Annotated in this window: 75 protein-coding genes, 1 tRNA gene and 1 rRNA gene (1 of these 77 only partly in view); 25 read left to right on the top strand and 52 right to left on the bottom strand. The window is 70.8% G+C overall.

Going from position 1 to position 92,881, the window contains the following annotated elements:
* From BUE43_RS26955 to BUE43_RS26970, 4 genes are all read left to right on the top strand, one after another.
* Positions 1–35, top strand: partial view of a helix-turn-helix domain-containing protein gene (locus BUE43_RS26955; RefSeq protein WP_073488636.1) — the 3' end only. The gene continues 556 nt to the left of window position 1, outside the view; 35 of the gene's 591 nt are visible here — the last part of the coding sequence; its start codon lies off the left edge, out of view; the stop codon is at positions 33–35.
* Entirely contained in the window at positions 23–751 is a 729-nt protein-coding gene (locus tag BUE43_RS26960; protein WP_159447792.1) for an MOSC domain-containing protein, read from the top strand. Before BUE43_RS26955 ends, BUE43_RS26960 begins: the two co-directional genes overlap by 13 nt.
* Positions 727–1,446, top strand: coding sequence for a type 1 glutamine amidotransferase (locus tag BUE43_RS26965; RefSeq protein ID WP_073488638.1), 720 nt, complete (start codon positions 727–729; stop codon positions 1,444–1,446). The genes BUE43_RS26960 and BUE43_RS26965 overlap by 25 nt, the downstream gene beginning before the upstream one ends.
* 118 nt (positions 1,447–1,564) lie before the next feature.
* Positions 1,565–2,545, top strand: a complete 981-nt coding sequence (locus tag BUE43_RS26970; protein ID WP_073488640.1) for a TIGR03557 family F420-dependent LLM class oxidoreductase — start codon at positions 1,565–1,567, stop codon at positions 2,543–2,545.
* An 88-nt stretch (positions 2,546–2,633) separates the two neighbouring features.
* Here the strand turns inward: BUE43_RS26970 and BUE43_RS26975 are convergent, their stop codons facing one another.
* From BUE43_RS26975 to BUE43_RS26985, 3 genes are all read right to left on the bottom strand, one after another.
* Positions 2,634–3,146 (bottom strand): SRPBCC domain-containing protein, encoded by a 513-nt coding sequence (locus tag BUE43_RS26975; RefSeq protein WP_073488642.1) that lies wholly within the window; start codon positions 3,144–3,146, stop codon positions 2,634–2,636.
* A 114-nt stretch (positions 3,147–3,260) separates the two neighbouring features.
* On the bottom strand, positions 3,261–4,247 hold the full coding sequence (locus BUE43_RS26980) for a cation diffusion facilitator family transporter (protein ID WP_234995947.1): 987 nt from the start codon (positions 4,245–4,247) through the stop codon (positions 3,261–3,263).
* Positions 4,248–4,972: 725 nt separating this feature from the next.
* Entirely contained in the window at positions 4,973–5,536 is a 564-nt protein-coding gene (locus BUE43_RS26985) for a PadR family transcriptional regulator (RefSeq protein WP_073488646.1), read from the bottom strand.
* Between the two features lie 133 nt (positions 5,537–5,669).
* On the opposite strand from BUE43_RS26985, the gene BUE43_RS26990 reads away from it, so the two are divergent.
* Positions 5,670–7,043: a carotenoid oxygenase family protein gene (locus BUE43_RS26990; RefSeq protein WP_073488648.1), complete on the top strand. Its 1,374-nt coding sequence runs from the start codon at positions 5,670–5,672 to the stop codon at positions 7,041–7,043.
* A 29-nt stretch (positions 7,044–7,072) separates the two neighbouring features.
* The gene (locus BUE43_RS26995; protein ID WP_234995948.1) at positions 7,073–7,765 is read left to right on the top strand and encodes a VC0807 family protein; all 693 of its coding nucleotides are present in this window, start codon (positions 7,073–7,075) and stop codon (positions 7,763–7,765) included.
* A 94-nt stretch (positions 7,766–7,859) separates the two neighbouring features.
* Here the strand turns inward: BUE43_RS26995 and BUE43_RS27000 are convergent, their stop codons facing one another.
* A complete protein-coding gene (locus tag BUE43_RS27000) occupies positions 7,860–8,048 on the bottom strand; it encodes a hypothetical protein (RefSeq protein ID WP_143174411.1) in 189 nt (62 codons plus the stop codon).
* A gap of 222 nt (positions 8,049–8,270) precedes the next feature.
* On the opposite strand from BUE43_RS27000, the gene BUE43_RS27005 reads away from it, so the two are divergent.
* A complete protein-coding gene (locus tag BUE43_RS27005; protein WP_073488653.1) occupies positions 8,271–8,975 on the top strand; it encodes a (2Fe-2S)-binding protein in 705 nt (234 codons plus the stop codon).
* A gap of 38 nt (positions 8,976–9,013) precedes the next feature.
* On the opposite strand, the gene cas6e is transcribed toward BUE43_RS27005, so the two are convergent.
* Genes cas6e through BUE43_RS27035 form a run of 6 tightly spaced genes read right to left on the bottom strand, consistent with a single transcriptional unit; the run spans position 9,014 to position 16,257 of the window.
* The gene (cas6e, locus tag BUE43_RS27010) at positions 9,014–9,691 is read right to left on the bottom strand and encodes a type I-E CRISPR-associated protein Cas6/Cse3/CasE (RefSeq protein ID WP_073488655.1); all 678 of its coding nucleotides are present in this window, start codon (positions 9,689–9,691) and stop codon (positions 9,014–9,016) included.
* Positions 9,682–10,431, bottom strand: a complete 750-nt coding sequence (gene cas5e, locus BUE43_RS27015; RefSeq protein WP_143174412.1) for a type I-E CRISPR-associated protein Cas5/CasD — start codon at positions 10,429–10,431, stop codon at positions 9,682–9,684. The genes cas6e and cas5e overlap by 10 nt, the downstream gene beginning before the upstream one ends.
* Positions 10,432–10,436: 5 nt before the next feature.
* Entirely contained in the window at positions 10,437–11,597 is a 1,161-nt protein-coding gene (gene cas7e / locus BUE43_RS27020) for a type I-E CRISPR-associated protein Cas7/Cse4/CasC (RefSeq protein WP_073488750.1), read from the bottom strand.
* Positions 11,598–11,612: 15 nt separating this feature from the next.
* Complete coding sequence (casB, locus tag BUE43_RS27025) at positions 11,613–12,254, bottom strand: type I-E CRISPR-associated protein Cse2/CasB (protein WP_234995949.1); 642 nt, start codon at positions 12,252–12,254, stop codon at positions 11,613–11,615.
* The gene (casA, locus tag BUE43_RS27030) at positions 12,251–13,831 is read right to left on the bottom strand and encodes a type I-E CRISPR-associated protein Cse1/CasA (RefSeq protein WP_073488755.1); all 1,581 of its coding nucleotides are present in this window, start codon (positions 13,829–13,831) and stop codon (positions 12,251–12,253) included. Before casA ends, casB begins: the two co-directional genes overlap by 4 nt.
* 11 nt (positions 13,832–13,842) lie before the next feature.
* Positions 13,843–16,257 carry a CRISPR-associated helicase/endonuclease Cas3 gene (locus tag BUE43_RS27035; protein ID WP_073488656.1) on the bottom strand — a complete coding sequence of 805 codons (2,415 nt, stop codon included), beginning with the start codon at positions 16,255–16,257 and terminating at the stop codon, positions 13,843–13,845.
* Between the two features lie 243 nt (positions 16,258–16,500).
* Here BUE43_RS27035 and BUE43_RS27040 point away from each other — a divergent pair, with 243 nt between their 5' ends.
* A complete protein-coding gene (locus tag BUE43_RS27040) occupies positions 16,501–16,917 on the top strand; it encodes an OsmC family protein (RefSeq protein ID WP_073488757.1) in 417 nt (138 codons plus the stop codon).
* Positions 16,918–17,090: 173 nt separating this feature from the next.
* On the opposite strand, the gene BUE43_RS27045 is transcribed toward BUE43_RS27040, so the two are convergent.
* On the bottom strand, positions 17,091–18,110 hold the full coding sequence (locus BUE43_RS27045; protein WP_083960206.1) for a sigma-70 family RNA polymerase sigma factor: 1,020 nt from the start codon (positions 18,108–18,110) through the stop codon (positions 17,091–17,093).
* 157 nt (positions 18,111–18,267) lie between these two features.
* Positions 18,268–18,846 (bottom strand): snapalysin family zinc-dependent metalloprotease, encoded by a 579-nt coding sequence (locus BUE43_RS27050; RefSeq protein WP_073488657.1) that lies wholly within the window; start codon positions 18,844–18,846, stop codon positions 18,268–18,270.
* Positions 18,847–19,171: 325 nt separating this feature from the next.
* Between BUE43_RS27050 and BUE43_RS27055 the strand changes: the two genes are divergently transcribed.
* The 3 genes from BUE43_RS27055 (at position 19,172) to BUE43_RS27065 (ending at position 23,863) form a co-directional block, all read left to right on the top strand.
* Complete coding sequence (locus BUE43_RS27055; RefSeq protein WP_073488658.1) at positions 19,172–19,654, top strand: phosphatase domain-containing protein; 483 nt, start codon at positions 19,172–19,174, stop codon at positions 19,652–19,654.
* A gap of 1,151 nt (positions 19,655–20,805) precedes the next feature.
* A complete protein-coding gene (locus tag BUE43_RS34400) occupies positions 20,806–22,578 on the top strand; it encodes a HEAT repeat domain-containing protein (protein ID WP_073488659.1) in 1,773 nt (590 codons plus the stop codon).
* Positions 22,579–22,681: 103 nt separating this feature from the next.
* On the top strand, positions 22,682–23,863 hold the full coding sequence (locus tag BUE43_RS27065) for a zinc-dependent alcohol dehydrogenase (RefSeq protein WP_073488660.1): 1,182 nt from the start codon (positions 22,682–22,684) through the stop codon (positions 23,861–23,863).
* 11 nt (positions 23,864–23,874) lie between these two features.
* Here BUE43_RS27065 and BUE43_RS27070 read toward each other — a convergent pair whose 3' ends face one another.
* Positions 23,875–24,495, bottom strand: a complete 621-nt coding sequence (locus tag BUE43_RS27070; protein ID WP_234995950.1) for a class I SAM-dependent methyltransferase — start codon at positions 24,493–24,495, stop codon at positions 23,875–23,877.
* A gap of 132 nt (positions 24,496–24,627) precedes the next feature.
* On the opposite strand from BUE43_RS27070, the gene BUE43_RS27075 reads away from it, so the two are divergent.
* The 3 genes from BUE43_RS27075 to BUE43_RS27085 are packed head-to-tail and all read left to right on the top strand — an operon-like array spanning position 24,628 to position 26,994.
* Positions 24,628–25,821, top strand: coding sequence for a sensor histidine kinase (locus BUE43_RS27075; RefSeq protein WP_159447793.1), 1,194 nt, complete (start codon positions 24,628–24,630; stop codon positions 25,819–25,821).
* Complete coding sequence (locus tag BUE43_RS27080) at positions 25,818–26,492, top strand: response regulator (RefSeq protein ID WP_073488662.1); 675 nt, start codon at positions 25,818–25,820, stop codon at positions 26,490–26,492. Before BUE43_RS27075 ends, BUE43_RS27080 begins: the two co-directional genes overlap by 4 nt.
* 37 nt (positions 26,493–26,529) lie before the next feature.
* A complete protein-coding gene (locus BUE43_RS27085) occupies positions 26,530–26,994 on the top strand; it encodes a nuclear transport factor 2 family protein (RefSeq protein WP_073488663.1) in 465 nt (154 codons plus the stop codon).
* A 121-nt stretch (positions 26,995–27,115) separates the two neighbouring features.
* Here BUE43_RS27085 and dnaE read toward each other — a convergent pair whose 3' ends face one another.
* The 10 genes from dnaE to BUE43_RS35395 form a co-directional block, all read right to left on the bottom strand.
* Positions 27,116–30,682 carry a DNA polymerase III subunit alpha gene (dnaE, locus tag BUE43_RS27090; RefSeq protein WP_073488763.1) on the bottom strand — a complete coding sequence of 1,189 codons (3,567 nt, stop codon included), beginning with the start codon at positions 30,680–30,682 and terminating at the stop codon, positions 27,116–27,118.
* Positions 30,683–31,198: 516 nt separating this feature from the next.
* Positions 31,199–31,272, bottom strand: a tRNA-Pro gene (locus BUE43_RS27095).
* Between the two features lie 165 nt (positions 31,273–31,437).
* Positions 31,438–32,628 (bottom strand): sensor histidine kinase, encoded by a 1,191-nt coding sequence (locus BUE43_RS27100; protein ID WP_073488664.1) that lies wholly within the window; start codon positions 32,626–32,628, stop codon positions 31,438–31,440.
* Positions 32,625–33,308 (bottom strand): response regulator, encoded by a 684-nt coding sequence (locus tag BUE43_RS27105; RefSeq protein ID WP_234995951.1) that lies wholly within the window; start codon positions 33,306–33,308, stop codon positions 32,625–32,627. The genes BUE43_RS27100 and BUE43_RS27105 overlap by 4 nt, the downstream gene beginning before the upstream one ends.
* Positions 33,309–33,457: 149 nt before the next feature.
* Positions 33,458–34,870, bottom strand: coding sequence for a ribosome biogenesis GTPase Der (gene der, locus BUE43_RS27110; protein ID WP_073488665.1), 1,413 nt, complete (start codon positions 34,868–34,870; stop codon positions 33,458–33,460).
* Positions 34,867–35,661 (bottom strand): lysophospholipid acyltransferase family protein, encoded by a 795-nt coding sequence (locus BUE43_RS27115; protein WP_073488666.1) that lies wholly within the window; start codon positions 35,659–35,661, stop codon positions 34,867–34,869. Before BUE43_RS27115 ends, der begins: the two co-directional genes overlap by 4 nt.
* Positions 35,658–36,383 (bottom strand): (d)CMP kinase, encoded by a 726-nt coding sequence (cmk, locus tag BUE43_RS27120; protein ID WP_073488767.1) that lies wholly within the window; start codon positions 36,381–36,383, stop codon positions 35,658–35,660. The genes BUE43_RS27115 and cmk overlap by 4 nt, the downstream gene beginning before the upstream one ends.
* Before the next feature lie 426 nt (positions 36,384–36,809).
* Positions 36,810–42,005 carry an AAA domain-containing protein gene (locus BUE43_RS27125; RefSeq protein WP_234995952.1) on the bottom strand — a complete coding sequence of 1,732 codons (5,196 nt, stop codon included), beginning with the start codon at positions 42,003–42,005 and terminating at the stop codon, positions 36,810–36,812.
* A 261-nt stretch (positions 42,006–42,266) separates the two neighbouring features.
* On the bottom strand, positions 42,267–44,144 hold the full coding sequence (locus tag BUE43_RS35390; protein WP_234995953.1) for a DEAD/DEAH box helicase: 1,878 nt from the start codon (positions 44,142–44,144) through the stop codon (positions 42,267–42,269).
* Positions 44,122–45,537 (bottom strand): DEAD/DEAH box helicase family protein, encoded by a 1,416-nt coding sequence (locus BUE43_RS35395; protein WP_234995954.1) that lies wholly within the window; start codon positions 45,535–45,537, stop codon positions 44,122–44,124. Before BUE43_RS35395 ends, BUE43_RS35390 begins: the two co-directional genes overlap by 23 nt.
* A gap of 224 nt (positions 45,538–45,761) precedes the next feature.
* On the opposite strand from BUE43_RS35395, the gene BUE43_RS27135 reads away from it, so the two are divergent.
* Together BUE43_RS27135 and BUE43_RS27140 are read left to right on the top strand one after the other, a co-directional pair.
* Positions 45,762–46,271 carry a DUF4365 domain-containing protein gene (locus BUE43_RS27135; protein WP_073488668.1) on the top strand — a complete coding sequence of 170 codons (510 nt, stop codon included), beginning with the start codon at positions 45,762–45,764 and terminating at the stop codon, positions 46,269–46,271.
* Positions 46,271–47,401 (top strand): hypothetical protein, encoded by a 1,131-nt coding sequence (locus BUE43_RS27140; protein WP_073488670.1) that lies wholly within the window; start codon positions 46,271–46,273, stop codon positions 47,399–47,401. Before BUE43_RS27135 ends, BUE43_RS27140 begins: the two co-directional genes overlap by 1 nt.
* Here the strand turns inward: BUE43_RS27140 and drmB are convergent.
* From drmB to BUE43_RS27155, 3 genes are all read right to left on the bottom strand, one after another.
* Positions 47,390–49,252: a DUF1998 domain-containing protein gene (drmB, locus tag BUE43_RS27145; protein ID WP_073488671.1), complete on the bottom strand. Its 1,863-nt coding sequence runs from the start codon at positions 49,250–49,252 to the stop codon at positions 47,390–47,392. The two genes, BUE43_RS27140 and drmB, sit on opposite strands and share 12 nt — an antisense overlap.
* Positions 49,249–52,797 carry a DISARM system helicase DrmA gene (gene drmA / locus BUE43_RS27150; protein WP_073488673.1) on the bottom strand — a complete coding sequence of 1,183 codons (3,549 nt, stop codon included), beginning with the start codon at positions 52,795–52,797 and terminating at the stop codon, positions 49,249–49,251. Before drmA ends, drmB begins: the two co-directional genes overlap by 4 nt.
* Positions 52,798–52,870: 73 nt before the next feature.
* Complete coding sequence (locus BUE43_RS27155) at positions 52,871–53,185, bottom strand: hypothetical protein (protein WP_073488675.1); 315 nt, start codon at positions 53,183–53,185, stop codon at positions 52,871–52,873.
* A gap of 78 nt (positions 53,186–53,263) precedes the next feature.
* Here BUE43_RS27155 and BUE43_RS27160 point away from each other — a divergent pair, with 78 nt between their 5' ends.
* Together BUE43_RS27160 and BUE43_RS27165 are read left to right on the top strand one after the other, a co-directional pair.
* Positions 53,264–54,175 carry a helix-turn-helix domain-containing protein gene (locus BUE43_RS27160; RefSeq protein WP_234995955.1) on the top strand — a complete coding sequence of 304 codons (912 nt, stop codon included), beginning with the start codon at positions 53,264–53,266 and terminating at the stop codon, positions 54,173–54,175.
* Between the two features lie 13 nt (positions 54,176–54,188).
* Positions 54,189–54,446, top strand: a complete 258-nt coding sequence (locus BUE43_RS27165) for a DUF397 domain-containing protein (RefSeq protein WP_073488677.1) — start codon at positions 54,189–54,191, stop codon at positions 54,444–54,446.
* Positions 54,447–54,466: 20 nt separating this feature from the next.
* Here BUE43_RS27165 and BUE43_RS27170 read toward each other — a convergent pair whose 3' ends face one another.
* Positions 54,467–58,504: an Eco57I restriction-modification methylase domain-containing protein gene (locus BUE43_RS27170; RefSeq protein ID WP_073488679.1), complete on the bottom strand. Its 4,038-nt coding sequence runs from the start codon at positions 58,502–58,504 to the stop codon at positions 54,467–54,469.
* On the bottom strand, positions 58,504–61,692 hold the full coding sequence (gene drmD, locus BUE43_RS27175; protein ID WP_200797677.1) for a DISARM system SNF2-like helicase DrmD: 3,189 nt from the start codon (positions 61,690–61,692) through the stop codon (positions 58,504–58,506). Before drmD ends, BUE43_RS27170 begins: the two co-directional genes overlap by 1 nt.
* A 150-nt stretch (positions 61,693–61,842) precedes the next feature.
* On the opposite strand from drmD, the gene BUE43_RS27180 reads away from it, so the two are divergent.
* Positions 61,843–63,957 carry a UvrD-helicase domain-containing protein gene (locus BUE43_RS27180; protein WP_073488683.1) on the top strand — a complete coding sequence of 705 codons (2,115 nt, stop codon included), beginning with the start codon at positions 61,843–61,845 and terminating at the stop codon, positions 63,955–63,957.
* A gap of 76 nt (positions 63,958–64,033) precedes the next feature.
* On the top strand, positions 64,034–66,025 hold the full coding sequence (locus BUE43_RS27185) for a GmrSD restriction endonuclease domain-containing protein (RefSeq protein WP_073488685.1): 1,992 nt from the start codon (positions 64,034–64,036) through the stop codon (positions 66,023–66,025).
* A gap of 31 nt (positions 66,026–66,056) precedes the next feature.
* Here BUE43_RS27185 and BUE43_RS34405 read toward each other — a convergent pair whose 3' ends face one another.
* The 5 genes from BUE43_RS34405 to BUE43_RS27205 form a co-directional block, all read right to left on the bottom strand.
* Positions 66,057–66,209, bottom strand: coding sequence for a hypothetical protein (locus BUE43_RS34405; RefSeq protein WP_159447794.1), 153 nt, complete (start codon positions 66,207–66,209; stop codon positions 66,057–66,059).
* A gap of 209 nt (positions 66,210–66,418) precedes the next feature.
* On the bottom strand, positions 66,419–66,733 hold the full coding sequence (locus BUE43_RS33005; RefSeq protein ID WP_143174414.1) for a hypothetical protein: 315 nt from the start codon (positions 66,731–66,733) through the stop codon (positions 66,419–66,421).
* Positions 66,657–67,235: a hypothetical protein gene (locus tag BUE43_RS33770; protein WP_143174415.1), complete on the bottom strand. Its 579-nt coding sequence runs from the start codon at positions 67,233–67,235 to the stop codon at positions 66,657–66,659. The genes BUE43_RS33005 and BUE43_RS33770 overlap by 77 nt, the downstream gene beginning before the upstream one ends.
* A 606-nt stretch (positions 67,236–67,841) precedes the next feature.
* Positions 67,842–68,123: a hypothetical protein gene (locus tag BUE43_RS27200; protein WP_083960211.1), complete on the bottom strand. Its 282-nt coding sequence runs from the start codon at positions 68,121–68,123 to the stop codon at positions 67,842–67,844.
* 350 nt (positions 68,124–68,473) lie between these two features.
* A complete protein-coding gene (locus tag BUE43_RS27205) occupies positions 68,474–69,664 on the bottom strand; it encodes a DUF1015 family protein (RefSeq protein WP_073488689.1) in 1,191 nt (396 codons plus the stop codon).
* A gap of 296 nt (positions 69,665–69,960) precedes the next feature.
* Here BUE43_RS27205 and BUE43_RS27210 point away from each other — a divergent pair, with 296 nt between their 5' ends.
* Positions 69,961–70,443 (top strand): cation:proton antiporter regulatory subunit, encoded by a 483-nt coding sequence (locus BUE43_RS27210; RefSeq protein ID WP_073488691.1) that lies wholly within the window; start codon positions 69,961–69,963, stop codon positions 70,441–70,443.
* Between the two features lie 17 nt (positions 70,444–70,460).
* The gene (locus BUE43_RS27215) at positions 70,461–71,636 is read left to right on the top strand and encodes a cation:proton antiporter (RefSeq protein WP_073488693.1); all 1,176 of its coding nucleotides are present in this window, start codon (positions 70,461–70,463) and stop codon (positions 71,634–71,636) included.
* A gap of 323 nt (positions 71,637–71,959) precedes the next feature.
* Here BUE43_RS27215 and BUE43_RS27220 read toward each other — a convergent pair whose 3' ends face one another.
* From BUE43_RS27220 to BUE43_RS27245, 6 genes are all read right to left on the bottom strand, one after another.
* Complete coding sequence (locus tag BUE43_RS27220) at positions 71,960–72,736, bottom strand: pseudouridine synthase (RefSeq protein ID WP_073488695.1); 777 nt, start codon at positions 72,734–72,736, stop codon at positions 71,960–71,962.
* Positions 72,729–73,538, bottom strand: a complete 810-nt coding sequence (scpB, locus tag BUE43_RS27225; RefSeq protein ID WP_234995956.1) for an SMC-Scp complex subunit ScpB — start codon at positions 73,536–73,538, stop codon at positions 72,729–72,731. Before scpB ends, BUE43_RS27220 begins: the two co-directional genes overlap by 8 nt.
* Complete coding sequence (locus BUE43_RS27230) at positions 73,535–74,434, bottom strand: segregation and condensation protein A (protein ID WP_083960213.1); 900 nt, start codon at positions 74,432–74,434, stop codon at positions 73,535–73,537. Before BUE43_RS27230 ends, scpB begins: the two co-directional genes overlap by 4 nt.
* Entirely contained in the window at positions 74,431–74,802 is a 372-nt protein-coding gene (locus tag BUE43_RS27235) for a hypothetical protein (RefSeq protein ID WP_073488697.1), read from the bottom strand. Before BUE43_RS27235 ends, BUE43_RS27230 begins: the two co-directional genes overlap by 4 nt.
* A complete protein-coding gene (locus tag BUE43_RS27240; RefSeq protein ID WP_073488781.1) occupies positions 74,799–75,692 on the bottom strand; it encodes a ParA family protein in 894 nt (297 codons plus the stop codon). The genes BUE43_RS27235 and BUE43_RS27240 overlap by 4 nt, the downstream gene beginning before the upstream one ends.
* 287 nt (positions 75,693–75,979) lie before the next feature.
* Positions 75,980–76,300: an ArsR/SmtB family transcription factor gene (locus BUE43_RS27245; RefSeq protein ID WP_073488699.1), complete on the bottom strand. Its 321-nt coding sequence runs from the start codon at positions 76,298–76,300 to the stop codon at positions 75,980–75,982.
* A gap of 130 nt (positions 76,301–76,430) precedes the next feature.
* Here BUE43_RS27245 and BUE43_RS27250 point away from each other — a divergent pair, with 130 nt between their 5' ends.
* Positions 76,431–77,432: a DMT family transporter gene (locus BUE43_RS27250; protein WP_159447795.1), complete on the top strand. Its 1,002-nt coding sequence runs from the start codon at positions 76,431–76,433 to the stop codon at positions 77,430–77,432.
* A 7-nt stretch (positions 77,433–77,439) separates the two neighbouring features.
* On the opposite strand, the gene xerD is transcribed toward BUE43_RS27250, so the two are convergent.
* The gene (gene xerD / locus BUE43_RS27255) at positions 77,440–78,366 is read right to left on the bottom strand and encodes a site-specific tyrosine recombinase XerD (protein WP_234995957.1); all 927 of its coding nucleotides are present in this window, start codon (positions 78,364–78,366) and stop codon (positions 77,440–77,442) included.
* A 2-nt stretch (positions 78,367–78,368) separates the two neighbouring features.
* A complete protein-coding gene (gene ald / locus BUE43_RS27260) occupies positions 78,369–79,484 on the bottom strand; it encodes an alanine dehydrogenase (protein WP_073488703.1) in 1,116 nt (371 codons plus the stop codon).
* A 170-nt stretch (positions 79,485–79,654) separates the two neighbouring features.
* Between ald and BUE43_RS27265 the strand changes: the two genes are divergently transcribed.
* Positions 79,655–80,155, top strand: a complete 501-nt coding sequence (locus BUE43_RS27265; protein WP_073488705.1) for a DUF1707 domain-containing protein — start codon at positions 79,655–79,657, stop codon at positions 80,153–80,155.
* 63 nt (positions 80,156–80,218) lie between these two features.
* Here BUE43_RS27265 and BUE43_RS27270 read toward each other — a convergent pair whose 3' ends face one another.
* From BUE43_RS27270 to BUE43_RS34815, 10 genes are all read right to left on the bottom strand, one after another.
* Positions 80,219–80,860 carry an NUDIX domain-containing protein gene (locus tag BUE43_RS27270; protein ID WP_073488707.1) on the bottom strand — a complete coding sequence of 214 codons (642 nt, stop codon included), beginning with the start codon at positions 80,858–80,860 and terminating at the stop codon, positions 80,219–80,221.
* A gap of 4 nt (positions 80,861–80,864) precedes the next feature.
* Positions 80,865–82,667: a CTP synthase gene (locus BUE43_RS27275; protein ID WP_083960216.1), complete on the bottom strand. Its 1,803-nt coding sequence runs from the start codon at positions 82,665–82,667 to the stop codon at positions 80,865–80,867.
* A 280-nt stretch (positions 82,668–82,947) separates the two neighbouring features.
* On the bottom strand, positions 82,948–83,886 hold the full coding sequence (locus BUE43_RS27280; RefSeq protein WP_073488709.1) for a copper transporter: 939 nt from the start codon (positions 83,884–83,886) through the stop codon (positions 82,948–82,950).
* Positions 83,883–85,070 carry a putative cytokinetic ring protein SteA gene (gene steA, locus BUE43_RS27285; RefSeq protein ID WP_073488712.1) on the bottom strand — a complete coding sequence of 396 codons (1,188 nt, stop codon included), beginning with the start codon at positions 85,068–85,070 and terminating at the stop codon, positions 83,883–83,885. The genes BUE43_RS27280 and steA overlap by 4 nt, the downstream gene beginning before the upstream one ends.
* Positions 85,071–85,150: 80 nt before the next feature.
* Entirely contained in the window at positions 85,151–86,980 is a 1,830-nt protein-coding gene (recN, locus tag BUE43_RS27290) for a DNA repair protein RecN (protein ID WP_083960217.1), read from the bottom strand.
* Positions 86,981–87,177: 197 nt separating this feature from the next.
* Positions 87,178–88,074 (bottom strand): NAD kinase, encoded by an 897-nt coding sequence (locus BUE43_RS27295; protein WP_073488716.1) that lies wholly within the window; start codon positions 88,072–88,074, stop codon positions 87,178–87,180.
* A complete protein-coding gene (locus tag BUE43_RS27300; protein ID WP_073488718.1) occupies positions 88,074–88,892 on the bottom strand; it encodes a TlyA family RNA methyltransferase in 819 nt (272 codons plus the stop codon). The genes BUE43_RS27295 and BUE43_RS27300 overlap by 1 nt, the downstream gene beginning before the upstream one ends.
* A gap of 2 nt (positions 88,893–88,894) precedes the next feature.
* Entirely contained in the window at positions 88,895–89,086 is a 192-nt protein-coding gene (locus BUE43_RS27305; protein WP_073488720.1) for a hypothetical protein, read from the bottom strand.
* 152 nt (positions 89,087–89,238) lie between these two features.
* Entirely contained in the window at positions 89,239–90,255 is a 1,017-nt protein-coding gene (locus BUE43_RS27310; protein WP_073488722.1) for an HAD-IIA family hydrolase, read from the bottom strand.
* Positions 90,252–91,214 carry a tetratricopeptide repeat protein gene (locus tag BUE43_RS34815; protein ID WP_200797678.1) on the bottom strand — a complete coding sequence of 321 codons (963 nt, stop codon included), beginning with the start codon at positions 91,212–91,214 and terminating at the stop codon, positions 90,252–90,254. The genes BUE43_RS27310 and BUE43_RS34815 overlap by 4 nt, the downstream gene beginning before the upstream one ends.
* Here BUE43_RS34815 and BUE43_RS34820 point away from each other — a divergent pair.
* Positions 91,179–92,723, top strand: a complete 1,545-nt coding sequence (locus tag BUE43_RS34820; protein ID WP_073488726.1) for a hypothetical protein — start codon at positions 91,179–91,181, stop codon at positions 92,721–92,723. The two genes, BUE43_RS34815 and BUE43_RS34820, sit on opposite strands and share 36 nt — an antisense overlap.
* A gap of 63 nt (positions 92,724–92,786) precedes the next feature.
* On the opposite strand, the gene rrf is transcribed toward BUE43_RS34820, so the two are convergent.
* Positions 92,787–92,881, bottom strand: a 5S ribosomal RNA gene (gene rrf / locus BUE43_RS27325); the annotation flags it as partial.

A 92,881-nucleotide genomic window follows, 5' to 3' on the forward strand; every position in this document is an offset into this window, starting at 1 on the left:
ACCCGCACCCGCGGAGGACCTCGTGCGTGGACTGACCGCGGCGGTGGTCCACCTGGCCCTCGGCCCCGTCGCGCCCCTGCGGCACGGCCGGGTCGACGTGCCCAGCGCAATCGTGAAGCGGCCCGTGGAGTCGGCCGCGGTGGGCGTTCTGGGGCTGCGGGGCGACGAGCAGGGCGACCGCCGCGTCCACGGCGGCCCGGAGAAGGCGGTCTTCGCCTACCCGACCGAGCACGACGACTGGTGGGCCGACCAGCTCGGCGCGCCCCTGCCCGTCGCCGCGTTCGGGCAGAACTTCGGCACGGTGGGCCTGGTGGAGGACACCGTGTTCCTCGGCGACGTCTACGAGGTGGGCGAGGTTGTGCTCCAGGTGAGCCAGCCCCGCCGCCCCTGTTTCAAACCCGGCTCGCGCCTCGGCCACCGGGAGATCGCCGTCCTGACGCAGAACAGTGGGCGCACCGGGTTCTACTTCCGGGTCCTGCGGCCCGGACTGGTGACCGCGGGCAGCCCCGTCGTGCTGCGGGAGCGGGACCCGGATCCCGTCAGCGTCCACGACGTCAGCCGCGTGATGCACGGCGACACCACCCACCTCCACCAGGTCCTCGCTAGCCCGCGGCTGCCCGAGCGCTGGCGCGCCGCGCTCCGCGCCCGACTCGCCGGCATCCCGGACGACGAGACCACCCGCCTGCACGGACCCCTGCACGAACCACGAGAGGAAACTCAGAACCCATGCCCGCGTCCCGCCACGTCCTGATCCTGCGGCACGTCCCGTGGGAGGGCCCCGGGCTGATCGCCACCGCGCTCGACGGCCTGCCCGTCCGCGTCGCCACGGTCGTCGACGACGCCGACCCCCGGCTGCCCGCCGTGGACGAGCTCTGCGGCCTGGTGGTCATGGGCGGACCGATGAACGCCGACGACACCGCCCGGCACCCGGGCCTGGCCGCGGAACGCCGTCTCCTCGCCGACGCGGTCGCCGCCGACGTGCCCACTCTCGGCGTGTGCCTCGGGGGCCAGCTGCTCGCCCGCGCGCTCGACGCCCCCGTGCACGCGGGCGCCGGGGTCGAGCTGGGCTGGGCCCCGGTGACGGTCGCGGACGCCGACGACCCGCTGCTCGGCGCGCTCGCCCCCGCGCGCCCCGTCCTGCACTGGCACAGCGACGTCTTCGAGGCACCGGCCGGTGCCACCCCGCTCGCGGCCACCGCGACCACGCCCTGCCAGGCGTTCCGGCTCGGCTCCGCGTGGGCGCTCCAGTTCCACCTGGAGGCGACCCGCTCCCTGGTGGACGAGTGGCTCGCCGAGCCCGTCATGGGCGCGGAGGCCGCAGCGGCGCTCGGGCCGGACTGGCGGCGGACCCTCGTCGAGCAGACCACCGAGCACTGCGACGAGCTGAGGGAGCCGGCGCTGCGCGGGCTGGACGCGTTCGCCGAGCTGGTGCGGCAGCGGCGCTGACGGCAGTACCGGCACTGACAGCAACACTGGTGTTGACGGCGGTCGTGGTGTTGACGGCGGTCGTGGTGCTGCCGCGCTCGCGCTGCGGGTTCCGGCCGGCCCTGCGATGGTCGGAGGCATGGTTGCCTTCGGATACACGCTGATGACCGAGCAGGCCGGGCCGAAGGACCTCGTGAGCCACGCCGTGCGGGCCGAGGCGTGCGACTTCGAGTTCCAGGTGATCAGCGACCACTACTTCCCCTGGATCGACGAGATGGGGCACGCGCCCTACGCCTGGAGCGTCCTCGGCGCGGTCGCGCACGCCACCGAGCGGGTGGAGTTGATGACCTACGTGACCTGCCCGCTCCTGCGGTACCACCCCGCGGTCGTGGCGCAGAAGGCCGCCACGATCCAGATCCTGTCCGACAACCGCTTCCTGCTCGGTCTCGGTTCGGGCGAGAACCTCAACGAGCACGTCGTCGGCCGGGGCTGGCCGCCGGTGAACATCCGGCACGAGATGTTCGTCGAGGCGCTCCAGATCATCAACGACCTCTTCGACGGCGGGTACACGAACTTCCACGGCGACCACTACCGGGTGGACTCGGCCAAGCTCTGGGACCTGCCCGAGCAGCGGGTCCCGATCGGGGTCGCGGTCTCCGGCCGCCAGTCCTGCGAGGTGTTCGCCACCCTGGGCGACCACATGATCTCCACACTGCCCAAGCCCGAGCTCGGGCAGTGGTGGGACGCCGCCCGCGAGGGCGAGGAGAAGAGCCGGCGCATCGGCCAGCTGCCGATCAGCTTCGACCGGGACCGCGACGCGGCGATCGACCGCGCGCACGCGATGTTTCGCTGGTTCAGCCTCGGCTGGAAGGTCATGGCCGAGCTCCCGGGCACGGCCGGGTTCGCCGCCGCGACGCAGACCTCGCGCAAGGACGACGTCGCCCAGGGCATCCCGTGCGGAGCCGACCCGCAAGCGGTGATCGAGGGCGTCCGCCCCTACGTCGAGGCCGGCTTCACCGACGTGGCCCTCGTCCAGGTCGGCGGCCCCGAACACCAGCCGCCCTTCTTCGACTTCGCCGAACGCGAGCTGCTCCCCGCCCTCCGCGAGGCGTTCGGCTGACCGCCAGCCCTTTGTCCACAGTGGACGGGCCGGCCCGTCGCCCCGGTCGGCCCGTCCGCCGTGCTGACACCGGCCGCTCTCGGGCCGGCTAGCGGCCCCGCCGCTCGTACTCCGAGTACAACTCGCGCCAGTGGTCCAGGGTCCACGTCGACCAGTCCTTGGGGCGGCCGTCCAGCGCGTCCCGCAGGTACTCGAAGTGGTTGTGCCAGCCGGCGAGACAGCTCAGGCGCTCGCCCTCCGGGCCGGTCATCTCGTTGACGAAGCGCAGGAGCGTCCCCCCGTCCGCGGGGGACAACTCGAAGCGGATCCGCCCGTGGATCTCGACCGTGTACTCCGCCAGCCGCTCGGGCTCCCAGGCCGTGACCTCACCGCTCGCGACGGTGGCGTTCCCCTGCTCATCGGTGTTCAACCACCGCAGGGTGATCGCCCCGCCCACCCGCTGCTCGAACGGGTCGGCCTCGGCCAACCACCCCGGCAGCCCGTGCGGAGTGGCCACGGCGGCCCACACCTTCCCGACGGGGTGCGGAAACCTGAGCTCGTACCGCAGGAGATGCGTCTCTCCCCTGGTCTCGGACGTCCCGTACGGACACGTCGTCTCCATGCCCCGAGTATCAGCCCACGCACCCCCTCCCGCCCCCGGGCGTTCGACGCCACAGGCACGTTCAAGGCGAAAGCGAGAAGGGGCCGGTGACACGCACCGGCCCCTTCTGGGAGATCAGTAACCGGTGGAGTGCGGCGCGCAGACCGCGTCGTCTCCGTCGGCTTTCGCGAGACTTTCCGGATCGCAGCGGAACACCGGGCCGTGCGCCTGCGCGCAGTGCGTCCGCGTCGGTTCGACCGCCGGCTGCCCGGCGTCGGGAGCGTCGTGGTCGACCTGCAACGTGACGTGCTCCAGGTGGAAGTCGTTCGCCAGCAACCGTTTCAGGTCGCTGCGCACCGCGTGGCAGTCCTGTCCGGCGGCGACGAGGACGTGCGCGGACAACGCCGGCTGGCCCGAGGTGATCTGCCAGATGTGCAGGTCGTGCACCTCCGCCACGTGCGGCCGCGCGGTCATCGCCTGGCCGACGGCGGACGGGTCGAGCTCGGCGGGCGCGGCCTCCAGCAGGATGCGGCCGGAGTCGCGGAGCAGGCCGATCCCCGCCTTGACCATCAGCACCACCACGATCAACGAGGCGATGCCGTCGGCTCTGGTGAACCCGGTCAGCACCATCACGAGGCCGGACACGGCGGTCGCGATGAAGGCGAACAGGTCGTTGAGGATGTGCTGGAACGCGCCCTCGACGTTGAGGGAGGAACGGTTGGCCTTGCTGATCATCCACGCCGCGGCGACGTTGACCACGATGCCGACGAGCGCCGTGACGAACACCAGGCCGCCGGCCACCTCGGGGGGATCGACCAGCCGCTCGATGGCCTCGTATCCCAGCCATCCGCCGAGCAGCAGCAGGGTCGCGCCGTTGACCTGGGCGGACAGGATCTCGGCGCGTTTCCACCCGAAGGTCATCCGACCGGACGCCGGCCTGGCGGCCAGCCGGATGGCCCACAGCGCGAGCGCGATCGACGCGGCGTCGGTGAACATGTGCGCGGCGTCGGAGATCAACGCCAGGGACTGGGCCATGACGCCAACCACGACCTCGCCGGCCATGAACGCGACGATCAGCAGGAGCGCGCCGCGCAGCCACCTGCGGTCCGCGTCGGCGGACACGCCGTGCCCGTGCCCGTGGCTGTGACTGTGTCCATGCCCGTGGTTGTGCTTGTGGGTCTGACTGTGCCCGTGTCCGTGGTTCTGGCCGTGACCGTGGGATCGCTCCCGCCGTCCGCCCACGTCGTCCTCCACCTGACTCGACGATCGACACCGCGACGGGCCCTCAGCCGCCCCGCGCACCCCCGCAGCTTATATGCACGTATCGCAATGTGTTCAACCCCCGATCGCCGGCCAGCCCGCCGGACGAGCCGCGAACCCGCCGAACGGCGGGTCGCGTCCCGCCGAACACCAGGCGAAGGCGCGACTGATCAGACCAGAGCGTATCCGTCCACTGAGGACAGATGAGCGCGGGCACACCGAGGCCCGCGCGAACGCGCAGGTCAACGAGAGGCGGCAGCCAGCGACGGGGCGCCGACCCGCCCAACCCATAACCCGTTCGGCGGATCTTCCGCCCCTGCCACCCCGAAGGGCGACCCTCCCGGCCCGAAACTGTCAGACCCCCATGAGACGGTAAAAATGGGGGTTCCCCCAAGAACACAGGGGTCACAGAACTTCTGGGGTGTGCCCGACAGGAGGGTCAGACCACCCCGACTCCTCCACTCAACAAAGGCCGTACTGGCGTGGTTCACGTTCGCCGTGAACCACACCCCGACCGGGGGCGCGCACTTGGCTCACCACCACACCAGACGCGCGGAGAACGGCCGTGCGCGCGAGCACCCCCGCCGTCAGCCCGTCTCCCGCTTCGCGGCCTCAGCTGCGGCCTCGGCCTCGTCGACCTGGGCCAACGCCCACTCGGCCCACTCCCGCTGGGTCTGGAAACTGCGCTTGCCGTACTCGGCGGCGAACAGGCCGAACCAGCGCCCCTTCCTCTCCCGGCGCAGGGCCTCGATGCGGTCGAGCGACTCGCCGATCCTGGCCAGCTCCCGGTCCGCCTCCTCGATCCACTCCCGGAGCAGGCCGCGGATCTCGTCGTTGTCCAGTGTGGACAGAAAGAACATCCGCAGCACGGTTTCGTTGCGCACCACGGCTTCCTTGGCCGGGGCCAACAGCCAGTCCCGCAGCTCAGTCCGGCCCGCGTCGGTGATCGCGTAGGTGCGCCGCCCCCGCGCGCCCTCCTCGACCACCGAGATCAGACCTTCCCCGGCGAGCCGGTTCAGCTCGGGGTAGATCTGGCTGTGCCGGGCGTGCCAGGCGTACTTCTGCAACGAGACCTCGAACTTGCGGGTCAGGTCGTACCCGCTGGCCGGTTGGTCGGCGAGCAACCCGAGCAAAGCGTGGCGCAGTGACATGCGACAAACCTCCCGTTCCGCACCTTACCCCTCAGGAGCGACACGTACGAACTGACACGTCCAGTGTTGACACGTCAGTTTCAACATGTCACTCTCGCACTGCCAACCGGCCGATCACCTTCCTGGGGACCACATGACCGAGAGCGCCAACGGAGCCGTCCGCCTGGACGGTCACCTGGAGCCCGTTCCGGACGAGATCGACGCCGTCAACCTGCCGGTGACGGGCGTGCTGCCACCCGAGCTGACCGGCAGGTACCTGCGCAACGGACCCAACCCGCTGCCCGGCGAGACCTCGTCGCACGGGTTCCTGGGGCACGGGATGATCCACGGCGTCCGGCTCCGGGACGGCCGCGCGGAGTGGTACCGGAACCGCTGGGTCCGGACCGGCCGCCTCGCCGGCGACCCGTTCGTCCGCCCGGACGGCACCCGGGACCTCGCCGCCGTGGCGGCCAACACCCACGTGATCGAGCACTCCGGCCGCCTGCTCGCGCTCGTGGAGAGCGGCTTCCCCCACGCGCTGACCCCCGACCTCGACACGCTGGGGCCGTGCGACTTCGGCGGCCGGCTGACCACCGCGATGACCGCACACCCGAAGGAGGACCCGGACACCGGGGAGCTGTTCTTCTTCGGCTACGGCATCCGCCCGCCGTACCTGACCTACCACCGCCTCTCCGCCGACGGCGAGCTGGTCCACAGCGCCGAGGTGGACGTGCCGGGGCCGACGATGGTCCACGACTTCGCGATCACCCGGAACCACCTGGTGTGGCTGGACCTGCCGGTCGTCTTCGACGGCGAGCTCCTCGGGCGCGGCATGCCGTTCCGGTGGGACGACGGCTACGGCGCGCGGCTCGGCGTGATGCCCCGCAACGGCGGCGCCGTGCGGTGGTTCGAGATCGAGCCGTGCTACGTGTTCCACGTCGGCAACGCGTGGGAGGACGAGGCCGGCCGGATCGTGGTCGACGGCGTGCGCTACTCGCCCGCCGCGTGGGACCGGATCTGGTCGGCCATCGGTGGGGTGACGTCCGGCGCCGGCGCCCCCGTCGCGGCGGCCGCGGCCCAGGGCGGGACCTGCCTGTACCGCTGGGTGCTGGACCCGGCGACCGGCCGGGCGCGCGAGGAGCAGCTCGACGACCGCTGGGTCGAGTTCCCGACCCTCAACGACGACCTCGTCGGCCGGGGCAACCGGTACCTCTACGCGGTCGTGGACGACTCCGCGGCGGGTCGGACCGGCGCGGTCGTCAAGTACGACTTGCGGGGCGGAGCCACGCAGACGCACGAGCTCGGTGGTGACCGGGTCTCCGGCGAAGCGGTGTTCGTCCCCGCCGCCGACGGGCGGGCGGAGGACGAGGGTTGGCTCCTCTCCATCGTCTCCGACCGCGCCGGCACCGGCTCCGACCTGCTGGTGCTCGACGCGACTGATCTGTCGGCGCCACCCGTCGCGAGCGTGCACCTGCCCCGCCGCGTGCCCTCCGGTTTCCACGGCTCGTGGATCCCCGACGCCCACTGACCCCACCCGAAACCAGGGAGACAACGCTCGTGATCGACCACCTCGACCGCACGCGGCGACAGGGATCCGCCACGGCGGAAGGCGCGCACGCCGCCCCGACCACCGGCGCTCTGGGGATGTTCCGGACCATGCTCTACGACGTCGGCCTGGCCGTCGTCGCCTACTACGGCTTCCGCATGCTCGGGTTCGACGAGCACATGTCGTTGCTCGCCGGAACCGTGGCCGCCGGCCTGCGCGTGCTCTACGTGGCGCTGCGGCGTCGGAGCCTCGACGTGTTCGCCGGCTTCCTGCTCACCGTCTTCGGCGTCGGACTGGTGTTGTCGTTCGTGACCGGCGACGACAAGTTCCTCCTGGTCAAGGACTCCTTCGGCACCATCGTGGCCGGGCTGCTGTTCCTGGGCAGCTGCTTCGTCGGCCGACCGCTGATCTTCCACGCGGCGAAGCGGCTGCGGGCGCAGACCCCGGAGCAGGCGGCGGAGTGGGACGGCCGGTGGGCCAACGAGCCGGCCTTCCGCCGCACCTTCCTCGTCCTGTCCGCCGGCTGGGGGCTCGGGCTGCTGGTCGAGGCCCTCGTCCGCATCCCGCTCGTCTACACCCTGTCCACCGACGTCATGGCCGGACTGTCCCACGTGCTGTTCATCGCGGTGATGGCCCTGCTGTTCGTGTGGAACGTCTGGTACATCCGGCGCGTCCAGGCCAGGGTCGCGGCGAAGGGCCACTGACCAGGGGGAACCGGGGAAGGTCGGCTCCTGCCCAGGGGGAGGCACGGCTGGGGACCGTGCGGGGGCAGGAGCCGACCCCCGTTTGCGACAAGGTTCAGACCGGCTGGGCGACGCGCTCCCCGCGCGCACCAGCCGACGCCTCGGCGGCACGCATCCACACCGGCGCCCCGCACTGCCGTCGCCACGTCCCGAGGTGCACCCACTCCCGACCCCACCCGTGGCTGACCAGGACCGTCGGGCGGAGGCAGTGCGGACACGGCTGCGGCGTCGAGTCCACGGACATCACGATCACTCCCCGCGCCGGATGGCCCCCAACCTCGGTGTTGGACCCCGGCAACAGGGCCTGCGACCATCTGGCTCGGCATACAGGAGCCCCCGCGCCGACCTGGAAATACGCCCCAGCCGGTCCGCGCACCGCTCGCGCCTCTTCTCTCACCGAGCGTGAACGGCGTGACCTTGACTGCCAACCGCTGTGAGCTCCGCACGGAAGCTGTGGAATGTCCCCATGCGCGACAGCGGGACGTGGTTGAGCCGGTGTTCGGAGGTCCTACCCCGCCCCGTGGCGGCCCCCGGCCCCGACCACATCCTGGTCGACTGGCGCGAGTACTGCGACCCGGCCGTGCGGTGGCTGCGAGCCTGCGTCGAGGAGTGGCAGGAGCGCGGGCAGTTCCGTCACCACCGGGCCGGCACTGTGCTCGTGGCGTTCCGCGCGGGCTGGCTGGCGACCTCGGCGACCGTGCCCGAGTACCACCTCGGCGCGCCTCTCCCCTCCCTCGCCGGCGCACGCGCCGTCCTCGACTCCGAGGGGCGCCTGATGCACCTGTCACTCTCCGGCAGCGACCAGGTTCTCTCCGACGCTGACGCCTCCGCCGACGCCTGGTGGTCCGAACTGCACCAGTTCTTCGCTCCCCTGGCCGAGGGACTCGCCGCCGTCGGCGGCCCGCCAGCCGACAGCGACCAGTACTGGGGCAACCCCGTCGGTCTGGTAGGCGAGGTGCTCCGCCGCGTCGCCACCCTGGGCGCCCCCGGCGATGTGCGAGCGAGCGCCCACCGCCTCCGCGCCGCATCCGGACGCGAGCACCTGCTCGTCCTCCGGAACCACCCCGACGGCTCCTGGTCCCGTCGCCGCACCTGCTGCCAGTGGTGGCGACGCGACGGCGGCTACTGCACGGACTGCGTCCTCCACGACTCCCCCGTTCGCGCCCGCTGACGTGCTGTCGTCAGCGGGCACGAACAGAAGATGAACGCTTACTGCGTCCTTGCGAGGCTGAGAAGCCCACAGCCATAAGCCTTCGCCCGACCGACTCCGTCGCGAAGGGCGGCGGAGAAGGCGTCCGGATCGGTGACGATCAGACGACCGTCGAAGCGCACGGGCTCGATCGTGATCTGATTTCCGCTCGTCTGCCGGATACGCCCGCGCAGAGGACGGCATGGCGAGGGCGCGAGGTCCGGTTGCCCGTTGGTGGCGAGCGGGATGACGAAACCGTGCCGCTCGCCCTGCCTGGCCAACCACTCGATCTGCTTCTCCGGCTTGCGGTGCGGAACGCGCATCGCACGCACCTCACCGTCAGGCAAGGGGTCACTCTTGATGGCGCGGGTCGCGTTGGCCACCAACCGGAACGCGAACCTTCGCCCGGCGGTGACAGCGTCGAGCACCGGCTGGATACTCCGGATCTCGGCTGGTTGAGCCAGATACCCGGCGGGGAGTCGTCCCCAGTCGGGTTGAGTGTGGCTCTGCACGTACAGGAGGAACCCGGACTGCGTTCCGTCCAGGCGCCACAGGACACCATGGCTCAACCGCGCGGGATTTTCGCTTGTCACCTCGGGAAAACCGGACATCACGGTGCGGTGCATGTCGTGCACGTCGGCGAAGTCCCGGCGGAACTCGCGCGAGGTGACGTTCACCGTGAGTTTCGTCAGGAACATGCCGGCTCTCCCGTGGGGATCAGCTCCTCGGTCAGGGACACCTCGGCGCGACGCACCGCTCGGAAGCGGTACCTCCGCTGCTGCCGCGCGAAGGAAATGGGCACATCCCGCCGCACCTCAGCGTCGGGATGCTGCGGCTCGCACTCGACGAGCGTTCGCAGTGCCACCGCCTCGTCCTTCCTGGCCTTCTCCCGTTCCCTCGCCCAACACTCAGCCCGGGTCTCCAGCCAGGGGTGCGTCCGCAACACCTCGTCCAGCTCCTGGTCGACCACTCCCAGCGCGCTCACAGCGTTGTCCCCCGCTCGCACGAGAGGCCGCGCGGGCACGAACGCCTTGCGGCCGAAGAACAACGGCCACTTCGGCTGGAGTACCGCCGTCTGCAACCTCACCAGCAGATCCCGGTCTTCTCCTTCCAGCACAACGAGAAACAGCGCGTCGGAGAGGTAGTACCGCTGGCTGACCACCGTGCGGTGATTGCTCCCCTCGGTGTTCGGGACGTTCTGTGTCGTGTGGTAGTCCCGTTCGAGAAGCCCCTCCCGGTCGACCCGGACCCCGAGGCGAAGCGCCGCCAGCTTGGCGATGTTCTCCTCATCGTCGCGGGCTACACCGAGTGCCGAGGCCAGCAGCCCGACCACCCCGGACTTCGTGGGTTCGGTAGCCGTGTCGCGGATGGTGAACCGCGAGGCGAGGCCCCAGGACTGCATGGGCGCGTCGAAGCAGAGCGCCAGTGAACTCACCACCGCCGTCACGCCTTCGTCGACGCCAACACCCTGGCGATGAAGTCGTCCAGGTTCGACGCGACGTCGACGTTGTCCAGAGAGGACAGATCCCCGGCCAGCGAGGCAGCGGTCACCGACCGGATCTGCGAGTCGCCGTAGAAGCCACGAATCCGCTCGAAGTGCTCAGCGAGCCGCGCGGTCGACGTCGCCATCAGGTCGGAACCCGTGACAGGGCGCAGGAACGCGTTGGCCAGGTTCCACGCACCGCGCTCACGCACCACGCCCAGCAACGTCTCGGGCAGGGTCAGGGCAGCCATGGAGTTCTGCTTGCCACCCGGCACCGCGTGCACGAAGGCGGACAGCCAGGCACGGGCTCCACGCGTGACCAAGTCGAGATCACCGTCAAGGTTCGCCGCGAGCTGCGCCAGGTTCAGGTTGGCGTAGCGGTAGTAGCACGCCGCGTTGAAGTCGACCGTGCCGATCATGTCAGCGCCGGACTCGTCGTCAGGCTTCAGGTCGTCGACAGCGGTGTAGTAGTCGAACTCGTTGGCGACCGCGTGCGTGGAGATCGCGTGCGCCACCTGGGACGCCGCATCGACGTTGAAGTCCTTGTTGTCAGCGATCATCCGCCCGAACATCGCCACGTCCACGGCGCGCCGGGCGTCGAGAATCCGCTTTGCCTTTTCCTCGGTGACCTTATCCGGCTTGGCCTTCTTCGCCTTGTCCTTCGTGGACTTCTCGCCGTCCTCGGTTTCCCCCTTCTTCCCCCGCTTCTTGTTCGCCGTCGCAAGGAGCGCGTCCCAGTTCTCGGCACAGAAGTCCGCCAGCAGCTCGACCGCCTGCCGCCCCACGAACAACAGGTACTCAGTGAGCTTCGTGTTCTTGTCGATGCCGAATCCCAGCGCTGCCAGGCCGGCCTCCGCAACGGCCACGGCGTCGTCGGAGTGCTTACCACGCTCCGCGAGCACCTTCGCGGCCTCCGTGAGCAGACGCTTGGTCCGCACCCCGGTCTCCGCGGTGTCGAGTCCATGCTGGTCAAACAACAACCGCGCGGCCCGCTTGAGCGACTGGCTGGAGATCCGCGCACGTGTGCAACCGCCGAACGTCGCAGTCTTGGGCTGACCGACGTCGTCCCGGTTCAGGTTGCTGACGGGAAACGACTGAAGAAGGTGAAGCTCGATGATCACGTTGTACTCCACTGCTTATGCATCGATCTCGTCGGCGCTCGTCGGTTCGGCTACGTCGTCAGGAGTGGGTGGATACTCGCCGTTTTCCCTTCGTGGCCGATAGAACTCCCGCGCCCAACGAAGACGCACACGTCGTGCGCTGCTCTCCGTGGAGTACTGCCCCCGCAAGGCCACCAGGTCGTCCACGAGTATCTGGTAGTCCAGTTCGATATTCCCACTTCGCAGCAGTCGCACCGCCTGGCGGAAATAGTGAGGGAAGGCGTCGCGACTCACTGAGATGAGTTGGGTGAAGCGACGCTTCACCGGTTCGCGAATGGGCATGCCGGGCGGTGTCGCGAGCGCACCCATCGCGGCACCCAACGAGTGTTCCACCTTGGGCCGGCCATGTGGGTTGAGCGCGAACGCTCCAGCGACCAGGACCCAGACGTCCTCCTCCTGAGGCGGCGGATCGTGGCTGAACACGACATCGTACGCCTCAGTCTCTTGTCCCGCGAAGCTCCGCCGAAGCTGCGCAAGAACACGTCGTGACTCCGCGACTCGTCGAGGGTCAGAGGACGACAATCCGGCATGCAGCCGATACAGGTATTTGACGAACGCTCTCCGCAGCTTCTTCAGATCTTCCGCGGACGAGAGGTCAACCTGGTCGTGAGCCGTCACTGTGCTCCCTCCGCTGCGGTGAAGCCCGCGATGCTGGCGTGAAAACGCTTCAGCAGCCAGGACAGCCGGCCGGTGAAGTTTCCGAGGTGTTCTGCCGCCGCCAGCAGGGAACGTTCCCGACGAGGGGTTCCGTCAGCCCACTGGATCGCCGCGACCCTCGCGACCCGGCCGACGGCGCGCGCCCACACCTCGGCGGCCGGAGTCTCGCTCCTTCTCTCCTCCATGGCTTCCCCCAACGACGAGAGGAAGACCGCGAACGGCGCTGTCAGCTTCGGCCAGTACGCCAGTTCGAGATCGGACGACGGGTCGGCGCTGAGCTCGGCATGGTAGTCGCGTTCCATCTTCCGAAGCGCGCTTCCCACCTCGTCCGCGAGGAACACGGCGTGACCGATGATTCGACCTGCCCGGTCATGCTCCGCCCGGAGCAGCGAGACCGGAGCGGGAACCGTCTCCTCCAGCCAGCGCTCGACCACCGCACCCTTCTTGTTCAACTGCTGGCCGAACACCCGAATCGTGTACACAGTGGACTCGGGGATAATCCCCTGCTCAACCATGCCGGCGACATGCTCCAGCGGCTCAGGGCGCCGACGCACGTTGGTTCTGGCCAACAGCAGCTCCTGGCTGTGCCGCCAGACGCCACGAAGCGCCTCCAGTTGCACGGCCTGCCATGGCCCGTAGCTCGTAAACGGCTTCTGCCCACGTTTTGACACTCTTGTCGCCGTACGCCCGAAGGCGGCCATCAGCTCCACGTCCGAGAGATCCGCGCGCAGCCTGGTTCCCGGCGTGATCACGACTCCATCGACCATGTTGTCCGCGGTCCGCGACAACAGGACCCGCCTGGAGGGCCAGGTCAGGAGGTCCGTCCATCCGCGTGGAGTGCGTACCTGGGGCTGGGGAACCGGGGGTTTGCGCTCCCAGGCCGGCGCGTCCTCGGCGGTCGTCATCGACGGCTCTTCGGACTTCGGGTTGTAGACCGGCATGTTGAGCAACAGCGTCTGCTTCAAGGAGTCGCCTTCCACGAGCACACACCCGAAGAAGTTGCAGGGCGCTCGCTCCGACGACTTCTCCTTCAGGAACGGCGTCTTCAGCCCGCCCGGGTCGTAGGCGTGCAGCGTCACCAACCAACGCGCCGCCTCGCCCGGCTCCAGCAGGGAACGGTCGCTCGCCAAGGTCTGGTCGAAGAGCGTGGCGTTGTTCCCCGAGGACCGGTAGGCGACGAGCTTGGCCGGTGTGGAGTAGCCACAGACGACGAGGTCCGGACACTGAAGGAACGGGCGCTCCGGATGGAACAGATCGAAGTGGTCGGCGTACTCCTCCAGGTATTCCTCAAGAGGCTCAACGGGGAACGCGTCGTCCTTCCACAACTGCTTCCACGCCTCTCGGCTCGGAGGCCCGTACACGCGGTGGGCCATGGCCAGCACGATGCGATGGAGAGCGGCAGTCACCGCCGGTGCTTCGGCAAGAATCCGCCGCAGTTCGTGTGCGCGGCGGAGGACATCGATCAGGCTAACCGCATCGTCGTTCCCATCGAGGTCCACGACCGGAATCCACGGCTTTCTGGCCAGGTTGAACTCCAACGCCCCTCCCTTCACCGCTTACCCGACCTCGATCGAGTGTGCCGTGCACCCTTCGATCGCTCCGTGAGCCGACGGAGGCTCTGATCATCCGAGGGTTGAGGAAGGTACACGATACGGGCTTTGTACTCCATACCTTCGAGCGCGAGGTTCCGCCGGTCCTCGTTGTCCTGCCAGGCTTCCTCCCACCCCTCGGGGCAGACAATGAGGTCCTTGGGGTCGTAGACGGCATCGACCAGTTCAGCGACCTCGTCAGGTGAACGGATCTCCGACCGCTCACGGAGAAGTGCCCAGGTACGCGTCAACGTCGACCGCAGATACACGCTCAGCGTGTACGGGGGGAACGTCGGTCCGGCTGCCTTCTCCCCGACTCCGGTGATCGCGAGGACTGGAGTTTCCTCGCGTTTCCGGTGCCTGTGCAGCCGTCCCATCCGCTGGACCATGCTGTCGACCGGTGCGAGGTCGCTGACCATCACGTCGAAGTCCAGATCCAGACTCTGCTCCAGGACTTGCGTACCCACGACGACGGCGCGCTTCGGCCGGGTTCCGTTCTTGCCGAACGCCTCGCGCAGTCGCTTCTCGACCTTCTGCCGGTCTGCGGTCTCCATCTCGCCGGTGATCCAGATCAGCTCCGGACGCTCGTCCTCCGGTAGCTGCTCTACCGCCTTTTCCAACTTCTCGTAGGTCTCGTGAACGCGGCTCTTCAGATTGTGGATGATGGCAGCGCAACCACCGGCGTCGATCTGCTCCAACACCCACGACACCACGTCGTCGTCACCAAGCCTGATCAGCCGGACAACGCGGTTCGCATTCAACTCGGAGACACCAACCTCGACCAGCTCCTCCACCAGAGTCACCTCGTCGCCTTCCCGATCCGCCCAAGTCACGCGTGGGTACCCGGGCGCGGTGAGCGGAGTCGAGACCTGTTCAGGACGGAGGCGCAACGCACCAGCACGCCAGCACTGGACCAGCTTCGACCTCCGGTGCTCCGGAAGTGTGGCAGACAGCAGGATCACCGGGACCTCGAACCGGCCGAGCCACCACAACAGCCGGTCCAACAAGGTGGACATGTACCGGTCGTACGCGTGCACCTCATCGAGGATGACGACCTTGTTGGACAGAGCGGCCATTCGCACAAAAACGTGCGGCGCGCGAATCGCCGCCATCAGCGCCTGGTCCCAGGTTCCCACACCGACCGAGGCGAGCAGGGCTCGCTTCAGCGTGAACCACTCGCGCGCGGCGGCGTCTCCATCCCCTTCCCCGTCGGAATCGACGTTGCAGGGTTGGAGATCCTTCTTCCTCCGCTCCTCCTCGGCCTTCGGCTCCTGCCCCACCAGGTACTCGTCGGCGGCTCCGTGCAGCAGTCGAACCCGGAGTGGGTCAGGCTGACCGGCAAGGAACTCGGCGCTCTCGGTGAAGATCTGGTTGGCGGTGGCCCTGGTGGGCAGTCCGAAGTAGAACCCGGCCAACCCCAGTTGCCGGACGAACGTCGCGGCAGCCTGGAGCGCCACCTTGGTCTTGCCCTCACCGGTCGGCGCCTCGACGATCAGCAGACCCGGCCGGCTTTTCCCACTCGTCACCTTCTCGACGGCTACCTGCACCGGACGGGGTTCGACATCGGGAAACAACGTCTGGAAACGCGTGTCCGCCGGCGGCTTCCATGGTGACCACTCACGGCGGTCGACAGCGTCCTGAGCAACCTTCTTGGTCTCGGCAGCGTAGGACTCCAGATCAACGCCGGCACCGGCGTACTTGTCCTCGCAGCGTGCCGACGCGATCCAGTCGCTGACCGAGGTGAGACCAGCCAGCCCAATCGAGCCCACCAGTCCCAACCGCACCTCGTTCCACGGCAGGGACGCCGGGTTCGGAAGGCCCCGCAAGCGGCACAGCTCGTCAACGAGGGCGTCACACCAGTCAGCCCACTTCTGGCCGCCGTGGTGCCCCACCGCTGCCCTGGCCTCGCGCACCTCGTCGTCGTAGGGGATCGTCCCGTGATGGCCGCCGAGTACCCATGCGATGGCATGGGCCGCCTCCCAGCTTGCACCCCACCTCTTCAGGAGGCGGTCCATGTGGACGGCCGTGAGCAGCCCATGGGGAGTGTCCGTGCGCCCCACGTCCTTGAAGCGACTCAGTCGCCGGATGTCCTCAGCCGCGTGGTCACCGAGCAGGTCCAGGGCGAGGTCGGCCCGCAGCCCCTGGAACGCCGGAGAGCACTTGCCCAGGTCATGAAGTCCACACAACACTGCGACCCAGGCGACCGGATCCCCCAACCCTTTAAAGGCCGCCTCCAGCTCCTCCCGGCAGCGCGGGCCGAGCATGAGCGGGTACAGCAGCTCAGCGACGGCCGCGGTGTCGAGGGCGTGACACAGCAGAGGGTGCGGGGTGTTCGACTTCCCCGCCTTGCCCCAGAAAGCCCGCAGGTCGGGCATTGCAGAAGTTCTCTGAGTATTCACCAGGCACACCTGGCCACAGCACCAACCTCTTCCTCGGTGCCCTGCCTCGGGGCACCCGGAGCGACACCAAACCACTACCCCCCGACAGAAGTGGATCAGTCGGCTGAAGCGGGGCGAACATCCACCCGATCAGAGCAGCGGCCGGGCAGGGGAAGAAGGAGGTGCTGTGGGATGTTGCGCGTACATGCAGGTGGTCAGGCGGACGAAGGGCAGGACGGGATGAACCCCTCGCCAGTGGTCGTGCGGCGTGATGCGCAGGGCTCGTTCACCGCGGTCAACGCGCGTGGGGCGGAGGTGAGCATCGGCCGCGCCAGTGAGGGGCAGGCGTTCTCACCTGTCGAGTTGTTGATGGCCGCCATCGGCGCCTGCGCGGGGCTGAGCGCCGAGCGAGTGATCGCGCGCCGGCTCGGTGAGGACGCCCCGGTCACGCTGCACGTCACGGCTGACAAGGACGACGAGGCCAACCGGTTGAGCCGGGTTCGGGTGTCCCTCGACCTCGATCTGTCCGATCTGGACGAAACCGAGCGGGAAACGCTGGCGGAGACGGTCGCGAGGGCGGTCGAGCGCGCCTGCACGGTGAGCCGAACGGTGGAGCCTCCCGGCGTTGCCGTCGACCTGACTCCGGCAGGCGAGTGACAGCTTCTCTTGAAAACAACTACCTGAGCGAGCCGGAGAGAGTAACTACTCCTGAATATGTTGTCCCGGTCGCAACCGTGGCCACCACCGCAGAAAACCCTCCCCTGGGTGATCTCGTAAAAGCACCCCGGGGAGGGCTTGGGAAAACTCCGTGGTTTCCCAGGTCGGGAAGCTCAGCCGGCCCATTCTGCGAGTTCGACGTTGCGTTCGTGTTGGCGGAGCTGTGCGAGCGCCTGCTTTTCGAGCTGGCGGACCCGCTCTCGGGTCAGGCCCACGTGCTCGCCCACCTCCTGCAGCGTCCACGGGCGCCCGTTGTGCAGGCCGTAGCGGAGACTGAGGATCATCGCCTCGCGCGGCGGCAGGGTGTCGATCAACGCGCGCAGGGCGCGGGCCAGCGCCTGGAACTCCACGACGTCGGCCGCCTGGAGCACCTCGGTGTCCTCGATCAGGTCGGACACCCGGGTGTCCCCGTCGTCGCCGACCGGCGTGTCCAGGCTGATCGCGTGCCGGGCGACGCGGCGCAGCTCCTCGACCCGCTCCGGCGTCAGCCCGCTGGCCTCGGCGACCTCCTCCACCGTGGGGTCCCGGTCCATGCGCAGCCGCAGCTCCCGCTCCCGGCGGCCGACCCTGGCCAGGTCCTCCACCACGTGGACGGGCAGTCGGATGCTACGGGTCTGCTCGGCCAGGCCCCGCTCGATGGACTGGCGGATCCACCACACCGCGTAGGTCGAGAACTTGTACCCCTTGGCGTAGTCGAACTTCTCGACCGCGCGGATCAGGCCGAGGTTGCCCTCCTGGATCAGGTCGAGGAAGGGCAGGCCCCTGCCGAAGTACTTCTTCGCCGTCGCCACCACCAGGCGCAGGTTCGCCCGCACCATGTGGTCCTTGGCGGAGCGGCCGTCCTCGGCCACCCCGGCGTAGCCGGCGCGCTCGTCCGGGGTCAGTTCGCGCTCGCCCTCGTCGGCCTGGCGAAGCAGTTCCGCGGCGTAGACCCCGGCCTCGATCCGTCTGGCGAGATCGACCTCGTCCGGCGCGGTCAACAGCGGGGTCGCCGAGATCTGGGACAGGTACTGCCGGACGAGATCGGTGTCGTTCTCGGGACCGGCGGGCTCCGACCGTCCCGCCGGGGTCGCCGTGCGCAGCACCGCGCTCACCTCCCGCGCCGCCACCGGCGCGCGTCGTGTCCGAGTCAACCGTGTCTGGGGTACCCCTTTCCGGACAACGCACGCATGGAAGATCCGAATTCCGTGATCCTCGCCCGGATCGCGCACCCAGGTCGGCTGACGGACACGCACGAGGAAGGAGCCCCGGAGACCGGGGCTCCTTCTCACCGCGTGACGGGCGGGGATGTCAGGCGTGGACGAGGGAGCGGTCGTAGACCGTCACGTCCTCGACCGGCGCGGTGCGGGCGGTCAGGGCGCCGAAGCCGCCGCCGAAGAGCTGGTTGACGCGCGCGGCCTCCTGGTTGTTCGGGTAGGGGTTCCGGCAGGACGTGCCGGCGCTGCCGCCCGACATCAGGTACGAGCAGACACCGTTGTAGTTGTCCGGCAGCCCGAGGCCGTGCCCGATCTCGTGGGCCACGATCCGCAGCGCGTTGTGGCCGGCGGCGATGTCGTTGGTGTCGATGTAGATCCTGGCGCAGCCCAGCCCGCACGGATAGGCGCGCGAACCGCCGCCGGTGGTGGCGTAGATCCGGATCGTGGCGTTGCCGCCCCGCGCCAATCGGAGGTTGGGCGCCGCGGAACTCCAAATCCGGGCGGCCTGGTCCGCCTCGGCGGAATACGCGGAGGCGCTGTAGTAAACGGTGCGGGCGTACGCCTGCGCCGGAGCGGCCGACGCGGCCACCTCGGTGGAAAACTGCAGGCCGAACAGGGTGAGCGCGAGGGCGAACGGCCCGACGAGCGCGCGCAGGAATTTCCGGACAGACACGCGACTTCTCCTTGCGCTGCAGGGGGAAACGATGCGGGAGAGAAACGACGCGGACTCCGTTTTTCGTCGTTACTGGGAGCATAAGCGAACGCGCATGTTTCCTGAAGGCCGCACACCATAAGACATTGTCATAATGACATGGGTCGATGTCCGGAATTCGAACGTTCTCCGGGGGCGCCCGCCGGTCGCCGACTCGGATGCGACCGGGGCCGGGCGGGGCGAGACTGGATCAACCGGACGAGACGACAGGTGGTGCGATGAGTCCTCGCCGAACGGGGCCCCGTTCGGGGCGGCCCTGCCTCGCCCGACCCGGGAAGTCTCGCTGATGTCGACGCCCCGTTCCCTCGCGGTGCTGGACATTGACGGCGTCGTCGCGGACGCGCGTCACCGCCTGCACCTGCTCGCCGGGGAACCCCGACACGTCGACTGGGTGCGCTTCTTCCACGCCGCCGCCCGCGACCCGCTCCTCGCGGAGGGCCACGCCCTCGCCCACCGGCTCGCCGTCGACCACGAGATCGTGTGGTTGACGGGACGACCGGACTACGTCCGCGACCTCACCACCCGCTGGCTGGCCAAACACGACCTGCCCAGCGGCCCCCTGCTGATGCAGCCCGAGGCGGACCACCGTCCCGCCCGGCTGGTGAAACTCGACCACCTGCGAGAACTCGCCCAACGCCGCCGCATCGGCGTCGTGGTCGACGACGACCCCCGCGTCGTCGCACTGCTCCGCGCCGAAGGGCTGCCGGTCCACCCGGCGACGTGGTCGCCGTGGTCACCGGCCTTCCCACCGCAGGAGCCCGACTCCTGAGCCGTGTTTCCCACGCACATGGCCAGCGTGACCAGACCGGGTCCCAGCAGGACAAGCGATCTTGCCCTACCGGGTCGCCACCGCCCGGCACCGCTTCAACTGGTGGAACTCCCTCCACCACCTTGCGCCGCCGGAAGACCGTCAGGTCGAAGACGGATGAGCGTTCACCCACCCGACCCGGTGGACCTTCTGGTCATCCCGCTCCGGGCTCGTCGCCCGGATCCGTGTTTTCCAAGCACATGACCTGCGTGACCAGGGTCGACACCGGCTCCGGCAGAACGGGCGATCTTGCCCTACCGGGTCGCCACCGCCCGAGACTGCTTCAACCGGTGACAACAGCGCCCCACTACCTTGCGCCGCTGGTCGAGACTGGGTCGAGACGAATGGCCGCCCACCCGTCCGACTCCGATGGCGTCCTAGGTGAGCCAGCGGATCTCGCGATGGGCACCACGAACCAGCTGATCACGCTCTCGGTCGGTTCCGGGTCCGGTTGACCACGACGATCCACTAGCCCTGCGACGGCCGAGGTAGGTCGTTGTCGTGGTGTTCGCCTGGGGCATGTCGACAACTGCGCGATGTTCGTGCGGGTCCTGGCCGGCATCCGCATTCCCGGCTGGTTGGGGACGCCGGCACACCCGATCGGGCGGGGTGATCGCGGACAGGGGTTACTCCCGTTGCGCGGTTGGAAGTTGCTGCGGCGGCCGGATATCCAGGCCACGACCCCCGAACGGGTCGACCAGAAGGGTCACCGGGTGCGACAGACGCGAGGAGTGCCCTCGCGGAAGCTGGCAAGATCACCGGAGCTGGGCCACGAGATCACCGATCCGTCGCCGGCACGTCGTGGCGACGACAGCGCGTGCCCGTCGCAGCGCGGGGACGGCGTTGTCGGTCGGCCGGTCCGCCCCGGTCGGCTGCGGTGTTGCGCGAACGGCTCACCAGCCGGGTTCAGCGCGCGACGGACGTCTGGGCCAGAACACCCCTACCGGCTGACGGGAGCGGTCCGATCGAGGGATCACCAGGGTGTGGTCCGGGGATTGGGCCCGGGACGACGGACAATCGCGGTGCGGCCTGGCCGACCTCGCACGGTCCACAGCGGGGGTGGCGGCGTGGGACGTCACAGCCGTCGCCCCTTCGGCGCGAAGGAGCTGTCGATGGGGATTCTGGGACGACTGCTGTCACCGAACATCGGCAAGCTGCGGCGTGCCGGCGACCTGCCCTCCCTGGTCGCCGCCCTCGGTCCCCCGCACGAGCGGAACGTGCGACGCGAGGCCGCCTTCGCCCTGGGCGAGCTCAACGATCCCCGGGCGCTGGAACCGCTGGTCGCCGCGCTGGAGGACCCCGCGCTCGACGTCAGGGTCGCCGCGGTGAAGGCGCTCGGCGAGATCCCCGACCCCCGCGCGGTCGAGGCGCTGCCCGCGCTGCTCGACAGCGTCGTGGCCGAACGCCAGCGGTGGGTCGCGGAGATGAGCTCGGAGCGGCACCAGAAGGAGATGCGGGACGGCCGCCGGGTCAGCTACGACCCGGAGCGGGACGCCGCCGACGTCGACCTCCAGATCGCGAACCTGTGCCAGGGCGTGGTCGAGCTGGCCGCCAGGGCGGGCGGCCCGCTCGCTCCGCACGTGGTGATGCGCGTGTTCGTCGACCGCGACGACCTGGACCCCCGGTGCGTCGAGATCCTGCACGAGCTCAAGGCGGTCCGCCAGCTCGTCGAGGCCGCGCAGTACTGGGGCGACGTCGGCGCGGTCGCGCGGTTGGGCGAGTTCGTCGAGGACGAGCGGGCGTGGCGGGTGCTCGTCGAGTCGTTCCGCCGGGGCGCTCCGGCGCCGCGTCGGCTCAGCGCCGTCACCGCGCTGCGCCAGGCCCGTCATCCGCGGAAGGCGGCGCTGCTGGTCACCGCGCTCCACCGCGAGCTGGCGCGGCGGGTGGCCGGCGACTGGCTCGGCTACGACAGCCGAGGTCAGGAGCTGTCGGTCGACGTGGTGCTCGGACTCGTCGAGGCGTTGGGCGAACTCGGCGACCCCGCCGCGACCGAGCCGCTGGCGCGGCTGCTCCACCTCCGCGATCCCCGGATCGCGGCCGAGGGCCGGCGGCGGGTCGTCCTGCGCGCCGTCGAGGCGCTCGGTCACATCGACGACCCCGCCGTCGTGGACGTCCTCGTCGGCGCGACGCGGCACGAGGACCCGGAGGTCGCGGTCCTGGGAGTGCGGGTGCTGGGCAATCGTGGCGCCCCCGCCCCCGCCCCCGCCACCGCCACCGTCGACCTGTTGACGTCGATCCTGGCCTCGGCGACACCTCCGGTCGCCGCCGAGGCGGCCCTCTTCCTGCGGCGGCGCGCGCAGGCCGGCGAGCCCGAGGCCCTGGACGCGCTCGTCGCGGCGCTGTCCCTGCCCGCCGACCACGTCGTGGACGCCGCGGCCGCCGCGCTGGACGGCATCCCCGCCGAGCGGGTCACCCCCGTGATCATGAACGCGCTGCTGGGCGCGTGCCCGCGGTCCCGGTCGGCCATCACCACCGCCCTGCCCCTGGTGGGCCCCACCCGGCTCCGCCCGCTCGTCGCGCTGGTCGAGGGGCTGGCCGAGTCGGACAGCGCCGAGGTCGACCCGCACGACTGGATCCAGAACCGGGTGCGGCCCCGCCTGAAGGAAGCCCTGTGCCAACACGCGTCGGAGCTCCCGGCCGAGGACCTGCGCTACTTCGCCCAGCTACCGCCGGTCACCACCTCGCGGCGCGGCACCGAGCTGCTGGAGGCCGGCGACGACGAGCTGGGCATCCCGCCCACCTGGGCGCGCGCGACCGACACCGCCGACTGGGAGCCGGTGCCGCAACTCGCCGCGACCGAGCTGGCCGGACGCGGAGCCGGCGGCGGCACCGTCGACGGCAGCCTGCACCAGGACGTTCGCAGCGGCTCCATCCGCGTCGACTGACCTGGCACGGGGTCGCTCCCGTTTCGACCCCCGCGCCACGGGTAGCCCCGAACCGACCGCACCCCGGTCGGGGGCCGGCGCGTGGACCGGAAGGAGCTCCGGGATGAAGGCAGTGGTGTGGCACGGCAAGCGCGACGTGCGGGTCGACACCGTCCCCGATCCGGCCATCCGCGACCCCCACGACGCCGTCGTCCGCGTCACCACGACCGGCATCTGCGGTTCGGACCTCCACCTCTACGAGGTGCTCGGCCCCTTCATGGGCGAAGGCGACGTCCTCGGACACGAGGCGATGGGGATCGTGGAGGAGGTCGGGCCGGCGATCTCCGGGCTGCGCACCGGGGACCGCGTCGTGATCCCGTTCCAGGTCGCCTGCGGTCACTGCTTCATGTGCACGCGCGGCCTGCCCACCCAGTGCGAGACGACCCAGGTGCGCGAACAGGGCACGGGGGCGGCGTTGTTCGGCTACAGCAAGCTCTACGGGGAGGTCCCCGGCGGGCAGGCCGAGTACGTGCGGGTGCCCCAGGCGCAGTTCACCACCATCAAGGTGCCCGACGGCCCGCCCGACGACCGGTTCGTCTACCTCTCCGACGTCCTGCCGACCGCGTGGCAGGCCGTGGAGTACGCCGCGGTTCCTCAGGGCGGGACGCTGGTGGTGCTGGGCCTGGGCCCCATCGGCGACATGTCCGCCCGGGTGGCGCTGCACCGCGGGGCCGCGCGCGTCATCGGCGTCGACCTGGTCCCCGAACGCCTCGACCGCGCCCGCCGCCGCGGCGTCGAGGCCCTCGACCTGCGCGAACACGACGACATCGCCGACACGATCCGCGGCATGACCGACGGGCGCGGCCCCGACTCGGTGATCGACGCCGTCGGCATGGAGGCCCACGGCTCGCCCGTCGGCCGGCTCGCCCAGCAGATGGCCGGCCTGCTCCCCGACGCCCTCGCCCGGCCGCTCATCCGCAAGGCGGGCGTCGACCGCCTGGCCGCGCTCCACCTCGCGATCGACGTCGTCCGGAGGGGCGGCACCGTCTCCCTGATCGGCGTCTACGGCGGCATGTCCGACCCGCTGCCGATGCTCACCCTCTTCGACAAGCAGATCCAGCTCCGGATGGGCCAGGCGAACGTCAAGACCTACGTCGACGACATCCTGCCCCTGCTGACCGACGACGACCCCCTCGGCGTGGACGACTTCGCCACCCACCACCTCCCCCTCGACGACGCCCGCCACGCCTACGAGATCTTCCAACGCAAACAGGACGGCGCCGTCAAGATCCTCCTCAACCCCTGACCCGTCGGGCGTCAGTTGGGCGGCTGGGCGCGGCGGGGGCGGCGGGGGCGGCGGCAGGCGTAGGTGAAGGCCGGGGGCAGGTTGTTCCAGACCACGCGGGTGATCAGGACCTCGTCGAAGGCGGCGCGGAGGGCCCGGCGGAACGACCGCGCCGGAGCGAGCGGAAGCGCGTGGAGGTAGGCGAAGGTCGTGAAGACCCCATCGGGCGCGAGCGCTGAGGTGACCTTCGCCAGGATGGTGCTCTGCTGCTCCGGGGTGAACACGGCCCAGGGAAGGCCGCTGACGACGGCATTGACGGCGGGGATCCCGCGCGCGGAGAGGACCTCGTCCAGCGCGGCGGCGTCGGCCCGCACGACGTCGACCGTCGGGAAGCGGACCTGGAGGTAGCTGACCATCGCAGGGTCCACGTCGAGGGCCACGGAGGTGCCGCCGCGGGGTATGCGGTCGACGATCGCCTGGGTCACGGCCCCGGTACCCGCGCCGAGCTCCACGACCACCGGAGCGCCGACGGAGGGGACGACGGTGGCCAACTGCCGGCCCAGTGCCGGCGAGCTGGGCGCGACGCTGCCCATGGTCCGCGGGCTGCGGGCCACGGCGGTGAGGTAGGCGAGGGTTTCACGGCGGACGTTCACCAGCTCGACGGTGCCGGGCGGAGCACGGGCGCCGCTTCCTGCACGAGGGCGCACTCGTCGGCCAGAAGGAGGAGGGCGTCGTCCACCTGGCGGATGACGTCCTCGCGGCCACGCCCGACCTACGGTCGTGAGGTGAGCGCGGCGCCCAGAACTCTTGCCTTCGTCGAGCACCCGCTCGTCCGCCTGCTGTCCTTCGTCCTGGCTCTCGGCTACCTGGGGCTGCCCGGTGTCGTTCCTCCGGTGCCCGTCACCGGGGCGGACTGGCTCGTCGCGCTCGTGTCGGCGACGTTGGTCGTGCTCGGCCGGTGGGCGCCGCTGGGCGTTGTTCTCGCGCAGTCCGCGCTGCTCCTCGCGTCCGTGTGGTGGTCCCTGGCCGCGGCCAACCCGGTTCAGATGCTCCTTGTGGTGTCCCTCGCCGACGTCGCCTTCCGCCGCCGAGGGTGGCCGCTGGCCCTCGCCGTGGGGGTGACCGTCGCCGCGATCTCCGTGAAGCTCCTCGGCTCCGTGGGAACCACCGGCGACGCCCTGACCCTGCTGTTCCAGCTCGGGGTGAACGTGGGCATTCCCCTGCTCGTCGGCGGCTACATGCGTCTGCTCCGGCAGGCGGCGGTGGAGGCCGACCGACATGTGGCCGAGGTCGAGCTCAGGCAGGAGACCGAGACCCGGGCGGCGCGGGCGGCCGAACGGACCGCCATCGCGCGGGAACTGCACGATCTCATCGCACACCACGTCGCCTCGATCGCGCTGCGCGCGTCCACCGCCCGCCACGTGGCCGCGCAGGAGCCGGAGGTCGCGCGAGCGCTTGAGGACATCCGAGCGACCGCCGCGAACACCTTGTCGGAACTGCGTGGTCTGCTGGCCGTCCTCCGCGACCCGCGGGTGGTCGACGCCGACGCGACCGTCGCCCTGATGGACGCCAACGATTTCGGCGTCGCGCTCGACGCCCTCATCGACCGCACACGGCAGGCAGGGCTGTCCGTCGAGTCCGAGGTCGATCCCCAGATCCACACTCTCGACCTCGTCCGCCGGGGAGCGCTGGTCCGCGTTGTCCAGGAAGCGCTGACCAACGCCACCAAGCACGCCGGGCCCGGTGCCCGGGTCACGCTGGAGATCACGCTCGACGGGAATCTCGTCAGAATCGACATCGCGAACACTGGCGGAAACTCCGACGCTCGTCCGCACGAACTTCCGAGTGGCCATGGGCTTCTGGGCATGCGTGAACGGATCCAGCTCCTCGGCGGAACGCTCGTGGCCGGAGCCGAACCCGCGGGATGGCGCGTCCACGCGACCTTTCCCGCGACAGCGGAGATGTCCAGGCAGTCATGACCACCAGACTTCTCGTCGTCGACGACCAACCGCTCGTCCGCGCCGGACTTCGGATGCTCTTCACGCCGCAGCCCGACGTCGAGGTGGTCGGTGAGGCGGCCAACGGACGCGAGGCCGTCCAGCTCGCGGAGCGGCACCAACCCGATGTCGTCCTGATGGACCTCCGGATGCCGATCCTGGACGGCATCGGCGCCACCAGGGAGATCCTCGCGCGTCGTCCGTCCACAAGGGTCATCGTGTTGACCACGTTCGACGACGACGAGCACCTGTATCCGGCGTTGTCGGCGGGCGCCTGCGGGTTCTTCGCCAAGGACGCGGTGCCGGAGGAACTGCTGGCGGCGGTGAGCCAGGCGGCGCGGGGCCGCCTGCCGTTCGGCCAGGGCGCCCTGGACCGGCTCGTTCGCCAGGCAGTCGACAGCAGAGCCTCCAGCGCGCGTCACCCACAACCCGCGGACAACCTGACACCTCGGGAACGGCAGGTGCTCGCCCTCCTCGCCGACGGGCTGTCCAACGCCGAGATCGCTCTGCGACTGCACCTCGGGGTCACCACGGTGAAGACGCACATCGCGGGTCTCATGACGAAGACCGGCTGCGCCAACCGGGTCCAGCTGGCCGTTCTGGCGGTCCACCTTGGACTGGCCGCCGGCGGCGAGAACCCGGAACACCACTGACAGTGGGTGTCAGGGGAGCGTGGTTAGCGTTCCGGGCATGAACCACGAGGTCGACGCCGACGAGCGCGTCATCGGGAACGGGGGACCGCGCTCCGCGACCAGCCAGGCGGTGGCGGAGTTCCTGCGTCGCACCGGCCGGGGAACCCCGGACGAGATCGCCGAGCTGTACGCGGAGGAGGTGGACTGGCGGGTGAGCTGGCCCAGGCAGCGCCACGCCGCCGTCCCCTGGATCCGGCCCAGGGCCACGCGCGCGGACGTGGCCGACCACTACCGCACCTTCGGCGAGACCTGCGATCCCGCCGAAGCCGAGGTGTCGGTCAGCAGGATCATCGTCGAGGGGGATGAGGCCGTTCTGATCGGGACGAGCTCCCAGTTGGTCAGGACCACCGGCAAGCGCTTCTCGATGACCTTCGCGCTGCACCTGACCATCGGCGCGGGACTGATCACGCGGCACCACATGTACGAGGACAGCCTCGCGGTCATCGAGGCGTTCTCCGGCTGAGTCGCGTCGGTGACCACAGCTCGCCTGTGGTCACCGACGCACGTCCGCGAACTGCCCCTGACAGGACCGCACTCTCGTCCCGTTGTCCTCTGAGGACAGACGCAGTGCCGAGATCGCCGAATCACGCTGACACCCGGATACCCCGCACTGCCTTCAGTTCGGTCAGGAGAGGCGGCCCCACCGAAACCGGGTAGTCGTGGACAGCCATGACAGTGCGTCTGTCCTCATGGCACACCACGATGTGGACCGGCGAACTCCCGGGATACGCCCGCAGCACGGAGCGAAGCTCAAGGACCGCATCGCGGTCGAGCTCGCTGGCGGTCGCCTCCAACACCAGGACCGACTCCCGGACCCGGCGCAGCTCGTCCTCACTGATGTCCAGGGGAACCAGTGACGAGCCGAACACCGCCATCTTCCCCTCCCGCCAGTTGACCCGCCCCCTGACGACAACGGCGGCGTCCTCGACGAGGTCGGCGGCCAGCAGCCCGTAGCTCTTCGGGAAGAACAGCACCTCCAGCGAGGCGTCCAGGTCCTCCACGACCGCGATCGCCCAGGGCTCGCCCTGCTTGTTGAGCCTCCGCTCCAGCGAGGAGATCATCCCGGCGACCACGATCTCGCCCTCCTTGGGCGGGTCCGCCAGGATCGCGGCGATCGGCCGGGGCGCGTTCCGCCGGAGAACCGGGTCAGCGCCGTCCAGGGGGTGCGCCGAGACGTAGAGGCCCAGCATCTCCCGCTCGAAGCCGAGCAACTCCTTCCGCGGCCACTCGTCCGCGTCGAGCCTGAGGTGGCTGAGCGGGGAGGACTCCGGAGGAGCGGCGTTCCTGTCGTCGGTGGTGAAGAGGTCGAACTGTCCCATCGCCTCCTGTCGCTTCAACCGCACCACTGCCTCGACGGCGTCCTCGTGCACCGCGAACAGGGCGCGCCGGCGGTGGCCGAAGGAGTCGAAGGCACCCGCCTTGACCAGGGACTCGATCACACGTTTGTTGCAGCAGACCAACTCCGACTTCTGCACGAAGTCGAGGAAGGAGGTGTACCTGCCCTTCTGCTCCCGGGTCGCGATGACCGACTCCACGACGTTGGCCCCGACGTTGCGGATCGCGCCGAGGCCGAAGCGGATGGAGTCACCCACGGCCGAGAACCGCAGGGAGGACTCGTTGACGTCCGGCGGGAGGACCTTGATGCCCAGCTGCCGGCACTCCGCGAGGTAGACGGCCGACTTGTCCTTGTTGTCCGCCACCGAAGTCAGCAGCGCGGCCATGTACTCCGCCGGGTAGTTCGCCTTCAGGTACGCCGTCCAGTACCCGACGAGCGCGTAACCCGCGGCGTGCGACTTGTTGAAGGCGTACCCGGCGAAGGGCAGGATCGTGTCCCACAGCGCCTGGACCGCCTCGTCGGAGAACCCGTTGGCCCGCATGCCGGCGCGGAAGCCCTCGAACTCCTTCTCCAGGACGTCTTTCTTCTTCTTGCCCATGGCGCGTCGCAGGACGTCGGCGCGCCCCATCGAGAAGCCCGCGACCCGCTGGGCGATCTGCATGATCTGTTCCTGGTAGACCACGAGACCGTAGGTCTCCGCGAGGATGTCGGCCAGCGGCTCCGCGAGCTCCGGGTGGATCGGCTCGATCTCCTGGCGGCCGTTCTTCCGGTCGGCGTAGTTGTTGTGCGTGTTCATCGCCATCGGGCCTGGCCGGTACAACGCGTTCACCGCGATGATGTCACCGAACTCCGTCGGTCCCATGCGGCGCAACAGGTCCCGCATGGCCGCGCCGTCGAGCTGGAACACCCCCAGGCTCTCGCCCCGGCCGAGCAGCGCGTAGGTCTTCGGATCGTCCACCCTCAGCGTGTCGAGGTCGATCTCCTCCCCGCGGTTGGCCCTGATGTTGTCGATGGCGTCGCCGATCACCGTGAGGTTGCGCAGCCCCAGGAAGTCCATCTTCAGCAGGCCGATCGCCTCGCAGGACGGGTAGTCCCACCCCGTGATCACCGCGCCGTCGTCGCGGCGCCACAGGGGAATCACGTCCACCAGCGGCTCCGCGGACATGATGACCGCGCACGCGTGCACACCCGCGTTCCGGACCAACCCCTCCAACCCGCGGGCGGTCTCGAAGATGGTGGCGACGTCCCGGTCCGTCTCGATCAGCGAGCGGACCTCGGCCGCCTCGCCGTACCGCTCGTGTTCCGGGTCGACGATGCCGGAGAGCGGGATGTCCTTGGCCGCCACCGGTGGCGGGAGCGCCTTGGAGATGCGGTCCGCGATGCCGTAACCGGGCTGTCCGAAGTGGACACGGGCGGCGTCCTTGATCGCCGCCTTGGTCTTGATCCTGCCGAAGGTGATGACCTGCGCGACGCGGTCGGCCCCGTACTTCTCCGTGGCGTAGCGCACCATCTCGCCGCGCCGTCGGTCGTCGAAGTCCATGTCGATGTCCGGCATCGACACCCGCTCCGGGTTCAGGAAGCGTTCGAACAGCAGGCCCAGCTCCATCGGGTCCAGGTTGGTGATGCCCAGCGCGTACGCCACCAACGAGCCGGCGGCGGACCCCCGGCCCGGTCCGACCCTGATGCCCACGGCGCGCGCGTGGTTCATGAGGTCGGCGGTGATGAGGAAGTAGGCGGGAAACCCCTTCTGCGCGATCACGTCGATCTCGTACTCGGCCCGCCGCACGTACTCGTCGGGGACGCCCTCGGGCAGCCGCCACCTCAGACCGGCCATGACCTGCTCTCGGAGCCAGGACGCCGCGTCGTGCCCCTCGGGCGGCTCGTAGATCGGCATGCGGTCCCGGTGCGCCCAGACGTCCTGATAGGACTCGACCCGCTCCGCGACCAGCAGCGTGGTGTCCGCGGCTCCGGGAACCTCCTTGTCCCAGTACTCGCGCATCTCCTCGGCGGACTTCAGGTAGTAGCCGTCCCCGTCGAACTTGAACCGAGTCGGGTCGTTGAGCGTCTTGCCGGACTGCACGCACAGCAACGCGGCGTGCGTCTCCGCCTGGTCCCTGGCAACGTAGTGCGAGTCGTTCGTAGCCAGGGGCTCCAGCCCCAGCTTGGCCCCGATCTCCAGCAGCCCGGTCCGCACCGACCGCTCGATGGGCAACCCGTGGTCCATCAGCTCCAGGAAGAAGTTGTCCCTGCCGAAGATGTCCCGGTAGTCGGCCGCCGCCCGCAGCGCCTCCGCCTCCTGCCCCAACCGCAGCCTGGTCTGCACCTCACCCGACGGGCACCCCGTGGTCGCGATGATTCCCGTGGCGTGCGCGGCGATCAGGTCCCGATCCATGCGCGGCTTGCGGTAGTAGCCCTCCATGCTGGCTAGCGACGACAACCGGAACAGGTTCCGCAGCCCCGTCGCGTTCTCGGCAAGCATGGTCATGTGCGTGTAGGCGCCCCCACCGGAGACGTCGCCGCCAACGCCCTCGTCATCCGACCCCCGCTGGCTGGGCTGCCCCCAGAAGACGGGCTTCTTGTGGAACCGGCTCGTCGGCGCGACGTAGGCCTCGATGCCGATGACGGGCTTGATCCCCGCCTTCGTCGCCTGCTGGTAGAACTCGTCCGCCCCGTACATGTTGCCGTGGTCGGTCATCCCGACCGCCGGCATCCCGAGGCGCACCGCCTCGCCGACCAGGGGACCGACCTTCGCCGCGCCGTCGAGCATCGAGTACTCGGTGTGCACGTGCAGGTGAACGAAGGAAGAACTCACCAGCCACTCCCCGCGGTTGTCGCCTTCACCGACCCCGCATTGGACCTGCCTGCCCCACAGGCCGTCCAACAACAGACACGCCAATCAGCGACAACCATGGGTTGTGACAGAAGCTGACCTAGCCACAACTGCCATAGCGAACAGGCAATGGGCGCAGCGTGGAAATTCTTCTGTCACCAAAATTGCGAGAAGTGAATGATTGAGCCCGCCTACACGTCTTGCCAGTCTCGGAGACGACTGAATTCCGAGAGGACGAGGCGAGCACCAGACCAAGCGCTCAGCGGACCCTCCGCATCGTCGCTACTGGGAGCACGACCCCTGGCGGATCCCGCTGGCCATGCACGACACCTGGCGCGTTCCGACGAATACTCAAGAAGGTCGAACCGGAGGGCACACCCACAATGGATGATCTCTTCAGAGCGCGAGTCGCCCCACTTTTGTCACTCAGTGAGTCACTCACATGACAGAGGGGCTGGCACCTGTCCTGGTGCCAGCCCCTCTGTCCTGCGATGTCGACCGTCGGGACGACAGGATTTGAACCTGCGACCCCTTGACCCCCAGTCAAGTGCGCTACCAAGCTGCGCCACGTCCCGGCCACACCCCGCTTCGCGCGGTGCTCGATCACTCTAGCGCATCCGTCCCGGCCGCCCAAAATCGGGCGGTCGGCGTGCTGGGGGCGGACACGCGAGCGGGGACGCTCCCCGGCGTCCCCGCTTCTCCCCCCACGCCGTGGCCTCCCCCTGGCCCGGCGTGATCCACTATGCGGGGGTCAGCCCGAACGGGCTACCGCCGATCGTCGAGTCGTTGTCGTCGACTTTCGTCGGCACGGGGTCGACGCCCCGGAGCGGGATCTCGGCGACGACGGCGAAGCCGCCGGTGGCGGTGGGCGCGGCGGTGAGCTCGCCGCCGGCCATCCGCACCCGTTCGGCCAGGCCGGGCAGGCCGGCTCCGTGCGCGCCCTCCTCTGGCAGCGGTGCCCCCGTGGGCACGCCGTTCTCCACGGTGAGCCGCAGTCGTCCGCTCCTGCGGTCCAGCCGGATCACGACCGGAGCGCCCGGGGCGTGCTTGGCGGCGTTGGTCATGGCCTCCTGCACGACCCGGTAGACGGCGCGGCCGGCGCTGGGGGTGAGCTCGGCGCCCAGGGCGGAGCGGTCCTCCAGGCGCACGGTCAGGCCGGCGGAGCGCGCCTTGGCGACGATCTCGGGGAGCTGGGGCAGGCCGGGCACGGGTACGGGGGCGTCGTTGAGCAGGCCGAGCGCGGCCCGCATCTCGCCCAGCGACTCCTTGGCGAGCGCGCGCAGCCGGAGGGCGGACTCCCTGGCCTCGCCGTCCTGGGTGGTGGCGGCGAGCGCGGCCGACTCGACGGCGATGAGCGTGGCGTGGTGCCCGACCGCGTCGTGGATCTCCCTGGCGATGGCCGCGCGCTCCTCGGCCCGCGCGTGCTCCTCCCGCGCGGCCAGCTCCGCGGCGCGGGCACGCTGCTGCTCCCGCAGGCTCCGCGCGAGCTCCTCCCTGGTCGTCACGAGCTTGCCGAGCAGGGCGGGGGCGCCGGCGTAGAGGACGCCGAAGACGGCGCTGAGCGCGAGGTCGGTCCACAGCAGCCAGGGCTGCGACCAGAGCACGCCGAGCAGGCCGACGGCGGCGACCAGCACGACCCAGGTCGTCACGAGGGTGATCGAGCGGGTGCGACGCCCGACGCGGAACAGGGCGAGCACGGCCGGGACGAGCCCGAGCCCGCCGAACACCGCTGGCAGGCAGACGACCATCATGAGGGCCGGCGAGAGCAGCCGCAGCGGCAACAGCAGGCAGGCGACCAGGGACGCGTTCTGGGCCCACGGGAACGGCGACGGCCGGAACATCAGCGCCAGCGACACCGAGACGCCGACGAGCAGCACCTCGACACCGGTCTTCCTGGCGAGGTCGCTGACGCGGGGCGAGGCCGCGCTCATCCGTCCACGCCCACGGCGCGCTGGGCGATCAACGCCGCCTGGACGCGGTTCTGCGCGCCCAGCTTGCTGAGCACCGTCGAGACGTAGCTCTTGACGGTGGCCTCGGTGAGCCCGAGCTGGTCGCCGATGGCGGCGTTGGAGCTGCCGTCGGCCAGCAGCTCCAGCACCTGCCGCTCCCGCGTGGTGAGCGAGCGGACGCGTTCGACGTCCCGCCGCTGCCCGCTGGCGACCCGCAGGCGCGGCAGGAGCCGCGCGGTGATGCGGGGGTCGAGCACCGCCCCGCCCGCGGCCAGGTCGAGCACCGAGCGGATGAGGACGTCGGGTTCGGCGTCCTTGAGGAGGAAGCCCTGGACGCCGAACTCCAGGGCGGTGGCCACGTACTCGTCGAGGTCGAACGTGGTCAGCACGGCCGCCGCGGGGGCGTCCGGCCGCGCGCAGAGCACCCGCAGCGCGGTCAGCCCGTCCATGCCGGGCATCTGGACGTCGACGAGCACGACGTCGGGGGCGTGTCGCCCGACCGCGGTGAGCAGCTCGGCGCCGTCCCCCGCCTCGGCCACGACCTCGATCCGACCGCTCGCCTCCAGCAGCACCCGGAGCCCGCGCCGGAGCAACGCCTCGTCGTCGGCCAGCACCAGCCGGACTCTCCCGCCGACGGCGGATCCCTCGGGGCCGGTCAGCACCGCCGCCCCACCTCCCTGTATCCATCCACTGGATCAGTCAGGCTAGGGGTAATCCAACCGGGGTTTCCACGCCTCGTGAAATGACGCACCGCAGTGGACTACACCCTTTGGGTGTACAGGAGGTGGAGCGGCGGCCGCTGCCCCGGTGTTCACTTGCGGGGCTTGCGCTCCCGGACCCGGACCGAGATCCGCACCGGGGTGCCGGTGAAGCCGAAGGTCTCGCGGAGCCTGCGCTCCAGGAACCGCCGGTAGCCGGCCTCCAGGAACCCGGTGGTGAACAGCACGAACGTCGGCGGCCGGGTCTGCGCCTGGGTGGCGAAGAGGACCTTGGGCTGCTTCCCGCCGCGCACCGGCGGCGGGGTGGCGGCGACGAGGTCGTTCAGCCACGCGTTGAGCTGACCGGTCGGCACCCGCTGGTCCCACGACGTCAGCGCCGTGCGCAGCGCCGGGGCCAGCTTCGCCACCGCGCGACCGGTGCGCGCCGAGACGTTCACCCGCTCGGCCCAGCGCACCCGCACCAGCTCACGGTCGATCTCCTTGGCGAGCTGGTACCGGCGGTCCTCGTCGACGAGGTCCCACTTGTTGTAGGCGAGCACCAGCGCCCGGCCGGCGTCGACCACCATCGTGATCACCCGCAGGTCCTGCTCGCTGAGCGGCTCGCTGGCGTCAACCAGCACGATCGCGACCTCGGCCGCCTCGATCGCGGCCTTGGTGCGCAGCGACGCGTAGTACTCGGTGCCGCTGGCCGTGTGCACGCGCTTGCGCAGCCCGGCCGTGTCGACGAACCGCCAGGTCTCCTCGTCCAGCTCGACCAGCGAGTCGACCGGGTCGACCGTGGTGCCGGCGACCGAGTCGACCACCGAGCGCTCCTCGCCCGTCAGCCGGTTGAGCAGGCTGGACTTGCCCACGTTCGGCTTGCCGACGAGCGCGATGCGCCGGGGACCGCCGGTCGCGCCGAGCACCTCGCGGGGTGTCTCGGGCAGCGCGCCCAGGATGGTGTCGAGCAGGTCGCCCGAGCCGCGCCCGTGCAGGGCGCTGACCGGGATCGGCTCACCGAGGCCGAGCGACCACAGCGACGCCACGTCGGCCGTCAGCCGCTCGTCGTCGACCTTGTTGGCCGCGAGCAGCACCGGCCGCTTGGAGCGGCGCAGCACCTTGGCCACGGCCTCGTCGGTCGTGGTCGCGCCCACGGTGGCGTCCACGACCAGCAGGATCGCGTCCGCGGTGGACATGGCCAGCTCCGCCTGCGCGGCCACCGACGCCTGCAGGCCCCGCGCGTCCGGCTCCCACCCACCGGTGTCGAGCACGGTGAACCGCCGGCCGTTCCACAGGGCGTCGTAGGCCACGCGGTCCCGGGTGACGCCCGGGGTGTCCTGCACGACCGCCTCCCGGCGGCCCAGAATCCGGTTCACCAACGTCGACTTGCCCACGTTGGGCCGGCCGACGACGGCCAGCGTCGGCTGCGGCGGCTCACCTCCGCCGGGCAGCTCCCCGGCCTCGGCGGCCTCGTCCAACGCCGTCCACTCGGCCTCGTCGGCCCACGTGCCGTCCAGGCCGGTCACGCTCGTTCTCCCCTCTGGCTGTCGCGGGACACCCGCGCCCGGGCCCCGCCCGGTCGGTCGGTCGTCGGTCCGTCAGTCACGCTCGGAACTCCTTCGCCCCGCTGTCGGTCGAGTTCGGCCACCAGGGCCGCCAGCTCGCCGCGCAGCCGCTCGGTGGCCGCCCGCAGCGCGGTGCGCCCCTTGTCCGCCGGGAGCGCGAACGGCTCGCCGACCAGCACGTCCACCCGGGGCCGGAAGCGCCGACGGCCGTCGGCCGGGCGCAACGTGCCCCGGCAGGCCACCGGCAGCACCAGCGCCCCGGCCGAGCGGGCCAGCCACGCGGCGCCGTTCTCGGCGTCGCTCACCGCGCCGTCGCCCCGCGTGCCCTCGGGGAACACCCCGACGAGGCCACCGGCGCGCAACACGCGCACCGCGGCGAGCAGCGAGGTCCGGTCCGGTTCTCCCCGGCGGACCGGGAGCTGCCCGATGCGGCGCAGCGCCCAGCCCAACGGCCCGCGGAAGATCTCACGCTTGATCAGGAACACCGCGCGCCGGCCGACCACGCCGTACAGGAACGGCCCGTCGACGAACGCGCTGTGGTTGGCCACCAGCACGACGGGCACGCCGCGCGGGACCCGGTGCCGTCCCCGCACCCGCAGCCGGAAGAACGGCCGGTACCACCAGGTGCCGATCCACCGGGCGAGGTCGTGCAGCCACGGCCAGGCGTCCGGCGGCAGGTCGGGGCCGGCGGCTGCGACGCCCCGGGGGCCGGCCGGGGACGCGGCCGGGACCGCCTGGCCCGCCCGGGTCATCGCCGGCTCCGTTCCGTCACGGGCAGCAGGCCGCGGCGCTCGACCAGGGCGGCCAGCTCGCGCAGCACGCCGTCCACGTCCAGCTCGGTGGTGTCGACCTCCACGGCGTCCTCGGCCCGGCGCAGCGGCGACACCGCGCGGCTGGAGTCGAGCCCGTCCCGACGGCGCACGTCGGCCAGCGTGGCGTCCACGGACGCGGCGCGGCCGGCCGCGCTGTCCTGGGCCGCCCTGCGTTGGGCCCTGGCCTCGGCGGAGGCGGTGAGGAACACCTTCAGCTCGGCGTCGGGGGCGACGGTGGTGCCGATGTCGCGGCCCTCGACCACGATGCCGCCGGTCCTGGCCACCGCCTCGGCGATCGTCCGCCGCTGGCGATCGACGAGCAGCTCCCGCACCCGGGGGACGGCGGAGACCGCCGAGACCGCCAGGGTGACCGCCTGCCCGCGGATCTCCTCGGCGACGTCCTCCGCGCCGAGGTGGATGGTCGGGCCCTCGGGGTCGGTGCCCGAGCCCAGCTCGGCCCGCCGCGCGACCTCGACGACCGCGTCGGTGTCCGCGAGGTCGACGCCGGACCGCAGCACGGCCAGCGTCACCGCGCGGTACATCGCGCCCGTGTCGAGGTACTCGGCGCCGAATCCGGCCGCGAGCCGCCGTGCGACAGTGGACTTCCCGGTGCCCGACGGCCCGTCCACCGCCACCACGCCCCGCAGCTCGCCGCGCGCCACCACGCCTCCTCGTCCTGGTTTGCCGCCCCCGGTGGGGCGTCGACCGCCCTCCACCGTTCAAACCACCATTCTGCCTGTTTGTTCCGGCAGGCCGGGCACCACGGGTCGACCGCCGGCGCGCGTCACCCTGCCTCGTACAGTGTCAGGCGCGGGGTGTCAGAACGGAGGGTGAGCAGCCCAACGCCTGGTGTGAGGAGCACCGCTGCTCCGCCGCGCCGGACGCGGGCATCCCCGGATGCTGGTCAAGGCTTTCGTTCGCGCGTCCCGACCCCGGCCCGGACCCCATTCTCCGGAGATTCCGGAACTCGCAGGTCGGCACCGGGGCCGCACGGACCACGAAAACCCGCGACCACACTTACCAACATCACCAATCGTCCGGCCGGAGAATTCCGGATCGGACGATCGGCGATGTGGGACGACCAGTTCTCACTGCTGGAGCTCGCCCGGCCCGGAGTCCCGGGCGACCGGGAGGGCCGCCTCCAACCGCGCGCGGATGCTCGCGGTGAGCCGCTTGAGGCCGAAGGTCGCCAGCGCCGCCCGGCACAGGCCCTCCTCGTCCTGCCAGCCGCGCTCCTGGGCCGCCCGCGCGAGCGCCACCGCGAGCTCGTGCGGCGGGATCTGGTCGAACGGGCGCGGACCCGGCTGCCGAACCCGCGCGAGGGGCTGGTCGGGAAGCCGGTAGGTGCGGGACCGGACGACCGAGTCGCCGAGGGGGTCGTCCTCGACGAGCACTCCCTGCGCCACGGCGGCGGTGAGGGCCTCGTCGAGGGCGTTGGCGATCAGCCTGCCCGTCCGGCGAGCACCAGACGCCTTCAGGTAGGCGCTGTGCGCACGGTGACCGACGACCGGACCCTCGACGGCCACGATGGCCCGGAGCCCGGTGACGAGCTCCTGCTGCGACGCCTCCGTCACCGCCGGAAGCACGCCCGCGAACTCCTCGTACGGAGCGGCGGCGCCAGCGTCGACGGGAGGGGTCGCCTTCACGGCCACCGCGACCGGCTCGGTCTCCTCGACGGCGACGGGTTCCTGAACAGCGACCGGTTCCTGCACCGTGACGGGCTTTTCGAGGGTGACAGCTTCCTCGACAGGGGACTCCAACACCGGCGGTGAAGTGTCCTCGACCTGATCGAGGACAACGCCTTCGCGGACACCTTCGCGGACCTGACCGGCGTCCGGGTTCGGCTCCGCGACCTCAGGCTCCGCGACCTCCGGCGCCGGAACATCGTCGACGACCACGTCGCCGGCCGTCCACCCCGACGGGTGCACGTCCAGCTCCCGCAACCTGGCCCAGAGGTCCTCCAGCACCGCGGCCTGGTCCACGTAGAAGGCGGACTCGCGGATGCGGAAGAACTGCCAGCCGCACCGCTCCAGATCGCGCTGGCGGTGCAGATCCCGCTCGTACGCGTCGGGTCCGTGCCACGCGTCGCCGTCGCACTCGATCGCCAGGCGCGTCTTCGCGCCCACGACCACGAGGTCGAGCCGGTAGGGATCGACGGGGTACTGCGGGATCACGGTGTACCCGCGCTCGACCAACCGGTTGTAAACGCGTTGCTCGAACAGCGAGTCGAACGGCTCGACCCGCTGGTCCTCGGGAACCAGACCCGCGCCCTGTCCCCCCTCGGCGTTCCGCGCCCGGTTGACGACGCCGTAGCAGTAGTCGAGGAGCTGGAACCGCATGTCCTCGGGGTTGCCGAGATCGGACAGCGCGACCGAGTGGAAGACCCACATCTGGTCCTTGGCGCGGGAGGCCGCCACGTTGTACCGCTGGACGTACAGGTCCCTCGTCAACGCGCCGAGGCGTTGCCCCGGCTCCGGGGCCACGACCATGGACAGGAACATCACGTCCCGCTCGGAGCCCTGGAAGTCGGCGGAGTCCCCGCACCGCAGGTCCCTGGCCCGCAGCTCCTCCGGCGGGACTCGTTCGAGCAGCCGCTTCTCGATCGCCCTGGCCTGCGCGGTGCCCAACAGCGAGATCACGCCGAAGGTGAGGCCGTCGTACCGCGGGTCGGCCAGGCACTTCTCGATCTGCCCGACGATCGCGTCGACCTCGACCGGGTTGACCTTGTTGGTGGTGCCCCGCGTGTACCCGTCCGGGAGGTGCACGACCCTGATCGGGTCGAGCCGGTCGTTGCCGTACTGCCGGACCGGGATGAGGCGGATGCGGTCGGGCTCGTACGCGACGCGGTTGGAGAAGCCGATGATCTCGGGCACGCAGCGGCGGTGCTCCACCAGGGTGAGCAGGCTGCCATACCGCATCTTGGCCTCGTCGAACAGGCTGCGCTGCGGGTCCTGCCACGAGGCCCGGTACCGGTCGTCGGCCAGGTAGTGCGCGGCCAGGTCCCTGAGCTGCTGCTGGTCGACGCCGACCGCCGCCGGGGACACCTGCTTGTCGTCGCCGATCACGACGATCTTCGGGGCGAGGTACTGCAGGAAGCTGGCCTCCAGCCCCGCCTGGGACGCCTCGTCCACGACGACGACGTCGAACATGTCCGGCTGGATCCGGAGCTGCTCGGCGATCCGGTAGATCGGCATGATCCACACCGGCACGGCCGGGCGGCACCGGTCCATCGCCCTGCGGATGTCGGCCCGCTGCTTGGCGGCGTACTTGCCCGTCCCCTTGCCCAGTCGCTGGACCAGGTACGAGTACTGCTTGAGGTCGGCCCTGGCCTGCCCGGTGAGCCGGTCCGGGGCGACGGCGTGCCGCCACGCGCGCTCCGCGGCGAGCCTGGTCACCTCGCGGCGGATCCGCTCCTCGACCCGGGTGACCTCGGCCTGCAACCCGTTGACGTCCGCGGCGCCCTGTTCGGCCACCCAGGCTCCGGTGGCCGCCCACGCCCACGCCTCGGTGAAGCCGGCGAGCCGGTCGTCCCACTCGGCGGCGGAGGGGTTGCCCGCGATCGCCTCGCACAGGGCAGGCGCCGCCGCTGTCAGGCGCGCGCCCAGCTGGTCGCGTCGCTCAGCCACGCGACGGACGTCGGCCAGCCGCTCGACGCGCCGGTAGGACGCGGCGTACTCGTCGTGGTTTCGTTGGCGCACAGCGGAAAGCATGCGGTGGACGGTGGGAGCCGCATCCGCCCAGCGGGCCGCCTCGGCGAGCGCTTCCTCGACCGCCGCCAGCCGGCTGGCCGCGGTGAGCCGCGCGTCGGCGGCGGTGGTGGCGTCGACCACCTCGGCGTAGGTGCGGACCGCGGCGAGGTCCGTCCAGTCCGGACGCGGCAGCTTGGCCTGCGCGAGGTGCTGCTCCTCGGTGTGGAGCGCCTCGGCGAGGCGCAACACCCGTTGCAGCTGCTCGAACTCCGTGACGTGCCACTGGAGGTGTTCCCGCAGGGTGTCCTCGGCGGGGACGTGGACGCCGTCCGGCCAGGCCCGGTCGAGGGCGCCGAGCGACCTCGTCGCCTCCACCCACGCCATGAAGACGTCGAGCTGCCGGGGCGTGGTGGGCGGGAGCCCGTCGACCCGGACGTGGTCGAACAGCGGTCTGGCCCGCTTGACCACGCCGGGCGCGAAGAGGCCGATCTTCGGCGAGCCGTCGGGCGTGGTGCGCAGGCCGCCGTTGACGCCCAGGTGCGCCCGCAGGGCGCTGGCCAGCGCGACGAGCTGGCCGGGGTCGTGCGTCACCCGCACCTCGGTCAGCGGGCCGATCCGCTCGACGAGCGGGTGGGTCCGCCCGATGAGCTCGGAGATCTGCTGCGCCCGCGCCTGCCACAGCCGGGTCCGGCCGGAGCGGATGTCGGTCAGCGCCTCGCGCATCCACGCCTCGGGACGGCGGGACAGCTGCTCCACCTCCTCCGCGAGCTGGCGCAGGCGTCGCTGGAGCTGCGCGCGGGCGGAGGCGTCGAGCCGGCTCACGGCGCCGAACGCGGCGTGGTGCTTCAGCGGCTCGTGCTGCTGGTCGTTCGCGACCGCCGTCCGCTCCGCGGCCGCGAGGTCGGCGAAGGCGTCCGGCCGGGGCAGGACGGCCAGATCCAGCAGCCGCCGCCGGGATTCCGGCTCGTCGGCGGAAAGCTCGGCGTCGAGCAGGTACCCACGCCACTCCAACACCTCGTTCGTCCGAAGTGGACAGTCCTCTTCGGACCCGACGGCCACGTGCGCGGCGATCCACCCGAACCGCTGGGCGTCCCCCTGGTGCTGCCGGGCGATCGCGGCCAGGGTTCCGCGGTACCCTGCCCGGACGTGTTCGCGCACCTCGTGTTCCCGGGCGTCCACGAGCTGGCGGTACAGGCCCGCGCGCTCCCGACGGAGTTCGTCGATGGTGTCGAGACACTGACGAATGGCGTTTTCCGCCGCTACCGGGTCGTGCTCGCTCGCGGTGGCCGCGATGCGCTCGACAGCCACCTTGAGATCCGACATGTCCTCCCGGGACGTGCCCACCACGGCGACGGACAACGGCTTGATCTCGTCGGGAAGCTTGTCGCGAACCTCTTTGAGGGCGCGGTCAGTGTGGGCGGTCACCAGCACCCGCTTGCCCTGGGCCAGAAGGTGCGACAACAACGCCGCCGCGGTGTGGGTCTTCCCGGTGCCGGGCGGGCCCTGGACCAGGGTCTGGGCCTGCGCGTCGACCTGCCGGATGACGCGGAGCTGGACGTCGTTGACGGGCAACGGAAGGAAGGGGTCGTCGTCCACGACGACCATCGCGCCCTCACCGGACCGGTTCTCCGCCGCGGGGCGGTGATCCGGGTCGACCAGCGGCAGCAGGCCGTCCGGCACCTCGCCGGCCTCGCCGATCTGCTCCAGGATGGTCTCGAAGATGTCCACGAGCCCCTGCTGCGACCGCTTCCGCAGGACGAGGGCGGGCGCGAACGTGGCGACCGCACGGGGCGACGGCGTCGGCGCGTCGTCCTCGTCGCGGTACTCGCCCTCGGCGTCCATCGTGTGCACGAGGCGGCGAACCGAGGCCGCGACCATCTCCCGGTGCAACGGATGGGCCTCGGAATCCCTGGCCTCCGCCCGAACATCCTTGATGTGCGGGGAACTGGTCAGCCTCGGGTCGAGCATGTCCAGCTCGACCGCGATCCCGTCGAACGACTCGACGCGCTCGACGGTGAGCCGCCCGCTCGCGTCGTCGAACCGGATGGCGGCCGGCGCCGTGAGGAGGTGCCGCCGCACGGCGGGGCCGGTGGGCGGCTCCCAGGCCAGACAACCGGCGCCCACAACGAGTTCGAGCTCCTCAAGGTTCCCGCTCGCCGACATGTACGTGGAGAACAACTCGCTGTACAGGTCGCGAACAGGGCGGTCGAGCAGCTCCTGGCTCGCCCACTCCTGCCAGCGCTCCAACCACTTCTGGTAGCGCTTCCGAACATCCGGGTGCTCGTCCAGGGTCAGGCGCCGGCTGGCTCGTTGGTCGCCCTCCCCGTGACTTTCCTTCTCCCCCTTGCCAACCGCCGTGATGCTCTCGCGCAACGCCGGCGGGTTGTGGGGATCGTCCAACGGCCCATCCAGCCACCTGGCAAGCGTGTTCTCCGGGGCCGGCGGCTCAAGGCGAGGAACCCGGTCGACGGTGAGCACCGCCGCGTCCGGCTGCGGATCAGCGCTCCGGTGGGCCGACATCACCGCCGGGTGCTCGGGAACGCCCTCCAACCACAGAACGGAACCATCCCGGCGGTAGGCGTCCACGGTGCGCACGGGCTCGTTCCGCAACTGCTGCGCCCGAATGAGAAACTCGAACAGGCGCCTGACGCGATCAACCAGCGGCCCCCGCGAAGCACCCGCGTCGCCCTGCTCAAGACCCCCGCCACTCACGGCGCCCCCCGTCGTCTCCGAACCCTCCCATGATCGTATCCTGCCGAACGTCTTCCCCGGTTTTCCCGCTCACGGCTCACCAGAGCAGTCCAATGACTATGCCCGAGTGCAACCTCATGCGTCAGCCGTCGCAGACGAACGTAATCAACGAGGTGTGGAGTCAGGCAGACGTGCGGACAGCACGTCGAAATAGCGATTTTGCGCCCAAGCCCTGCGATCACCGATGACGTAGAGGCGCCGCTTGGCCCGGCTGACAGCGACGTTGAGCAGGTTGGGTTTACTGGCCGCCCAACGTCGCGCACCATGACGTTGGGGATCGCTCCCCAGGACGAGGATCACGATGTCCGCCTGTTTGCCCTGCGCGGTGTGAATGGTGCCGGCAACCAGGCCCGGGTAGCGCTCCGCCCTGGAGCGCACGCGGCGCGCAATGTCCCGGAAGGGGGCGATCACCATCACCTGTGCCATGTCGAACCGCAGGTCACGCAACACGGTGAGGATCCGGTCCAGGTGCCGCCCCTCGTCCGGAATCCAGTGCCCCTGCGATCCGCTCGAAACAACATTGATCCACTTCGACGGCGGGAGGGACGGAAACTTCTCCCGGAATCTTCCCGAATTCTTCTCGTTCGTCCCGTTGATCATGAGACCGCCGTAGGCGATGTCATTGACAATACCGAACATGGGTCCGTCGCACCGACGGTGAACGGTCAGCGGCGCTCCAACCCATATCTTCCCGTCATCTTCGGGCAGCCAGGTCCCCAGAGGAGTAAGCCGGTCCGCCAGGCGCTGGACAGAGGTCCGGCAACTCAGCCACTGCTCGTCGACACCGTGGTCAAGCCGAATAGCCTGCTCGGCGCGGAAAGGCAGCGTCGTGATCGGTTCCAGCTGGAGGGGATCACCCACGACCACTGCGCGCTTCGAGCGCCAGAGCGCGCCCACCGCGCTCTGCGGCGTCGCCTGACCCGCCTCGTCGACGAGCAACCACCCCAACGTCTCCCTACCCAGATGAGCGAAGAGACGAGCGAACGAGGCGAACGTGGTGGACACCACCGGAACAACGAAGAAGAGCGCACGCCACGCTGCCAGCGCGGCGTCCTCCGGGAGGTCACGCGGCGCTTCCCCCGACAGCAGGTCCATGGCGCCCTGAAGGCTTTGCCGCATCTGGGTGGCAGCGTGCTGAAGAAAGGCCTTGTGCAACCGCAACGCCGCCAGGAACAGACTCGTCCGAGCGTCGTTCCACGCCGGGTCCGTCCACAGCGCCGACTTTTCGCGATGCTCTCTGTTTTTCCACCAGGTTTCGTCTGGGAAATGGCGCCCGAGCGCCGCCCGGGCGGAGTGCAGCGAGGCCCGTACGTCGGCCAACTCCTGCTCCCAACGACGTAGCGCCTCCTGCTGGGCGACGGCGACGTGAGTGAGGCGACGGACATCCTCGCTCAGCCGAGAGTGGTCGGCTCGCAGCGCCAGGAGCGTTTGGTCAGCCACAGTGACGTCATGAGCCAGAACGCCGTCGCGCTGCCGCCACTCCCGCATCGCGCTGCCCCACGTTGTCAGCCATTCCAGCAACCCTGGCCGAAAGCTCTGGTGCTCAACACGCAGTCGATGACGACGTTCTCTCTCAGCCTGCCAGTCGCTCCTGACGCGCTCCGCTTCCTCAGCATGTGACCGCACTTCGGCGATCTGCTGTTGGACGTTTCCAAGAGATTCCTGAGCCAGGAGGCGCTCACTCTCGACGTGTGCCTCCCGTCCGAGGAGATCGTAGACACACTGCCGCTCCGCCTGGCACGACGCTGCCCGAGCCAACGCCTCGTGGAACGCGGACACCGCCTCGAACCACGAGCACGACGGCGGTGTCACCTCATATTCCTTCAGGATCGCCCACAGTCCATATCGCGGGTCGTCCGCGACTCGGACACCAGAAGCAAGGAGATCTTCGACGGATTCGACCGCGTCCTCGGGTCTGCGGTACCAGCAGGCGTCCACAAAACGTCCCCGGTTCTTCTTGTTACCCAAACGCGCCGCGACCAACGCCCACCCCGAGCCGGTGGAATCGCGACTCCCGCCGCCCCCTCCGGTCCTCATCCGCGGCGTCACGCTCAGCGAGTTCAACGTCGAGGAGTGCGGAGGCGACCCCCGGGAAGTATCCGAGCTGTTCCGCTTCCTCACGCCAGCTGTCGTCGATCGCACCCCGGGCGGGAATCTCGTTCGTCACATTCTCGACGGCACCGTTGTTCGCCGAAGCCACGACGATTTCGAACCCGGTGAACTGTGGCTTCCACACATGGACCACCCGGTTGAAGTCACCGGTCTTCCAGCGGCGCTGGCCATCGAACGCCTCACGTGGGTGGGACAACTCGGCCAACCTGCGCGCCCGCTCCACGACCAACGCGGCCACAAGGTCGCGCAGCATCGTGGTCTTCCCGGTGCCTGGGGGACCGTTCACACCGAAGACACCAGGGCGCGAATCCAGGAGTTGCAGCACACTGCTCACCGCGAGCTGCTGACTCAACGCCAACGGATGCTCCGACCTGCTCGGCCACCGACCCAGTGGAACCTTCCTCGGCGCAGTGGCCTCCAACACCGTGTCGAGTCGATCCCGCACATCCACCCGGCGTGCCGTGTCCACTTCGGCGTTGGAGCACAGGTAATCACTCAGCGCGGTACCGACGTCTCCCGACTTGACCGCGTCGGCGACAGCGGCGAGATCATCGGCAATAAGACTGTTGAGGAAGTCGTGCCCGTCGGTGTTGTAGGCGTTACGCCTGGCCACGATCTGGCTGTGGATTCGGATCTCGGCGGGCGGCGACGGCAGGACATGTCGGGCCTGGACCAAGTCGACAGCAGCGGCAAGACATTCGTCGAGAACGCACTGACACAAGGGCCGGCCCACGACATGCCCCCGCCCTCGCAACTGCTCAGCCTCGCTGTCAGCCGGGTCGGGCGCCACCAGGTCGGCGAAGGAGGCACTGAACTCGGCCATCGTCAGGTCAAAGCCAGACAACCATCCGGGCGTTCCCGGCCCAGGGCTCCACGCGCGCCCCGTCGCCCAGGCGCAGCTCGACAGGATCTCGGAACCGATCAGTGGCCGTCCCTCAGCGGAAACCACGAACGCGGCGACCGCGCTCTCCCCCGCCGGGCGCTCGTCGAAACTCTCCGCATCGGTGGTGAACACCTTGGCCAACACGTCGAACACCGATTCCAGGGAGTAGGTCCCCAGATAGACCACGTGGCGCCAGGTCTGGTCCTTCCGAAGTCGCACCTTCGCGAGCTCGTGCGCGGGCTCCCACGGCAACGGAGCACCGGGCTCAACCGCGTACACCCATCGTTCGCGGCTCACCTTCTCGACCTTCTGAGGACTGAACATCTCCAGGGTGCGCCAGAAGCGGATGATCTCGGCCCGCTCTGCGTCCGTTCCCAACACCAGCCTCGGCTCCGTTCTCCCGCCACGCTGCCCGCGAAACGCGAAGATAGCGCAGGGTAGTTGTATCGATACCGATGACTGGGTAAAAGCCAGCGAGAGCCGCTCCCCCACGTCACCGTCCGTTGCTCCGAACGGGTGAATGTGGGGTGCTCCGTGTCGGTGGGTGCGAGGTTGTGGGGTCGAATACGGCTTCGTACGACTGTCGGGGGAACGAGACCGTGGGGATGACTCTGGACCGGAGACAACACCAGGGGTTGTTCGGCGAGGTCTTCGTTCGGGCGCTCGCGGTGGCCGCCGGGCTGACGGTGGCGAAGACCGACCCCGACGTGACTGGTGACGACTTCCTCTTCGGCTATCCGGGGCAGCTCGCGGGCACCTACTTCCCCCGGATCGAGGTTCAGGTCAAGTCGTGGTCCCGCCCCAACAACGGGAGCCCCTTCTGGCGCTATCCGATGAAGGTGGAGCACTACAACAACCTGGTCTACAGAACCCTGATCCCCCGGTTCCTCATCCTGGTCATCGTTCCCGAGAACGCCGACCAGTACGTCATCGGGACACACGGACACCTCCGTCTCCAGCACGCCGCCTACTGGGCCTCCTTCACCGGCAGGCCTGAGATCGACCCGAGGAGACGGTCGACGGTGACCGCCGAGGTGCCCCGCACGAACCTCCTCACCGCCGGGAAGCTCGTGGAGTTGTTCGAGGACTCGCCCCCGGGGGAGGTGCTCTTCTGATGGCGACCCCACTGGACATCGACGAGCTGGGCAGCGTCCTCCCGAGGAACGCGGCCCGGTACCTCGCCGCCACGGGATGGCGGGCGACCACCTCCTACAGCGTCGCGGCGGTGTGGTCGCGGGAGATCGACGGGGCCACGGTGGAGGTGCTGCTCCCTTCCACATCCGACCTCGGCGACTACCCCGCCAGGATCGCGGACGTCCTGCGCACCCTGGCCGTCGTGGAGGATCGGGACAGGCACGACATTCTGTACGAGCTTCGCTTCCCGTTGGTCGACGTGACGTACATCCGGACCATGCCGGAAACACCATCCGGAACGACGTTGCTGCACGAGGGTTTCAAGGCGATCAGCGGTGTGAAGGACCTGTTCCTCGCCGCGGCGACCACTGCGGCGCCCGAGATGCGGCAACCGGTCCTCCCGAACACCAAGCCTCAGGCTGTCTGGGACTTCATGAACCAGGTTCGCCTTGGCCTGACCCGCAAGGGCAGCTACGTCCTCCGCGTCGAGACCCTGCTCGACGACAACGACCGGCTTCCCGTGACCCCCAGAAACGTCGTCCGACATCTCTACGGCGCGACGCGAACCGCCCTCAACGCGGCCGAGGAGAGCGGTAACAGGAGCTTTGCGGCCTTCGCGGAGCAGACCGAGGCAGGGGTGTCGGCGCACCTGTGCGAGGCGCTGGCCGAGATCGGTGGCAACCACCGGAGCCCCTTCGACCTCAGCTTCACCTGGTCGCGGGCCGATCCCGTGACCGACGAGGAGACTCCGGACCTGTCCTTCGAGAGGCGGCACATCGAGCGACTGCGTGAGGCCGGCAGGTACCTCCGCGATCTCCCGACCATCAGGGAAGTCACCTTGCGGGGCAAGGTCATCGCGCTCCGGAACACGGCCCCGGACAGGCATCACGGCATCATCGAGGTGGACGGCGTGGTCGCGGCCGAGGACCAGCCCCGGGAGCGACAGAAGTACCTCGTGCACCTTCCGCCTCAGCACTATCCGTTGGCTGGCTCCGCCCATCTCAACGAGAAGGACGTCGTGGTCACGGGCTCCCTGAGAACATGGGGCCGCCAACCGGAGATCGTTCAGGTCACCTCCTTCGCTGTCGTCACGCCGGATTCACTGTTCTGAGCCGAAGAAGGCGTAGTCGGAGTCCGTGAGGGTGGGGACGAGCAGGGCTCGGTCCAGGTAGTGGTTGCCGCGCTCGCACGAGGTTTCCGAGGAGAACAGGCAGGCGTGGCAGGCCGCGCCGTAGAGCCGGCCCTGTACTCGGGGGTCGTGCTCCGCGCACAGCGGATCGGAGCTGCACAGCTCGGCCCGCTCCAACGCCCGGGAGATCAGGGTGCCCAGCCGGTCTGACTGCCCCAATGCGACGAGACCGCCGAGCGTGCCCTCACTGTCCGGAGCGGCGGTGTACAGAAGAACACCCGCCATCTGCCGCTGTCTGTCCGCATAGATCCGCTCGCCGATACCCGCAGCGCTGTAGCCGGACTCCAGGGCGAGTTCCCGAATCAACACGTGCGCGAAGGTGTGCAGCAGGACGTACCTCAGCCCTGGCCACTCACCGCGCGGCAGGTGGCGTTGCGCCCGCCAGAGATCATGCGCGGGCACGAGCATCTCCTGGGCCCGGAAGCGGACGGCCGACCTTGTCTCCCACTCAGCGAGGCGTTCCTCGTTGAACCGCAAGAAGATGCCCTCTCCCCGGGTCTCCGCACAGGGCACCCACGACGGCTCGGCCGAGCTGAGTGGTCCGCGTCTGTCGTCGTTGGTTCGCGTGACCTCCCACTCCGGCGCGTCGATGCGCGTGAACCCGTAGAGCGCGGTGACCTCCCGCAGCCGAGGCACCAGCACCACGTTGTCGATCACGCGCCGGAACCGCCGAGGCACGTCCTCGCGACGGGTCTTGAAGTCCGGAACGTCTACTGTGGAGGATGCGGTGAAGGCGGCCCACTCCGGGGTGAGCAGGTCCAGCTCGTCGCCGGGTTCGGGTTCCTCGTCCTGCTCCTCGTGGGCCATTCGCCGGATCTCGGCCCACACGCGGTCCACCCCGTACGGTTCCAGCTCGGGCCAGAACCGCTGCGTCGGCAGGATGCGCTTTGCCGCGTCCTCCGGAAGCGTGGTCAGGACCTCCAGGTTCCGCCAGAACTCCGAGACGAGATGCCGGATCGGATTGCTCTGCCTGGGCAGGGTGAAAGCCCGAAGCATCATCGGAAACCAACTGTTGGTCGCGCCGAGCACCAACGCCCGGGTTTGCCTGCCGCAGGGCGAGAACGTGCCGAGGTGCGGATGACGACCGCGACAGGCCGGCAGGTTCTCCTCCCCCGCCCGCCCGAACGCGTCAACCATGCGTCGCCGGGCACCGCAGTCCTTTCCCGTGCACTCGATGCTGACGTCCGCGACCTCTCCGGTGGTGCCCCGCTCGCTCATCCGCAGCGGGTGCGCGCCCTCCAGCTCCCTGCCGCGGTGAACGAAGTACAGCCACGGAAAGTCGTCGAGATGACCGTCGTCGCAGGCCAGCACGAACCGGGCGGGCACAGCGGTCGGCCGCGCACCGCCGTTGCCCCGGCAGTTGTGCACGTACCTGATCTTCTCCGGCTGGTAGGGGTGGCCCAGCAGCTCGAACAGTCCGGAGTCGGCTCGGGCGAGCTGGTTGCAGCGCTGGTGGGTGCACCGCAGCCAGTTGGGGAACAACCCGACCGGCGCGCCCACCCGCGCCCACTCCTCGAAGGGATTGGTCGTCTCCGGCACGTGCGGCGGGAGCCGAAGACCGTCGACCTGCGGCCCCAACTTGGCGCGGACCGCGGCGAGCAGGCGATCCTCCTCCACGTACGCCGAGCGTTCGAGGTTCCAGAAGTCCAGTCCCAGCATCACCACGGACAGGTTCGGCAGGTCGGCCATGGCACCAACCCCGTACGTGTGCAGGAGCTGGTTCGGACGCAGCGCCCCGACCCGCATCGGCTGGGAGTCACTGGCGCCGGTCATGCTGTCACCCCCTGGGTGTCGTCATCCGCCTTGACCACGGGCACGAACGGCGGGTCGTCCGCCGAGCGCGAGCCGTCCGGAGGCTGGAGAAGAAGCTGGATTCCTGGCTCCACATCACGCAACGACGTGGGACAGGTCGTGATGTGCCACCGTCCGTTGCCCGGCTTGTGCAACAGGCCCGCGGTGTCCTTCGCCCGCATCGGCTGCTCGTAGGCGAGACGACGATCGGGGAAGGCCCGCTGTCGGTCCCAGTGGTCCAACCGCCGGTCGGCCTCGTCCTCCACCCGCTTCCGGACCTCGCGGTCGGCGGGCTGCTCCGCACGCCGGCCCAGATAGCGGACAACGTGGTCGGCGACCTGGGAACTGCGGTTGAACTCCTGCGCACGCGCGTTGCCGTTGTAACCGGCTTCCAGATGGCGGGTGAGCGCGACCAGCACGCCCGTCAGACCACGGTCCACCGCCCGCTCGGCGAACGGCGTCACGGACAACGCCTCCACCTCGCGGTACAGACTGCCGTGGAAGTGCTCGAACCGCTCGTAGTGCGAGAGGTCGCGAGGCCGCGCCCAGTTGTAAACCATGAAGACGATGCCGGGCGCCGCACGGCCAACACGACTCGTCGCCTGGATGTACTCCGCGGCGGACTTCGGCTGGTTGCCCACCACCATCAAACCGAGCCGCGAGACGTCCACACCGACCGCGATCATGCTCGTGGCCAGGAGGACGTCGATCGGCCGCTGCGTGTTCTGCCCACGTGGGAACGGCACGGCGAGCCGGTCCAGCAACGGGCGGATCTCGTCCGAGGTGAGCCGGGACGTCAGCTCCCTGACGTCGGGCTCGGGACGGCTGGCCAGCCCCCGTTGGTCCGCGTGGCTGAGGCGCGTGGACACGTCGTCCTCCACCAACCGCCGCATGCCGCCGAGATCCCGCAAGCTGTTGAAGTAGCCGACGAGGGTCATGTACGGGTCGGTGACCTCGTTGTGGCCGTACTTCTCGTGCAACTTCTGCGCCGCGCCCATCACGGACACGTAGACCCGGATGAGAGTGGACTTGATGCGGGAACCGTGGGCGCAGATCCCCACGTACCGCCGGCCCGGCTTCTCCTCGGGTCGCCGCTGCCGCGCGAAGAAGCTGTCCCCCGCGTCCAACCCCGATGGGGGAAACACCTCGGTCCCCCGGTAGAACAACGCCTCGATCTGGAGGTTCGCCCGACGAACGGTCGCCGTCGACGCGACGACCTTGGGTCGGATGTTCCGCCCGCTCTCCTTGTCGTACCACGTGGCGAGCCGGTCCACAGCCGTCTCGTAGAGACCGACCAACGAGCCCAGCGGTCCGGAGATCAGGTGCAGCTCGTCCTGAATGATCAGGTCCGGCGGACGCAGGGTCGTGGCCCCGACGATCCGGGCGGCCGGGGCGTCCGCCGCGGGCCGGTGGTTCCCGCTCTCCCACTCCTTGCCGCGCAGGTCCTCGGTCACGTACCCGTGCCGCTCGCACCGCTGACTGACCCGACCGAACAGGGTCGTGGCCTCCCCGCGCCAGGGAAGCTGCGCGAACTTGTCCACGGTGCCGATGAGCAACGAGGGCGGATGCCGGTAGATCTCCTCGTCCACGACGAGCACCGGCAGTCCCCGGTGGTCGATGTCGTTGTTGTTGATCGAGGACATGGTCAGCCCGAACGGGCACTCCGTGTCCGAGCAGTAGATCAGCGTGCGGCGATAGGTCTTGTTGGCCTCGATGTTCTGGCCCGGCTCGATGGGCGCGCCACACCAGGGACAGCTCGTGAGCTGGTGCGGTGTGCCCCGGCCCCGCGCCGCCCCGCCCCGCTTCCCGCGCACGAGCTTCAGCCAGTCCTCGACGTCGTCGAACCGGTTGGGCGTCACTCCCCCGCCGACCCAGAGGCCGAGCCGGAAAGGTGCGGTCCCCCAGGTGGTTCCGGCCGCGCGCCTCAGCGTCTCCGCTGCACAGATCAGGGCGGCGGCCCGCTCGAACTGCTGGATCGTCAGCAGCCGCAACGTGTACCGCATCAGGACCGCGAGTCCCGCGCTGGTGTCCAGACCACCCGTGTGAGGCTGGAGCCGACGAGCGGCGAGGGTGAACGCGGTCAACCCGAGATACGCCTCGGTCTTGCCACCACCCGTGGGGAACCACAGCAGATCGGCGACGGCCTGGTCACGTTCCTCGGACCGCTCCGGATGGCGGGGATCACTGAGCGCCGGCAGGTTCAGCAACATGAACGCGAGCTGGAACGGCCGCCATCGCGGTGTGTCTTCGGCTTCGACCCGGCGCACGGTGGCGGTGAAGGTGAGCTGGGGCTCCTTGCGTCGCCGGTCCGCGATCTGGGTGTGCAGTCGTTGCAGGTGCATCGCGTGGTTGGCGAAGCCGAAGGCGCGCCGAGCAGTCTCGTCCCTGCCGAGCAGGGTGATTCCCGCTTCGATCCGGTTCGCCGCCCGGCGTGCGGTGTTCAGGGCGGCGCGGGCCTGTTCGGCGTACTCGGCCAGGTGCTCACGAGGGTCGTCGATCCTGGCCACCTGCCGGTCAATCCACGCCCGGTACTCGACGACCAGCGGGCGCAGCGCTCCCACCAGGGCGGCGGACGGACCATCGGACAGCTCGGCGAGCCGCTTCATGCCGAGCTCGAGATCGGCGAGCCCCGCCAGCTCCTCGTCCGTCTCCGGGTTGGGGATGTCGGTGGGGGGCACCTCGTAAACCGGCACCGTCCGGGTCTCAACCAGCCTGGCGCGCAGAGGATTCTCCGGCGACGGCTCGACGTGCACGGCGGCCCCGCTGCCCACGGCGAACTGCGGCTGGAGTCGGTAGGCCATCGCGAGCCGGCCCTGCTCCTCGCGGTCGGTCTGGTCGCCGTTGGCCCGCCAGCTGGCGCGGGGCAGGAACACTGGCTCGTCGCCGGGGCCGGTCGCGCTCATCTCGACCTGGAAGATCCACGCTGACGGGTCCCGCTTGCTGGCCGGCTGGGACTGGCCGTTCTCCACGTAGAGCGAGACCAGCCAGTCCCCCTCGTGCCGCCGACACCGACCCCGCACGACGACGTGCGGATGCTCCGGATCAACCGGCAACGGATCGATGAGCCCTTCGGCGAGGCGCACCCGCACAGTTCCGCCCCGCTGGTCCCGCCGCCACACGGTGCGCCCGGCCGTCTCCTCGCGCTCCGAGCGGACCCGCTCGTAGCGCCCCCACTTCGCGGCAACCATGAGCTCGGTGACCTGACCGTCCACTCGACAGGAGAACCCGAGCGCCGAAGGGTTGAGGCTCGGCACGTTCGGCGCGCTGGCCTCCTGGCCGCTCTCCACGAGATCACTGGCGGCGGCGCCGGACAACTCGTCCAGGGCCTCGGGTTCCAGATCGACGCCATGCGGCGCAAGCCGGCCGAGTGGATACCGGTCAACCGGGTTCTCGCCGGAAAACTCCTCCTCGGGGCCTCCGAGCGGGCCGAGGAGGTCGTCCAGCACGAGCCGCTGAAGCTCCGCACGGACTTCCGGGGGAGAGGGTGGCGCGAGCACGGGCTGGTCGAGCACGGGCTGGTCGGTCACAGCTCCGTACCGTATCCGCTGGAGCCGACAAGATCGTCCCTGATAGGCCCGGTCCACGCACCACTTGCCAAGATCAGTGCTCAGCCGACTCCCGCCGCGGTTCCGCCCACACGAGGCCGACCTCCCTGCTGTACGAGAACATCGTCATGAGGCTGTCGACGGACCGAAAGCTCCCGGTCGTCCGCCCCTCGGCCCCGACGACGTTCACGCGGTCGGCGACGGCCATTCCCCAGCCCTCCACCCGAGCCTCGGTGATCTCATCCCCCTCGTCCCGCTCGAACCCGCAGACGGCGAACAGCTTCGGCACGGTCGCGGCGACCTCCTCCGCGACCAACTCCCGCCGATCCCCCTCCAACTCCCAGAACTCAGCCTGGTCCAACGCACCCATCCCCGACCACTCCTCCCGATCAGCGATCGTGATCGCATACTAAAAGTGGTCTTATGCCTAGCTTCATGCCACGAAACGGTGAACCTGGTGCTGGTGCGGCTTGGCAGACTGACGCCACACGACGGATGCGGAGAGGGCCTCTTTCCAGAACGCGGCGACCCGCCAGCCCTGCGCTGGTTGGTTGGCAACGAATTACGACAAGCGCGTGTGCGTGTCGGGAAGACGCAGGCCGACGCCGCCCAAGCAGTTGGATGCAGCAAGTCAAAGATCAACTACTTGGAGAGCGGCCGCAACCAACAGCAGCCAGAGGAAGTCCGTCGGCTGCTCGCCTTCTACAGCGCTGACCCCGCCCACATCGAACGCCTGGTGACCCTGACGGAACGAGCCGACCAGCAGAGCTGGTGGGCACCGTTCAGCGACATCGTTCCCAAATGGCTGAAGACCTTTGTTGGTCTGGAAGCACTTGCCCAAAGTGAGTTCGTGTACGAGCCGCTGCTACTACCAGGGCTCGTGCAGACACCCGACTACGCAGCCGCGCTACTGATCAACAATCTTCGCGTTGCTCCCGCCGGGGCTGACCGCGTAGTGAAGCTTCGGATGGCCAGGCAAGCGAGGCTCTCCGGCAACGAGCCCTTGCAGTACCACGCCGTCATCGAGGAACCAGTGCTGAACCGCCTTGTAGGCGGCCCTAACGTCATGCGCGCTCAGCTACGGCACCTGCTGAAACTTATGGAGCAGGACAACATCGTCCTACAAGTCATGCCTTCATGTGTAGCCGTTCATGACGGACTTGACGGGGAGTTCACCCTTCTCACATTCGCGGAAGCTCTCAGCATCGGATACGTCGAGTTTCCAGCGGGAGCAGTGTACGTGCAGGATCAGGATCAGGTCGCCTTGCATAGCAAGGCCGCTGACCGACTGTCCTCGGTAGCGTTGTCGCCAACTGACACGGCCGAGATGATCCGCACGTACCTCGACGCGCTTCCCTGAAGGAGAAGTCGACATGAGCAGGCCAGCAACAACCTTGTTTTGGCGGACCTCCAGTCGGAGCAGTGATGGCTCCAACTGCGTCGAGGTCGCTGGTTGGCGGAAGTCAAGCCACAGCAGCAACGGTGAGAGCTGCGTGGAGGCCGGGTCCAGTGCGGACCTTGTGCTGACAGCCGACTCTAAGAACCCGGGTGGACCGGCTCTTAGCTTCCACAGGGCCGAATGGGGCAAGTTTGTGAGCGTGCTCAGGTCAGGCCAACTTGACCTGACCTGAGCACCTCCCACACCTGGGGATCAGAACAAGGCTCCATCCGGAGGAATCAACGCACCGTCAACGCTCTCGTTGGCCGAGGGCGGGAGGCTCCGCCTGCGGTTGCCCCCCACCCGACGCCCACGGTTGTGCAAACCCTGTGCGATCTCTTCGGCGTGCCGCGCGTGGTTCAGCTCCAGGAGGCGGTCCAACACCTCAACCTGCACCTCCGGAGCGATGGTGAAGCGCCGGCCCTGCCGGGTCTCGTAGAAGCCGTGCCCCAGGTCGAGATCTGTCCAGCCATACGCCTCAGCCACCGCTTTGTCGACCTCAACGTGGATCTCCCGCAACCGCTGGATCTCGTCGTCAGTCTCACCCGGCTTGTGCACCAGGTTGTAGAGCTTCGTGAGCCCAAGCTGCCGACCCAGCATCACACCCCGCCGGAACGTATGCAGCTGCTCCCCCACTCGATCCATCCGGGCAGTCAGCTCCGGTTGCGGGAACGTCTCGAACCCGTCCGACGGCGTGTAGCGAAGCCTCGTCTCAAGCGTCGACTCACCCTTCGTCGTCCACCATCCAAAGTGAACGTTGCTCGACAGCAAGGTGAGGTAGGAATCCCGGTCTATCGCGAAGACAACAACCTGCTCGCTCATGACCTGGCGGGTCGACACGAACTGAGGCAGACCAGTTTTGCTCACGCGCGCAATCACAAGCACGCGATCGAGCCCAGCAATCGCCTCCATCATGGCAGGCCGCCTCTCGGCGTACTGCCACCACCTCTCGCGATACACCCTTCGGTTGTTTTGTGACCGGAAGGGCTTCACATCACGCTCAACGATCTCGAAGCACTCCGCATACTCGGCCGCCTTCGCTTCGGACCAACCATGGAAGTTGATCACCCAGCGGCTCGCCAAGGAGTCGGGCCGAGAGTTGAGGTCCTCGCCGTTGAGGTAGGGGAACAGCACCTCCGCGTTACGCGGGTCCTTGTCAATCAACTGACGGGCGCGCTCAGTGTCCAGGATGAAACCTGCTCCAAGCACGATCGAACCCTGAAACGACTGCTCAGCGTTGGCCATCAGCCGATTAGGGCTACCGGAGACCCGTGACCGGGGGCTGAGTGACGGCGTGATACCGGAGACACGGTTGCCGTCAAGGGTCCGCACCTCCTTCTCGCGGGTGCGACCTACCCAGATCAATGCGACTTCCAGGTTCGCCGCACCGGGCCAGGGTTGAGACTTGACCGCGCGATAGACTTCCCAGCCTCGCCCGACCGCCTGGTCCAGCCCCACCTCACGCGTGTCGCCCTGAGCGATCGTGTTCGTGGCGATGATCCCCAGCCGCCCCCGATCACTAATGTCGAGATTTCGAAGCAGGAAGTAGGAGCACAGGTCAGCGCTGCCACGCCTGCCACGCCCCACATGCTTGACCAGGTACTCGCGAACGTCCCGGCCAATCGAACCGGTCAGGCGCTGGCCGCCAACAAACGGCGGGTTGCCCACCACAGCATCAAAACCTCCGCGCCGCATCACCTCGGGGAACTCGAGGGGCCAGTGCAGCGGTCGAATGGGCTCCGGGCGCGGTCCGCGCAACCATTCCTCAATGACCTCGCCCAGCCGTCCCTCTAGAGGTGATTCCTCCTCGGACCGCAACGGCAGGATTTTGAGTGCATCGCCGGTCACCAAGTCCAGATAGGATTCGTAGCTCTTGGTGTCCTCGTCCCCCTCTTCACGGCCGCGTGCTTCACACAAGGCGGCGCCCACCACCGCGTCGGCCATCAGTCGGAGACGTCTCGTCAACCGCTCGGCCTTCGCCAGCTTCTCTGCTTTCTCCTTCGACTCGTCGTGGTACTGGGCGACAGTCGCCTCGATCTCCTCACGGAGCTTCGTCGCGTCGGTCAGCGCCGCGTCGATGTGGTCGTCGATGGCACCTGGGATCTGATTGTTGCGGGCCAAGCCGCTCGCGGGGTCAAGGTGGAAGCGCACGAGCTGGTCGAGGGACCGCACACCCACCAGCGAGTCACCCCAGCGAAGGGCGTGGTCGAGGAAGCCAAAGGGCCTGTCCTTGGCCAGGGTGACCAGCCACAGCGAGAGTTTCGCCAGCTCCACCGCCATGTCATCGCGATCGACCCCGTACAGGCACCGCGCGGCGACCATCCGCCGCGCGGCCAGCAGCATGCCCTCGCGATCCTCCCCGCCGTTCATGATGTCGGCGACATATTGAGGAACCCCGTCGCGGTCCCAACCCTCCACCAGACGCTCGGCGAGGTAGCGGCAGGCCGAGACCAGGAACGCGCCTGAGCCCATCGCCGGGTCGCAGATCTTCAAGTCCAGCAACTTCTCCGCTGGCTTGACACTCCACTCACCACGCTCGACGCCTTCCGCCGGTCCGGGCTCGAAGCACAACGGTGCAAGGGTGTGCTCCACGACCTCCTCAGCCAGGGAGCGCGGCGTGTAGTGCGTGCCCGTGGCGCGCCGGTCACCGACCTGCGTGAACAACACGGACCCGGCAGGGAAGACCGTCGGCTCGTTCCGAAGGTCCTGGCGCAACAGGCCCCAGAAGGGACGAATCCGCTCCGCGAGCGCGGAGTCGTTGTCACAGGCGGCGTGCAGTGCCGCGACCTGGTCCAACGTCGGCTCGGTCGCGAGCGCCTTGGCGAGCTGTCGAGAGGTCAGGCCACACGTAGCCAGAAGCCAGGTCCGCAGCTTCTCGTCACCCTGGGCCGCGAGGGATTCCAGCTCCGCCAAGGGAATCTCGGGCTCCAACTTGCCGATGAGGCCGACGTACGGCTCATCGACCTTGCGGCAGGAGAAGTCCAGCAAGCCCTCGTAGACGTGACCGATCTGCTCGACGTCCAAGCCCGCGTAGCTCAACCGTTCCGCCGCACGGCCCTTGTGGCGCAGCACTAGGAGCGCGTCGAGGATCTCGTGGATCACGCGGTCCGAGACCCGCGCCTGCTCCAGCCAGGGGAACGCCCACGGGTTGAACAGCGATCCACCGTGAGCCGGAATCCGGAGGTCCGGATGCCAGCTTCCGTCGTGAATCGCGCAGAAGAGAGCCAGCAGGCGCGGCCACGCGGCCTTGCGGCGGTCGCCGATCTCGTCGCCGTGGAGGTTCCGCTCCGCCTCAAGCCGCTCGTAAAGCGTGGACACCGCGTACGACTCGGCGTAGACGGGGTCGTTGACCGGGAGGAGGCGCTGTTCCTCCGCGTAGAGCAGGAAGACCAAGCGCATGAGCACCGTCAGGCTGGCGCGGTAGATCTCCCGTTCGGAGGCGACGTCGAGCAGCCTCCCGCCTTCTTCGCGGTCGAGCCGGGCCAGTTCGGCCACGAACAGCTCGACCGCTTGGCGCACCTGGTTGCCGAGCGTGTCAGTGACCTGGGCCTGCGCCGCAGCGCTGCGCGCGAACAGGCCGGCGAGGCTGGTCGAGGGCTTGTTGTCCGGCGTCGTAGCCGGTGGCAGGACACGGGGAGCGCTGAGCAGGGTGGCGAACGCCCGCAGCAGCACGGGTTCTTCCAGCCAGAGGTCCGCGTCGAAGACGGCGGTGCTGCTGGCCTCGCCGGGGCGCGCGTGCACGAGCACCCAGAACTGCCCGTTGGTCAGCAGCGCCAGGGGAATTCCAGTATCCCGGCAGATCTGCGCGACCCGTTCCGACAATGCGGGCTGACCGTTGACCGCCTTGGTCAGTGACTCGTCGAACGGTCGCCGATACACGTACATCCGACCAGCGCGGCCACCCTCGGGCGTTGGCGCGGAGACCACGTTGTCGGGGCGCGGGCCGGAGAAGTCCGGTGGAACAGACGTACCACTGTCCATCATGGACGGTGGGAAGCGCAGCAGCTCGGCGAGCACGAGGTCCTGCCACGCGGAGCCGAGGACGTCGGGGGCTTCGCTGAACTCGGCCCACGCCTGGCGCAGACGGGTGCGAACGCCGTCGGGGACGGTTTCGAGGCCGTGGGGGAACGCCTCGGTGAGCGTCGGCAGCGCCAGGAACGGGCCTTCCGGGCGAAGCAGACCAAGCCATTCGGAGTGGTGCTCGGCGTTGCTGGGCGTGCGGGCGCCGGTGGCGCGGCGAGCAGGGGACATCAGTGCGCTCCTCGGGCGATCGCGGCGGGAACCAGGAACTCCACGGCAACCGGGAAGGTGTGCGTCCTGGGACCGGCGTAGCGCCGCCGCAACGCCTCGGTCTCACGTTCCCGTTGTTCCGGCAGGGAGTTCAGGCGCGTGGTCAACGCGTCGCGGTCGGCCCGCAGCTGGTCCTGCTCGGTCTCGAACAGGCTGGGCTGGTACCAGAGGTCCTTGTCCTCCAGCACCGACCTGATCGACCGCTCCAGCTCGTCGAGCACGGCCTCGATCGCCGTGACCTCCTCGTCGCAGCGTTGCCGCAGAAGGCTCTGCATGCTGCGGATGCGGTCGGAGGCGCGGGTGGTGAGCGCGCGCCTCAAGGGATCGGCCAGCTCAGACCACACCGCCGCGAGCCGGGCCCGAACTCCTTCGGGGACGGGCTCATCCGACGCGGCCGCCAACCAGGAGCTAACCTCGTCTTTCTTGGCGCGCACGAGCTTTCCGCCCTCGATCAGCCCGCCAGCGGTGATGACCTCCTCGTGAAGGCGCGTGCCTTCCGCTCCAGTGACAACCACGCGGCCGTACGCGACCGCCGCCGGTACGCGCAGCGTGTCCCCAGGAACCACCCGGGCCGTGACCCGGCGCAGCTTGGCCGCGCCACTCGGCGACGCGTCACCGTTGATCGACGCCCTGGCCTGCGCCCACAGCTCCGCGCGCAACAGCCGCAGACACATCTGCACCAGGCGGTGTCCCAGGTGGAGCAGGACGACGTCCTGCCGCCCTGCCACGGCATCCTGGTCGAAGGTGACCGGCCGCTCGGCACCGGTGACGGGGTGGTAGAGGCCGTCGTTGCGCGCTGAGGCCCAGGCTCCTGGCAGCTCCGGCAGGCGGAAGACCGGTGCGGCCAGGCCCGGCAGCGGATCGGCCGGTGTCAGGTCACGGCGGTGGGCCAGGCGGAGTGCGGTGCGGACCACCTGCTCCAGCGTCTCCGGCGTGAGGTCGAGATCCGTGCGGCTGCTGGCCAACGCGTCGGTGAGGCGTTGCAGGTCGCGGGCGAGATCCCGGTCCACCTTGAGCCGGGCCCGCTTGGCGCGGCTGGCGATCTCGACGTCCGCGGCGTGCCAGTCGGCCGCGCGACCGAGCATCTTCTCCTCCACCTGGGCGGCGATGACCTCGCCCGCGCTGCCCAGGTCGGCCCGGATGCGCTCGACTTTCTCCGCGGCGACGCGCAGGAAGGCCAGCTCGTCCTCCAGCGATCCGGCGTTGAACGTCCGCTGCCGCCACCCGACCGGCACGAAGTGCCGCACCTCCACAGTGGACGCCCGCTGGCCGTGCCGGTCCACGCGGCCGTTGCGCTGCTCCAACCGGTTGGGGTTCCAGGGAATCTCCCAGTGCAGCACGCGGTGGCAGTGCCACTGGAGGTTGATGCCCTCGCTGGCCGCGTCCGTGGCGACCAGCACCCGCACCGGGTCGAGTTCCGGCTCGGCGGTGAAGACGTTCTTGATCCGCTCGCGTTCGTCTCTGTCCTGGCCGCCGTAGAGCAGGGCGAGCCGCTCCTGGGGATAACCCTCGTGGATCAGGCGGTCGAACAGCCAGCGCTGGGTGTCGCGGTACTCCGTGAAGATGATGACGCGCTCGTCGGACCACTCGCCGTGGGGGCGAACGATGGGGTCAAGCCACCCGCGCAGCGCGGCGAACTTGCCGTCCGGGCGCCCCTGGGCCTGACGCGCCCAGTCCCGCAGCTCGACCAACATCCCGCGTTCCTCCGCGGACAACGGCGGCGCCCACTGCCGAACCGCGACCAGGGCGTCCGACTCGGTGTCGCCATAGGCGGCGTCGTCCTCGGCGGTCTCCTCCAGCTTGTCGATCAGGGGGCGCAGCACGCGCTCACCCGTCGCATCGGCGACGGGTTTCGCCTCGTCGCGCTGGGACATCGTCTCCAGATGCTTCTCGACCGTCTCCGCGAAGGCCTTCGGCGAGGAGAAGAGGCGACGCTTGAGCAGCGTCGTCACGAAGTCCGCCGCGATGCGCTGCGCCTTCGCGCCCGCGGCCTCGCGTCGGCTCTGGGCGTAGCGGTTGAGCAGCGCATGTGCGTGCCGCTCGTCTGCGGAGTACTCAACCTCCACGTAGCCGAGGTCGCGGGCGCCGAAGCGCGGGGTGCCGTCCCACTTCGCGGGCAGCTCGCTCTTGAGTCGGCGCACCATGACGCGGGCGAGCTGTTCCTCGGTCGGCCGCACGCCACGGGCGAACCTCTGGTCGTCCAGCAGCTCCAGCAACGCCGTGAACGACTCCAGGTAGCCGTTGTGCGGGGTGGCCGAGAGGAACAGCCGGTGCTCGCAGTGGGGGGCCAACTGGCGGATCGCCTTGGTCCGCAGGGAGTCAACCGCGTACCGACCACGGCCGGAAGGCGCGCAGGTGTGGACCTCGTCCACGACGAGGAGGTCGATGGTCCTGGGATAGCGCGGAACCGAGGGAAGGACCTCCCGCAACAGCCGCATCGGGCGTTCGCGCTTGAGCCAGTCGACGCTGACGATCAGGCGGGGGTAGTGGGTCCAGGGATTGGCGTAGAGGCCACGGGAACGGCGCAGGTCCTTCAGCATCTGCGTGTCGACGATGCGGAAGTCCAGGCCGAACTTGTCGCGCATCTCGTCGCGCCACTGCAACGTGAGCCCGGCCGGGCAGACGATCAGCATCGTGCGGGCCCGGTGGCGGAGCATCAGCTCCTGCATCACCAGCCCGGCCTCAATCGTCTTCCCGAGTCCGACGTCATCCGCGATCAAGAGGTTCGTGCGGGGCATGGACAGTGCCCGGACGACGGGGTCAAGCTGGTAGTCCTCGATCTGGATGCCGGAGCGGAACGGGGCCTGGAGGGCGGTCCTGTCGGCGGAGGCGACCGCACCCCATCGCACGGCGTGGAGGAACGCGGCCAGCTCGTCGGGAGCGTCGAAACCGGCCTCGGGACTCGGCAGGACCGTCGTGTCATGGATGACGGCCCCGATCTCCAGCTCCCAGACGACGCGCAACTCCTCGTCCCGTGCGTCGTCCTCGACGCTGATCAGGGACACGAGGTGTGGCCGACGACCGCTGAAGCGTTGCGGGTCGTCGCTCGCGATCTCGCCCTGGGCCACGCTCGCGGCCACCCACTGCCGGTTCCGGACGGTCACGAGCTGGCCCTCGCTCGGGACCGCGACCACTGGCTCATCCGACACGCTCGTCACGAAACCCCTCCCCCAACGGACACAAAGATCATCCTTACGGATGGTCTATCACTTCAACCAGGCCGCCGAGGTCACGCGATCAATACCATCCGTCACCGGTAAGGTCATCAGGCGCTCGGACGGGTGGCATTGGGGGAAACAGTGGCTCGACTGGCGATCGCCAAGGACTTCCTCGCCGACTTCGCGCGACTGGAGAAGCACCTCCAGAAAGCCGTTCAGGACGCCTTCGACAAGTTCGCCCAGCACACACACGCTGGCCTGCACCTGGAGCCGCTCAACAACTCCAGGGACCCACGCATCAGGACCATCCGGATCAACCAGCAGTACCGCGGTGTCGTGCTGGCCCCCGAGAACGGAGGCGAGCACCTACTGCTGAAGGTGATGAACCACGACGACGCGATCGCCTACGCGGTGAGCCGCCGGTTCACCGTCAACGAGGCGATCGGCGTTCTTGAGGTGCGGGACCAGGAGGCGTTGGAGGACATCGAGCCCGCGTTGCGGCAGGCCGCCGAGAAGACCGAGCGGCGGCTCTTCGACGACGTCTCGGACAGCGACCTCGTCCGACTCGGCATCGACCAGGCGGTCCTACCGCTGGTTCGCGTCCTGTCCACCGAGTCCCACCTCGACGCCCTGGCACCGCTCCTGCCGTCACCCCAGCACGACGCCCTGGTCGCACTCGCCTCCGGGATGACGCCGGAGGAGGCATGGGCCGAGGTCAGCAAGCACATGCCGACCGCGGAGCCGCCCGAGCACATCGACCCGACGGACCTCGCCTCGGCGATCGAGAGGACGCCCGACCAGTACGTCATGGTCTCCGGGCCGGAGGACCTGGCCGAGATCCTGGCGCACCCCTTCGCCGCCTGGCGGATCTTCCTGCACCCCCGACAGCGCTCGATCGCCTATCGCGAGTCCTACCGCGGCCCGGCCCTGGTCACCGGTGGCGCGGGCACCGGAAAGACCGTGACGGCCGTGCACCGCGCCGCGTTCCTGGCCGAACGCGCGACCACGGCCGAGGACGAGCCCCGCATCCTCGTCACGACCTACACCCGCAACCTCGCCGAGGCCCTGCAGGGCCAGCTCGCGATGCTGGTCTCCGACGAGGTCGTCGAATCGCGAATCGAAGCGTCCAATGTGGACCGTCTTGCCTATCAGGTCATCACGGAGGCGCACGGCAGGCAGCCCGACGTCGCCGACAACGACACCATGAACCGCCTGTGGGACCAGGCCGCCGCGCTCATCGGCGGGGAGTTCAGCCCCTCGTTCCTGTGGCGCGAGTGGGAACAGGTCATCCTCGCCCAGCAGATCCACGACCTTCCCGGCTACGTGGAGTGTCGGCGTCGCGGTCGTGGCAGGGGCCTCAACACCGCGCAGCGGGGGCGGGTGTGGACGGCGATCGGGCATGTGCTCGCCGAGCTGCGCCGTTCGGGGCAGCGAACCCATCACCAGATCGCCGACGAGGCCGCCCGCATCCTCAACGAGCGCGCGGAAAAGCCCTACCGGCACGTGATCGTGGACGAAGGCCAGGACCTGCACCCCGCGCAGTGGCGGTTGTTGCGGGCTGCGGTCGCGCCGGGCCCTGACGACCTGTTCATCGTCGCCGACCCCAACCAGCGCATCTACGACCACCGCGTGTCGTTGGAAGCCCTGGGCATCCGCGTGGTGGGCCGCAGCTACAAGCTGACCATCAGCTACCGCACGACCCAGGAGATTCTGAGCTGGTCGGTGGGCGTGCTCAACGGCAACGCCGCCACCGGCCTGAACGACGAGCCGGACACCCTTGCCGGCTACCGGTCCCCCATGCACGGCCGCCGCCCCGTGGTTCGCGGGTTTCCCAGCCGCGCCGCCGAACTCGACGCGCTCGTGGACCAGGTGCGCGTGTGGCTGGACTCGGGCGTGGAACCCCAGGCCATCGCCATCGCCGCCCGGTTCGGTTGGCGGGTGCGGGAAGCACGGGACGCGTTGGAGCGGGCCGGCATTCCCACCGCGAGCAGCCGGGCCAAGGACGCGGACGGAGTGCGCGCGGGCAGCATGCACTCGATGAAGGGCCTGGAGTTCCGGTGCATCGCGGTGATCGGCGTCGACGAGGACGACGTGCCCGCGACCAAGTTCCTGACCAGCCCGGAGGAGGACCCGGTCGCGCACCAGCAGGACCTGCAACGGGAGCGCTGCCTCCTGTTCGTCGCCGCGACCCGCGCCCGCGACATGCTCGCGATCTTCCACCAGACGGGGAAAGCGAGTCCCTTCCTGAAGGCGTGACGCGTCGTCCCACCCTCCCGACAGACGTGGTCGGCACCGCTGACCACCCCGCCTACGGCGATGAGGACCGAGAAGAATGCCCGTCGAGAAGACCGAGCGAGACGTCACGACGTTGGTCGGCCAGATCTCCGGTGGCGAGATCCGGCTGCCCGAGATCCAGCGGGGCTACGTCTGGAAGCCGACCCAGGTCGCGCGGCTGGTCGAATCCCTCTATCGCGGCTATCCGACGGGCTCGCTGTTGTTCTGGCAGACCACCGAGACGCCGCAGACCAGAGAGGCGGCGACCGGAACACCACAGGCGACGGCAGCTGTCCTTCCGCTGTACCTCCTGGATGGTCAGCAGCGGCTCACATCGCTGCACCGGGTCCTCACCGACCACCCCGACGCCCAGGTCGTCTTCAACGTGGAGACCGAGGCCTTCCAGAACCAGAGCGCGACCACCGCCAAGGACCCGCGCTGGATCAAGGTGCACGAGGTCCTGCGGCCCGGGGCGAAGCAGTTCCCGCTCATCCAACGGCTGCACGAGGCCGTGCCCGCACTCGACCCCGACGTCGTCGGCGAGCGGATCGGCCAGCTCGCGGCGGTTCGGAGCCGGCGCTTCCACATGGAGATCCTGACCGACTTCCCGTACGAGGAGGTGGCGCAGATCTTCGTGCGGGTCAACAGTGGCGGCCAGCGGCTCCGGACCACCGACCTCTCCCTCGCCACGCTGTCGGCACGGTGGCCGGGCATCCTCGGCAAGCTGGAGGACGAGGCCGACTACTGGGCCCGCCGCGACTACCCGGACCTCGACGTCACCTTCCTCACCCGCGCGCTCACCGGCGCCGTGCTCGGTCGTGGCCTCAACGCCTGGTCCCACGGGAAGCTGGTGGCAGCAAGCGACGAGGCTCTTGAGCAGGGCTGGCGGACCGTCCAACGCGGACTGCGCCACCTCGTTCCGCTGCTGCGGGAGAACCTTGGCGTTGACCACAGTGGACTCATCCCTTCCCACGTGGCGTTGCTGCCGTTGATCGTTTTCCTCGGGGAACGTCCCGACGAACCGCTCGGCGCCGACACGACCAACGCGGTGCTCTACTGGTTCCTGGTCGCGACGATCCGCGCTCGGTACAGCGGTTCCACCGACACGCGTCTCGGGCAGGACATTCCCGCCACCCGGGAACCCGAGCCCATCAAGCGGCTTCTCGCCAACCTGGGGGCGTTGGACACCCGCGTCGAGGTCACGGCCAACGACCTCCAGGGGCGCAACTACGGAAGCCCCTACTTCTTCCTCAGCTATCTGGTAGCGAGGCGGGCCAACGCCACCGACTGGTGGTACGGCACCAGCATCTCCGCGAACGCCGAGGGCAGCCAGAAGCTGGAGTACCACCACATCCACCCCCAGTCGACGCTGCGGAACCACCCGAACGGCTACGGCAAGGGCGAGATCAACGAGATGGCGAACCTGGCGTTCATCTCCGCCAGGGCGAACCGCAAGATCAGCAACCGGTCGCCGAAGCTGTACTTCCCCGAGCTGGACCCCGCGGATCTCGCCGCGCACTTCGTGCCTCTCCAGGAGGAACTGCGCGACGCGTCGGCCTACCGCGAGTTCCTCGTCGCCCGCCGCACCCTGCTGGCCGAGACGATGACGGCACTGCTCGACCGGTTCCGACCATCCTGGGTGGCCCCGCTCGGCGGGTCTGCCGACCCGCTCGCCGGCCGCTCCCTGGAGTTCCAGCTCTACCGCGGACAGGCACAGACCGATGGGAGCCTCGTCGTCACGGCGCGCACCGGGACCGACGAGTGGTCCGCCGCGCTCGGCCTCGCCGACCTGGAGTCGGCACTGCGAGCCGCGGAATCCGGCCTCGACAGCGACGTCGACATCGCCGGTGAGATCGTGCCGGTGCGGGTGGACCACGAGGACGTGGAGATCCTTATGGGCCCCTTCCTCGTCAGCGGCAGCATGGCCGAATGGAAGCAGACCCTGGACCGGGAGCGGGCGGACGCGCTGCCGTGGTCGAAGTACCCGGTCATCGACCCAAGACCTTGGCGCGGTGAACGAGTCCGCTTTCCCGTGGCCAACGTGGACTGACCACATCAGCTGCCCAGGAGTCCGCACCGGGTCAGGAGGTGGCGAAGAGGGCGACGACCCTGACGACGCACAGGGCGAGGAAGGCCACCGGAGCGGCGAGCCACCGAACGTCCATGCGGTGCAGGATCAACGGGATGGCCTGCACGAACAACACGAGGAGCGCCAGGAATCCCGCGGCCGTCACGAAGAGGAGACTGCCGGCGAACCTGTCGGAGGGTTTGGCGCCGGACGGGAAGAACGACCAGACAAGCGGCACCGCGGCGAGGGCGAGCAACAGACAACACAGGCCCTTCAGGACGATGAGGCCGGCGCCGCCGTCTCATGGCGGTGTCCGGTCTGTCCGCTCTCCCTGGCCCAGGGACACGATTCCTCCCGCTGTGGTGGCCGAACTCGTCATCGAAGCGCTTCCCGCGCCTGGGGTAATTCCCGTTGGAAGTTGTTCGCGTAGCCCTGGGCGTCCGGACCCCGCCAGTAGAGGCCGCCGTTGTAGCGCGCCGCCAACTCACGCCGTTGCTCTGGCGTCATCCCGTCCGGATCGGTGAGCGCGAAATCGCTGGACTGTTTCAGCTCCGCGAGGTGCTTGGCCGCGACGAAGACGCTCTCCTTGGGGTTGACCAGCGACGCGATGACCTCACCGCGCTGTTCCTCGGAGAGGTGGGCGGGGTCGTAGCCGAGAGTCTCCGCCGCCCGATGGACCTGGATGGCCATCGGGCCCATACGAGGTCTGGTCGGGTTCCCCCGCCAGCTTCCACGGTCGCATTCCACCCGGCAGGTTCTTCCGCGCCCAGTCGGTCGTGTCGTCCATCCACATGGGCTTGCCGCCCACCTCCTGGAAAGCGATTCCGGCGACGACATCGGCCGGTAAGCCGTACTTCGCGGCCGCGGCCTTGATGACCTCCCTGTTGTCCCTGATCCACCGCTGTCGGAACTGGTCCTCGGTCTCGCCGACGCCCACCTGCCAGCGGGCGAAGTCGGCCGTGCCCCAGGTGAGGTTGCCGCCGGGCAGCCGGGCCGCGTGGTCCCGCACCTCCCGGAGAGTCGTGGACACCAGGCCGGTGGCCGCCGGTCTGGTGGCCTCGGGAATCTCCCCCACGCCGGAGAGCCGGACGTTCGGGCCGTGCCGCGCCTCGGCCATCTCCTGCCGGATTCCCGGGGTTGAGCTGATGATCGACTCGGCCTTGGCGGAGTCCGCGCGGTAGTCCGGGAGCATGGCGTGGGCCTGCCCCGAGGACGGGGAGGCAGTGGTCGCGTGCGGCCAGCTCGATGCGCCGGGCCTCGTCGAAGGCGCTGCTGATCTCGGTCGACAGCCGGTCGCCCTCCGCCCGAACCGCGCTGTCGATCGTGAGCGGGTCGGACAGCGCGTCCCAGACGCCCGTGGTCCGCGTGATGTCCTCCCACTGGCGCAGTGGCTCGGCGTCGTCGAAGGCGGGCGTGTGGCCGGACTGGTAGCGCTTCAGGAGTTCCCTGAGGCGATCCTGCTTCCGCTCCCCCTCCTCGAGACGGTCCTTCGCGCGTTTCAGCTCCCGCCCGTACTCGTCGAGCGCATCTCCCGCCTTCCGGAAGGCGGTCGCCAGGTGCTGCAGAAGAGTGACGGACTCGTCAAGCTTCCGGTCGTAGATCTCGTGCCCCCGCCCCACCCATTCAGTTCCGCTCCGCACCTGCCCGAAGTCCGGGGGCGCCGACTGGATGGCCCGGTTCACCCGTCTGTATTCCTCGGCGTTGACGTCCACCATTCCTGGGTCCGCCTCGGCGAGGTACTTCACGTCGCCCCAGTACGCCATGCCCGCCCCCAAGAGGGACTGACGAAAAACACGTCTCAGCGCCGCTCGGGTGGAACAAGGGTTGTCTCCAGCAGGAAGCTGTCCATGTTCTGCTGGACCTTCTCGTCAACGACCGCGTGCTCCCGGCCTGTCTCGCGGAGCTTCGTCGCCAGCGCACCCAACAACACCACCGCGTCCTGGAACTGGTCGAACGCGAACGCGGTGAACCGCTCGGCCTGCCCACCGACGTCCAGCGGAGCCCGTGGCGCCCGTGCCCTGGTCGCCAACTCGACGTCAGGGCGAGCCGCCTCCAGATAGCCGGCGATTTTGACAAGCACATTCGCGTTATGGTTGATCGGCGCCGGTCTGCTCGTGAAGCCCTCCGTCACGGTCAACCCCCTCGACCACGACCCCGTCGGCGCGAGCGACGGTATCCCCGCGCAAGGGAATTCACCTTATCGGACGGGTCACAATAGCCTAACCCGCCCGGCGGGGACCCGACCGGCGCCTACCGGAGCCATCCTCTGGAGCAGCTCACCACGTCGACCAACCTTTTCGCAACCTGTTGCGGAGAGGGAAACGAACTCCGTCACGGCAATAAGCAACGCTCTCCCGCAGCAATTCTCTTTCCGCTCCGGAAATTCGGAGTCGAACTCGCGTTCTTGTCCAGGGTGGGGTTTCGTTCGGGTCACGGGGCGAGGTCGGCGAGGAGGAGGCCGCTGCGGGGTTTGGGGGTGAAGTAGGTGGCCTTGCGGGGCATCGTGCGGTGTTGGGCGTGGACCGCGAGGACGTCGGAGTAGGGGACGGGCGCGAGGAGCAGGAGCGCGTCGGCGTCGTCCGGGAGGCGGGCGGGGTCGGGCAACTGCGGGGCGGGCAGCGCTCGCACCTGGGGGCCGGCGGGGTCGACACCGAGGGCCTCGGCGAGGAGCAGGCGTTCGACGACGGAGTGGTCGATGCGCGGGCGGGGCTCGTGGGCGCCGGGCGGAGGGAGCTCGATCTCGACGGCGCCGGCGCGGGTCACGGCGACAACGCGTCCGGGCCGGTCAGGCACGCGGGGATGCGTCGGGTGGAGCGTGAGGCCGGCGGCGCGCCAGGAGTCGGCGACGGCCTCCGGCGTCAGGCCGGTGCCGCGCAGAACCCGGTGGATCGAGCCGATGCGCAGGTCCGGCCCGCCGGTCACGAGCGCCAGCATGCCGCCGAGCCCGGCGGCTGCCGCGGCGGCGACCCGGTGGTTGCCGTCGGCGACCAGGAGGGGGTGGGCGGCGGCCGCGGCGAGCACGGCGTCGCGGTCCGGTCCGGGACCGAGCAGCCACAGCCGGTGCTCACGGCCACCTGAGTCCACTGTGGACACGGTTGGGACGCAGACTTCCGCGGTGGCGCGGCGAACCGCGTCGGTCAGCTCGTCTCCACCGGCCATCGGCACGAGCAGGGCCGCGCTCGTGGCGCAGCCGAGTCCACTGAGGACGGACGCGCGCTCGGCGACCACGTCGGCGTAGACCTCCTCGGTGTGCCGGACACGGGCGAACCCGTCGGCGCCGACGGCGGCCGGGTCGACCAGGCACAGCACGCCGGACGCGGTGCCGTCCGGGCCGGTGACGGTGTAGGGCGCGACGACGTCGTCGAAGCGGCGGTAGTGCGTCGCGCGCAGTCGGGCGAGGGTGGTCCTGGCCGTCGGCAGCGCGGCGGCGAGGTCGAAGCCGCCGGAGAGGGCGAGCGGGGTGCGGTGGGGGTGCTGCACCGCCAGCAGCGTGTCCGGGCCGGCCTCGGCCAGGGCGGCGCTCACCTGCTCGGGGTTGGCGAACTCGTCCACGTCCGGCCCGGGCACCCCGTCCCGCACCACCCACGCCGTCCGCAGTGGACGAACCGATCCCCTCGTCATTCCCCGATCGTGCCCCCGGGGGTGGGGAGGACACAGCGATCTGACTCACATCTGTCGCGCGCGTCCCACCGCTGCTCAGGAGCACCGGCGCGGCGTGCGCACGGGGTCCGAAACGACACCGGAGGTCGCGGAATCGGCTGGGGGAGGCCGCAAATCCGTCCAAAACGGTGTTACGTGGGGGTCCCCCCAATTTCATGATCGCGCGGGTGGGGAGCGGCGGGCAAGCCGCCGGATCGGGTGGACGGCGGGCGGTCGGCGGGGCGGTCATGGCGCGGATTGGTGGTTACCCTCGGGGTGTGAACGTCGAGGTGACCCCCCTGCCCGGTATCGGCACCCGCCAGGACTTCATGACCCGTTCCGGCCGACGCGTGGGCGTCGTGACCTACCGGGACGGCCGGTTCGACCTCATCATCTCCCAACGCGACGACCCCGACGCGTGCTCGGCGTCGATACCGCTCACCCCCGAGGAGTCGGCCACGCTGGCCAACCTCCTGGGCGCCCCGCAGCTGGTGGCCCAGCTCCGGGACGAGCAGCGGGACGTCGTCGGCATCGCCACCAAGCAGCTCCCGATCGTCCACGGCTCGCCCTTCGACGGGCGCACCCTCGGCGACACCGCGCTGCGCTCGCGCACCGGCGCGTCGGTGGTGGCCGTGGTCCGCGCCGGCGACGTGCACCCCTCGCCGCGCCCGGACTTCGTGTTCACCGGGGGCGACCTGCTCGTCGTGGTCGGCACGTCCGACGGCCTGAAGGCCGCGGCCGACCTGCTCGCGCACGGATAAGCGGCGGGGAACGACTGGTGCACTCGACCGCGGTTTCCCTGATCGAGCTCGGCGCGGTCTGCTTCGGGCTGGGCGTCCTCGGCCGGCTCGCGTGGCGGATCGGCATCTCCCCCATTCCGCTCTACCTGGTCGGCGGCCTCGCCTTCGGCCACGGCGGCCTGGTGCCCCTGGGCGGCATCCAGGAGTTCACCGACATCGCCGGCGAGATCGGCGTCATCCTGCTGCTGTTGCTGCTCGGCCTGGAGTACTCGGCCGCCGAACTGGTCACCGGGCTGCGCCGGTCCTGGATGGCGGGCGTGGTCGACCTGGTGCTCAACGCCGCGCCGGGCGCGGTCGCGGCCCTGCTGCTGGGCTGGGGGCCGGTGGGCGCGCTGGTGATGGCCGGCGTCACCTACATCTCCTCGTCCGGCATCGTGGCCAAGGTGCTCAGCGACCTGGGCCGGCTGGGCAACCGGGAGACCCCGGTGGTGCTGTCGGTCCTGGTCTTCGAGGACCTCGCGATGGCGCTCTACCTGCCGATCCTCACCGCGCTGCTCGCGGGCGTGACCTTCTGGGGCGGGCTGACCACCGTGGGCATCGCGCTGGTCACGATCACCGTCGTGCTGGTCGTGGCGCTGCGCTTCGGCCGGTACGTGTCGGCCGTGGTGGACAGCCCCGACCCCGAGGTCTTCCTGCTGCGCGTGCTCGGCGCGGCGCTGCTCGTGGCGGGCATCGCCTCCCAGCTCCAGGTGTCGGCCGCCGTCGGCGCGTTCCTGCTCGGCATCGCCATCTCCGGGTCCACGGCCGAGAACGCGACCCGGATGCTGGAGCCGCTGCGCGACCTGTTCGCCGCGTTGTTCTTCGTCGTCTTCGGCCTCAACACCGACCCGAGGCAGATCCCGCCGGTGCTGGGCACGGCGGTCGCGCTCGCCGTGGTGACCACGGTGACCAAGCTGGCCACGGGCTGGTGGGCGGCGAGCCGGCAGGGCGTGCGCCGGCTCGGCCGGCTGCGGGCCGGCGCCGCGCTGGTGGCGCGGGGCGAGTTCTCCATCGTCATCGCCGGTCTGGCGGTGGCCTCCGGGGCGGTCGACCCCGACCTGGCGCCCCTGGCCACGGCCTACGTGCTGCTGATGGCCGTCATGGGCCCGGTGGCCGCCAGGGTGGTGGAGCCGCTGGCCCAGCGGGCGCTCACCCTGATGCCGCAGCGGACCTAGCGCCGGCCCGCTCCACCACCAACCCCGACCCCGAGGTCGTGGTGACGACGCACGCCGTCGTCACCACGACCTCGCTCGGTCTCACGGCGCACCGGCCGGTCTGCCCCGCGGCTGTCCACTCCGTCCACTGTGGTCGTCTTCGACGTGGTCGGCCGACCACAGTGGACGATCTTGTTCTCCGCGCGTCGACGAAGAAGTCGCCGCCACAGCCGCTCCCTCCGATCAGGACAGTGATCGGAAGCGGACCGGAGGAGAACGGCGACCAACCGCGACAGCCCCGCGTCCAGTCGTCCGGACGCGGGGCCGCGGGTGGCCAGTGCCGGTCAGAGACCGACGGCCGCGTAGAGCGAGCCGATCTCGGCGCGGTTGAGCGGGCGGAGCCGGCCCGGCTTGTGGTTGCCCAGCCGCACCTCGCCGATCGCGGTCCGCACCAGGCTGTCCACCGGGTGGCCGACCTCCTCCAACAGGCGGCGCACGATGTGCTTGCGGCCCTCGTGCAACACGACCTCGACCAGGGCGCGGTCGCGGAAGTGGTCGACCACGCGGAAGGAGTGGACCTTCACCGGCCCGTCCTCCAGCTCCACTCCGGCCCGCAGGCGCTTGCCCAGGTCGCGCGGGATCGGGGCGGGCACCTCCGCCACGTAGGTCTTGAGCACCTCGTAGGACGGGTGCATGAGCCGGTGGGCCAGCTCGCCGTCGTTGGTGAGCAGCAGCAGCCCCTCGGTGTCGGCGTCCAGCCGACCAACGTGGAACAGCCGGTCCTCACGACCGAAGAGGTAGTCCCCGACGCAGGGACGGCCCCGGTCGTCGGACATCGTGCTCTGCACGCCCTTGGGCTTGTTGAGCGCGAGGTACACCCGGTCGTCCCGGACGATGACGCGCACGCCGTCGACGTGGATCACCGCCGTCTCCGGGTCGACCCGACGGCCCTGCTCCCGCACCACCTTGCCGTCCACGCTCACCCGGCCCTCGGCGATCAGCTCCTCCGCCGCGCGCCGGGAGGCCACGCCGGCCTTGGCCAGCACCTTCTGTAGCCGCACGCCCTCGGGGTGGTCAGGCCCGGGGTCGCCGGGCAGGTTCCGCACAGACAGGTCAGACATCGTCGATTGCATCCACTTCGGGCAGCAGCGGGGCCAGTGGAGGCAGGTCCTCCAACGACGACAGCCCCAACCGCTCCAGGAAGAGCTCGGTGGTCCGGTACAGGATGCCCTGTGTGTCGGGGTCCTGACCGGCCTCCTCCACCAGACCCCGGGCCAGCAGGGTCCGGATCACTCCGTCCACGTTCACGCCACGCACCGCGGCGACCCTGGCCCTGGTCACCGGTTGTCGGTACGCGATCACGGCGAGCGTCTCCAACGCCGCCCTGGTCAGCTTGGCGCGCTGGCCGTCGAGCAACATCCGCTCGACGTACGGCGCGTACCGGTCGCGGGTGTGGAACCGCCAGCCCTCGCCGACCCGGCGCAGGTCGATGCCGCGGTCCCCTTCAGCGTAGCCGGCCGCGAGCCGGCGGAGCGCGCCGCGCACCCTGGACACCGGCTGGCCCAACGCCGAGGCGAGCAGGTCCTCCCCCGCCGGCGAGTCCACGACCAGCAACAACGCCTCCAACGCCGCGTCAAGGGCGGTGTCGTCGGCCAGATCGGGCAGGTCGGACTCGTTGGGGCGGGCGTCGGTCACGTCGGAGGAGTCGGCTCCCTCGCCGTCCGCCGGCCGCGGCTCGGGCCCGTCGACGTCGTCAGAGCTCGCCGTGCTGGCGCCGTCGTCGGCACCAGCGGCCACGCCGGCCACAACGTCCGCAGTGCCCACAACGTCCGCGGCGCCCGTGTCGGACGTCGTCCCGCGGCTCTCGGCGCGTCCGTCGACGGACACGGCCGGCTCCCGCACCCCACGAGGCGCCTCGCTCACCCGTACTCCTCCTCGTCCGTGCTGGCCAGGATCGCCTCGGCCGCCGCCCTGGCCTCCTCGACGCCGCCGCCGACCCATCGCACCCGCAGCTCGCCCAGCGGGTCCTCCTGGTCGAACAGCACGACGGTCTCGCGGTACAGCTCCAGCAGGGCCAGGAACCGGGCGACCACCTCGACGGTGTGCTCGCAGTCCGCGACGAGCTCACCGAAGGTGGCTGCCCCGACCTCGGCCAGCCGGACCCGCAGCAGGGCGACGTGCTCGCGCACGGACACCTGGTGCTGGTGGACGTGGTCCAGCGACACGCTGGGCGGCGGCTTCGGCCGGAACACCGCGGCGGCGATCTCCGCGAACCGCGCCGGGTCCACGCCGAGCAGGACCTCGGGCAGCAGGTCGGCGTACCGGTCCTCCAGCGCCACCGACCTCGGGTACCGGCGCAGCGCGGTCGCCTCCAGCTCGCCGAACAACGCCGCGACCTGCTTGAACGCCCGGTACTGCAGCAGCCGGGCGAACAGCAGGTCCCTGGCCTCCAGCAGCGCCAGGTCGGCCTCGTCCTCCACGTCCGCCGCCGGCAGCAGCCGGGCCGCCTTGAGGTCGAGCAGGGTCGCCGCGACCACCAGGAACTCGGTGGTCTCGTCCAGGTCCCACTCGTCGCCCATCGAGCGGATGTGCGCGATGAAGTCGTCGGTCACCCGGTGCAGGGCCACCTCGGTGACGTCCATCTGGTGCTGCGCGATCAGTTGCAGCAGCAGGTCGAACGGGCCCTCGAAGTTCGCCAGCCGGACGGTGAACCGGCCGGTGGTCGGGGCGGCGACGTCCGCCGCGCCGCCCTCCGGAGCGCGCGCGGCAGCGGACGGTCCGGGGTCGCCCGAGCGACCCCCGTCATCGGCTGGGGTCACGCGTTCGACTCCGGGCGCAGCCGCCGCACGAGAACCGAGTCCGCGCCGTGCTGGTCGAGGTCGGCGAGCAGCACGGCCACCGCCTCGCGCACGATCCGCCCGCGGTCGACGGCCAGCCCGTGCTCCGCGCGCAGGAGCAGCCGCGCCTGCTCCAGCGCGACCAGCTCGTCGTCGGAGACGTAGACCGTGATCTTGGCGTCGTGCTTCTGCCGGCCGCTGCCGCGGCGGGCGGGCTCCGGCAGCGGCGTGGCCTGGTCGGCCGTCGCGCCGTCCCCGCCGGCGGCCGGCGCCGCGGCCGCGCGCTGGGGCACGGCGCTGGTGGGCCGGAACAGCTCGGCCGCTCCGGGCAGCGACGCGCGCCGGGTCACCGGGAGATCACCTCCCTGGCGAGCTGCCGGTACGCCTCGGCGCCCGCCGACCGCGGCGCCCAGCGGGTGATCGGCTCGCCGGCCACGGTGGTCTCCGGGAACCGCACCGTCCGGTTGATCACCGTGTCGAACACCACGTCGCCGAACGCCTCGACCACCCTGGCCATGACCTCCCGCGAGTGCAGCGTGCGCGGGTCGTACATGGTGGCCAGGATGCCGGTGATCTCCAGCTTGGGGTTGAGCCGCTCGCGGACCTTCTCGATGGTGTCGATCAGCAGCGCCACCCCGCGCAGGCTGAAGAACTCGCACTCCAGCGGGATGAGCACGCCGTCGGCGGCGGCCAGCGCGTTCACCGTGAGCAGGCCCAGCGAGGGCTGGCAGTCGACGAGCACGTAGTCGTACTGGCCGATCACCGAGCGGAGCACGCGGCTGAGCGTCTGCTCCCTGCCCACCTCGGCGACGAGCTGCACCTCGGCGGCGGACAGGTCGATGTTGCTGGGCAGCAGGTCCATGTGGTCGACGCCGGTGCGCAGCACGACGTCCTCCACGGCGGTGCCGCGCTCCATCAGGACGTTGTAGATCGTCCGGTCAAGCTGGTGCGGCTGGATGCCCAGGCCCACCGAGAGCGCGCCCTGCGGGTCGAAGTCCACGAGCAGGACGCGGCGCCCGTACTCGGCGAGGGCGGCGCCGAGGTTGATGGTCGAGGTGGTCTTGCCGACCCCGCCCTTCTGGTTGCACATCGCGAGCACGCGGGCCGGGCCGTGCGCGAGCAGCGTCGGCGGCTCCGGGATGTGCCGGCCGGGCCGGCCGGTGGGGCCGAGCTCGCCGTCGGGCACGAGGTCGTCCTCGACGACCTCACGCGACCCGAGGGCCGAGGTGGGGGCGACCATCCCGCCGAGGACGGCCGGGGCGGACGACGCCGCGCCCGGGGCCAGCCCGGCCGTCGGGTCCAGGTCCACGCCGTCACCACGGGACCGCCCCAGGGACGGCTGCGGTGTCGACATGACTCCTGACTCCTTCGGCCGACGGGGATCAACAGGTGCTCTCGGCCGCAGCCTAGGCCGGCTCCGTCACCGCCGGCAACGCGGCGCGCCGGAGGCATCGCGGCTGGTCAGCAAGGCTCGCCCTGTCGAGGAGCGCGCCGCCTCCCGCCGGGCGCCCGCCCGGTCCGAGCAGGTCAGCGGGGCGCCACCACGTGGGCGGGCGCGTTGAGCACGACGTCGAGCAGGCCGGGGAACAGCTCGTCGAGGACGTCCCGCCGCAGGGTGACGAACCGCTGGGTGCCCTGGCAGCGGGTGCGCGTCACCCCGGCCTCCCGCAGGACGCGGAAGTGCTGGGACAGCGTGGACTTCGCCACACCGACCTCGAAGGTGCCGCACTGCCGCTCGCCCTCGGCCGCGATCTGGCGGACGACCGCGAGGCGGGTCGGGTCGCTGAGCGCGTGCAACACGCCGGTGAGCGTGATCTGGTCATGTCTGGGGTGCTCCGGCTCGCGCACGCCTCACCTCCGCCGTCCCGCGGGCGGGTTCCCGCCTCGTCGGTTCCATCCTTCCAACGCCCGACACGTCCGAGTTGACCCGGACCGGGCTCCCGGTGCGAGACTAGCCACCATGTTCGATGTTCGACGAATGACGAAGGGTCGCCCGGCTGGCGTCGTGCTCGCGGCGACCACGGCGATGACCTGGGGCGGGCTGTTCGTGGTCAGCGCCGGGGTGCTCCCCGAGCTGGACGTCGTGCACATGACCCTCGTCCGGTACCTGTTCTCGGCCCTGCTCACCGCCGCGCTGCTGCTCGCGGTCGAGGGCCGGCGGGCCTTCCGGACCGACGGCCGCGGCCTGCTGCTGTTCGTCCTCGGCTCGATCGGCTACGCCGGGTACAACGTCGCCGCGTTGTCCATGATCGGCCCGCTGCCCGCGCAGAGCGTGTCGGTGCTCGTCGCGACGATGCCGCTGGTCGCCACCGCCGTGAGCTGGGCGGCCGGCGGCGGCCGCCCCCGCCCGGTGCTCGGAGCGGCGGCGCTGCTGGCCCTGCTCGGCGTGGCCACGGTGCTCGGCAGGGGCGCGCCCCTGGCCGTGCTGGACGGCGCGGTGGGTCTGCCCGCCGTCGTGGTGCTGTTCGGCGTCCTGAGCTGGGTGGTGTTCACCAGGGGCGCCAACCGCTTCCCCGACTGGAGCCCGCTGCGCTACACCGCGCTGACCCAGTTCGGCGGGGTCGTCACGCTGATGCTCGTCACCGTGGTGGCCGAGGCCGCCGGCTGGGTGGAGACCCCGCGGCTGTCGACCTACCTCCACCACTGGCCGGCGCTGCTCTACATGACGGTGCCCGCGTCGGTGTACGCCGTCCTGGCCTGGAACTCCGCCACCCGCCGGCTCGGCCCGCCCACCACCAGCCTGTTCATCACCCTGGTCCCGGTGACCGCGCTGACCGTGACGGCGCTGGGCGGCGTGCCGGTCACCGCCGGGCAGCTCGTCGGGGTGGCGCTCGTGCTGGCAGCGCTGGTGGCCGGGGTCCTCGGTGGCACGCGGCGGCCCGCCACGACGCCGAGCGCCCCGGCGCCGCGCCCGGAGGAGGTCCCGAAGAAGAAGGTCCCGGAGGAGGTCCCGGCCACCGCCTCGGGCGGCGTCGGCTGAGGAGCGGTCAGCCGCGGGCGCGGGGGTGGGAGGTCGCGTACACCTCGCGCAGCATGGTCACCGTGACCAGCGTGTAGATCTGCGTGGTGGTCACCGAGGCGTGCCCGAGCAGCTCCTGGACGACCCGCACGTCCGCGCCGCCCTCCATCAGGTGGGTGGCGAAGGAGTGCCGGAGCGTGTGCGGCGAGACCTCCGCGCCGATCCCCGCGCGCTCAGCCGCGGCCTGCACCACCAGCCACGCGCCCTGCCGCGACAACCGCCCGCCGCGCGCGTTGAGGAACACCGCCGGCGTCCCCCGGCCCTTCGCCGCCAACGCCGGCCGGGCCCGCACCAGGTAGGCGTCGAGCGCGGCGAGCGCGGGACGCCCGACCGGGACCAGGCGTTGCTTGCCGCCCTTGCCGTCCAGCACCACCGTCCGCTCGCCGGCGTCCACGTCGTCGAGGTCCAGCCCCACGGCCTCGGAGATCCGCGCCCCCGTCGAGTAGAGCACCTCCAGCAGCGCGCGGTCGCGCAGGCCGCGCGGGTCGTCCTCACTACCCGTGTTCTCCAGCAGGCGCACCACGTCGTCCACGGGCAGCGCCTTGGGCAGCCTGCGCGGCGGCGTCGGCGGCCTGACCTCCCGGGAGACGTCCTCCGGAACCTGGCCCTCCTGGTGGGCGAAGCGGTGCAGCCCGCGCACCGCGACCAGGGTCCGCGCGGCCGACGACGCGGCCAGGGCGGGCCGGTCGGGGCCGCCCTCCCGGAGCTCGCCGAGGAAGCGGGCCAGGTGGTCGGGCGTCACCGCCGCGAGGTCGGCGATCCCTTCCCCCGCCAGGAACTCGGCATAACGGCGCAGGTCACGGCGGTAGGAGTCGAGCGTGTTGCGGGCCGTGCCCCGCTCCACCGCCAGGTGGTCCAGGTAGGCGGCGATGGTGTCGGCGACGACAGCGGCCACGGTCAGGACAACGCCTCGAACAGGCCGACGTGCGGCAGCGCGTGCGCCTCGGCGACCTCGGCGTGCACGACCTCGCCTCGGACCACGTTCACCCCTCTCGCCAGCGCCGGGTCGTCGGTCACCGCCTGGCGCAGACCCTTGTCGGCCAACGCGACCGCGTAGGGCAGGGTCACGTTGGCCAGCGCCCACGTCGAGGTGTGCGGCACCGCCCCCGGCATGTTCGCCACGCAGTAGAACACGGACCGGTGGACGGTGAAGGTCGGCTCGTCGTGCGTGGTCGGCCGCGAGTCCTCGAAGCACCCGCCCTGGTCGACGGCGATGTCCACCAGCACCGAGCCGGACCGCATCCGGGACACCAGCTCGTTGCTCACCAGCCGGGGCGCCCTGGCCCCCGGCACGAGCACCGCCCCGACCACCAGGTCCGCCCACAGGCAGGCCCGCTCCACCTCGTAGGAGTTGCTGGTGACCGTCTGGAGGTGCCCCCGGTACACCAGGTCGAGCTGCCGCAGCCGGTGGACGTTGGTGTCCAGCACGACCACCTCGGCCTGCATCCCCAGCGCGATCACGGCCGCGTTCATCCCGGCCACCCCGGCGCCGATCACCGCCACCCGCCCCGCAGCCACCCCGGACACACCGCCGAGCAGCACTCCCCGCCCACCCTGCGCCCGCTCCAGGCAGTGCGCCCCGACCTGCGGCGCCATCCGCCCCGCGACCTCGCTCATCGGCGCCAGCAGCGGCAGCGACCCGTCGGGCAGCTGGACCGTCTCGTAGGCCACCGCCGTGACCCCCGCGTCGAGCAACGCGCGCGTGCACTCCCGGCTGGCCGCCAGGTGCAGGTAGGTGAACACCACCTGCCCGGGCCGCATCCGGTGGTACTCCGCCGGCTCGGGCTCCTTGACCTTGAGCACCAGCTCGGCCTCGCCCCAGACGTCGTCCGCGGTGGGCGCGATCCGCGCGCCGGCCGCCAGGTAGTCCTCGTCGGGCAACGCCGAGCCGACCCCGGCGTCCCGCTCGACCAGCACCCGGTGGCCGCGCCGGACGAGCTCCACCACGCCGGCCGGGGTGATCGCCACCCGGTACTCGCGGACCTTCAGCTCCCGAGGGACTCCGACCAGCACGCCGCCTCCCCGACCACGCTGTCTCCCCGACCACGCCGACCGCGACCACGCGACCCCGCGCGACGGACGCCGCCCGGCCCGACACCGGGCCGTTCCCGCAGCGTATTCCCGGGTCACCGGCACCACCCGGACGAGCAACCGCCGATCACCGTTTCGGATACTGTGCCCGCGTGACACCAGAATCGGCTGGATCGGGCGAAGTCCGGATCGGGACCCAGGAACGCGAGCAGGCCATCAACGTCCTGGGCGAACACCTCGCCGCCGGTCGGTTGGAGATCCACGAGTACGAGGAGCGGGTCGGCAGGGCCACCACCGCCCGCACCCCGTCCGAGCTCCGACTGTTGTTCGGCGACCTCCCCGCGCCCCACCCGCCCGCGTTGTTCCCGCATCCGGTGGTGCAACCACCTCCGCCGATGGCGGTGCCCCCGGCCGGGGCGCCGATGGCGGCGTACGGGACCTCGGAGAAGTCGAAGCTGATCGCGGGCCTGCTGCAGATCCTGCTGCCCTTCGGCGTCGGCCGCTTCTACACCGGGCACACCGGCATGGCGGTCGCCCAGCTCGTGGTCACCTTCGTGACCTTCGGCTTCGGCGCGCTGTGGCCGTTCATCGACGGCATCCTGCTGCTCGTCAACGGCGGCACCGACTCCCACGGCCGGCGCCTGCGCGACTGACCGGGAGACACCACGGGCGCGGCGCCCCACCTCGTGGGTGGGGCGCCGCGCCCGTCCGGTCGCTCAGCCTCGCTGGCGGTCCGCCCAGCGGTGCGGCCGGTCCCGCCACGGGGCGTCCTCCGGCCGCGCCGGCGCGGCCCCGCCCCGCACGGCCCGCGCGGCGAGCAGCCCGGCCACCGCCGTGGCGTTGACGATCTCCCCGGCCAGGGCCCTGCGCACCGCGTCGTCCAGCGGCACCCAGTCCAGCACCAGGTCGGCCTCCTCGCTGCCGTGGTGCACCTCGCGGTCCACCTCCGACAGCCCGGTGGCCAGGAAGACCCGCACGCACTCGTCGCTGAAGCCCGGCGAGGACGCCACGTCGACCAGCACCGACCACGACGACGCGGCCAGGCCGGTCTCCTCGGCCAGTTCCCGGCGCGCCGCGCCCACCGGGTCCTCGCCCGGCACGTCGAGCAGCCCGGCCGGCAGCTCCCACAGCCGCCGCCCGACCGGGTGCCGGTACTGGTGGATCAACGCCACCCGCTGCTCGGGGTCCAGCGCCACCACCGCCACCGCGCCGGGGTGCTCCACGACCTCCCGGGTGCCGGTCCGGCCACCCGGCATGACCACCTCGTCCACCCGCAGCGCCAGCACCCGGCCCGAGTAGGCGTCCCTGCTGGCGGCGGTGCGGAACTCGTGCCGCCCTGCCTCGTCGACGTCGCTCACCGGGTCACGCCCCCGCCCCGGCGGAGGCCTTCTCCGCGTTGCGCTGCCGACCCCTGCCCTTGTCCGCCGCGCCCTTGTCCGCGGCCTTGTCGGCCTTGGCGTTGCCGCCCGAGGGCCCCTCCGGGAGCTCCACCGGCAGCCGGTCGGCGGCCCGGTAGTCCAACGCGGCCTTGGCGAACGCGGCGAACAGCGGGTGCGGCCGGGTCGGGCGGCTCTTCAGCTCCGGGTGCGCCTGCGTCCCGACGTAGAACGGGTGGACGTCCCTGGACAGCTCGACGAACTCCACCAGGTGGCCGTCCGGGGAGGTGCCGGAGAACACCACACCGGCCTTGCCCAGCCCCTCGCGGTAGGCGTTGTTGACCTCGTACCGGTGCCGGTGCCGCTCCGAGACCTCCGTGGTCCCGTACGCCTCGGCGACCAGCGAGCCCGGCAGCAGCTTCGCGGGGTAGGCGCCCAGCCGCATGGTGCCGCCCATGTCGCGCTCACCGGCGACCACGTCGGCCTGGTCGGCCATCGTGCTGATCACCGGGTGCTCCGTGCGGGTGTCGCCCTCGTCGAACTCCGCCGAGTTGGCCCCGTCCAGGCCGGCCAGGTTGCGCGCGGCCTCGATCACCATGCACTGCAGGCCCAGGCACAGGCCCAGCGCGGGGATGCCCCTGGTCCTGGCGTGGGTCAGCGCGCCGATCTTGCCCTCGATGCCGCGCACACCGAACCCGCCCGGCACGAGCACGCCGTCGACGTCGGCCAGGGCGTGCGCGGCGGCGGCCGGCGTGGAGCACTCGTCGGAGGGCACCCAGCGGATCTCCACCTTCGCGCGGTGCGCGAAGCCGCCAGCCCGCAGCGCCTCGCTGACCGACAGGTACGCGTCCGGCAGGTCGACGTACTTGCCGACCATCGCGATCCGGACCGTCTCCGACGGGTTGTGCACCCGGTCCAACAGGTCGCCCCACACGGCCCAGTCCACGTCCCGGAACGGCAGGCCCAGGCGGCGCACCACGTAGGCGTCCAGGCCCTCGGAGTGCAGCACGCGGGGGATGTCGTAGATGGACGGCGCGTCCGGCGCGGCCACGACGCCGTCGATGTCCACGTCGCACATCAGCGCGATCTTGCGCTTGAGGCCCTCCGGGATGTCCCGGTCGGAGCGGCAGACGATCGCGTCGGGCTGGATGCCGATGTTGCGCAGCGCGGCGACCGAGTGCTGGGTCGGCTTGGTCTTCAGCTCGCCGGAGGGCGCCAGGTACGGCACCAGCGAGACGTGCAGGAAGAAGCAGTTGTCCCGGCCGACGTCGTGCCGCACCTGGCGCGCGGCCTCCAGGAACGGGAGTGACTCGATGTCGCCGACGGTGCCGCCGACCTCGGTGATGACCACGTCCGGCGCGCGGCCGTCCTCGCCGGGCTCGCCCATCGCCGTGATCCGGGACTTGATCTCGTCGGTGATGTGCGGGATGACCTGCACGGTGTCGCCCAGGTACTCGCCCCGGCGCTCCTTGGCGATGACCGCGGAGTAGATCTGGCCGGTGGTGACGTTGGCGTTGCCGCCCAGGTCGCGGTCGAGGAACCGCTCGTAGTGGCCGATGTCGAGGTCGGTCTCGGCGCCGTCCTCGGTGACGAACACCTCGCCGTGCTGGAACGGGTTCATCGTGCCCGGGTCCACGTTGAGGTACGGGTCGAGCTTCTGCATGGTGACCCGCAGCCCCCGGGAGGTGAGCAGCTCACCCAGGCTGGAGGCGGTGAGCCCCTTGCCGAGCGAGGAGGCGACGCCTCCGGTGACGAACACGTGCTTGGTCGTACGCGACTGCAGCGCCAAGGAGGGGCTCCCGTGGTTCAACGTGCGTGGTTCAACGCGATTGCTGGCTGCCCGGTGCCTGGGGTCTGACGACCTGGCGGAACTCGGGGTCTCTCGGAGGCACCACTCCACTGGCGGTACCCACCGATCCACGGGACTTCACCGTATCACCCCCCGCGGGGTCCGCAGCACCCCTCGCCGGCGAAGTCGCCGTGTCGGGGCACGTCGGCGGCCTGCCCGGCCCGCCGGGGCCACCGGCGCGAGGCCCCCTGTGGGCGGCCCCGATCGGCTCGCGGCGGGCTCAGCCCGCCGGCTCGGGAGCGGGCCCCTGGGCGTTGCCCGCCGTGCCGTAACGGCCGGAACGGCCCTCCAGCTCCTGACGCAGGGCGAGGACCGCCACGACCCGCCCCGCGGCGGTGTCGACGTTGTCGACACTCGACAACACCGAGGACGCCGCCGTGTCCGCCCGGACCACCCCCACCGGGCCCACGCCGTCCGCCGAGCCCGACCGGCCGGCCAGCACCGCCCCCGCCCCGGAGCGGTCGAGCTGGGTGGCGAACCTGGCCACCGTCGCCGCCCGGTCGCCGGCCGCGTCCCCGCTGGTCCGGCCCCCGGTGAGCACCACGGCGAGCTGGGCGGGCCGCAGGTCGCCGGCGATCTTGGCGAACCCGCCGTCGGCCAACGCGCGCAGGGCGGCCGCCGCCTCCTCCGGCTTGGCCTGCGGCTGGTTGTTGTCCTTGTTGAGCAGCACCAACGGGCCGACCAGCCCGCCGGCCAGCGTGCCGGGATCGGACGCGGTGGGCAGCCGCGCCCCGGCGGGCAGCAACCGGGTGACGAGCTGGCGGAGCTGGTCGGCCTTGTCCGGGTCGGTGAAGGTGTCGGTGAGCTGCAGCTCCCCCGTCACCGTCGCGCCCGCGGTCCGCACGAGACCGACCAGCGCGTCCCGGTCGGAGGGACTCGCGTCGACCGTGCTGACCAGCACCACCGTCCGCTTGTCGAGCAGACCCCGCACGGCGGCCGGGCCGACGGCCGTGCCGAACCGGTCGGCGGCGTCGAGCTGGGCGTTGAGCGCGTTGCGTTCCGCCTCCAGGTCGGCGACCTGCCGGCCGAGCGCGTCCCGGTCGCCGGCGAGCCCGGACAGCAGCCGGCCGCCGACCGCCGACGAGCCGAGCACGACCCCCAGCGCGAGCGCCAGGAACACCGAGGCGATCGAGACGACGTGGTACCGCAACGTGATCACGGGAGCAGCCCCCCGACCCAGTCGGCGATGTCGTTCCAGGTCCCGGAGACGTGGTCGACGTAGACCCCGCCGACCCCGGAGACGAGCAGCGCCACCGCCACCACGGCCACCGCGGCCAGCACCAGCAGCACGACGGCCGGCGTCGGCACCCGCACCCGGTGGAGCGTGGCCACCGCCCGGCCGTCGACGAGCTTGGCGCCCAGCCGCAACCGGGTCAGGAACGCGCAGGGGTTGCCCCCGGAACGGCCGTGGTCCAGGAACTCCGGCAGCGACGCCGGGAACCCCACGGCGACCACCAGCGACGCGCCGTGCTCGTCGGCCAGGAGCAGGGCCAGGTCCTCGGGATCGCCCGACGCCGGGAACGTCACCGCCCCGATGCCCAGGTCCTGGATGCGCTCCAGCCCCGGCGCGTGCCCGTCGAGCTGCGCGGGCAGCACGACGTCGGCCCCACAGCGCAACGTGTCGTCGCTGACCAGCGTCGGGTCGCCGACCACCACGTCCGGGGTGTGCCCGGCGGCCCGCAGCGCCTCCGCGCCCGCCTCCACCCCGATCAGCACCGGCCGGTTCTCCCGCAGGTAGGTCCGCAGCCGCGCCAGGTCCTCCCGGTGGCCGCGGCCCGGGGCGACGACGAGGACCTCCCGGTCGCGCATCGGCACGTACAGCTCCGGGATGCCCACCCCCTCCAACACCAGCGACCGCTCCCGGCGCAGGAACTCGATGGTGTTGGCGGAGAACGCCTCCAGCTGGGCCCACAGGCCGGCCTTCGCGTCGGCCATCAGGTCGGTCACGCTCTCCCTGGTCTGCCACGTCCCCCTGGCCAGCTCCCGGTCGCCGTCGTAGACCACGCCCTCGTGCACGCGCACCCTCGTGCCGTCCTTCAGCGTGCGCAGCAGCTCCCCGCCGACCTCGTCGACCAGCGGCACCCCGGCGGCGAGCAGGGCCTCGGGGCCGAGGTTGGGGAACCGGCCGGAGATCGACGGCGCCGCGTTGACCACGGCGACCACCCCGGCCTCCACCAACGCGTCGGCCGTGCGCCGGTCCAGGTCGACCTGGTCCATCACGGCCACGTCCCCGGGCCCCACGCGCCGCAGCAGGCGGTCGACGCGACGGTCGACCCGCGCGGGACCGGACACTCCAGGCAGTGATCGCTTGCTACTACGGGTGAGAATTCCCGTGAGCTTCATGTGACCGATGGTGACAAAGGGTCCATGCCGGAACCGGATGCCACGCCGACCACGAACCGGCGGTCAAGCCGCCGTTCGGCTCAACCGACGCGCCCGTTCCGCCCACGGCCGCCGGCCTTCCCGTCCGCGCCGCGCCCACCGGCGCCGGCGCCCACCGGCTCCCCAGCCCGTTCCCTGGCGGCCGTGGCCAACAGCTCCTCGGCGTGCGCCCGGCCGGTCTCGGTCGAGTCCAACCCGGCCAGCATCCTCGCCAGCTCGATCACCCGTTGCCCGTCGTCCAGCACCCGGACCCCGCTGCGGGTGACACCCGCCCCGCCGACCATCTTGTCCACCACCAGGTGCCGGTCGGCGTACGCGGCGACCTGCGGCAGGTGCGTCACCACGACGACCTGGTGCGTGCGGGCCAACCGGGCCAGCCGCCGACCCACCTCCACCGCGGCCCGACCGCCGACCCCCGCGTCGACCTCGTCGAACACCAGCGTCGGCACCGGGTCGGAGTCGGCGAGCACGACCTCCAACGCGAGCATCACCCGCGACAGCTCACCCCCCGACGCGCCCTTGTGCACCGGCAACGCGGGCGCGCCCGGGTGCGGCACCAACCGCAGCTCGACCTCGTCGACGCCGTCCGCCCCGGCATGCGCCCACAGCTCGCCCACCCGGACGGCGCCCGGCTCCTCCGGCCGGGCCTCGTGCGGCCGCACCACGACCTCGATCCTGGCGTGCGGCATCGCCAACCCCGCCAACTCGGCGGTCACGGCCGCGGCCAGCTCCCCCGCCGCCGCCGTCCGCGCCGCGGTCACCTTCTCGGCGATCCCCGCCAGCTCCCCGGCCAGCTCGTCGCGCCGGGCGGCCAACGCGGCCAGCGCCTCCTCCGAGGTGTCCAGCCCGGCCAGCCGCTCCTCCGCCCGCGCCGCCCACGCCAGGACCCCGTCGACGTCCGCGGCGTACTTGCGGATGAGCTGCTTGAGCTGCACCTGCCGGGCCAGCACCTGCTCCAGCCGCGCCGGGTCGGCCTCCAACCGGTCCAGGTAGCCGCCCAGGTCCGCGCCGACGTCGGACAGCAACGTCGCCGCCTCGGCCAACCGCGGCTCCAGCTCCCGCAACGCCGGGTCCTCGGCGGAGCCGAGCAGCCTGCGGGCCGCGGCCACCATGCCCAACGCGCCCGGCGCGTCCGGGTCGCCGTCCGCGGCGCCGGAGACCGCGACCTGCGCGCCGCTGGCCAGCTCGCGCAACTGGTCGGCGTCGGCCAGCCGGCGGGCCTCGGCGACCAGCTCCGCGTCCTCCCCCGGCCGGGGGTCCACCGCGGCGATCTCGTCGAGCCCGTGCCGCAGCAGGTCGGCCTCCCTGGCCAACTCCCGGGACCGCTCGGCGCGTTCGGTCAGCTCGGCCACCACCGCCAGCCACTCCGCCCGCACCCGCCGGTACTCGGTCAACGGCGTCGCCACCGGCTCACCGGCGAACCGGTCCAGCACGGCGCGCTGCTCGGCCGGCCGCAACAGGCGGAGCTGGTCGTTCTGGCCGTGCACGGCGAGCAACGCCTCGGCCAGCTCGCTCAGCACGCCCACCGGCACCGCCCGGCCGCCCAGGTGGGCGCGGGAGCGTCCGTCCGCCCCGACCGAGCGCACGGCGATCAGACTGCCGTCCTCGTCGAGCTCGGCGCCCGCGTCCTCGGCCAACCGCAGCGCGGCGCCACCCCTGGCCGGCCGGAACCGCCCCTCCACCACGGCGCGGCGCGCGCCGGTCCTGATCCGGGACGCCTCGGCGCGACCGCCGCCCAGCAGGTGCAGCCCGGTGACCACCATCGTCTTGCCGGCTCCGGTCTCACCGGTCACCACGGTCAGGCCAGGGTGGAGGTGCAGCGTGGCCTCGTCGATGACGCCGAGGCCCTTGATGCGCATCTCGGCAAGCACGTGTCAGCACCCTAGTTGGTCGTGAGGGACAGTGGGGCCCGACCTGCTCACTCCGCGACACCCGGTCGGCACCCACGCGACGAAGGGGAAGTATCGCCCACCGGCGTCGTTCCACGCCGTGAGCCGGAGCACAGGACCGGAGCGCAGGCGGGGGCACAGACCCCGCCCGGCCGCACCCGGCGACCGCCCGCCGGGCGTCAGTGGTGGTTCGGCGGACCGCGCCACCCCTGCACCGGCAGCGCGAACTTCTGCACCAGGCGGTCGGCGAACGGGGCGTCCTGGAGCCGGACGAGCTTCAGCGGCTTCTCCCCGCCGACGATCTCCACCCGGCTGCCCGGCGGCAGCTCGACCGTGCGGCGGCTGTCGCAGGCCAACACCGCCGGGTGGCCGTGCTGGTCGACCTCCAACGCCACCACCGAGTCGGGCGCCACCACCAACGGCCGCGCGAACAACGCGTGCGCGTTGCTCGGAACCACCAACAACGCCTGCACCAACGGCCAGATCACCGGCCCACCGGCCGAGAACGCGTACGCGGTGGAACCGGTCGGCGTGGCCACGAGCACGCCGTCGCAGCCGAAGGCTGACACCGGGCGCCCGTCGATCTCCAGCACGACGTCGAGGATGCGCTCCCGACTGCTGCGCTCCACGCTCGCCTCGTTGAGCGCCCACGTGCTGGCGACCACCGTGCCGTCCAGCATCGCGGTGACGTCGATCGTCATCCGCTCCTCGACGTGGTACGCGCACCCGGCCACGATGGCCACGGCCTCGTCCAACGCCTCCGGGTCCGCCTCGGCCAGGAAGCCGATCCGACCCAGGTTCACGCCCAGCACCGGCACCCCGGCCGGCCGCGCCAGCTCGGCGGCGCGCAGCAGCGTGCCGTCACCGCCCAGCGCCAGCACCAGCTCGGCGTGCTCGGCCGCCCGGTCGTCGTGCGCGACCACCCTGCCGTAACAGGACGGGTCCAGGTCCGGCGCCTCCTCGGCCAACACCCGCAGCGCGATACCGGCCCTGGTGAGCCGACGCGCCACCTGCTCGGCGGTGCGGAGGTTGTCCGCCCGACCGGTGTGCACGACGAGCAACGCTTCTCGCGTCATTACTGCGGCCCCTCCCGCACCGCGGCCCTGACCAGCTCCTCCGGATCGGTCGCGGGCTCGCCCTGGGCCGCCCTGCGCAGCCACAGGAAGTACTCGACGTTGCCGGACGGGCCGGGCAACGGGCTCGCGGTCACGCCCCGCAGGGCCAACCCCAGCTCGGCCGCGGCGGCCACCACCCCGAGGACGGCGTCCACCCGCAGCTCGGGGTCCCGGACCACGCCACCCGCGGGGAGCCGCTCCTTGCCGACCTCGAACTGCGGCTTGACCATCGGCGCCAGGTCGACGTCCTCGGCGGAGCAGGCCAGCAGCGCGGGCAGCACCAGCCGCAGCGGGATGAACGACAGGTCCGCGACCACGACCTGCACCGGCCCGCCGATCGCGTCCGGGGTCAGGGTGCGCACGTTGGTGCGGTCCACCACGCGCACCCGCTCGTCGGTCCGCAGCTTCCAGGCGAGCTGCCCGTAGCCGACGTCGACCGCCACGACCTCGCGCGCGCCCCTGCGCAACAACACGTCGGTGAAACCACCGGTCGACGCCCCCGCGTCGAGGCACCGCCGACCGGCCACGTTCAGCCCCTGCGGCTCGAACGCCGCCAGCGCGCCCAGCAGCTTGTGCGCGCCCCGGGACGCCCAGTTCGGGTCCTCCTCGGCAGCCAGCACCACCACGGCGGTGTCCGCCTCGACGGCAGTCGCGGGCTTGCGGGCCACGGTGCCGCGCACGGTCACCCGGCCGTCGTTGATGAGCTGGACCGCCTGCTCCCGGGACCTCGCCAGCCCCCGACGCACCAGTTCGGCGTCCAGTCGCGCTCGTCGTGCCACGGTCAGATCCTGTCGATGGCCGACAACGCGTCGGTGAGCGCGGCGTGCACGGCGTCGAACCGGGCGACGTGCTCGGCGACGGGAAGGGCGTCCAGCGCGTCGAGCCCGGCCAGGGCCTCCTCGATCGCCGCGCGCTGCTCGGCGCCGGGCGGCGCGCCCAACGCGGCGGGCGTCGGCGTCGGCTCAGACGTCATGCGACCGCTCCCCTGTTCCGGCTGACTTCCTGCGGGACATCCGCGCGTTCGTCGGCGCGGGACGCCCGCGCCGGGTGGCCCGCCCCGAGCGGGCGTCGAAAGCGCGCGCCGGAGCCACCACCTGTCGGATCGTCGCCTTCCACGCTAGCCGATCAGGCGGACGGAAGGTCGAGATCGGCCAGCGCCGCGTGGGCCGCGTCGCTCTCCGCGGCGACGGCCACCGGACCGCTCCCGACGGCCCACCACGCCGCGCACAACGAGCGCAGGGCGGCGAGCGGGTCCCCGGCGCCGGCCAGGCGCAGCACGCCGTCGCGGGCCGTGACGTCCCAGCCCCCGCCCGCGACGACCCGCAGCTCCTCCTCCGGGCGGAGCAGGGCGCTCAGGTCGGCGGCCAGGTACCCGAAGCGCTGGCCCTCGGGCGCGGCGAGGGCGTCCGCGGCGGTGGTCACGCCGCTCAGCACGAGCAGCGAGTCCATCCCGGCGTTCGCGGCGCCGGCGATGTCGGTGTCCAGCCGGTCGCCGACGACCAACGGCCGGGTGGCGCCCGTGGACCGGGCCGCCTGGTCGAGCAGGTGGCGTGCGGGCTTGCCCGCGACGACCGGCTCCAGGCCGGTCGCGGCGCGCAGCGCCGCCACCATCGAGCCGTTGCCCGGCAGCTGCCCCCGCTCCGTGGGCAGGGTCGGGTCGGCGTTGCAGGCCACCCACAACGCCCCGGACCGCAGTGCCAGACACGCCTCGGCGAGGTCCCGCCACCCGGTGTCGGGCGAGTGCCCCTGCACCACCGCGACCGGCTTCGCGTCCGCCGGCTGGTCGTCCCACCGCCGCACGGGCCGCAGACCCACGGCGACCACCTCGTCCGCCAGCGCGTCGGTGCCCACGAGGAGCACCGACGCGCCGGAGGGCAGACGGTCGGCCAGCACCGCGGCGCCGGCCTGAGCGCTGGTCCGCACCTCGTCAGCCTGGGCCGTCAGGCCCAGGCTGACGAGGTGGTCGGCCACCTGCCGCTGCGACCGGGACGCGTTGTTCGTGGTGTAGCGGACGGCGACGCCGGCCGCGTGGGCCGCGTCCACCGTCCCGTCCGCGCCGGGCACCAGCTCCCCACCGCGGAACACCGTGCCGTCCAGGTCGAGCAGCAGGACGTCGTAGCCGTCGAGCAACCGGTCGGTCACCGCTGGCCGGACTCCTCGTCCCGCCGCTGCTCCCCGGCGGAGGCCGACGGCGCGGCGGGCGCGCTCGGCGAAGCCGGCTCACCCTCGACCGACGCCTCGGCCGCCTTCGGCTCGGCGACGGCCTTCTCCGGCTGCTCCGCCTTCTCGACGGGCTCCGCCGCCTCGGCCTCGGCCGCGTCGGCAGCGCTCTCCTCGACCGAGCTGTCCGCCACCGACTCGGCCACCGACTGGGCGTCGGCCGGGGCCGCGCTGTCCGCGGGAACCTCGGTCCGGTCGGCGTCGACCGCGCCGTCCTCGGCACCGGCGGCGGCGTCGTTCTCGGCGGCCTCCTCCTCGGCAGCCAGCTCCGCGAGGGCCCGCGCCCGCTCCGGGTCGCTGAGCTCGTGCGCCCGCTCCGCCGCGTCGGTCTCCTCGTCCTGGTCGGCCTCGGCGGCGTGCAGGAACCAGCGGATCGCCTCGTCGGTGCGGCCGACCGCGGCCAGGTTGTCCGCGTAGGCGTAGAACAGCCGGGCGCTCCACGGGGCCGGCTTCGCCGGGTCGAGGTCCGGGCCCTGCAACGCCACGACAGCGGCGTCGAGCTGACCCATGTCCCGACGGGCGCCGGCGGCCACGATGCGGAGCTCGACCAGCTCCGCGTGCGGCAGCTCCGCGGCCTCCGGGCCGCGCAGCAGCTCCAGGGCCCGCTCCGGCCGGCCGAGGGCGCGCTCGCAGTCGGCCATGACCGCGACGTGGCCGGGGCCACCGGTCATCCGCCGGGCGGCCCGCAGCTCGGACAGCGCCTCCGCCCACTCACCGGCGTGGTACGCGGCGAGGCCGGCGGCCTCCCGCACCGCGCCGACGCGGGCGGCCCTGGTCCTGGCGTACCGGGCATGCGCCAGCGCCTGCTCCGGGTCGGTGTCCACGAGCTGGCCCGCGGCCACCAGGTGCTTGGCCACGACCTCGGCCAGCACGCGCGGCATGCCCGTCAGGTCGCGACGCACCTCGGCGTCGAGCAGGCCCGGGTCGATGTCCTCAGGCAGCTCGGGCGCGGGGACCTTCGCGACGGTCGACTCGGTCGACTCGGCGGAGTCCTCCGACGAGCGCTGCGGACGCTCGCGGTCCCCGCGGAAGTCGCCCCGGTCCCGACGCGGCCGGTCGCCGAACTCGCGACGCTCACCGCGCTCCGGACGGTCGCCGCCGAAGTCCCGGCGGGGCCGGTCCCCGTAGTCGCGACGGGGGCGGTCACCGAAGTCACGACGCTCGCGGCGCTCACCGCCGAACTCTCGACGCTCCGGACGGTCCCCGGAGTCCCGACGCTCACCGCGGTCGCTGAAGTCGCGACGGGGCCGGTCGCCGAAGTCACGACGCGGACGATCGCCGCGGTCAGCGCCGAAATCGCGACGCGGGCGGTCGCCGAAGTCGCGACGCGGGCGGTCGCCGCGGTCAGCGCCGAAGGTCCGGCGCTCGCCACGCTCACCACCGAAATCACGACGCGGACGGTCACCGAAGTCCCGGCGCTCGCCACGCTCACCACCAAAGTCCCGACGGGGCCGGTCGCCGAAGTCACGACGCTCGCCACGCTCCGGGCGGTCCCCGTAGTCCCGACGCGGACGGTCCTCGCGGAAGCCGCCCCGGGGCCGGTCACCACGGTCGAAGCTCTTCCGCTCACCGAAGTCGCGCTGGGGCCGGTCACCGTGGTCACGGCGCGGCCGGTCGCCGAAGTCCCGGCGCTCGCCACGCTCACCACCGAAGTCACGACGCGGGCGGTCACCGAAGTCACGACGGGGGCGGTCACCGAAGTCACGACGACCCCCACGGTCGGAACGGTCGCCGCCGAAGTCCCGGCGAGGCCGGTCACCGAAGTCACGACGCGGACGGTCACCACCGAAGTCACGACGCTCGCCACGCTCCGGGCGGTCCCCGAAGTCGCGGCGGGGCCGATCGCCGTAATCCCTGCGGGGTCGGTCGCCGAAGTCGCGACGCGGGCGGTCGCCGCGGTCAGCGCCGAAGGTCCGGCGCTCGCCACGCTCACCACCGAAATCACGACGCGGACGGTCACCGAAGTCCCGGCGCTCACCGCGATCCCCACCGAAGTCACGACGGGGCCGGTCACCGTAATCCCTGCGGGGACGGTCACCGAACTCGCGGCGCTCACCACCCCGGCCTTCACGCCGGTCGCCGCCGCGGCCAAAACCGCGGCGGTCGTCGCCGGACCGCTCACGGTCCTGGCGGAAGCCGCCCCGGCCACCGCCGGACCTGTCGTTGTCCTCACGCCAGCGGCCACCGTTGTCGCCCCGGCCCTCGCCGGCCCGACGGCCCCCGCGGTCCCGGTCGAAGCCGCGGTCGCGGCCACCGGCCGAGCGTCCGTACGACCCACCGCGTCCCGCGGCGCCACCACGCCGGTCGTCGCCCTTGCCGAAACCAGTGCCGCGCCCCTGGGGGGGCTCAGCCGAACTCGTCACGAAGAAACCTTCCTCACACGCACGTAGGGGCCTGCACCTGAGAGCACTCAAAGAGTACCCCCAAGGCACAGGCCCCTACCGGGAAAAATTGTTCGGCGGCGTCCTACTCTCCCACACCCCCACGAGTGCAGTACCATCGGCGCTGGAGGACTTAGCTTCCGGGTTCGGAATGGGACCGGGCGTGA

Source organism: Streptoalloteichus hindustanus (genome assembly GCF_900129375.1).
GTDB classification, from domain to species: Bacteria; Actinomycetota; Actinomycetes; order Mycobacteriales; family Pseudonocardiaceae; genus Streptoalloteichus; species Streptoalloteichus hindustanus.

Coding starts and splice junctions, on each gene's coding strand:
- BUE43_RS26965 (WP_073488638.1), top strand. CDS start 727: ATGCCCGCGTCCCGCCACGTCCTGATCCTGCGGCACGTCCCGTGGGAG.
- BUE43_RS26970 (WP_073488640.1), top strand. CDS start 1,565: ATGGTTGCCTTCGGATACACGCTGATGACCGAGCAGGCCGGGCCGAAG.
- BUE43_RS26975 (WP_073488642.1), bottom strand. CDS start 3,146: ATGGAGACGACGTGTCCGTACGGGACGTCCGAGACCAGGGGAGAGACG.
- BUE43_RS26985 (WP_073488646.1), bottom strand. CDS start 5,536: ATGTCACTGCGCCACGCTTTGCTCGGGTTGCTCGCCGACCAACCGGCC.
- BUE43_RS26990 (WP_073488648.1), top strand. CDS start 5,670: ATGACCGAGAGCGCCAACGGAGCCGTCCGCCTGGACGGTCACCTGGAG.
- BUE43_RS27000 (WP_143174411.1), bottom strand. CDS start 8,048: ATGTCCGTGGACTCGACGCCGCAGCCGTGTCCGCACTGCCTCCGCCCG.
- BUE43_RS27005 (WP_073488653.1), top strand. CDS start 8,271: ATGCGCGACAGCGGGACGTGGTTGAGCCGGTGTTCGGAGGTCCTACCC.
- cas6e (WP_073488655.1), bottom strand. CDS start 9,691: ATGTTCCTGACGAAACTCACGGTGAACGTCACCTCGCGCGAGTTCCGC.
- BUE43_RS27035 (WP_073488656.1), bottom strand. CDS start 16,257: ATGCCCGACCTGCGGGCTTTCTGGGGCAAGGCGGGGAAGTCGAACACC.
- BUE43_RS27040 (WP_073488757.1), top strand. CDS start 16,501: ATGAACCCCTCGCCAGTGGTCGTGCGGCGTGATGCGCAGGGCTCGTTC.
- BUE43_RS27055 (WP_073488658.1), top strand. CDS start 19,172: ATGTCGACGCCCCGTTCCCTCGCGGTGCTGGACATTGACGGCGTCGTC.
- BUE43_RS34400 (WP_073488659.1), top strand. CDS start 20,806: ATGGGGATTCTGGGACGACTGCTGTCACCGAACATCGGCAAGCTGCGG.
- BUE43_RS27065 (WP_073488660.1), top strand. CDS start 22,682: ATGAAGGCAGTGGTGTGGCACGGCAAGCGCGACGTGCGGGTCGACACC.
- BUE43_RS27080 (WP_073488662.1), top strand. CDS start 25,818: ATGACCACCAGACTTCTCGTCGTCGACGACCAACCGCTCGTCCGCGCC.
- BUE43_RS27085 (WP_073488663.1), top strand. CDS start 26,530: ATGAACCACGAGGTCGACGCCGACGAGCGCGTCATCGGGAACGGGGGA.
- BUE43_RS27100 (WP_073488664.1), bottom strand. CDS start 32,628: ATGAGCGCGGCCTCGCCCCGCGTCAGCGACCTCGCCAGGAAGACCGGT.
- BUE43_RS27115 (WP_073488666.1), bottom strand. CDS start 35,661: ATGACCCGGGCGGGCCAGGCGGTCCCGGCCGCGTCCCCGGCCGGCCCC.
- BUE43_RS27135 (WP_073488668.1), top strand. CDS start 45,762: ATGACTCTGGACCGGAGACAACACCAGGGGTTGTTCGGCGAGGTCTTC.
- BUE43_RS27140 (WP_073488670.1), top strand. CDS start 46,271: ATGGCGACCCCACTGGACATCGACGAGCTGGGCAGCGTCCTCCCGAGG.
- drmB (WP_073488671.1), bottom strand. CDS start 49,252: ATGACCGGCGCCAGTGACTCCCAGCCGATGCGGGTCGGGGCGCTGCGT.
- BUE43_RS27155 (WP_073488675.1), bottom strand. CDS start 53,185: ATGGGTGCGTTGGACCAGGCTGAGTTCTGGGAGTTGGAGGGGGATCGG.
- BUE43_RS27165 (WP_073488677.1), top strand. CDS start 54,189: ATGAGCAGGCCAGCAACAACCTTGTTTTGGCGGACCTCCAGTCGGAGC.
- BUE43_RS27170 (WP_073488679.1), bottom strand. CDS start 58,504: ATGTCCCCTGCTCGCCGCGCCACCGGCGCCCGCACGCCCAGCAACGCC.
- BUE43_RS27185 (WP_073488685.1), top strand. CDS start 64,034: ATGCCCGTCGAGAAGACCGAGCGAGACGTCACGACGTTGGTCGGCCAG.
- BUE43_RS33005 (WP_143174414.1), bottom strand. CDS start 66,733: ATGGCCATCCAGGTCCATCGGGCGGCGGAGACTCTCGGCTACGACCCC.
- BUE43_RS33770 (WP_143174415.1), bottom strand. CDS start 67,235: ATGCTCCCGGACTACCGCGCGGACTCCGCCAAGGCCGAGTCGATCATC.
- BUE43_RS27205 (WP_073488689.1), bottom strand. CDS start 69,664: ATGACGAGGGGATCGGTTCGTCCACTGCGGACGGCGTGGGTGGTGCGG.
- BUE43_RS27220 (WP_073488695.1), bottom strand. CDS start 72,736: ATGTCTGACCTGTCTGTGCGGAACCTGCCCGGCGACCCCGGGCCTGAC.
- BUE43_RS27240 (WP_073488781.1), bottom strand. CDS start 75,692: ATGGTCGCCCCCACCTCGGCCCTCGGGTCGCGTGAGGTCGTCGAGGAC.
- BUE43_RS27250 (WP_159447795.1), top strand. CDS start 76,431: ATGACGAAGGGTCGCCCGGCTGGCGTCGTGCTCGCGGCGACCACGGCG.
- steA (WP_073488712.1), bottom strand. CDS start 85,070: ATGAAGCTCACGGGAATTCTCACCCGTAGTAGCAAGCGATCACTGCCT.
- BUE43_RS27295 (WP_073488716.1), bottom strand. CDS start 88,074: ATGACGCGAGAAGCGTTGCTCGTCGTGCACACCGGTCGGGCGGACAAC.
- BUE43_RS27305 (WP_073488720.1), bottom strand. CDS start 89,086: ATGACGTCTGAGCCGACGCCGACGCCCGCCGCGTTGGGCGCGCCGCCC.
- BUE43_RS34815 (WP_200797678.1), bottom strand. CDS start 91,214: ATGCCGCGCGTGCTGGCCGAGGTCGTGGCCAAGCACCTGGTGGCCGCG.